The organism is Bacillus sp. FJAT-45350 (assembly GCF_002335805.1).
Classification (GTDB): Bacteria; Bacillota; Bacilli; order Bacillales; family NISU01; genus FJAT-45350.
The window spans coordinates 94984-210326 of record NZ_NISU01000003.1; the positions used below are offsets into that span (position 1 = coordinate 94984).

At 36.3% G+C, this 115343-nt stretch carries 100 protein-coding genes and 5 pseudogenes (1 of these 105 running past the window's edge); 81 read left to right on the plus strand and 24 right to left on the minus strand.

Annotated elements, in window-relative coordinates; translation table 11 throughout:
- Nucleotides 1–791 precede the first annotated feature (791 nt).
- From CD003_RS19545 to CD003_RS19575, 7 genes and pseudogenes are all read left to right on the plus strand, one after another.
- Entirely contained in the window at nucleotides 792–977 is a 186-nt protein-coding gene (locus CD003_RS19545; RefSeq protein WP_096202942.1) for a hypothetical protein, read from the plus strand.
- Between the two features lie 79 nt (nucleotides 978–1056).
- Nucleotides 1057–1188, plus strand: a pseudogene (locus tag CD003_RS22410) (DUF1801 domain-containing protein); the annotation flags it as partial.
- Between the two features lie 224 nt (nucleotides 1189–1412).
- Nucleotides 1413–1751, plus strand: a complete 339-nt coding sequence (locus CD003_RS19550; RefSeq protein WP_096202943.1) for a PadR family transcriptional regulator — start codon at nucleotides 1413–1415, stop codon at nucleotides 1749–1751.
- The gene (locus CD003_RS19555) at nucleotides 1748–2932 is read left to right on the plus strand and encodes a DUF2812 domain-containing protein (RefSeq protein WP_096202944.1); all 1185 of its coding nucleotides are present in this window, start codon (nucleotides 1748–1750) and stop codon (nucleotides 2930–2932) included. Before CD003_RS19550 ends, CD003_RS19555 begins: the two co-directional genes overlap by 4 nt.
- 497 nt (nucleotides 2933–3429) lie before the next feature.
- Entirely contained in the window at nucleotides 3430–3645 is a 216-nt protein-coding gene (locus CD003_RS19565) for a DUF6366 family protein (RefSeq protein WP_096202946.1), read from the plus strand.
- Between the two features lie 192 nt (nucleotides 3646–3837).
- The gene (locus tag CD003_RS19570; RefSeq protein ID WP_096202947.1) at nucleotides 3838–4356 is read left to right on the plus strand and encodes a hypothetical protein; all 519 of its coding nucleotides are present in this window, start codon (nucleotides 3838–3840) and stop codon (nucleotides 4354–4356) included.
- Nucleotides 4357–4529: 173 nt separating this feature from the next.
- Nucleotides 4530–4979, plus strand: coding sequence for a hypothetical protein (locus CD003_RS19575; RefSeq protein WP_096202948.1), 450 nt, complete (start codon nucleotides 4530–4532; stop codon nucleotides 4977–4979).
- A gap of 449 nt (nucleotides 4980–5428) precedes the next feature.
- On the opposite strand, the gene CD003_RS22035 is transcribed toward CD003_RS19575, so the two are convergent.
- Nucleotides 5429–5605, minus strand: coding sequence for a hypothetical protein (locus CD003_RS22035; protein ID WP_179295634.1), 177 nt, complete (start codon nucleotides 5603–5605; stop codon nucleotides 5429–5431).
- 325 nt (nucleotides 5606–5930) lie between these two features.
- Here CD003_RS22035 and CD003_RS19580 point away from each other — a divergent pair, with 325 nt between their 5' ends.
- From CD003_RS19580 to CD003_RS19605, 7 genes are all read left to right on the plus strand, one after another.
- Nucleotides 5931–6419 carry a hypothetical protein gene (locus CD003_RS19580; RefSeq protein ID WP_096202949.1) on the plus strand — a complete coding sequence of 163 codons (489 nt, stop codon included), beginning with the start codon at nucleotides 5931–5933 and terminating at the stop codon, nucleotides 6417–6419.
- Between the two features lie 326 nt (nucleotides 6420–6745).
- On the plus strand, nucleotides 6746–7891 hold the full coding sequence (locus tag CD003_RS19585) for a hypothetical protein (RefSeq protein WP_096202950.1): 1146 nt from the start codon (nucleotides 6746–6748) through the stop codon (nucleotides 7889–7891).
- Nucleotides 7892–8344: 453 nt separating this feature from the next.
- Nucleotides 8345–8908 carry a hypothetical protein gene (locus CD003_RS19590; RefSeq protein WP_096202951.1) on the plus strand — a complete coding sequence of 188 codons (564 nt, stop codon included), beginning with the start codon at nucleotides 8345–8347 and terminating at the stop codon, nucleotides 8906–8908.
- 269 nt (nucleotides 8909–9177) lie between these two features.
- Nucleotides 9178–10800: a hypothetical protein gene (locus CD003_RS19595; protein WP_096202952.1), complete on the plus strand. Its 1623-nt coding sequence runs from the start codon at nucleotides 9178–9180 to the stop codon at nucleotides 10798–10800.
- Between the two features lie 369 nt (nucleotides 10801–11169).
- Nucleotides 11170–11748 (plus strand): hypothetical protein, encoded by a 579-nt coding sequence (locus CD003_RS19600; protein ID WP_096202953.1) that lies wholly within the window; start codon nucleotides 11170–11172, stop codon nucleotides 11746–11748.
- Between the two features lie 220 nt (nucleotides 11749–11968).
- Nucleotides 11969–12124, plus strand: a complete 156-nt coding sequence (locus tag CD003_RS22040) for a hypothetical protein (protein ID WP_179295635.1) — start codon at nucleotides 11969–11971, stop codon at nucleotides 12122–12124.
- Nucleotides 12125–12285: 161 nt separating this feature from the next.
- The gene (locus CD003_RS19605) at nucleotides 12286–13845 is read left to right on the plus strand and encodes a recombinase family protein (RefSeq protein ID WP_179295636.1); all 1560 of its coding nucleotides are present in this window, start codon (nucleotides 12286–12288) and stop codon (nucleotides 13843–13845) included.
- A 65-nt stretch (nucleotides 13846–13910) separates the two neighbouring features.
- Here the strand turns inward: CD003_RS19605 and CD003_RS19610 are convergent, their stop codons facing one another.
- The 4 genes and pseudogenes from CD003_RS19610 to CD003_RS19625 all read right to left on the minus strand — a co-directional run bounded on the left by CD003_RS19610 (nucleotide 13911) and on the right by CD003_RS19625 (nucleotide 16278).
- A complete protein-coding gene (locus tag CD003_RS19610) occupies nucleotides 13911–14093 on the minus strand; it encodes a hypothetical protein (protein WP_096202955.1) in 183 nt (60 codons plus the stop codon).
- 386 nt (nucleotides 14094–14479) lie between these two features.
- On the minus strand, nucleotides 14480–15187 hold the full coding sequence (rluF, locus tag CD003_RS19615) for a 23S rRNA pseudouridine(2604) synthase RluF (RefSeq protein WP_096202956.1): 708 nt from the start codon (nucleotides 15185–15187) through the stop codon (nucleotides 14480–14482).
- A gap of 533 nt (nucleotides 15188–15720) precedes the next feature.
- Nucleotides 15721–15846, minus strand: a pseudogene (locus tag CD003_RS19620) (ferritin-like domain-containing protein); the annotation flags it as partial.
- Between the two features lie 33 nt (nucleotides 15847–15879).
- Nucleotides 15880–16278 (minus strand): helix-turn-helix domain-containing protein, encoded by a 399-nt coding sequence (locus CD003_RS19625; RefSeq protein WP_096202957.1) that lies wholly within the window; start codon nucleotides 16276–16278, stop codon nucleotides 15880–15882.
- Between the two features lie 534 nt (nucleotides 16279–16812).
- On the opposite strand from CD003_RS19625, the gene CD003_RS19630 reads away from it, so the two are divergent.
- From CD003_RS19630 to CD003_RS19665, 8 genes and pseudogenes are all read left to right on the plus strand, one after another.
- On the plus strand, nucleotides 16813–17127 hold the full coding sequence (locus CD003_RS19630) for an ArsR/SmtB family transcription factor (RefSeq protein ID WP_096203123.1): 315 nt from the start codon (nucleotides 16813–16815) through the stop codon (nucleotides 17125–17127).
- A 92-nt stretch (nucleotides 17128–17219) separates the two neighbouring features.
- Nucleotides 17220–17728 (plus strand): annotated as a pseudogene (locus CD003_RS19635) (DMT family transporter).
- A gap of 470 nt (nucleotides 17729–18198) precedes the next feature.
- Nucleotides 18199–19371, plus strand: a complete 1173-nt coding sequence (locus tag CD003_RS19640; RefSeq protein WP_096202958.1) for a ParM/StbA family protein — start codon at nucleotides 18199–18201, stop codon at nucleotides 19369–19371.
- A gap of 9 nt (nucleotides 19372–19380) precedes the next feature.
- Nucleotides 19381–19986, plus strand: a complete 606-nt coding sequence (locus tag CD003_RS19645; RefSeq protein ID WP_096202959.1) for a hypothetical protein — start codon at nucleotides 19381–19383, stop codon at nucleotides 19984–19986.
- Between the two features lie 417 nt (nucleotides 19987–20403).
- A complete protein-coding gene (locus CD003_RS19650) occupies nucleotides 20404–21930 on the plus strand; it encodes a malate:quinone oxidoreductase (protein ID WP_096202960.1) in 1527 nt (508 codons plus the stop codon).
- Between the two features lie 168 nt (nucleotides 21931–22098).
- The gene (locus CD003_RS19655; protein WP_096202961.1) at nucleotides 22099–23208 is read left to right on the plus strand and encodes a metallophosphoesterase; all 1110 of its coding nucleotides are present in this window, start codon (nucleotides 22099–22101) and stop codon (nucleotides 23206–23208) included.
- Between the two features lie 159 nt (nucleotides 23209–23367).
- Complete coding sequence (locus CD003_RS19660; protein ID WP_096202962.1) at nucleotides 23368–24201, plus strand: ion transporter; 834 nt, start codon at nucleotides 23368–23370, stop codon at nucleotides 24199–24201.
- 215 nt (nucleotides 24202–24416) lie between these two features.
- Nucleotides 24417–27092, plus strand: coding sequence for a cation-transporting P-type ATPase (locus CD003_RS19665; protein WP_096202963.1), 2676 nt, complete (start codon nucleotides 24417–24419; stop codon nucleotides 27090–27092).
- Nucleotides 27093–27225: 133 nt separating this feature from the next.
- Here CD003_RS19665 and CD003_RS19670 read toward each other — a convergent pair whose 3' ends face one another.
- The 3 genes from CD003_RS19670 to CD003_RS19680 all read right to left on the minus strand — a co-directional run bounded on the left by CD003_RS19670 (nucleotide 27226) and on the right by CD003_RS19680 (nucleotide 30940).
- Entirely contained in the window at nucleotides 27226–28491 is a 1266-nt protein-coding gene (locus CD003_RS19670; protein ID WP_257008403.1) for an L-lactate MFS transporter, read from the minus strand.
- Between the two features lie 228 nt (nucleotides 28492–28719).
- The gene (locus CD003_RS19675) at nucleotides 28720–29673 is read right to left on the minus strand and encodes an L-threonine 3-dehydrogenase (protein ID WP_096202965.1); all 954 of its coding nucleotides are present in this window, start codon (nucleotides 29671–29673) and stop codon (nucleotides 28720–28722) included.
- Nucleotides 29674–29749: 76 nt separating this feature from the next.
- Nucleotides 29750–30940 carry a glycine C-acetyltransferase gene (locus CD003_RS19680; protein ID WP_096202966.1) on the minus strand — a complete coding sequence of 397 codons (1191 nt, stop codon included), beginning with the start codon at nucleotides 30938–30940 and terminating at the stop codon, nucleotides 29750–29752.
- Between the two features lie 302 nt (nucleotides 30941–31242).
- On the opposite strand from CD003_RS19680, the gene rlmN reads away from it, so the two are divergent.
- The 6 genes and pseudogenes from rlmN to CD003_RS19705 all read left to right on the plus strand — a co-directional run bounded on the left by rlmN (nucleotide 31243) and on the right by CD003_RS19705 (nucleotide 38255).
- Entirely contained in the window at nucleotides 31243–32307 is a 1065-nt protein-coding gene (gene rlmN / locus CD003_RS19685; RefSeq protein WP_096202967.1) for a 23S rRNA (adenine(2503)-C(2))-methyltransferase RlmN, read from the plus strand.
- Nucleotides 32308–32754: 447 nt separating this feature from the next.
- Nucleotides 32755–34368 carry a glutathione ABC transporter substrate-binding protein gene (locus CD003_RS19690; RefSeq protein WP_096202968.1) on the plus strand — a complete coding sequence of 538 codons (1614 nt, stop codon included), beginning with the start codon at nucleotides 32755–32757 and terminating at the stop codon, nucleotides 34366–34368.
- Between the two features lie 381 nt (nucleotides 34369–34749).
- Complete coding sequence (locus tag CD003_RS19695; RefSeq protein ID WP_096202969.1) at nucleotides 34750–35811, plus strand: cytochrome-c peroxidase; 1062 nt, start codon at nucleotides 34750–34752, stop codon at nucleotides 35809–35811.
- Between the two features lie 42 nt (nucleotides 35812–35853).
- Nucleotides 35854–36603: pseudogene (locus tag CD003_RS22770) on the plus strand (MCP four helix bundle domain-containing protein); the annotation flags it as partial.
- Between the two features lie 312 nt (nucleotides 36604–36915).
- Nucleotides 36916–37548: pseudogene (locus tag CD003_RS22775) on the plus strand (methyl-accepting chemotaxis protein); the annotation flags it as partial.
- Nucleotides 37549–37667: 119 nt separating this feature from the next.
- The gene (locus CD003_RS19705; protein ID WP_096202971.1) at nucleotides 37668–38255 is read left to right on the plus strand and encodes a DNA-3-methyladenine glycosylase; all 588 of its coding nucleotides are present in this window, start codon (nucleotides 37668–37670) and stop codon (nucleotides 38253–38255) included.
- A gap of 101 nt (nucleotides 38256–38356) precedes the next feature.
- Here CD003_RS19705 and mgtE read toward each other — a convergent pair whose 3' ends face one another.
- Together mgtE and CD003_RS19715 are read right to left on the minus strand one after the other, a co-directional pair.
- On the minus strand, nucleotides 38357–39715 hold the full coding sequence (gene mgtE, locus CD003_RS19710; RefSeq protein ID WP_096202972.1) for a magnesium transporter: 1359 nt from the start codon (nucleotides 39713–39715) through the stop codon (nucleotides 38357–38359).
- Nucleotides 39716–39824: 109 nt separating this feature from the next.
- Nucleotides 39825–41399 carry a catalase gene (locus CD003_RS19715; protein WP_096202973.1) on the minus strand — a complete coding sequence of 525 codons (1575 nt, stop codon included), beginning with the start codon at nucleotides 41397–41399 and terminating at the stop codon, nucleotides 39825–39827.
- Between the two features lie 195 nt (nucleotides 41400–41594).
- Here CD003_RS19715 and CD003_RS19720 point away from each other — a divergent pair.
- Nucleotides 41595–42757, plus strand: a protein-coding gene (locus CD003_RS19720; protein ID WP_096199207.1) for an IS3 family transposase whose coding sequence is annotated in 2 segments (ribosomal slippage) — nucleotides 41595–41871 and nucleotides 41871–42757 — 1164 coding nt in all. Because the reading frame shifts where the segments join, the coding sequence is not laid out codon by codon here.
- A gap of 81 nt (nucleotides 42758–42838) precedes the next feature.
- On the opposite strand, the gene gdhA is transcribed toward CD003_RS19720, so the two are convergent.
- Nucleotides 42839–44221, minus strand: a complete 1383-nt coding sequence (gene gdhA / locus CD003_RS19725) for an NADP-specific glutamate dehydrogenase (RefSeq protein ID WP_096202974.1) — start codon at nucleotides 44219–44221, stop codon at nucleotides 42839–42841.
- Between the two features lie 215 nt (nucleotides 44222–44436).
- Between gdhA and CD003_RS19730 the strand changes: the two genes are divergently transcribed.
- Nucleotides 44437–45342 carry a LysR family transcriptional regulator gene (locus tag CD003_RS19730; RefSeq protein WP_096202975.1) on the plus strand — a complete coding sequence of 302 codons (906 nt, stop codon included), beginning with the start codon at nucleotides 44437–44439 and terminating at the stop codon, nucleotides 45340–45342.
- Between the two features lie 58 nt (nucleotides 45343–45400).
- On the opposite strand, the gene CD003_RS19735 is transcribed toward CD003_RS19730, so the two are convergent.
- On the minus strand, nucleotides 45401–46978 hold the full coding sequence (locus CD003_RS19735) for a GDSL-type esterase/lipase family protein (RefSeq protein ID WP_096202976.1): 1578 nt from the start codon (nucleotides 46976–46978) through the stop codon (nucleotides 45401–45403).
- A gap of 229 nt (nucleotides 46979–47207) precedes the next feature.
- Here CD003_RS19735 and CD003_RS19740 point away from each other — a divergent pair, with 229 nt between their 5' ends.
- The 9 genes from CD003_RS19740 (at nucleotide 47208) to CD003_RS19780 (ending at nucleotide 57657) form a co-directional block, all read left to right on the plus strand.
- The gene (locus tag CD003_RS19740; protein WP_096202977.1) at nucleotides 47208–48881 is read left to right on the plus strand and encodes a glutamine--tRNA ligase/YqeY domain fusion protein; all 1674 of its coding nucleotides are present in this window, start codon (nucleotides 47208–47210) and stop codon (nucleotides 48879–48881) included.
- 163 nt (nucleotides 48882–49044) lie between these two features.
- Nucleotides 49045–50235: a class I SAM-dependent rRNA methyltransferase gene (locus CD003_RS19745; protein ID WP_373558590.1), complete on the plus strand. Its 1191-nt coding sequence runs from the start codon at nucleotides 49045–49047 to the stop codon at nucleotides 50233–50235.
- Nucleotides 50236–50584: 349 nt separating this feature from the next.
- Complete coding sequence (locus CD003_RS19750) at nucleotides 50585–51685, plus strand: fatty acid desaturase family protein (protein ID WP_096202978.1); 1101 nt, start codon at nucleotides 50585–50587, stop codon at nucleotides 51683–51685.
- Nucleotides 51686–52048: 363 nt separating this feature from the next.
- On the plus strand, nucleotides 52049–52246 hold the full coding sequence (locus tag CD003_RS19755; RefSeq protein WP_096202979.1) for a cold shock domain-containing protein: 198 nt from the start codon (nucleotides 52049–52051) through the stop codon (nucleotides 52244–52246).
- Between the two features lie 127 nt (nucleotides 52247–52373).
- Nucleotides 52374–53870 carry a DEAD/DEAH box helicase gene (locus CD003_RS19760; protein WP_096202980.1) on the plus strand — a complete coding sequence of 499 codons (1497 nt, stop codon included), beginning with the start codon at nucleotides 52374–52376 and terminating at the stop codon, nucleotides 53868–53870.
- Between the two features lie 186 nt (nucleotides 53871–54056).
- Nucleotides 54057–55415 carry a glutamine synthetase family protein gene (locus CD003_RS19765; RefSeq protein ID WP_096202981.1) on the plus strand — a complete coding sequence of 453 codons (1359 nt, stop codon included), beginning with the start codon at nucleotides 54057–54059 and terminating at the stop codon, nucleotides 55413–55415.
- 224 nt (nucleotides 55416–55639) lie between these two features.
- Entirely contained in the window at nucleotides 55640–56509 is an 870-nt protein-coding gene (locus CD003_RS19770) for an SDR family oxidoreductase (RefSeq protein ID WP_179295637.1), read from the plus strand.
- 27 nt (nucleotides 56510–56536) lie between these two features.
- A complete protein-coding gene (locus CD003_RS19775) occupies nucleotides 56537–56848 on the plus strand; it encodes a DUF5634 family protein (RefSeq protein WP_179295638.1) in 312 nt (103 codons plus the stop codon).
- A gap of 263 nt (nucleotides 56849–57111) precedes the next feature.
- On the plus strand, nucleotides 57112–57657 hold the full coding sequence (locus tag CD003_RS19780; protein WP_096202982.1) for a TIGR00730 family Rossman fold protein: 546 nt from the start codon (nucleotides 57112–57114) through the stop codon (nucleotides 57655–57657).
- Nucleotides 57658–57706: 49 nt separating this feature from the next.
- Here the strand turns inward: CD003_RS19780 and CD003_RS19785 are convergent, their stop codons facing one another.
- Nucleotides 57707–57883 (minus strand): YfhD family protein, encoded by a 177-nt coding sequence (locus tag CD003_RS19785; RefSeq protein WP_179295639.1) that lies wholly within the window; start codon nucleotides 57881–57883, stop codon nucleotides 57707–57709.
- 142 nt (nucleotides 57884–58025) lie between these two features.
- Here CD003_RS19785 and CD003_RS19790 point away from each other — a divergent pair, with 142 nt between their 5' ends.
- The 12 genes from CD003_RS19790 (at nucleotide 58026) to CD003_RS19845 (ending at nucleotide 68046) form a co-directional block, all read left to right on the plus strand.
- On the plus strand, nucleotides 58026–58754 hold the full coding sequence (locus tag CD003_RS19790) for an endonuclease/exonuclease/phosphatase family protein (protein ID WP_096202984.1): 729 nt from the start codon (nucleotides 58026–58028) through the stop codon (nucleotides 58752–58754).
- Nucleotides 58755–58817: 63 nt separating this feature from the next.
- Nucleotides 58818–59504, plus strand: a complete 687-nt coding sequence (locus CD003_RS19795; protein WP_096202985.1) for a uracil-DNA glycosylase — start codon at nucleotides 58818–58820, stop codon at nucleotides 59502–59504.
- 2 nt (nucleotides 59505–59506) lie between these two features.
- Nucleotides 59507–60337, plus strand: a complete 831-nt coding sequence (locus CD003_RS19800; RefSeq protein ID WP_179295640.1) for an aldo/keto reductase — start codon at nucleotides 59507–59509, stop codon at nucleotides 60335–60337.
- Nucleotides 60338–60548: 211 nt separating this feature from the next.
- Nucleotides 60549–61814 (plus strand): ammonium transporter, encoded by a 1266-nt coding sequence (locus tag CD003_RS19805; RefSeq protein WP_096202986.1) that lies wholly within the window; start codon nucleotides 60549–60551, stop codon nucleotides 61812–61814.
- A gap of 2 nt (nucleotides 61815–61816) precedes the next feature.
- Complete coding sequence (locus CD003_RS19810) at nucleotides 61817–62818, plus strand: DUF294 nucleotidyltransferase-like domain-containing protein (RefSeq protein WP_096202987.1); 1002 nt, start codon at nucleotides 61817–61819, stop codon at nucleotides 62816–62818.
- The gene (locus CD003_RS19815; protein ID WP_096202988.1) at nucleotides 62812–63546 is read left to right on the plus strand and encodes an exonuclease domain-containing protein; all 735 of its coding nucleotides are present in this window, start codon (nucleotides 62812–62814) and stop codon (nucleotides 63544–63546) included. Before CD003_RS19810 ends, CD003_RS19815 begins: the two co-directional genes overlap by 7 nt.
- Before the next feature lie 41 nt (nucleotides 63547–63587).
- Complete coding sequence (locus CD003_RS19820) at nucleotides 63588–63911, plus strand: MerR family transcriptional regulator (protein WP_179295641.1); 324 nt, start codon at nucleotides 63588–63590, stop codon at nucleotides 63909–63911.
- Nucleotides 63912–64071: 160 nt separating this feature from the next.
- Complete coding sequence (locus CD003_RS19825) at nucleotides 64072–64671, plus strand: hypothetical protein (RefSeq protein WP_179295642.1); 600 nt, start codon at nucleotides 64072–64074, stop codon at nucleotides 64669–64671.
- 73 nt (nucleotides 64672–64744) lie between these two features.
- Nucleotides 64745–66193 carry an IS1182 family transposase gene (locus CD003_RS19830; RefSeq protein ID WP_142302866.1) on the plus strand — a complete coding sequence of 483 codons (1449 nt, stop codon included), beginning with the start codon at nucleotides 64745–64747 and terminating at the stop codon, nucleotides 66191–66193.
- A 56-nt stretch (nucleotides 66194–66249) separates the two neighbouring features.
- Nucleotides 66250–67359: an ATP-binding protein gene (locus tag CD003_RS19835; RefSeq protein ID WP_096202991.1), complete on the plus strand. Its 1110-nt coding sequence runs from the start codon at nucleotides 66250–66252 to the stop codon at nucleotides 67357–67359.
- Nucleotides 67359–67655 carry a DUF5327 family protein gene (locus CD003_RS19840; protein WP_096202992.1) on the plus strand — a complete coding sequence of 99 codons (297 nt, stop codon included), beginning with the start codon at nucleotides 67359–67361 and terminating at the stop codon, nucleotides 67653–67655. Before CD003_RS19835 ends, CD003_RS19840 begins: the two co-directional genes overlap by 1 nt.
- Nucleotides 67656–67674: 19 nt before the next feature.
- Nucleotides 67675–68046, plus strand: a complete 372-nt coding sequence (locus CD003_RS19845; RefSeq protein WP_096202993.1) for a DUF423 domain-containing protein — start codon at nucleotides 67675–67677, stop codon at nucleotides 68044–68046.
- An 86-nt stretch (nucleotides 68047–68132) separates the two neighbouring features.
- On the opposite strand, the gene gerQ is transcribed toward CD003_RS19845, so the two are convergent.
- The 5 genes from gerQ to CD003_RS19870 form a co-directional block, all read right to left on the minus strand.
- Nucleotides 68133–68645 (minus strand): spore coat protein GerQ, encoded by a 513-nt coding sequence (gene gerQ / locus CD003_RS19850; protein ID WP_096202994.1) that lies wholly within the window; start codon nucleotides 68643–68645, stop codon nucleotides 68133–68135.
- 34 nt (nucleotides 68646–68679) lie between these two features.
- Entirely contained in the window at nucleotides 68680–69111 is a 432-nt protein-coding gene (locus tag CD003_RS19855; protein ID WP_096202995.1) for a cell wall hydrolase, read from the minus strand.
- A gap of 355 nt (nucleotides 69112–69466) precedes the next feature.
- On the minus strand, nucleotides 69467–70213 hold the full coding sequence (gene hemQ, locus CD003_RS19860) for a hydrogen peroxide-dependent heme synthase (RefSeq protein ID WP_096202996.1): 747 nt from the start codon (nucleotides 70211–70213) through the stop codon (nucleotides 69467–69469).
- Between the two features lie 190 nt (nucleotides 70214–70403).
- The gene (locus CD003_RS19865; RefSeq protein WP_096202997.1) at nucleotides 70404–71144 is read right to left on the minus strand and encodes an enoyl-CoA hydratase/isomerase family protein; all 741 of its coding nucleotides are present in this window, start codon (nucleotides 71142–71144) and stop codon (nucleotides 70404–70406) included.
- 13 nt (nucleotides 71145–71157) lie between these two features.
- Nucleotides 71158–73080, minus strand: coding sequence for an oxidoreductase (locus tag CD003_RS19870; RefSeq protein ID WP_096202998.1), 1923 nt, complete (start codon nucleotides 73078–73080; stop codon nucleotides 71158–71160).
- Between the two features lie 392 nt (nucleotides 73081–73472).
- Here CD003_RS19870 and pta point away from each other — a divergent pair, with 392 nt between their 5' ends.
- Nucleotides 73473–74462, plus strand: coding sequence for a phosphate acetyltransferase (pta, locus tag CD003_RS19875; protein ID WP_096202999.1), 990 nt, complete (start codon nucleotides 73473–73475; stop codon nucleotides 74460–74462).
- 107 nt (nucleotides 74463–74569) lie between these two features.
- Here the strand turns inward: pta and CD003_RS19880 are convergent, their stop codons facing one another.
- Complete coding sequence (locus CD003_RS19880) at nucleotides 74570–75394, minus strand: lipoate--protein ligase family protein (protein WP_142302902.1); 825 nt, start codon at nucleotides 75392–75394, stop codon at nucleotides 74570–74572.
- Between the two features lie 173 nt (nucleotides 75395–75567).
- Between CD003_RS19880 and CD003_RS19885 the strand changes: the two genes are divergently transcribed.
- The 4 genes from CD003_RS19885 to CD003_RS19900 all read left to right on the plus strand — a co-directional run bounded on the left by CD003_RS19885 (nucleotide 75568) and on the right by CD003_RS19900 (nucleotide 78453).
- Nucleotides 75568–75789 carry a DUF1450 domain-containing protein gene (locus CD003_RS19885; protein ID WP_096203001.1) on the plus strand — a complete coding sequence of 74 codons (222 nt, stop codon included), beginning with the start codon at nucleotides 75568–75570 and terminating at the stop codon, nucleotides 75787–75789.
- Nucleotides 75790–75937: 148 nt separating this feature from the next.
- A complete protein-coding gene (locus CD003_RS19890) occupies nucleotides 75938–77233 on the plus strand; it encodes an HD domain-containing protein (protein WP_096203002.1) in 1296 nt (431 codons plus the stop codon).
- Nucleotides 77234–77245: 12 nt separating this feature from the next.
- Nucleotides 77246–77752 (plus strand): YwgA family protein, encoded by a 507-nt coding sequence (locus CD003_RS19895; protein ID WP_096203003.1) that lies wholly within the window; start codon nucleotides 77246–77248, stop codon nucleotides 77750–77752.
- A 167-nt stretch (nucleotides 77753–77919) separates the two neighbouring features.
- Nucleotides 77920–78453 carry a YwhD family protein gene (locus CD003_RS19900; protein WP_096203004.1) on the plus strand — a complete coding sequence of 178 codons (534 nt, stop codon included), beginning with the start codon at nucleotides 77920–77922 and terminating at the stop codon, nucleotides 78451–78453.
- Nucleotides 78454–78785: 332 nt separating this feature from the next.
- On the opposite strand, the gene CD003_RS19905 is transcribed toward CD003_RS19900, so the two are convergent.
- Nucleotides 78786–80852: a transglycosylase domain-containing protein gene (locus CD003_RS19905; protein ID WP_096203005.1), complete on the minus strand. Its 2067-nt coding sequence runs from the start codon at nucleotides 80850–80852 to the stop codon at nucleotides 78786–78788.
- A gap of 480 nt (nucleotides 80853–81332) precedes the next feature.
- Here CD003_RS19905 and speE point away from each other — a divergent pair, with 480 nt between their 5' ends.
- The 6 genes from speE to CD003_RS19935 all read left to right on the plus strand — a co-directional run bounded on the left by speE (nucleotide 81333) and on the right by CD003_RS19935 (nucleotide 86556).
- Complete coding sequence (gene speE, locus CD003_RS19910; protein WP_096203006.1) at nucleotides 81333–82160, plus strand: spermidine synthase; 828 nt, start codon at nucleotides 81333–81335, stop codon at nucleotides 82158–82160.
- Between the two features lie 12 nt (nucleotides 82161–82172).
- On the plus strand, nucleotides 82173–83045 hold the full coding sequence (speB, locus tag CD003_RS19915; RefSeq protein WP_096203007.1) for an agmatinase: 873 nt from the start codon (nucleotides 82173–82175) through the stop codon (nucleotides 83043–83045).
- Between the two features lie 277 nt (nucleotides 83046–83322).
- Nucleotides 83323–83766, plus strand: coding sequence for a DUF1934 domain-containing protein (locus CD003_RS19920; protein WP_096203008.1), 444 nt, complete (start codon nucleotides 83323–83325; stop codon nucleotides 83764–83766).
- Nucleotides 83766–85436 (plus strand): arginine--tRNA ligase, encoded by a 1671-nt coding sequence (argS, locus tag CD003_RS19925; protein ID WP_096203009.1) that lies wholly within the window; start codon nucleotides 83766–83768, stop codon nucleotides 85434–85436. Before CD003_RS19920 ends, argS begins: the two co-directional genes overlap by 1 nt.
- A gap of 138 nt (nucleotides 85437–85574) precedes the next feature.
- A complete protein-coding gene (locus CD003_RS19930) occupies nucleotides 85575–85751 on the plus strand; it encodes a XapX domain-containing protein (RefSeq protein WP_096203010.1) in 177 nt (58 codons plus the stop codon).
- A 22-nt stretch (nucleotides 85752–85773) separates the two neighbouring features.
- Complete coding sequence (locus CD003_RS19935) at nucleotides 85774–86556, plus strand: alpha/beta fold hydrolase (protein WP_096203011.1); 783 nt, start codon at nucleotides 85774–85776, stop codon at nucleotides 86554–86556.
- A gap of 122 nt (nucleotides 86557–86678) precedes the next feature.
- Here CD003_RS19935 and CD003_RS19940 read toward each other — a convergent pair whose 3' ends face one another.
- Nucleotides 86679–88559: a heavy metal translocating P-type ATPase gene (locus CD003_RS19940; RefSeq protein ID WP_257008405.1), complete on the minus strand. Its 1881-nt coding sequence runs from the start codon at nucleotides 88557–88559 to the stop codon at nucleotides 86679–86681.
- A 236-nt stretch (nucleotides 88560–88795) separates the two neighbouring features.
- Nucleotides 88796–89992, minus strand: a complete 1197-nt coding sequence (gene cls, locus CD003_RS19945; RefSeq protein WP_096203013.1) for a cardiolipin synthase — start codon at nucleotides 89990–89992, stop codon at nucleotides 88796–88798.
- A gap of 244 nt (nucleotides 89993–90236) precedes the next feature.
- Between cls and CD003_RS19950 the strand changes: the two genes are divergently transcribed.
- The 9 genes from CD003_RS19950 (at nucleotide 90237) to CD003_RS19990 (ending at nucleotide 104211) form a co-directional block, all read left to right on the plus strand.
- A complete protein-coding gene (locus CD003_RS19950; protein ID WP_096203014.1) occupies nucleotides 90237–92339 on the plus strand; it encodes a (Fe-S)-binding protein in 2103 nt (700 codons plus the stop codon).
- 286 nt (nucleotides 92340–92625) lie between these two features.
- Entirely contained in the window at nucleotides 92626–93801 is a 1176-nt protein-coding gene (locus tag CD003_RS19955; protein WP_096203015.1) for an acetyl-CoA C-acetyltransferase, read from the plus strand.
- Nucleotides 93802–93923: 122 nt separating this feature from the next.
- Nucleotides 93924–94775, plus strand: a complete 852-nt coding sequence (locus CD003_RS19960; RefSeq protein WP_096203016.1) for a 3-hydroxybutyryl-CoA dehydrogenase — start codon at nucleotides 93924–93926, stop codon at nucleotides 94773–94775.
- A gap of 24 nt (nucleotides 94776–94799) precedes the next feature.
- Nucleotides 94800–95942: an acyl-CoA dehydrogenase gene (locus tag CD003_RS19965; protein WP_096203017.1), complete on the plus strand. Its 1143-nt coding sequence runs from the start codon at nucleotides 94800–94802 to the stop codon at nucleotides 95940–95942.
- A 219-nt stretch (nucleotides 95943–96161) separates the two neighbouring features.
- A complete protein-coding gene (locus tag CD003_RS19970) occupies nucleotides 96162–97304 on the plus strand; it encodes an acyl-CoA dehydrogenase (protein ID WP_096203018.1) in 1143 nt (380 codons plus the stop codon).
- A gap of 118 nt (nucleotides 97305–97422) precedes the next feature.
- The gene (locus tag CD003_RS19975) at nucleotides 97423–98061 is read left to right on the plus strand and encodes a TetR/AcrR family transcriptional regulator (protein ID WP_179295655.1); all 639 of its coding nucleotides are present in this window, start codon (nucleotides 97423–97425) and stop codon (nucleotides 98059–98061) included.
- Nucleotides 98062–98096: 35 nt separating this feature from the next.
- Entirely contained in the window at nucleotides 98097–101360 is a 3264-nt protein-coding gene (gene icmF, locus CD003_RS19980; RefSeq protein ID WP_096203020.1) for a fused isobutyryl-CoA mutase/GTPase IcmF, read from the plus strand.
- 378 nt (nucleotides 101361–101738) lie between these two features.
- A complete protein-coding gene (gene rpoE / locus CD003_RS19985) occupies nucleotides 101739–102263 on the plus strand; it encodes a DNA-directed RNA polymerase subunit delta (protein ID WP_306453969.1) in 525 nt (174 codons plus the stop codon).
- 349 nt (nucleotides 102264–102612) lie between these two features.
- Nucleotides 102613–104211 (plus strand): CTP synthase, encoded by a 1599-nt coding sequence (locus tag CD003_RS19990; RefSeq protein WP_096203022.1) that lies wholly within the window; start codon nucleotides 102613–102615, stop codon nucleotides 104209–104211.
- Between the two features lie 182 nt (nucleotides 104212–104393).
- Here CD003_RS19990 and CD003_RS19995 read toward each other — a convergent pair whose 3' ends face one another.
- A complete protein-coding gene (locus tag CD003_RS19995; RefSeq protein ID WP_179295644.1) occupies nucleotides 104394–104927 on the minus strand; it encodes a DUF2529 family protein in 534 nt (177 codons plus the stop codon).
- Between the two features lie 259 nt (nucleotides 104928–105186).
- Between CD003_RS19995 and CD003_RS20000 the strand changes: the two genes are divergently transcribed.
- The 9 genes from CD003_RS20000 to CD003_RS20040 all read left to right on the plus strand — a co-directional run bounded on the left by CD003_RS20000 (nucleotide 105187) and on the right by CD003_RS20040 (nucleotide 113546).
- Entirely contained in the window at nucleotides 105187–105549 is a 363-nt protein-coding gene (locus tag CD003_RS20000; protein WP_096203024.1) for a response regulator, read from the plus strand.
- A gap of 271 nt (nucleotides 105550–105820) precedes the next feature.
- Nucleotides 105821–106684: a class II fructose-1,6-bisphosphate aldolase gene (gene fba / locus CD003_RS20005; protein WP_096203025.1), complete on the plus strand. Its 864-nt coding sequence runs from the start codon at nucleotides 105821–105823 to the stop codon at nucleotides 106682–106684.
- 200 nt (nucleotides 106685–106884) lie between these two features.
- Entirely contained in the window at nucleotides 106885–107532 is a 648-nt protein-coding gene (gene fsa, locus CD003_RS20010) for a fructose-6-phosphate aldolase (protein WP_096203026.1), read from the plus strand.
- A 290-nt stretch (nucleotides 107533–107822) separates the two neighbouring features.
- Nucleotides 107823–109109 carry a UDP-N-acetylglucosamine 1-carboxyvinyltransferase gene (locus CD003_RS20015; protein ID WP_096203027.1) on the plus strand — a complete coding sequence of 429 codons (1287 nt, stop codon included), beginning with the start codon at nucleotides 107823–107825 and terminating at the stop codon, nucleotides 109107–109109.
- Nucleotides 109110–109142: 33 nt separating this feature from the next.
- Entirely contained in the window at nucleotides 109143–110108 is a 966-nt protein-coding gene (gene glpX / locus CD003_RS20020; protein WP_096203028.1) for a class II fructose-bisphosphatase, read from the plus strand.
- Nucleotides 110109–110478: 370 nt separating this feature from the next.
- Nucleotides 110479–111768 carry a transcription termination factor Rho gene (gene rho / locus CD003_RS20025; protein ID WP_096203029.1) on the plus strand — a complete coding sequence of 430 codons (1290 nt, stop codon included), beginning with the start codon at nucleotides 110479–110481 and terminating at the stop codon, nucleotides 111766–111768.
- Between the two features lie 129 nt (nucleotides 111769–111897).
- On the plus strand, nucleotides 111898–112143 hold the full coding sequence (locus tag CD003_RS20030; RefSeq protein ID WP_096203030.1) for a type B 50S ribosomal protein L31: 246 nt from the start codon (nucleotides 111898–111900) through the stop codon (nucleotides 112141–112143).
- Nucleotides 112144–112358: 215 nt separating this feature from the next.
- Nucleotides 112359–112970, plus strand: a complete 612-nt coding sequence (locus tag CD003_RS20035; RefSeq protein ID WP_096203031.1) for a thymidine kinase — start codon at nucleotides 112359–112361, stop codon at nucleotides 112968–112970.
- A gap of 111 nt (nucleotides 112971–113081) precedes the next feature.
- Entirely contained in the window at nucleotides 113082–113546 is a 465-nt protein-coding gene (locus tag CD003_RS20040; protein WP_096203032.1) for a hypothetical protein, read from the plus strand.
- Between the two features lie 81 nt (nucleotides 113547–113627).
- Here the strand turns inward: CD003_RS20040 and CD003_RS20045 are convergent, their stop codons facing one another.
- The gene (locus tag CD003_RS20045; protein WP_096203033.1) at nucleotides 113628–114959 is read right to left on the minus strand and encodes an FAD-dependent oxidoreductase; all 1332 of its coding nucleotides are present in this window, start codon (nucleotides 114957–114959) and stop codon (nucleotides 113628–113630) included.
- A 167-nt stretch (nucleotides 114960–115126) separates the two neighbouring features.
- Between CD003_RS20045 and prfA the strand changes: the two genes are divergently transcribed.
- A protein-coding gene (prfA, locus tag CD003_RS20050; RefSeq protein WP_142302904.1) for a peptide chain release factor 1 crosses the window boundary here: on the plus strand, nucleotides 115127–115343 show its 5' portion. It continues 854 nt past the right edge of the window; only the first 217 of its 1071 coding nucleotides appear in the window; the start codon lies at nucleotides 115127–115129; its stop codon lies off the right edge, out of view.

Consider the following 115343-nt stretch of genomic DNA (forward strand, 5'->3'; position numbering starts at 1 on the left):
AAACACCGACCGGGTATGATGTAGCATCATCTTCGGGTCTTATTGGCATGGAACTACAAGGAGCTATGTCGATATTTACAGTTAATTTGAAAAGGATTTTGAAGTTAATAGGTTAACTAAATGAAAAATTTAGCTCTACATAAAATAAAAAAGAGACGAATACACCCATTTAATGGATATAATTTCGTCTCTTTTTTATTTCTCATTCTTTCGTCTCAAAAAACGGAAGTTTTTCAGTGGCCTCGATCGAAGGACAGGGTTCTTTTTCTTTCTTTTGGATAAGGAAATTCTTCAACAATTGAGAAATAATACAAGAGTTGTCAAGAGACATGTGTATAAATGTGTCAGCAATGTAATAGTTTGTTCTATAGACCGATTAGATAGACAAAGGAAATTATTTGGTTATTGTCGAATTTAACACATAGAAGTTCATGGATGTCGATTATTATTCTCTAAGAATATATCATGACTGAGATTGGAAATGAAATCAATGTCTTAGATCTAACGGTTACGTAAGAAACTATTACACGTTCAACTTAATGTAGACAATTATCTTTTGTAGTTTTTGGTAGTATGTATAATAAGATGATGTATTATTAAGCACGTCTTTAGTGTATGGAGGTTTATTTTTATACGCTAATAGCATTAACAGTTTATTGAAGTAACGAGCAGGTTAATTGAATAAAAATGGAAAATGACATAGTGAAATAATTTGTTAAGATGAATAATATAACTTCGGATAAAAATCAACTTTTATTTTTACATAGAAGTAATTAATAAGGAGGTAGAACATGATTAAAAGTGTGCTGAAGTTTTGTATACCATGGGCTTTGGGTGTAATAGTGGTTGGATTATTCGTGGTTTTAATACAAGGTGAAAAAGTGAATTGGGAACATATATTCATGGTCGGTTTGGTTGGGATAATATGCATAATAATCGGAACTGGATTAAGTAATTTAGGAAAAAAGAATAATTGAAAAAAACTTGTTCTACTAATGGGTGCATTAGTGGAACAGCAGGAACAGTCAAAGAATGGTTGTTCCTGTTGTTTTATTTTATAAAACTGGACATGAAGGAGCTGTGCCACTGGTTTGGCTTTCACCGAGGAAAGCGAAAATCATTTTGTATTTTGCCACGGGGGAAAATGACAGAGATGAACTGTTACAACAATTCGGAAAACATACCACTTGAAAAGGATCTATGTTGATAAAGTTGCAATTTAATGAGAATGTGTTAAAAGAACCACCCGTTAGGTTGCGCCTTTGCAAAAAAACTAATTAAAATTCCTGATCCCCGCCGCGTTAATATTTTGCGCAGTAGAGATCAGGAATTTTTTGTAGTTAAGTATGTCACCATGTGATATACTCACGTTATGATATATATCACGTCGTGACACACAAAGGAGGAAGGATATGACCGCACATACTGATAAAGTAATCAAAAAATACGTGCCCATGTCCGAAACAGCTTTTTATATTTTATTAAGTCTGTTTAAACAACCGCAGCACGGTTATGGGATCGTGAAATATGTGGAGGTTATTACAACAGGTCGATTGAAGCTTGGTTCAGGTACAGTCTACGGAACGATTACGAAAATGCTGAAAGATCATTTAATCGTGGTTTATGCCAACGAAGAACGGAAAAAAACTTATGAGATTACTGAGCTGGGTAAAGTGGTTATTCAACGGGAAATGACCCGACTTGAAGAGTTGTATACGAATGCTATTGCACACCGGGGGGATAAGAAATGAGTGAAAAATCGATTTGGAAACCGTTTTGGAGCTTTCACATACAGAGCACGGAGCATTGGATTGGAGAGATGGCAAAAAAGGGATACACTCTTTCTCGTTTTCAACCTAAATTAAGCCGCTTTACATTTACAGAGGAAGCGTCATCTCATGAAACATTTGCTATATCTTTTGATCGTAGTCGGCAGCACCCTCTACCCAATGCGCTTGAGGTAGACGGTTGGGAAGTGGTGAATAAACATGGGAAATGGGCAGTTTATGGTAATGCTAAGCAAAAGGAAGATGTAAAAACGTCCATTGTTCGAGATAATTTAGAGGCGAGAAATAGCAAAATCGCAATGTTTTGGTGGATATATTTCATCTACATCATTTTCTCTATTGCTTTGCAAGCTGGGTTGTTACTGCCTCTCTATTTAAGCAGTGACTCGTTTACTGTAACCCGCGTCGAGAGTCCAATGTGGATCCTCACGTATATCATTTTTGCCGGCCAGTTCGTTGTGACACTGATAGGGATCTATTCCCTCATTACGCTCCAAAAAGAATCGAAGCGTTTATCAGAGGAGAGCACTCAATCTCAAATCTTGGTACATTCTGAGGATAAATCAACAATTTTATCAGGCGAACGACAAAACAAGTTTAAATTCGGCTGGATGTATGCTCCGGACAAACTTGAAAGGTGGCTAGAAGAGAAAGAACAGTTGGGCTGGCACCTTACCCACATCCATAAGGGAGGATTTAAGTTTCAGTTTGAGAGATCCGATACGAAGTTATATGCATATAGCGTCCTTTTTGAAGGGAGAGCAGATAGAAACGCTCACGCTTTTCACAGTGAAGCGGGATGGAAGCGAGTGTACGTCTCAGGTATGTCCTGGCAACAATGGTCAGTCTGGCGACAAGCCTACTCAGAAGAAAAGGAAAAACCTGAGATCAATGACGATCCTGAGAGCAAGCAATGGGCAGCGATGCGTGTGGCAAAAATTCATACGTTGATGTTCGCGCCTATTATACTTTTATTCGGATTTAACTTCTTTTCATTTATGCTTCCAAATGCATTGGAACAAGGATATTTTTCTATCTCAGGTATTGAACGGTTCAACACAACTGTTTATCCTCTCGTCATGTTCATATGTTTAATAAATATTCTGCGAGCATGGGCTTATTATTTTAGAGTAAGAGGTCAATAGAATCGGATTAAGCATCAATAAATCATGAAATAAACAATTAGAAATATCGAACTAACGGGTGGCGAATGCTGAACAAGGGTATTCGCCTTTTCTTGTTGAAGTAAAGGAGCAGGTTTCTTCAAGAAGAAGTGTAATTGTTTATAAGTAGTATCATTGCAATGTGTGAGGAGATTTAATATGTTTGTACTTTATATGCTGTTGGCAATAGCGGGAATGGCAATGTTGATATGCGTTTTGATATTCTTTATTTACAAAATATTAAAAGACAAAAAGAACGGTTACTCTTGGTTTTCTTTGATAATAATCGTTTTCTTTTTAGTTCTTGCCATTTGGCAAAGTTTATCTTCTTTTAACATAAGGTTTTAATTCTTATTAAAGAATAACGGGAGCCAGTGTTCAATAAGAGCAGTCGCTTTCCGTGCTAACGAAGCAGGATTATGTCATAAGATGAAACGTTTTGCTGTTCACATTCGTATTCTTTTTTGGGAGGCGTTTAAATGAGTGAGGAAAGAGAAAGTCCAGAAAGAAGACGGGAAAGAATGAGACAAGAGGAATTAAGAAGAAATCCAACTGGTAACATGAGCGATGCTTTTAACAGGGCAAATAGTGGTGGTCTTGTGGATTTAGTTAACAGTTTAGGTTGGAAAGGAACAGGGATACTTATTCTGGTACTCATAATAGGTTTTATCATAGCATCATTTTTCTTCAATTAACGGTGAGCTTTAACACAAGAGGAACGCCAGATTTAAGATGGCGTTCCTTTCTTTTTTGGAAAATAAAAGGAAATGATGGAATCTGGAATCTTATGATAAAATTGCATTATAATAATTTTAAATTTAATAAATTTAAAATTATTATTTATGGCTAAAGTCTTTATTATAATTTAATTGATAGGGGGGAATGTCATGAAATTAAAATTATTTTTATTCAGTTTTATCTGTATTATTTTTTTAGTTGCTTGTTCAAAACAGACTTATGATAAAAATGAGATAATAGCCACTCTTAAAGGTAAAGAAATAAAAGTTAGCGATATACTTACACAGTATCCTATTGAGAATGGACATATAGAAACTTTTCTAAAAGAAGAAATTGTAATACACGAAGCTAAAAATATGGGGATATCAGTATCACAACAAAGGGTAAAAGAATTAAAACAATCGTATTATTCAAGTGGTGAACTTGCCAAAATAGAAGATTTTCATAAAGAACAAGCAGAAATCTTAGGTATCACAGCAGAGGATTATTTTGAAATCTGGTCGTTAACATACCTTGAAAGAAACGAATATATTCAGGAATATATAAAATTAAAATTTGATGAACCAAGGTCTGTTGAGGAAGCTGAGAAATGGGGAAAAGCGATTGAGAATCATATAAACAATCTATTTACCACCTATAAAGATAACGATGATTTGATAATAAATTAAAAAAGCAAAACGATTTATCTTATTCAAGTAACGGGTTGCTTATTAAATAAGAGTTCTGATGGGTCAACTCCTATTGCGTAAAGGAGCTGGGGAGTTGAAGGATAACTGCATTATATTTGTAGAGGTCATGACTTAAAATTTGTTAAGTTAATAAAAAGGGAGGGGATTTCACAATGAAAAAAATCATAACACTTATTGTTTCATTATCACTTATAACATTTATAGTTAGTGGTTGTTCGAGTGAAGGTCAAAAGCAAGAAAATCCAATGATTTTATCTAAACTAACGGATAATGGGGTTAACAATGAAGAAAGAGAATTTATTTTTAAAATTGAAAATGTAGGAAAAAACAGTACAGAATTGGAATTTCCTACATGGTTAGAATATAATATTGGGCTTGAAAACCTTGATGGAAAAACTTTACCTTCTGGAGATAAAGTATTTGAACATTGGGATTTGAATGAAAATAAAGATGAGGGAAGAACATTGGTGTTAAAGCCAAATGAATCAATTGATTATAGAATAATAGCTAAGGGAGTTCCAAGTGGAACTTATGAACTTACAATCAGTTCAGCTTCAGGATTTGGTGGAGTAAAAAAAAGACAATTCACTATCGGAGATTAGGATTGTTAAAGTAACGGGGGCTTATATACAGTATGATATTTGACCGTATTTATAATTAATTACGATACTAAAACAGCCCATTTTCTATCTTTAATTACTTCTTATATTCAGTAGGTAATTATAGTTTTCAGCGTAAACAACGATAGGACTTTACTTGGAGAGGTGGGTATGATAGGCTCGTTTGCCTGATGAAACCTAAGCTTCATCCTTTCAAGACCAATCATGCCCACAGAGGCTCCAAGTCAAGTCCTTAACCACCTTATCTACGCTGTCATGTAAGCAAAGATAAAAGGTGTATTCTATCAATCTTTTCCGGTTGATACTGTATATAAGGGAGCAAGAGTGGAACAGGGAGTTGTCGGTGCGACAGCTCCTGTTGTCTATTGTGTTAACGAGCAGGATTGTTTAACAATTGTTGGGTTATGTCATTGGATAACGCTTTCAAAACGCTATTGATTGACTATTCTTTTTTTTATTATTGTAATACCTCTACGCTTGGCTACCTCATCAATTAATTCTAATTCAACATACATACGTTCAGTTAATACGTTTCGTTCTATATTACTTGAAATTTCATAATAAAATTCTATAAGTACATCATTAGGTAGTTTATCGTAGAGTGACATATGTACCTCCATTCAAATGTTTTATTTTTTCTTACCCGAAAATAATATAGGTTAAACCTTTTATTTATTAAAATCGTTGTTTTCTTATCAATTTTATATTCTTTGCATAATCAGTAGACCTAATAACTTCTCGTTCTTACCAAACAGTAAGTGAAACTTTTCTTATTCAACTAACCGGGGGCCATACTTCAGGAACGAGGTGTGGCTTCTCTATTGAAGTAAATGGCAGAAGAGTTGAAGAAGGCTTCCTCCAATTTATTGGTAATTTGTGTTAGGGTTAGAATAGATGTTTTTCTTAAGCGAATTTCAAAAGGGGTGTGGGTAATTGAGAAAAATAATTCTGATTTCAGTTCTAATTTTTGCTGTTATATCAATTGGACTTTTTTCTTTTATTAAATCAAATCCACCTTTAATGAGTGGAACAATTGGTTCATCTGGGGATAAACAAGCAGTAGTTATTAGTATAGGAAATGAAGGATTTAGTGATGTAGAGATTAACGATGTGTTAATAAATAATAATGAAGAACCATTGGATAAAAAAATTCAGTTAAGTAATCCATTAAAAGGTTTTATTGTAGCTGTTGATTTTGATGGTGAGGCGAGAGAGTATGGTATTACGAACATTGAAGATGTGATAATAGAGCCAAATACCGCTCCATTATCACAGTTAGAAAAAGTAAATAACGGTACTGCAACCGAAGAAGATAAAAGCTATGGCTTGAGTATTATCAACGATAAAGAAATAAATAAGGTTATTATAAATTATAGGTATTTAGGACTTTCTTTTGAAAAAAGTGTTCCTATTCAACACTAAACCTTATTGTGGTAACGGGTGCGTTAGTTCAATAATCTACAATCTTAAAGAAGCCAAAGTATGCACTATTTTAATCATTTTAATCCATACTTTGGCTTCTTATTCTTCTGGAGTGCTGGTACATTTCATTGGTAAATGTATTGGCAGTGTGTGGTAAGTTTCTTGGCGTGCAATGGTAAAAAAGAAGGCAAGGGTGGAAAATCTTGTGGCTGTAATCAATAATAGTCATTCAGAAATTAGAATGGCTATTTAACTTTGTCTAATAGACGATGATGGTTATGGTATAATTTTGAATAATCGTTAAATTGTATGGGGCGTGGTAGTTTTTGAAAAATAAATCTGTATTTGATAGTTTGAAAAAACAACAACTTTTAAGGGAAAAGATAATTACCCCACCGATGGTCGAGCAAATTAAGCAACAAAATATATTGACAAATAATGTAGAGAACTTCGTAATGGGGAGTAGCTTCCTAAATGTAGATACTTTTTCATCCGCTGTATCTGTTGCTATGAAAGCAGATATATCCCAAAATATCACTGGAATGATGGGGCATTTTAGCAATATTGGTAATTTAATTGAGAACACTTATAATTCTATACCGAATTTTGATACTTTAACAAATAATTATCTTGGAGTTATGGGGATTGAAGATAATTGGGCTAATGTTGTAGAAATGTCAAATAGCATTCAAAACTTAGTGAATAATACTAATTACTCGTCATACATTGGAGCAAGTGCAGTACTGGGGCAAAACATTTCCACGGATATGCACCAAGATTTACTCTCTACTCTAAATAGCTTTACTCAATCCGACAGGTTTTCATCTTTGTTTAAACAAATTGACTGGGGAAGCCTAGATGAAATAGATTTTGATAGAATTGATGAAGAAACAGAAGAAAGCGATGAAACAAAAGTAAGGTTACAAGGCTCTTCTGAATTATCAGCCACTGTGACGGTAACATCGAAGAAAAAGCTTAGTGATTTAACAGTTGATGAATTTGAAGATATGATAAGAAGGGCAGTAAAGAAAACAAAAACCCTATCATTAGGAGCGTTTTTTGGGATTGTATTTAACGATTATATTAAAGATGCAGCTTTGGTAATCACAGAAGTCTTTGTAGCACTAATGATTAGTATTTCTGTAGGTTCTTATAATGCTGAGGTAAAAGAAAAAGTACAGGAAACAATAGTTGAGTCCAAAACAGTTAGAGATGTTAAGAAGGTTTTTATAAAGTATACTGACATTCCACCAGTAATAGGTGAGCAAATTGCTTTTTTAAGAACAAATGCAGTTTTACGTGAAGGGCGTTCAAATACTGCTCCTGGTATTGAGAAGGTGAGTGAAAAAACAGTACTTTATATCATTGGTAGAAAAGGTAATTGGTTGCAGGTACAGATCGAAACGGAAACAGAATGTTATATAGGTTGGGTTGAGGAGTCGAAAGTAGTCAAATTTAAAAAAGTTGAATAACAATTATAAAATATAATATAAATGGAACTAATTAATGTTCCTTATTGAGCTTTACTTTTATAAAAGGGCATGAAGATTTAGCTTAATTATAAGGAGTTTTATACAATTTCCTCCTTTATTGGGTGAATATTCTATATTTTCTATTTCTCTCCATATTAAAATAGCAACCGAGCATCCATATTTATTAAACAATGAACCTTGATCGATTTAGACAGGGTTCTTTTTCTTTTTTTTTTGTTATGAAATGCTTCAGCAATTTTCGGTTATTTCCTAGAGTAGTTTCAAGAGATGCATGTATAAATTGTGTCATAAAGGTAATAGTTTATTTTCTATCATAAGCATTAGATAGAAAAAAGGAAAATATATGGTTATTGTCGAATTTTAACATAAAAGAAGGTCTTGGATGTCAAATATTTTATTCTTAGAAAATATATAATGATTGGAAGTGGATCAATGCACTTAGATCTAATGAAATTATTTGATGGTTACGTCAGAAACTATCACACGCTAAATTTAACTATCTATCACGGTAAGCACTCTTTCACTATGACGGAGATAGAGTACTTTTCAAGGTTAGGTTCCATGTTAGGTTATTATCCTTTCACTGAGGATACATGTGACGGAACATGTAGACCGATGGATTTGTCATGGTGGGGTAATTTTGACGGAGAATATTGGTATGACCTGATTTTGCATATGGAACGGGAGAATCTCTTCAAGAAAGACGTTGAAACCTTAGATAAACTTTTTTGTGATCGTGAATACATACCGAAAAATGTCATAGGCATTTTAAATGTTCGAAATAAGGAAAGAATTGATGAACTGGTTAAATCCGCTCAATCAACATGTAAGATCGATAACGCTCTTCTCATATTCAAAACATACTCAACAACTAAGGTCCAACCGTATTTCGATGAAGTTCACGCATACTTGCTTAATCATTCAAAGGTTCCAGAGATGAAGATGGCTACCGTATCAGAAATCCACGGTACGTTGTATATGCACTTTGATAATTGAGGCTAATAGGTTTCGTATTTGAGAGATTTTTAATAAATTATTGAGCTTTTGTTATTGTTAGCTACTATTTTATTGGTAAAGTAATGTAAACCCGAATAAAAAGTCTATTTCTCTACCTTTGCTGATCTTGGGGGCGACATTTAACTTAGGGTTTAAAACAACAATCTTCCTTTAAAGAATATGCCAGTCCAATCACCTCCATTTACTGTACTTAACATTTTTTAAGCAGTTAATGCAATTGTGATAGGAGTAGTGGTATGTAAGCGGAATTGACAATTGAGGAAGGAATTGATACGACTATTATCGAAATTTTTGAGATAGAATTTATGGCAAAGGTGTGTGTAATATCAATGGACAATAACCCAAATAATAAAAGATATCCACAGAAGAAGGGAAAAGTTAATTCTGAAAATGGTATAAATGAAAAGAAAGATGATACAAATTACTACAAGATTACAAAGACAAATAAGGCATTAAAAATGACCGGTAAGAACATCATTGATTCCATGAGTGAGATGGATTATAAGCATCTTGGAAGTAAATCAGGAACATTACACTTCATAGATTTGCTTGGTTTAGGTTCAAAAAAAACCACACGTACGGTAAAAGAGAACGGAAAGCGTGTGTATAACAGTGGTCAATATGGTAGTTCAAAGCCAATAGGTGTTACTCTAGTTTCTGATGAAGATATCATCGTTCCAGAGATTGATATGAAAACGGTGAAGGAACTAATGAGAGTAAAGAAGCCTGATGAGCCAGAGATTTTATTCGATATTAATAGCGACATCAAATACAATTCTGTAAAAGCTGGAGAAGAATTTCACCTTTCACTCTACGAGTTCATGTTTTTAGTGCTTAGACCAGAATATGCAGGTCTTTTTGAGGCGAACGGAGATCCACTGGGAGCTGAATTACGAGCGAAATCTACTAATGCTGTAATCATAAAGGAGGATGGAATCGCAGATTTGATATCTGAAGTGGATGAAGGCGGAAATAAGAAGTTTAAACTTCCTACTCCCACAATACAATTCTATAAAGGTTCTCCTAAATCTACAATGATTGACATTGATGAAAAGGGTCCAGATGGTTGGGTTGTCAAACAAGAGTACGAGAGGTTCGCAGATTTAGTTAGTAAGACGGGAACTGTTAAGGGGGATAAAAAAGAAAGCAACAGAGCTAGAAAAGCAGCTAAAAATGAAAAGGCTAAGAAGGCCGTCCTTAGCAACAAGGAAATCGAAAGTAAAAGTCCTGGGGTACTCTATCCTGAACCATTACTGGTAGCACTTGCACTTCAAGAAGCTTTAGTTTCTAATCAGCCATCATCAGCAAAAAGTGAGTCGGAGTTATTAATCAAAGGTCAAAATATCATTGGTTCGATGGATGAAAAACATCGATCATTATTAGGAAGTAAATCTGGAGGCGTACATTGTGTTAATGAGCTAAGATATAAAGTTCATAGTGATTTTGAGTCACTGATTCCAAAGAGAGGTCGTCTTGTAGGCTTGACACTAGTTTCAGATGAAGAAATTCAAGTACCCAGAATTCCTGTTACCATAGATTACTTTGACAAAGAATACGAGAATAGTTTTGCTCCTACAAATATTGATAACCGTATAGTGAAAGCAGGTGAGCAGTTCGATGTTACTTTGTATGAGTTCATGTTTTTGATTATTCGGGACGAATATGTAGGCTATTGTGAATCATCAGGAGATCCAAAAGGTGTTTACTTTTCACCTAAATTAAAGCACTACTTAGAGGGAAAAAGTAAATTCCCAACTCCTAACGTAAAAAGTGAGCAACCTCTTAATCAAGTAGAAATCTCAGAAAAAAAAGATGGAGTTGTAGCAATAAAACCTGAGTATTTAGCAAAGTTTGGGGAGTTGTTAATATAGGGTTGTTCAAGAACATCAGGTGTTCTTTTATTGTATAGGTTTTATCAAATAATCATCTGGTTACTTTAAGTGACCAAATTAAAATGGTCACTTTATTCTTGGTATACAAACATTATTACTCCTAACAGAGCCTAAATTAAATAAATTTACAATGAACCGATGACTTTTAAAGTCTACGGTTTTTTTGTGTGTTTTAATTGGCTGTATGCCTCAATTCTCCACTGCTGTATGTGCCTTTAAAAAGTACTTTCCATTTTCCCTTATTTAAGTTAAGATAATTAACAATTTTTAGTTTATTTGGCTTTTCGGGGTATACTGCTTTCAAATTTCTATTTTATGAAAATATTCATTAAAGGAGATGAATAAGTAATGACAATTCAAGTAAAGGACACAAGGTTATGGGACAAAGGGAATAAAGCAATCCCCTTTACAACAAGAGATCAGAAGTTAGCATCGGATTTAATGAGGACATTAGGTATGAAAAAAGCCATCATCAAAAGTTTTAATGAAGGCAAGATTTTAAAGACGAATTGCATTAATCCATTGTCAATTTATCAGCAAGATGCATCCAAGCAAGATAAGCAAATTATTTCAGATTTAGCTCACAATGGTCTTCTTGTCTATCATATTTTATATTCATATAAAATGATAGATAAAGTGAACGATATACAAAGTGAGTTTGAAGTATCAATGTTTGAAAATGTTGCTCTTATAACTAGTTATCTCTGTGCTCCAAAGGATATTTTTGGAGAAGCTAATTTATTAGATGAAGATGTAGTAAAAGAAAGTAATCGAAAGTCCGTCATTAATAATTTTGTAGAAGATGCAATTTTAAGAGCTAATCAGGGATTTCTTTTTGCTTATGTTGTAAATGAGGAGCACGGTATCTCTGACTTTAATGACATTGAGGTAAGTGTTATGGATGGAAATATAGTGAAGGTTGATTAAGTAAGTTTACCAATAACGTAAGTAACATTAAAAATTTGCACTTATTCTTTTAGTTATGACTATTTGTAGGTCGACTGAAAAGGATAAGTGTATTTTTTTATGCTTTTTTTACAGTTGAGTATTGAATGGGGTAAAAAATTCATCATCATGACATTGTTCAAGAGATTTTTTAAAGAGACATGGAGTTGAACTCCAAATACTTTTTACGGAGTGAAAATACATGTCTACTCAATTCAAAAGCTTATTTAAAACGGATGAAGAAATCAAAAAAGATATAATTAGTGATTTTGCTAACGATCTTTTATTTGAAGCTAAAAAACTAGCTGATAAGCACGGAAAAAAAGAGTTCTTAAAGATGATAAAGTCCAAAGGTTAGATAAAATGCTGTTAATGGAAATTAATGGTTAATAAACAGAGCACTTAATCGGTAAAGGTATAAGTGTTTTTTTTGTATATTTCATTTAGCTTATTAAAATTACAACGTACTACCATCTCCTGTCTACTTACATGGTATATTTAAGGTGCGAGGTGATGATTTTGGGTGAAAGAAAAACTGCTGTTGGCTATATTCGTGTATCGACAGGCGTTCAAGCGAGAGACGGTTTTAGTTTAGATAATCAGGTAGAAGAAATTAGAAATAAATGTAAAAAGGAAGAATGGGAACTACTAGGGGTTTTTGACGATAAGGGTAAATCGGGAGCTTTATTGAATGAAAGACCAGGCTTACTTGAAATGATGAAATTTATTAAAGAGAATAATGTAAATTACCTTATCATCTATAAATTTAGTAGGTTAAGTAGAAACATAGAGAATTTATTTCTTATTACAAAACAGTTAGAAGATACGTCAACTCACCTTGTTTCGACTTCAGATAATATTAATACTGAAGGACCATTGGGGAAGGCTTTTATGGTATTAACAGGCCTTTTCGCAGAGATGGAACGAGATAATATTATTGAGCAAGTAAAAGGTGGGATGTCTCAGAAAGCAAGGGAAGGTGAGTGGAACGGTGGAACAGCACCTCTAGGTTACGACTTAGTTGATAAGAAGTTGATAATAAATGGAGAGGAATCTAAGACAGTTAAATTTATATATACTGAATATTTAAAGGGGAAAGGTTATAAGACAATAGCAGCACAATTAAACGATGACGGTATCAAAACTAAGATAGGTGGAACTTTCAGTGGTAATAGTGTAAAGGACATTTTAAGAAATCCAACTTTTTGTGGGAAAATTCGTTGGGGACATCGCAAAGATTGGGGTAAAAGATATTCTGATGGTAAGAGGAAGAGAGTCTACAATGAAGAACCTATAATTGTTGAAGGGAAGCATGATCCAATTATTGATGAAGCAACTTTCTCTAAAGTTCAGGAGTTAATCGATAATAACCCACGTCATCATATGAAAAGGTTTAATGGAAACCACTTACTTAGTGGATTACTTAAGTGTCCTGATTGTGGTAATGGTATGTCAATTCAACCTGTTAAAAATGGGAAGAGAACGTATGAATATTACACATGCAATCAATATATGAATCATAAGACTTGTAAGCCTAATACTATAAACAAAGCTAAAATTGAACCTGAATTTTTAGATATTCTTGAGAAGAAAGTTAATGAACCTGATTTTCAGAAAAGTATTTTAGCATCCCTAAACAGTTCTAACGAACAAGTAAAAGAATTTGAAAAAGTTATTAAGAGTAAAGATAGGGAAATTAAAGAATCTGAACAAAAATTAGAGGATATTATAGATGAACTACTTGAGGAAAGTAGTGAAAGAGTAAAAGAAGCTCTTAGAAAAAGAATGGATAAGCTTTCTTTGAGAATTGAAGAACTTCAAACTGATATATCAAAGAAGAAAGCTAGTATTAAAAATCTTGAAAGTCAAAACTTGAATCAGGATGAAATTGTCGAGGTCTTTAAGTCTGTTGGTAAAGCAATTAAATTGATAGAGGATAAAGAAAAACAACAATCCTTAGTTAGAATGCTTGTTGCCGAGATACAGGTTGAGAACAAGCATATAAAAGAGGTTCATTTCCGTTTTTCAAAAAAGTTTAGGATAGGGGGTGGTAAGGAGAACCGTACCATAAGTAAATGAGGTTTAAAAATAGAACCACCTAAAACATTGATATACAACATTTTGGGTGGTTTCCAATTTAATTATTAATAAAAATTTTCCTCGATAACTAAAAATTTATTTTCTACGACTTTATAATCACCATATTGTCTTGAAAGGTAAATCATTTTTTTCGGTTTTTCCCCTTTTGCAAATACTAATAAGAATTGAGTTTCCATGACATCAATTCCACCAAATAGAAATTTAATCCCAGTGGAGTCTTCAATCATTTGCCCCGTTGTATAAGGTCCAAATACATGGACGTTATCCCATTCAAAAACAGCTAGTGTTGTTAAATCAATTTGTATTTCCTCTGCTTCAATAAGAGCGTATATATCGCCAGATGAAATGGAATGTTGATTACCTAGAATCTCAAAAAAAATAGCAATAAAAATTGTGATAGTAAGAATGAGTAAGAAAACACTACTTTTACGTATAAAAGCCAGCTCCTTTTTAATAGCTAGGATGAAAGCTGCTTCTCACTGAAATAGAAGGATTGATTGGGCAGTCTTACTTTTCAGTGAGAGGAGAGAGTGAAGGGCATGCTTATTTAGGAATGCATAGCCCTCCTATCTGCAAATCAATTTAAAACTCTATACAAGTTCACAGCCCACCCTTACCATTCCTTTGGTTCATAGTCTAGTTCTGTAAATAATTGTGTGCGCTCTTTTTTTGATAAATCTCTCCATTGTCCAGGAGGAAGATTCCCTAAATGGATATTCATAATCCGAATTCTTTGTAGTCTGTAGACTTCGTAGCCTAACTCTTCGCACATGCGACGAATTTGGCGATTTAACCCTTGTGTTAAAGTAATTTGAAAATCAAATTTTGATAACGGTCTTACGTCACAAGGAAGTGTTTTTGTTCCTAATATCTTTACCCCTTCAGACATGTTCTTTACAAATTCAGGAGTGAGCGGCTTGTTTACTGAAACGATATATTCTTTTTCATGTTTATTTTCGGCACGTAAAATTTCATTGACGATATCACCATCGTTTGTTAGGAGTATTAAGCCCTCTGAATCTTTATCTAGTCGCCCAATATTAAAAATTCTTAACGGATGATTCACTAAATCAATAATATTTCCTTTTACTTTCTTTTCTGTTGTACTTGTAATACCTACAGGTTTATTTAAGGCAATATAGACATTATTTCTAGCGACTCGAACTGGTGCTCCATTTACTATGACATCATCCCCAGGCTCGACTTGATCGCCTATTTGTGCACGTTTTCCATTGATTGTGACTCTGCCTTCTTTAATTAACTTGTCCGCACCTCGCCTAGATGCTTTTCCAGCTTCACTAACATATTTATTAATTCGCATGTTAATCACGACCTTAAGTTTGATAATTGTTTATCCGCGTATCAAATATACCTTATTTTGAAGAGCGAATCAAAAACCTCATTTAAATAAATCACGGAGAATCGTATCATAAGTGACCGAAGATTATCTATAATAAATAAGATAGATTTTTTTATAGTAGTACCATGTGTGAAAGATGACTCAATTGGTCACCTGTTTGTTGTTTTTTTAGTAAGAAGACTTGGATAAACAGTGTTTAATAAAGCAAGCTTTGAATTGCTGTTAATTAGGGTGTGGCTGCTACTAATGCAACTTAAGCTAAGTTAGGTTGCGGACCTAAATCAACTGGTGGATATGGGATAGCTGGTGGAAGAATAGTCTTAGGAGGAATTTCTGTTGGATTAAGAATAGCAGTAGGTGGTTTAATGTCCTATAAAAGAGTAAAAGATGAAGCAGAAAAAATAAAAACAGTAATGTAAGCTGGGGCTCATTTATAATGAGCTCCAGCTTTCGTTCCACTTCTAAAACTTAAATAGGTGGTTCGCTATGAGAGTCTTTAATGCGTGTCGATATAAACCAGATACAACTGCTGCATTATTCGTATACATAATACTTGCAGCATATTCATTAGCTAAGTCTTCATTTAGTCCTTCAATCAACTTTTCCATTTTGGTATCCATTATCATCACTTTTTTACTTTCTATTACCGATGGTTAAGACTGAAGCGATACCGGGGGTCCAAGTTTTTTCTCTATAAATTTCTTTAAATACTGTTTAATTGGAAGTTGTTGTTTTCTTGTTATAGAGCGTTGTTGTTTTGTAAATTCAAGAAAACCAATGTATTCTTCTGTTGTTAGTCCCATCTCTAGTGCTTCAGATATGATATCGTCCCATGCAGCATCAGATGGTAATAATGGGCTCTCAGCTAACATTCTATCACTGGAGACTCCTAACGTAGACGAGATTCTTTCTAGAAATTGCATAGAGGAATTTAAGTAAAGGTTTCTTTCAATGGAGATTAAATAGGTTTTGTCTACATCTGCAAGTTCTGCAAGTTTAGAGAGAGATAACCCTTTTTCCATACGATACTTTTTTACTGTTTCACCAACCATACATATTCACCTTTTTTTTCATATTTTTCGTGCTTTATTACCTATACGTAAGTGCCCATTATTTTAAGGGGAGTAATGAGAATAAAGTGAGTAATAATGTAAATAGCATCGGTCCCGTTGAAGCAGCTAGCGAGGGTCTTTTTTAATATTTGATTACAGCCATAAGAATAACAATTTACCATCTATGCTATTTCTTTACCATCACTTTCCGATAAATTTACCACTTGATGCCAACTTGTTTACCGATAGAAAAACGTCAACGATTGAAAAAGCCTAATCCTCCTTATCTTTAACGAGGATTTAGACTTTGGTTTTACATCAGGCGTGCTATTTGTGGAATATCATTTTGCTATTGCACAGTATACTGTGCAGCAAATGGTCTTTGTTTCGTCTTTCTTCTTCAACATTAGGACCCAGTTAGTTAAGTAAGCCATGCCTAATTTAGATGAATGATTTGTAATAAGTAAACTTAGGTAATACACCTAACCTGTGCTAATTGACATATCGAAAAAAAATCGATATATAATAACAACTATGGAACCAATCGATGTATTTAAGGTGTTATCAAACAAAACTAGACTTAACATTTTACAGTGGCTGAAGGAACCAGAGAAGCATTTCCCTAAACAAGGCGCTCACCTGCCAAAGGAGGTAAGTTATAAAGGGGGAGTATGTGTAGGAGTCATTCAAGAAAAAGCCGAAGCTTCTCAATCTACGGTATCTTACTACTTAAATATGATGCAGAAAGCTGGTCTTCTTGAATCTGTTCGTTATGGTCAGTGGACGTACTATCGAAGAAACGAAGAAGTCATTCGTCAATTTGCTGAATATCTTAAAACAGAAATCTGAGTTGGTTGATTTCTGTTTTTTTTATAAAATAATATATCGATTATTCTAGATATCTAAAAATAAAGATAATGAACTCAGGAGGGATTCATTTAATGCGTTACATCTCATATATATTAGCGTTATTAGCAGGGGCAGCGCTTATTTTTGAAGGAGCTATTTACGGTGAATTAGGGAAAACGATAGGAAAGCTCGAAACAAGTTTTTATAACTTCTTTGTGGGTTCAATCATCCTCGGATTATTATGGCTTTTCTTTGGAAAAGGTAAACTTTCCTATGCGATTGAAGCACCTATATGGACATTACTTGGTGGTGTCTTGGGGGTTGTTTATTTAACATCTATTGTGATTAGTGTTCCATTTGTTGTGTCGGAATAACTATGGTTGCAGTCATTATTGGTCAATTAGTGATGAGTATGGTGATTGAACATTATGGTTGGCTTGTAATCGGCATTGTTACTGACAATTTCGGCTGGTTCAATAGTTTAGTCATTCCTTTAGATATGAAACGTTATTTTGCATTACTGTTTATGATTATTGCTCTTTATTTTATCTATAAAGGAAATAAACGTGCTGCGCAGCAAGGGTTACCCCATAATCAATAGGAGTGCAGTGGTAAACTACCTGTCATTCTTTGGTACACTTCTTGTCATTTGGTGGTAACTACTATGTCAGAGGTGGTACATTTCAATGGCTATAATCAATATTAGGGGAGAGGGAGTAAAGAGAGTTTAATTAGATTAGGAGGGGCCTTTTTTTTGGTTCATGGTGATTTTTTCTAACGTATTTTCGTGCATACAAATTACGTTTACTAGTTTACAATACGTAAACGTAATGAATACAAATACGTTTACGTGTACACAATCATGTTTACATACTGTGATTACAATATGTGTACAATGTTGTAATGGACGTTTACATTATTGTTTACAAAGTGTTGCAAAAAGTTTACAAGTTTACAGTTATATTTCTTTTCTCTAAGTGTATTGCAGTATCTATTAATACCCTTTAACCTTATAATAAGGAATGAGATTATACATAATGATTAAAATAAGCGAAAAAGGGATGATATTTTATGGTCAAATCAAGAGTGGCAGCTATTGATGTTGGAAATGATTCTATTAAGGCAATTTTAGGAGAATTAGATTACGAGTTAAATATTCCTAACATTATTGCTAGAGATACGGAAGACCGTCCGGTAATTGGAATAGAAGAATTAGATAATAAAGATCCTCTAGATGGAATTCATGTAAAAGTACATTCTCCAGCATTGAAAGAAAATAATGTTATTTATCGAGTTGGCGTTCTAGCAACAAAAAGTCATAATGCGACGGAATTAGACCCTGGTAGCAGTAAGTCAGAAGAAGATCAAACGTTAGTGATGCTTCTGACAACATTGGCATTAGATGCAGTAAGAGAGGAAAATCGAGACATTTTCAAAAAAACAAACAATGTGGTAGATGCAAATTATACGGTAGGAACTGGTCTTCCTCTTCGTGAAGTTAAAGAGGGTAGGGATGCTGGGTATCGTTCAAAATTAATAGGGTCTGTCCATCAAGTAGAATTTTTAGTAACTCCGAAGTACCAGGGGTTAAAAGTAAATATAAAGTTTGATGAAGTAAAGGTATATCCAGAGGGATTTGCAGCTTACATTAATTTAGTAATGGATAGTAATCTAAAAGTTATTAATAGGGATTTAATTGATAAAAGAATATTAATCCAAGACATTGGTGGGTTATCGACGGATATTGCTGTTATTAAGAATCGAAACGTTGATGATGATAAGGCTCAAGGGTTTAATCTTGGTGTATCAGAGTCACTAGAAGAGATAAGAGAAGAAATTAGAAAGAAACACGGCATTGAATTAGATAGCCGTAGAGATGTTGTTGAAATAATTACTAAGAAAAATGATCGAAATCATATAATGGTTAAAGGAAGTAGGACAAGTGTCCATGATATTACGGATCGCATACTTCTTGATTTAGCTAAGAAACAATATCGATTATTACGTAATACATGGCAGAAGAATTCTCAAACAGAAATCTGTTATTTTGTAGGTGGCGGCTCCATCGTTTTAAAGGAGTATATTAAAGCTTTAAATAACAGTCTTGATGGTTATAATATTGATTTCTTTGAAGATGAAAAAGAAAGTATATGGATGATGGCAAATGCTTATTATAAGTTAATTACCGACTACACGAGAAAAGTAGAGAAGCAAAATGCGGTCAAAGAGCCTACAAAGAGCTAAGGTGATTTTATGAAAAACTCTAACCAGGTTGAAATTAAGAGGGGCCAAGCAATTTCTTTCCGGGTCCCTTCAGATACACCTGACCATTTATTAAAGCACTTGCAAAGGTTAAAGGAAACAGAAAGAAGAAATTTTTCAAGTAAAATTGCAGAGTTTGTAATGCAAGGAGTTGTAAGCTCTAATGTGAAAGAACGGGAAACGATTACAATTCCACTTCCCCATAAACTAAGTAAGTCACAACGAGACTGGTTAAAGCATGAACATTCGGAAGCCTTAATAGGAAATATTGTTTATCAACTATTAACAGACCCAGTTCGTTCTACTGCATTACTTGCTTCCTTTAATAGTAATTCCTTGGATATTGATCGTGTGTTGTACTTACAGGAGGATTTAGACATTACTGTTCCTAAAGAACCCTTCGAGGATGACAACCAGTTAAATTCTACTGAAGAGGTAGCTTCAACTAATGATTTAGAAATAATCGATGATGATTTAAGTGACTTTAATTGGGAAGAGATAAGACAAGAACAACCTGAAACCGAAAAGGAAGACGAAGAAACAGAAGATAATCTTCAAGACCTCCTAGGTGATTTTTTAGATAAAATGAATAAGTAGACCTTGACTAAATGCTTGAATATGGTGGCGTATAATTATGGTCTAAGGAATGCCTAAGTAATTTATAAGTTATGTAGACTGAAAATATGGCATAAATATAAAGTGAAACCAAAGTCAAACCCTTTATAATAAAATGGGTAATGACTTTGGTTTTTTGTTAGTTCTTAGGGGCTTCTAGACGGTGTTTTTGTTTTTAAACTGTAACAGTACAGGTGGGCTCAACACTGAAAATTATCAGCTTTTAAACACCTTTTAACTATCATATAACAGTAAATAAATCTTTTAATATTATGATTATAGTGATAGACTATGATCATGATATAATTGATCCAGAAAAGATGTGTGAATAGGTCGCGTCCTGGCTTGCTGTGGCGCTTACATCCTTTCTGCAAATCTTAGGTGATAAGGAAGGTTAAAATGAGTAACAGACAAACCAACACAGACGTAATCTTAATTGGTGCCGGTGTTATGAGTGCAACTTTGGGGGTTCTTCTGAAAGAACTAGTACCGGACTGGAAAATTACAGTATTTGAGAAGCTTTCAAAAGCAGGAGAGGAAAGCTCTAACGAATGGAATAATGCTGGAACGGGGCATGCAGCATTGTGTGAACTTAACTACACGAACCAAAAACCGGATGGTTCTGTAGATATAAGTAAAGCTATTAAAATTAATGAACAGTTTCAGGAGTCAATGCAGTTCTGGTCTTATCTTGTGAATCGTAAGTTGATAAGTAGTCCACAAGACTTTATTATGTCATTGCCTCATATGAGCTTTGTACAAGGGGAACAAAATGTTACTTTTTTAAAGAATCGTTTTGAAGCAATGTCAAAAAATCCTTTGTTTGAAGGAATGGAGTTTTCAGACAAACCAGAAAAGCTAGCTGAATGGATTCCACTTATTATGCAAGACAGAGTTTCTAATGAACCGATAGCAGCAACAAAAATTGATTCTGGAACTGATGTTAATTTTGGTGCTTTAACGCGCATGTTGTTTGACCACTTAAAGAACAAAGACGTTGACATCAAGTACAAACATACTGTTCAGGATATTAAACGTGATAGCGACGGCTCATGGAAAGTGAAAGTACATGATGACAGTATTGGTAGTAGTGAATATCACACTGCAAAATTTGTTTTTATCGGTGGCGGTGGAGGAAGCATACATTTACTGCAAAAATCCGGTATTCCTGAAGGAAAACAAATTGGAGGATTCCCAGTAAGTGGAATATTTATGTCGTGTAATAATCCAGATGTCGTAGCGCAGCATCATGCGAAGGTTTATGGAAAAGCTAAGGTTGGTGCTCCACCAATGTCTGTCCCGCATCTTGATACAAGATATATTGACAATAAAAAATCGTTACTTTTTGGGCCATTTGCTGGTTTCTCACCAAAGTTCTTAAAAGAAGGGTCAATGTTGGATTTAGTATCGTCGGTAAAGCCGAATAATGTCTTTACTATGTTAGCGGCAGGAGCAAAAGAAATGCCATTGACGAAATATCTAATTCAACAAGTGATGTTATCGAAAGAACAGCGTTTGGAAGAGCTGCGTGAATTTATCCCGAATGCAAAAAGTGAGGATTGGGATTTAATCGTAGCAGGTCAACGTGTTCAAGTTATTAAAGATACCGAAGCTGGTAAAGGAACTCTTCAATTTGGTACGGAAGTAATTACTGCTGAAGATGGCTCGATTGCAGCATTGTTAGGAGCGTCTCCGGGTGCGTCAACTGCTGTTTCTGTCATGCTTGAGGTAATTAACAGATGTTTCCCTGAACATAAGGAAGAGTGGGAACCAAAAATCAAAGAGATGATTCCTTCTTATGGATTATCACTAGTGAATAACCCAGACCTTATCAAAGAATTACATGCTTCAACAGAACAGACGCTAGGCCTAACAGATAAAGTAAATGAAAATCAGAAAAAAAAAGGTAACTTAGTGAAAGCATAAATCGCCATATTGGTGGGTTTATGCTTTTTTTTAGCTCTATTGACTAGTCATAAGAAGCCTAATATAAAAGAATTCATTTAAATTGTCTTTGTAGGTTAACTTTAGTAATAATTGCATAGTATAAGCATAACATTCGTAAATCTATAGGAAAGATTGGAGAGCTAGTCTGTGCTTATTTATGGAATACTATTTCTTTTAGTTTATGGAGTTCTTGTCCTTTATATAGGTTGGAGTGGTTGGGGATGGGTGAAGTCTAGGGTAGAGAGTGAAATCTCATGGAGGATTAAACTCCTTTATATTATTAGTTTAACAATTGTTTCTCTTTCTTTTGTATTAGGGAGATTATTTGAAAATGTAATTTTGCATCTCATAGGTACTTTTTGGATGGCTTTATTTTATTTATTGGTTATTATTTTACCATTAATGCATTTAAGTGTTTGGATTTTGCGGTATACTCCCTTACCTAAGTATCATCTTGAAAAATGGCCTAAAATTATTACTTTAGGACTGATTTTATCATTAGTTACCTTTGGAGTATTTAATGCTTATAGTCCTAGGGTGCAAAGCTATGACATTCAAATTGAGAAAAATACTCTAGCGACAGAACAATTATCAATTGTCATGGCGTCTGATATGCATTTTGGATTACTTTCTGGTAAAAACCATGCGAAACGAATGGTCAATAGTATTAATGCGCTTGCACCTGATATCGTAGTATTTCCTGGGGATATTGTCGATGATGAAATTGATCATTTTATGAATCAAGGAATTGATAATATTTTAGCGCAAATCAACGCGCCATATGGGGTATATGTTTCTTTGGGTAATCATGATAGGCATAATGGGCCTATTGAAGAATTAATAAATACGCTGGAAAGAGGCGAACTGAAAGTATTATATGATGAAGTTATCACAGTTAATGATGATATTATTTTAATTGGAAGAAGAGACTTTAGTGATTCTGAACGAAAAGAACTTGCTACTTTAACAGAGGGAATAGATAGTTCAAAACCAGTCATTCTTTTAGAGCATCAGCCATATGATTTGGATATTGCTCAGCAACAAGGAATTGACCTGGTTCTCTCAGGACACACTCATCTTGGACAAGTATTTCCAGGAAATCTTATTACAAGTCAGATTTACAAAAATAACTGGGGCCTTTTGAAGGTGGATCAACTCCATTCCATCGTATCATCTGGATATGGATTTTGGGGACCGCCTATACGAATAGGCTCTAGGTCAGAACTTGTACAAATTGATGTGTCTATTGGTTTATAGATACTAACTCCTTGAACAGATAAAAGTTTAAGGAGTTTATGCCGCCGTTCATAATATTGTCATTATTTACAATATAGTAATTACAATGTTAATAACTTAACTCCTAAAGTAACCTGATATAATAGAAGGTATGACAAAAATGATAGAAGGGTTGACAAAATGGAACCTCAAGTAGAATTGAATAGTAATAATGGTTCACTGAGAACGAAAGTTAGACAATTAGTAGAACATAAATATTTTCAACCGATTGTCATTGCGATTATTCTCTTAAACGGTCTAATTATTGTTACCGAGACATATTTGACTGGAAATAGTATATTACTAGTTCTAGATCAAATTATTGTATGGATTTTTGTAATAGAGCTATTTTTAAAGATAATTGGTCTTGGTTTCAAAGGGTATTTTTCAGATAGGTGGAATCTATTTGATTTTAGTATTGTTGTAGCGAGTTTAGTATTTTACTCGACTCCTTTTGTAAGTGTTCTAAGGTTAATAAGGGTATTACGCTTAATAAGAATGATCCCAGCTATTCCGGCACTACGAAAAATAATCGATTCATTAATGAAATCTGTACCAGCTTTAATAGGGATTTTGGGATTATCAGTTTTACTATTCTCTATTTATGCCATTATTGGAACGACATTTTTCAGTGAAGTACTTCCGTATGAGTTTTTCGGAAGCTTTCATACTGCATTATTTACGTTGATGCAAGTTGTTACATTTGAATCATGGGCGAGTCAGGTTGCTAGACCGATAATTAATGAAATCCCATGGGCTTGGGCTTACTTTGTCTCATTTATCATCATTGGTGCTTTAGTTATTTTAAACCTTGTAGTTGCTGTGATTTTAAGCTACTTAGGTCAAGATGACGAAGCGATTCGTGAGGAACAAATGGAGAGAGTATCCAAAGAAAATCAAGAGCTAAGGAAAGATATTCAAGAAATTAAACAATTAATACTCGATAGTAATAAAAATATAAGTAACAAATCATAAATAAAAGAAGAACAGGGAGTGAGTGTGAACTGAGCCCTGTTCTTTTTCAATTAATGCTGTTCTTTTTCGTTGCGCTACTCATTCAGCTATTTAAATGGTTGTATAGATTTTCGTACAATTGTTAGTCTAACGCGATAAATGTTACTTTAAGGTTTATACTTATAGTGAACACTCCCTTAGCTTCATTAGATTAACAATGGAAGGAGTCACGGACGATGGATAATGAAGAAAATCAACAAAATAAGTCGTATAACCTTGATATCGACACGGTCATTAAAGAATTAGCTACTGACCTTTCAAATGGTCTTCAAGAACACGAGATTTCCAAAAGATTAGAAGATTATGGGGTTAATGAGCTTCCAGAGGCAAAGAAAGAATCTTCCCTCGTTAAGTTCTTGAAACATTTTAACGATGTCCTCATTTATGTCCTGTTAGCAGCAGCCATTATTACTGGTGTTCTAGGTCATTATATCGATACAGCAGTAATTGTGATGGTAGCAGTCGTCAATGCGTTTATCGGCTTTCTTCAAGAAAATAAAGCTGAAAAAGCATTAAATGGAATCAAGAAAATGTTGTCATTAAAAGCAAATGTCATTAGGGATGGAAAAAGAAGTGAAGTCGATTCTAACCAAATAGTTCCGGGAGATATCGTTATTCTTAGTGCAGGAATAAAAATACCAGCAGATATAAGAGTAATTAAATGTGAGAATTTAAAGGTAGAAGAATCAGCACTCACTGGGGAATCTACAGCCGTTCAAAAGAACCCTGCAAAGCTTCCTGATAATACGGTCCTTGGGGATCGTATAAATATGGTCTTTTCAGGAACATCTGTTGCATCGGGAACAGGAGTAGGGATCGTCACTGCTACTGGGAAAGATACAGAGCTAGGAAAAATTAATAAATCGATATCTGAAGTTGAAGTGCTTAAAACACCTCTAATAAAGCAAACGGATAACTTTGGAAAGATGGTCGCACTTGTTATTCTAGTAGCTGCTATTTTTATGTATGGCTTTGGCTATTTTTTACGAGATTATCCTGCTGGAGAGTTGCTTCTTTCTGTTATTGGTCTTGCAGTGGCTGCGATACCTGAGGGGTTACCTGCTATTGTTTCAATTATTTTAGCCTTAGGTGTGCAAAATATGGCAGGCAAAAAAGCGATAGTACGTAATCTTCCATCCGTTGAAACGCTAGGAGCCGTATCTGTTATTTGCTCGGATAAAACAGGAACGTTAACAAAAAATGAAATGACAGTAACATCAGTTGTAACTAAGAATGAACAATATGATATTACTGGCACAGGCTATTCACCAGAAGGAAAGATAGTAAAAGCTAGTAAGCAAGTAAATGTAGATGAGGAACCATTCCTTAAAGAAATGCTAACATGTGTTAATACTTGTAATGATGCTAGCTTACGAAAAAACGAAGATGATCAGTGGGTAATTATCGGTGAACCAACGGAAGGCTGTTTGCTAACATTAGTAGAAAAAGCAAACACAACGATAGAAAAATTTGATGTTCAATCAAAGATTCCCTTTGATTCCGAATATAAATATATGGCAACTCTAGTTGAAAATAGGGGCGAGAAAATCATATATATTAAAGGAGCCCCAGACCGTTTATTTAATATGGTAAGCTCGGATGTTGATTCGGCATTTGATCGGGGTTATTGGGAAGGCAAGGTTAGTGAGTTTGCTAGTACAGGTCAGAGAGTAATTGGAGCCGCTTATAAAAAAGTATCTTCTGATGTTACTTCAATTGACCATGAGGATTTAAAAAAGGGTGTTGTTTTATTAGGATTAACAGGAATTATTGACCCTCCAAGAGAAGAGGCTGTTATTGCCATCAATGAATGTGCAAAAGCAGGGATAAAAGTTAAAATGATTACTGGAGATCATAAAGATACAGCAATGGCAATTGGAAAGCAATTAGGAATTGGGAACGGTGAATTAGCTTTAGAAGGAAAAGATATCGATCAGATGTCCGTTAATGAGCTTGCAGAGGCAGTTAATACGTATGATGTCTTTGCTAGAACAAGCCCAGCGAATAAGTTACAACTTGTGACAGCTTTACAAGAAAACGGTCATATATGTGCAATGACGGGTGATGGTGTTAATGATGCCCCTGCCCTTAAACGAGCAGATATTGGTGTTGCGATGGGGATTAAAGGGACTGAGGTTGCTAAGGATGCATCCCAAATGATTCTCGTGGACGATAATTTCAAAACAATTGTAAATGCTGTACAAGAAGGAAGAAGAGTATATGATAACTTAAAGAAAACGATTTTATTTATTTTGCCTACAAATGGTGCACAGGCATTTCTAGTAATGGCAAGTATTTTGCTTGGAATGACAATGCCATTAACTCCTGTTCAAATTCTTTGGGTCAATATGGTCATTGCAGTCACACTATCTTTAGCTCTTGCTTTTGAACAATTAGAAAAAGGGACGATGAATAAACCACCAAGGCCATTAAATACTCCTTTGTTAAGTGGATATTATATTTTCCGAATTGGATTTGTGTCATTACTCATTGGAGGTGCCACACTATTAATGAATATTGACCTCATTAATAGAGGGTATGAACAAGCGGTAGCGAATACGATAACGCTACATACGATAGTCATTTTACAGCTTCTGTATTTATTTAATTGTAGAAGTGAAAGTGAATCTCCATTTAATCGGGATTTCTTTTCAAATAAGGCTGTATTTATCGTTTCAGCGGCATTATTGCTTTTACAGTTCATGATTATCTATGTTCCGTTTATGAATACAATCTTTGGGACAGCACCAATTGAAATGAAATACTGGATTGTTCCATTCGCAATGGGAATAGGTATCTTTATCATTGTTGAAGTTGAAAAGTTTTTAACGAAAATGATTACAAGAAAATAGTAGAAAAAAGAGTGTGTCTTCATAATAGTGGAGACACACTCTTTTCGTATTGATAGTTGGATGTAATAAAAGAAAAGGCTTACATTTAAGAAGAGCGCTCGCTCAGCTATATGAATTCAGGAAAAAGAATTTATTATGCAATACCTTCTTGTTGGTTTTGTGCAGTTTCCTTTTCTACTTTTTTAATGTCTAACTGAATTAAGACTGAAACAAGTAGAGCAAAGATAATTAAACCAGAGAATACGTAGAATACTGGAATATAGCTTTCTGTTCTTTCTCTAATTTGGGAAACTAATAGAGGTCCTAAAATACCGCCAATTGACCAAGTTGTAAGTAAGTAACCATGTATTGCACCTAGTTGCTTTGTTCCGAATAAATCTCCAATATAGGCAGGTAAATTTGAAAATCCTCCACCATAACAGCTGACAACAATAAAAATTAATGCCTGGAATATTAAAATATTTGTTATAGCCGGGAATGTAATAAATGCAATGATTTGTAGAATGAAAAAGATCATGAACACTGTCGGACGTCCTATGTAATCGGAAATCGCTGCCCATCCAAGTCTGCCACCACCATTGAATATTCCCATAAGTCCAACCATCGTAGCTGCAGCTGCTGCAGATAGACCTACAACTTCTTGTGCCATTGGTGAGGCTACTGAAATCATCATAATTCCGGCTGTCGTGTTTATAAGCATCATAGTCCATAACATCCAGAAGCGTCTTGTTCTTACAGCTTCTCTCGCAGTAAGCTGAGATAAGTCCTTCTTAATTACTTTTTTACCAGATGCAATATCTTTTTTCATAGTAGCTGGCATCCAACCTTCAGGAGGTGGAGCAATATAAGAAGCACCTAACATCATGAAGATAAAGTAACTAGCACCTAAAATATAGAATGTAGCTGAAATCCCTATAGATTGCATTAGGTTTGCTGCGATTGGAGCAGTAATTAATGCACCAGCACCAAATCCCATAACCGCCATCCCTGTTGCAAGACCTCTACGATCTGGGAACCATTTAACTAAGGTAGAAACTGGTGAAATGTATCCAAGTCCCATTCCAAGTCCACTAGCAATCCCATACGTGAGAAGAAACAATAGTTGAGAGTCAATGGCAATTGCAATCCCTGAGCCAGCTTGGCCTAAACCAAAGAGTACAGCAGCGAGCATTGCTGACTTTCTCGGTCCGTGCTTTTCAACAAAGGGTCCAAAGAATGCAGCAGCAATCCCTGCAAGCGCCATCATAAATGTAAACGCTATCGTAATTTCAGTTGTTGACCAACCCATCGTGTCTCTAATTGGGTTTGTGTAGACACTGTAAGCGTATGCAGCACCAATTGACAAATGGATTGCAATAGCAGATAAGGCAATTAACCAACGATTTTTGTTCGTGTTCAAATTCATCTCCTCCTCATCACATTTGTAATATAAAAAGAATTCCAAAAATTAAAAATATAAAGCTGGTAATTATAAGGATAAAGGGCAATAGCTTGTAAATCAAATAAAAATAAAAAATAAAATAATTTAAAATATTTGTAATTTTATGATAAATTGGTAACTAAATGAAGTTTTTTTATATAAAGTAAGGGTGATTTAGTTTTAATACTAAATCACCCTTACTAAAATTTATGCTAATACAAGCTTCTGTTTAAGCTTCTGTAACATATCCTCTGTCATTTTTGTAAGGTCATAATCAGCTTTGAAACCCCACTCTGCTTTAGCAGCTGAGCAATCGATAGCATTTGGCCAACTCTCAGCTATTGATTGTCTAACCGGGTCTACTTGATAGTCAAGAGTGAAGGTAGGAATATGCTTGCGAATCTCAGCCGCAATTTCCTCAGGATCAAAGCTCATTGCTGTTACATTAAAAGAATTACGATGGATTAACTTAGTTGGATTAGCTTCCATTAATTTGATGACAGCATTTAATGCATCGGGCATATACATCATATCCATGTAAGTACCCTTTGCAATATATGATGTATAATGAGATTTTTCAATCGCACTATAGTAAATATCTAATGCATAATCAGTTGTTCCTCCACCTGGTGGAGCAACATAGGAGATTAACCCTGGGAAGCGAAGTCCTCGCGTATCGACTCCAAATTTCTGATAGTAATAGTCACAAAGTAGTTCTCCAGAAACTTTGTTTACTCCATACATCGTTGTAGGACGTTGGATCGTATCTTGTGGTGTTTGATCTTTAGGTGTTGATGGTCCAAATGCACCAATAGAACTAGGTGTGAAAAATTTGCAATCCAGTTCTCTTGCAACCTCAAGAGCGTTAACTAGACCACCCATATTTAAATTCCAAGCTAGTAGTGGATTTTTTTCAGCAGTTGCTGATAATAGTGCTGCTAAATGAATAACTGTATCTACTTGATATTTCTTTGCTACTTGAAACATTGCCTTTCCGTCAGTCACATCTAAAATTTCAAATGGACCAGAATGAACAACATCACTATCATTATTTCTAATATCAGTAGCTATTACATTTTCAGCACCGTAAATATTTCTCATTTTAGATGTAAGTTCTGAACCAATCTGACCTAAAGAACCAGTAATTAAGATTTTCTTCATATCAATTCCTCCAGTTTCTCCCTGATGTAATTTCTATTTTTGCTTATTCTCACATTACATTTAACCGAGAAAATTCCTATATTATTTCTAATTCTTTTCCGACTTTTTCATATATAGCTATTGTTTCATCTAACATTTCTTTTGTATGTGCTGCTGTTGGCATGTTACGTACACGTCCTGTACCTTGTGGGACTGTAGGGAAAACTATGGATTTAGCGTAGACACCTTCTTCAAATAGTCTCTTACTAAACTGCTGTGTTAGCTTTTCTTCCCCAATAATACAAGGAGTAATTGGTGTTTCACTATCACCTATGTTAAAGCCAAGTTCCTTTAAACCTTTCTTTAAATAGTCTCCGTTCTCCCATAGGCGGTCATGCAGTTCTGTGCTTTCCATTAAAATCTCAATTGCTCGAATACACGCAGCAATATCAGCTGGCGGTAAAGATGTAGAGAATAAGAAAGGTCTACTTCTAACTTTTAACCACTCAATTAACTCGCTCTTTCCAGCAACATAACCACCTACGACACCAATTGCTTTTGATAATGTACCGATTTGGAAATCAACTTTATCAGAAAGGCCAAAATGCTTAACAGTTCCAGCGCCTTTCCCTAATACACCAGATCCATGTGCATCATCAACGTACGTAATTAAGTCAAACTCCTCAGCAATTTTCACGATTTCAGGTAAGTTAGCAATGTCACCATCCATTGAGAATACGCCGTCAGTAATGACCATGATTTTGTTATATAGAGCTGATTCCTTTGCTGCCTTTGCCTTTGCTCTTAAATCGTCCATATCTGAATGATTCACGCGAATAATTTTTGCTTTTGAAAGACGACATCCATCAATAATAGAAGCGTGGTTTAACTCATCAGATAGAATTGCATCATTCTTATCCATCACAGCAGAAATAGCTGCCATATTACAATTAAATCCTGATTGATAAGCAATTGCTGCCTCAGTATGTTTAAATTCAGCGATTTTCTCTTCTAACTTTACGTGAAGGTCTAATGTTCCGTTTATTGTACGAACAGCACCAGCCCCTACACCGAACTCTTTTATTGCCTTTGAAGCCACTTCCTTTAGTCGGTCGTCTGTTGCTAATCCTAAGTAATTATTTGATGATAAGTTAATTAAGGTATTTCCGTTAATTGTTATTTTAGGTCCGTTTGCACTTTGTAGTGGGTCTATTTCATTAAATAACCCTTTTGATTTCAAATCAGAAATATTTTCTTTTAAAAAGCGATCTAATACTATGCTTGACACATTTATTCCTCCTCAATTGGTAAAAATACAATTGTAGTGTTCTTCTCAAAAACATAAATGTCTTTATGGAGTGTACAATATAATATGATTAATTCCTTTGTTTAATAGGTTTTCTTGTTTTATACTTTACCATACATTTGATTATATGTTTATACCCAAAAGACATATTCTTATTTTTTTTAGATAATATTATTAAACAAACGGAAAAGAAATATTCTAGTTCAAATGTATACCAATTGATTGTTAAGGCTACTTTGAGTAAAATAAGGTAGAATTTTAAAGTGTTGAAATGAGGGTAACCAATGAATAAAGAATCCATTTATGGATTAACATTAGAACAATTGACGTCTTGGCTTGAGGGATATGGGCATAAAAAGTTCCGAGCATCACAGGTGTGGGACTGGCTATACAAGAAAAGAGTTACGTCATTCGCTGAAATGACGAATGTGAATAAGGATTGTCGTGAGTTATTAGAAGCAAACTACGTCATTCAAACATTAGAGTTACACATTAAACAGGAATCTTCTGATGGAACAATTAAGTTTCTATTTAAATTAGAAGATGGTAATTTAATTGAAACAGTATTGATGAGACATAAATATGGTCTTTCTGTTTGTGTAACAACACAAGTAGGCTGTAATATCGGATGTAGTTTTTGTGCAAGTGGATTATTAACAAAAAGCCGTGACTTATCAAGTGGTGAAATTGTAGAGCAGATTATGAATGTTCAACATCATTTAGATAGTGTAGGAGAAGATGAAAGAGTAAGTCATGTAGTTGTAATGGGAATTGGTGAGCCATTTGATAATTTTGAAAACCTTGTAGACTTTTTAGAGGTAATTAAGGATCAAAAGGGACTTGCTATTGGTGCGAGACATATTACAGTATCAACGAGTGGTCTTGTTGATAAAATTTATGAATTTGCTGATTTAAAACTACAGGTTAACTTAGCTATTTCATTGCATGCTCCAAATAATGAGCTTAGAACACGAATTATGAAAATTAACAGGGCTTTTCCACTAGAGAAGTTGATGGAGGCAATCAATTATTATGTGGAGACAACAAATAGAAGAATTACGTTGGAGTACATTTTACTAAAAGGTGTCAACGATCAGAAGGAACAAGCTCTCGAGCTTGCAGCTTTAATCGGTAATAAGCGCCATCTTGCATATGTAAACTTAATTCCATATAATCCTGTTGATGAACATGACCAGTATCAAAGAAGTGATAAAGAGTCTGTACTAGCATTTTATGACACGTTAAAAAAGAAAGGGATTAATTGTGTCGTTAGACAAGAGCATGGAACAGACATTGATGCTGCATGTGGTCAGTTAAGAAGTAAGCAAATTAAAAAGGGACAAAAATAAAAATATTTATAGAAGAGCGTATCCTATCGGGGTACGTTTTTTTGCTTTTATCTTAGCTTCAAAAAGTGTTTTGTTAATTAAGATAATATAGTAGAAAATTAACTCGATACTTGTCAATTAATTAGATAAGTCTAACTTCATATGTTTTTTAATAACATTTATTAATATAGTATAATTCAAAATTTTTTTAATATATAAATTTTCAGTCTTTACAAATATATTAGAATATAGTAATTTTATATGTATCAGTTTTGTTTCGTTGTAATCAAAACGTAACAAAACATCCGGATTTTTCTCTAATGATTAAAATGTGGTAGTTTAGTAGTTTTGTTTTTTAGTTTCTTGTTTGTAATAGAGTAGCTAAAAAACTAGAAGATATTTCTTCTTTCTATCATTTTTTTACTTAGAAAAAAGTCTGAGTAAAACAAAAAAACAAGGGGGCACATCATGGTTAAAAGTAAGTTTTTAAGAGCAGGTGTATTTTCGATTGTAGCGTCATTGATGCTAGTTGGCTGTTCGAACGATTCAGATGTAAGCAGTGAACAAGAACCAGAAACAGATGGAGACACATCGACTGAGGAAGTTGCAGGCGGGGGAGACCTAATTGTAGGTGTACTTTCTGATGCTACTTCATTGGATCCACATATTTCAAGTGATGTACCATCAGGGGTTATCCAAGTAAATATGTTCGAAACGTTAACAAAATTTAATGAAGATATGGAGTTAGAGCCTTTACTTGCTGAAAGCTGGGAACCGGTTGAAGAACAAGTTTGGGAATTCAAGCTTCGTGAAGGTGTTCAGTTCCATGATGGTACTGATTTTAACGCAGAAGTTGTAAAAGCTAACGTTGAACGTTTACTAGACGAGGAGCTTGCTTCTCCACGTCGTATGCTAGTTGAACTAGTTGAAGAGATTGTTGTTGTAGATGACCACACAATTCAGTTTGTAATGGAGGAGCCGTTTGCTCCACTTCCTGCACACTTTGCTCATTACTCAGCAAGTATTGTAAGCTTAGGTTCAATTGAAGAAGATTATGCTGCTGTAGAAGCTGGTGCACAGCATGGTACGTATATTAATGAAAATCCTGTCGGAACTGGATTTTTCGAATTTGTTAGCTGGAATCCAGGTACAGAAATCCACATAACAAACTTTGACGGATACTGGGGCGACAATGCAAAAGTAGATTCAGTAACATTTAAAGTTATTCCTGAAGATTTAACACGTTTAGCTGAATTAGAAACGGGTGGAGCTCACATTATTGACCCAGTTCAAGTAAGTGATCTTTCACGTGTAGAAAACACAGATGGTATCCATGCATACCAAAGAAATCGTGCGACAGTAACATATATGGGCTTTAACAATCAGAAAGCACCATTTGATGATGCAAGAGTACGTATGGCAGTTGCAAAAACAATTAACAAAGATACAATGGTTGATGGAGTTTTAGATGGTATTGGTGAAAAAGCAATTGGACCAATCAATGATACACAATGGGGTTACAGTGACCAAGTAAATGTTATCGAGCGTGATGTTGAAGCAGCGAAAGAATTATTAGCTGAAGCTGGATATGCAGATGGATTCAGCACAACTATTTACACAAATGATAACCGTGAAAGAATGGATAATGCAGAAATCATTCAAGCAGATTTAAGAGAAATTGGTATTGAAGCTGAAATCGAAGTTGTTGAGTGGGGAGCTTACCTTGATATGACAGGTGCTGGAGAGTACGACGGTATGTTTATCTTAGGTCTATCACTTGGGACAATGGATGCAGACTATCCAATGCACATGTTATTCCACTCTAACAGTGCTGGTGTTGGTAACAGATCATTCTTCTTAGATGAGACGTTTGACCAAATCATTACTGAAGCTCGTGTTGAGCAAGATGAGGCTACTCGTCTACAAATGTACGTTGATGCAGTTAATTACTTAAACGAGGAAGTACCAATGGCATTCCTTTATCACCCAGAGTCAATTATGGGTGTACGCAATGAAGTTAAAGGATTCTGGGCAGATGCTTCAGCTGTATATCAACTACAAAATGTAACAATCGAACAATAATTAAAAAATAAATGTGTCAGGCATGGGAAACTGTGCCTGGCATTTTTTTGCTTTGTTTAAAAAGATTAGTGAAAAAGGGTGGTTTATATTTTTTCTCTAACCTTTAAGTAATTAGCGAAGCTGTTGCTTCTTTAATAGCGCTATGGATGTCTGTTTCGTTGCAAGAGGGCAACGAGCGGAGCCACTACCACTTCTGGAATCGTTATATTGGACTTTTTAAGTCTCCTCATAAAAGTAACATTATTCCTAGTAGAGTTTGAAAGTTATGTTATTAATACATAGTAGTTTTTGTTATTTTCTAATATAATTAAACTGCGACATAACTACTAGTAAAGATAGAAATTACTAACAGTAGTACTAATTACATAGGGAGTGAAATGAATGTTGAAAACGAGATATTGTTTACTGTATGTATCTGTCCTTCTACTTAGCGTAGTGGCTGGATGCTCTAGTGAACAATCTTCGGTTGAGGGGGATGCAACCGGCTCTTTAGATGAAAGTATCCGGACAATGAATGATGAAACACTACGTTCGTTTTTTGAGCCATTAGGACCAGTGCCTATACCGGATACCAATCCAATGAGTGACGAGAAAGTTGAATTAGGGATGATGCTTTTTGCTGACCCTCGGTTGTCACGTAATAACCAATTAAGCTGCCTCAGCTGCCATAGTCCGAGTCTTGGTTACTCTGATAATCTAACTTTTTCTTTAGGATTTGATAGAGCAGTTGTTGGAAGAAACTCTCCAAGTATTGTGAATACAGCTTATTATGATCATTTATTCTGGGATGGTAGGGCGTCTAGTTTAGAGGCGCAGGCGTTAGGGCCAATTCAAGATGAAAAAGAAATGAACCAAGATTTAGATACGATGGTAGAGCAAGTAGAAGCGGTTGAAGGATACAAACCGCATTTTAACCGAGCGTTTGATGGTGAAATAACAGTAGAAACGATTGTAAAAGCAATTGCTGCTTTTCAAAGAACAATTAACATCGTCGACACAGCTTTTGATCGTTTTATAGCAGGCGATAATGATGCACTAGATGAAAGAGAAAAGTATGGTATGGAGCTGTACGTAACAAAGGGCTCTTGTATAACTTGTCATGCAGGTCCAAATTTTACAGATATGGCATTTCACAACATTGGTATTAATACAGATGACACTGGGCGTTATGGTGTAACAGGTATTAAAGAGGATGATGGGAAGTTTCGAACGCCAGGATTACGTGGTGTGACGTATACGGCTCCTTATATGCACAATGGTAGCTTAGTTACTCTTGAAGATGTAATAGAGTATTATAACCGTGGTGGTGACAATCATCCGAATAAATCATCAATTATCAAACCACTAGAATTAACGGAAGAAGAAAAGAAGGCATTAACAGCCTTTATTAGAGCAATCAGTGGTACACCTCCTGAGATTGACATTCCTGAGCTGCCACAATAAATGTGATTAGAAAGGGTCGAATACATGAGCTGGTTCAATAATATGAAAATTCTTTATAAAATGCTTATACTCGTCATCATTTCAATCGTATTTTTGCTTATTGTTGGTGTGAATGGGTACATTCAGATGAAGGAAATGAGCAATGCATCAAATGAAATGTATGAGGAACGGTTATTACCGATTATGTGGTTTGACGAGGTAATAAATAATCTAGCACTAATTGATGCTAGTATTCTACGATTAATCTTAACAGAAGATCGTTTAGAAAAAGATGACGTAATGGCTGAGATGCGAGATTTATCACTACGCATAGATGACTTGTTATATGAATATGAAAGTAAAGAGCTTGATAGCCATATTAGTGAACAAGTTCAACTTTTAAAAACAAAACTAAATGAGTACCATAATGATAGACAAACAATGATAGACTTAGCTGTTATTCGTGATTCAGAAGCAGCATTTTCGTACTATAATGAAACGGAAACAAAAAGACAAGAGATGATCTCGGTAGTGGAAGAAATTGCCTCTATGAATGAGATTGTTGCTGCTGAGTTAAGTCAATATAATCAAGCGAAAGCAGAACAGGCAACTCAAGTTACGTTTATTGTCATTGGGATTGCAATTATCTTAACACTAGTCATTGGACGACTGATTGCCCAGAAAATAATTAAACCACTGAAATCGTTAGAGCATGTTCTTGGGGAATATGGTGAAGGGAATTTAACGGAAAAGGTACCTACTAATCGTACAAAAGATGAAATTGGCAGTTTACTAGGAATAGTTGAACAAATGGGACAGAAATTAAATATTCTAGTAAATAATATTAACCTTACATCAAAAGATGTTGTGAAGGTAGCAGATGAATTTTCTTTAAGTGCAGAGCGTACAGATAATGCGTCAAGGCAAATTGCGGCTTCTATACAAGGGATTGCTGATGGAGCATCGAGACAAAATGCTCGTGCTGAGGACATCGTAACGATGATGGAGCACTCTGTTTTCGAAGTGACAGAAGGAAGCGAGCAAGCAAAAGGGACATTAGTAACTGCTAAGGAAGCAACTACCTTTGCTTATGATGGTGAAAGAGCGATAAACGATGCGATTCAAAATCTAGGTATGGTCACCTCAGTTGTAACGTATGCAACCGATTCTATTGCTAAGTTAGGTCAGCGTTCTGATGAGATCGGCAGAATAACAACAGTTATTACAGATATTGCAGAGCAAACCAATCTACTAGCACTTAATGCAGCAATTGAAGCAGCCCGTGCAGGAGAGCAAGGGAAGGGCTTTGCAGTTGTAGCAGATGAAGTGCGTAAGTTAGCCGAGCAATCTAGTAAAGCAGCTTATCAAATTACGGACTTAATAAATAATATTCAAGGTGAAACAACTGAAACCGTCGATAAGATGACAACAAACCTTAAAGAAGTTACAGAGCAAGTGGATACGATTGAAAAGGGTGGAGAAGCCCTTAAGCAAATAGTTAAAAAAGTAGAGCGTACAGAAGAAGGTACTCAGCATATGATGAATACCTTTGTAAAGCTCAATGAAAACTCACAATTAGTCTTAACTGCAATTCAGGAGATTTCAAGCTTGATTAAGGAAGATGTAATTTCAACGAATGAAGCTTCTACCGCGACGCAAGAGCAAGCAGGTGCAATAGAAGAATTTAATCGTAGTGCAGAAGGCCTTCTTTCAATGGCGAAGAAGTTAGAAGAAGAAATACAGAAATTCAAGGTATAAGATTGTAATGTGAATTGACGATGATGGCTAATTAATGCTGTCATCGTTTTATTATTTATCAACAAAAATGCAATAAAATAACTATATATCGTTAAGTATAACTATAGAGGTGATTATTGGTGCAGCCGTTAGATTATACATTCTATCAACAACCAACAATAGAGTTAGCAAAATCGCTTTTAGGAAAAATTCTCGTAAAGGAAACGAGTGGTGGTGTAGCTTCAGGTATCATAGTAGAAACTGAGGCGTATATGGGGCCAGAAGACCGAGCTGCTCATAGCTTCGGAAATAAGCGAACGAAACGAACGGAAGTTATGTTTGGTCCACCGGGATATGTTTATACATATGTGATGCACACACACTGTCTTGTAAATGTAGTAAGTGGCGAGGTCGATCATCCAGAGGCTGTGTTAATTCGAGCTGTTGAACCTTATGAGGGAACCCATCTTATGTATCAACGTAGAGGTGAAAAGAAAAAGGAAACAGAGCTAACGAATGGACCAGGTAAGCTAACAAAGGCGTTAGGGATTGTTAAAGAAGACTATGGACTGCCGTTTTTTAAAAGCCCTATATATATTGCAGAAAGTGAGGAGGAAGTATTACCAGACATTTCAAGTGGGCCGAGAATAGGCATTGAAAATAGTGGAGAAGCCAAAGAGTATCCGTGGCGCTTTTGGTTAACTGGAAATAAGTTTGTTTCTAAGTGAAAGTATATGTTAATTAGTATAGAGGGAACTGAAAAAGGAGCTCTAGAATCTTTTTCAGTTCCCTCGTTTTATACGGTCAGATGGAGAAAGATGATTATAAATCACATTAGTTTGCTAATAAACATTGTTGCAATTCCAAAGTAAATAAGTAGAGACAGTATATCATTAATTGTTGTAATTAGTGGGCCTGAAGCTATCGCGGGATCGATGTTAAACTTGTATAAAATCAGTGGAATAATCGTTCCTGCTAGAGTACCTATAATAAGGGTCAGTAGTAGGGAACTTCCAACGACGATTCCCAATACAATACTGCCTTGCCAAACTAAACCGATAAGAGCCATCAAAATGCCACACGTAATTCCAATCATTATACCAACTCGTAACTCACGTAAAATTAATTTAATGACCCGTTTTACATCAAGATCTTGGGAGACGAGTCCACGGACAACAACTGCTAATGATTGAGTACCTGTATTCCCCGTCATACCAGCAATTAGCGGAATAAAAAAGGCTAATTCTACAACCCGCTCAAGAGTACCTTCAAAGCCACTGATGATACTAGCTGATACAATCCCGATAAATAGTAAGATAATTAACCATGGTAGTCTACGATAGGCTGCAATTGTCGCGGGTGTGTTAAAGTCAATCGCTTTACCAGAAGCAGACAACTTTTCAATATCTTCATTTGCTTCTTGGATAACAACATCGAGTATGTCATCGACAGTAATGACACCAACTAATATCCCGTTGTCTTGAATGACGGGTATGGAGATAAAGTCATAGCGTTCGATGAGCTTTGCCACTTCTTCTTGATCGGTTAAGACATCGACTTTAATCACTCGATTATACATAATATCAGCAATTTTATCCTCAATATCTGCTAATAAGAGATCCTTATAGGAAACAACACCAACAAGTTTCTTTTCATCGTCAATAACGTAAAGGTAGTTTATGTACTCTGCTAATTCAGCAAAATACTTTAACTTATCAACAGCCTCACGAATCGAATATTTTTCAGATATCCAAACAAAACGGTTCGTCATGAGCCTACCCGCAGTCTCTGGAGGATAGTTCATTAAACTTTGAACAACTTCAGATTCTTCTTTTTTCATTTCTGATAAAAAGTCTTCAATTTGTTCAGGCTTTAAATTCGTTAATAATGACGCTAAATCATCATTTTCCATTAAATCAAAAACTTTTGTTGATTTCTCAATCCCTAACTTATGTAAAATTTCTAGTTGTTCTCCATGTTCTAGCTCCTGAATAAATTCTGTAAGTTGTTCAATTGAGAGGTATAGAAGAAACTTATTTCTGTGCTTGACTGGCAAAAAATGATATTGTTTTGCTATATCATATGGTTGTAATTCGCTAATGATCTTTTCAAATGAACTCTTATTTTCATCTTTTAATAATTGAATAAGAGTCAAAGTAATTTCATTTTCTGACATTTCTAAAGACATGTATACACCTCATTAAGACTATCAAAATGATTAATGAGAAAAAGTGCCATTTCTCAATTTTTTAACTACATGAGAAGCCTGGCACTTTTATCTAGTAAAGATCCTTTAATTAATAAGGATCGGATGGATGACCCATTTCTTCTGCTTGTCTGACAGCTTCGTCCATTTTAGACTCACCATCTTTGCTTGCTGAAGCAAGTCCTTCTTTTACTCGCTTACCATAGTCTTCATCACACTTTGTGAAAATATCAACCATCCGGTCTTGAATTTCTTTGCGACAGCCTGAGAGAGCGTCAACTAGATTGGATATTAATTCATCCCGTTCCCAATCATTAAATCTTCTGTACGTCTCACCAGCTTGTCCAAAGTTATTTTCGCGAGAAATTTTTTCTCTTTTAACATTTCCTGCAACATATGGTTCATGTTCTTTACCAGGGTTTGTAGCTTCCTTCAAGCCACCGATAAGAGATGGTTCATAATTGACGTGTGGATTTTGATTTTTGGCAAACTCTGTTCTGAAATCCATTTGTCCAGCTTCTTGATTTGAAGATACATGTTTCTTTGGTTTGTTAATTGGAAGCTGTAAGTAATTTGAGCCGACACGGTAACGTTGGGTGTCTGAGTACGAATAAGTTCTTCCTTGTAATAATTTATCATCAGAGAAGTCTAAACCATCAACAAGAACACCGGTACCAAATGCGACTTGTTCTACTTCAGCAAAATAATTTTCAGGGTTTTTGTTTAGGACCATTTTTCCAACTTTATGCCATGGATAATCTTCTTTGTACCAAAGTTTTGTCGGATCTAAAGGATCAAAGTCTAACTCAGGGTGTTCGCCGTCTTCCATGATTTGAACGTATAACTCCCACTCTGGATAATCTCCCTTTTTAATCGCTTCATACAAATCTTGTGTTGCATGATTAAAATTCTTTGCTTGGATTTCATCAGCATCTTTCTGAGCGAGGTTTTTAATACCTTGTACGGGTTCCCAGTGGTATTTAACTAGCACACCTTTGCCTTCCTCATTGACCCATTTGTAGGCGTGAACACCAGAGCCTTGCATTTCACGATAATTAGCTGGGATACCCCATGGTGAAAATAAGAATGTAATCATATGTGCAGATTCAGGTGTTTGGCATAAAAAGTCAAACATTCTTTCAGGGTCTTGGACATTTGTAACTGGGTCAGGCTTGAATGAGTGAACCATATCAGGAAATTTTAATGGGTCACGGATAAAGAAGATTTTCAAGTTGTTTCCAACAAGGTCCCAGTTACCGTCTTCAGTATAAAACTTTATTGCAAACCCTCTAGGATCTCGTAACGTCTCTGGAGAATTTCCACCGTGGACAACAGTAGAGAAGCGAACAAACACAGGCGTTTGGTGCTCTGTATTTGTAAATACCTTTGCTCTAGTATATTTTGAAATCGGTTCGCCGTTTACTGTTCCGTATGACTCAAAATACCCGTGAGCTCCAGCACCACGAGCATGCACGACACGCTCTGGAGTTCGTTCACGGTCAAAATGACTAATTTTCTCAAGGAAATCATAGTTTTCAAGCGTAGTTGGTCCTCGATTTCCAACAGTTCTTACATTTTGATTATCGGTTACAGGGTGTCCTTGTCTATTCGTTAATGTTTCTTCAGAATCTGTATTATGTTCATTATTTGTTTGATTACTATCCATTAGGAAACCTCCTTTATATGTACAGCTACATGTTGCACATTAGAAGGTAAAATTATGCAATAAGTGTTGAATTAACCACAAAAAAACCCCTCAAAAGGCTAACACCTTTTTAGACTAACCTAAATTATTGGGACACTATAAAACACCTTCGAAATGGTACACTTAAAAAAAGTACTATTCGGAGGTGTTTTTTGCATGGGCAAAAACGTATATTCAAATGAAGTGAAATGGGCAGTTGTTAAAGATAAGATGAGTGGGCAATTCACAAATAGAGAAATCATGGAGAAGTATGGAGTTAAAAATGTCTCTCAAATTAAAACATGGATGAAATGGTATCGTGAAAATCAGGTTCATAGATTCGATCAGCCGATAGGCAAACAGTATTCGTATGGTCATGGGCCTGACAATCAAAATGATGAAGAAAGAAAAGAACGACAAATGATGCATTTAAAACAAGAGAATGAAATCTTAAAAAAGTATTTGGAGATCGAAAAGGAGTTGAAAAAGAAATAGTCCTCCAACTAGTAGATACATTACGCAAAAAATATACTGTTTCAGCCATCTTATTAGCTTTAAATGTTCCAAGAGCTACTTATTACCGCTGGGCTTCTTCACAATCAATCAAATTGTCCGTGGAGGAGGAAACGATTATTTCCCTTTGCGAAGAAACGAAATATCGCTATGGGCATCGTAAAATTAAAGAGCTGTTAAAGCGTAAGTACCATATAAAGTTAAACCGTAATACAGTTCAACGGATCATGCAGAAGTATCACTTGCAATGCAGAGTAAAGCAGAAGAGGAAGTGGAAATCTCAAGGAGAATCTGTGATTGTGGCTCCGAACTTATTACAACGAGAGTTTTATGCAATCAAACCTAACCAAAAATGGGTAACCGATATTACCTACATTCAATATGGTCCAAACACTCTGTATTTATCAACAATAATGGATTTATTTAATAACCAAATCGTCGCTTACAAGATCTATACTCACCAACAAATCCCTTTAGTTGTCGATACATTGAATGAAGCATTACAAAAAAGAGGAAACCCAAAAGGGGTTATCATTCATTCAGATCAAGGAACTGTCTATACTTCCTATGCTTATCAAAACCTAATAAAAGAGAAGAATTTAGTGAGTAGTATGTCACGTAGGGGAAACTGTTGGGACAATGCAGTAATAGAATCTTTTCACTCTAACCTAAAATCAGAGGAATTTCAGTATGTTAAATTTAATTCGTTATCTTTAGAAGAAGTTAAAGAGCGTGTAGACGAATTTATGAGGTATTATAATGAAGAGCGTATCCAAGAGAAGTTAGGCTACCACACACCAAAAGAATTTGGTAATATGGCAGCCTAAGAAGGTGTTTTATTACTGTCTCAAATGACTAGGTCAGTCTATTTTGAGAGATTTTTGTAAAAATTAAGTGTTACATATTTTTTATATTATACCTTGAGCCATCATCGCATCGGCAACTTTGATAAATCCAGCAACGTTTGCTCCAACTACTAAGTTTCCTGGCTGGCCATAAACTTCAGCAGCATTTACACTGTTACGGTAAATATCAGTCATAATTTCTTTTAATTTCGCATCTACTTCTTCAAAAGTCCACGCAAGTCTCATGCTGTTTTGAGCCATTTCAAGAGCTGATACAGCAACACCACCAGCGTTTGCAGCTTTTGCAGGAGCGAATAGTACTTTATTTTCTAAAAATACGTCAATTGCTTCTAATGTAGAAGGCATGTTAGCACCTTCACCAATAGCTTTCACGCCATTAGCTACTAAGATTTTAGCTGAGTTTACGTCAATTTCGTTTTGTGTCGCACATGGAAGAGCGATATCACAAGGAGTTAACCAAATATCAGCACATCCTTCAGTATACTTAGCATTTGGGTGTTCTTTTACGTATTCACTAATTCTTTTTCTATCAACTTCTTTAAGACGTTTAACAGTTTCGATGTTGATTCCGTCTTCGTCATAGATGTAACCATTAGAATCACTACATGCTACAACTTTTGCACCTAGCTCTGTTGCTTTTTGCATTGCATAAATAGATACGTTACCAGAACCAGATACTACAACAGTACTACCTTCGTAGCTTAAACCGTTGTCTTTAAGCATCTCATCAACAAAGTATACAGTACCAAAGCCTGTAGCTTCTGTTCTACCTAAGCTTCCACCATAACCAAGACCTTTACCAGTTAAGACGCCAGCTTCATAAGCACCACGAAGTCTTTTGTATTGTCCGAACATAAATCCAATTTCTCTCGCACCAACACCGATATCACCAGCAGGTACGTCAACATCTGGTCCAATATGCTTGTAAAGCTCAGTCATAAAGCTTTGAGTAAAGCGCATTACTTCAGCGTCAGACTTTCCTTTTGGATCAAAGTCAGATCCACCTTTACCGCCACCGATTGGTTGACCAGTTAAAGAATTTTTAAGAATTTGTTCAAACCCTAGGAATTTGATAATACTAGCATTAACAGATGGGTGGAAACGTAATCCACCTTTATATGGTCCAATTGCACTGTTGAACTGAACTCTGAAACCACGGTTTACTTGAACTTTACCTTGATCATCAACCCAAGGTACTCTAAATGAAATAACTCTTTCAGGTTCAACCATTCTTTCAAGGATACCAGCATCCATATATTGAGGTTGTTTTGCAAATACAGGTACAAGTGAGTCAAAGATTTCTTTTACCGCTTGGTGGAATTCACTCTCATTTGGGTTACGTGTAATTACTGTTTGATAAACACCGTCAACATATTTTTTTGCAACTTGTAATTGATCTTGCTTAGTTTCTTGTAAAGTAGCCATAGCTCTAATACTCCCCTTTGTTATATAAAGTACATAAGTATATGTTTCTGAATACTGAAATGTAACAAACCTAACTAAAGTAAATTTGATTTGGTAGATTATTTTACACAATTTTCTCTTTTTTTATTTTATAATTGATAAATAATCGAAAACAATATACAAATTAGATATTATTAATGCCAAATTGAGATTGATTAGTAAAGAAGGTGAAATAGATGGAATTGAGACAAATCCAATACTTTATTGAGGTTGCTAAGCGAGAACACGTAACTGAGGCTGCGGATGCCATGCATGTTGCCCAATCGGCAGTCAGTCGTCAAATCTTTAATTTAGAGTCTGAGTTAGGTGTGAACTTATTTATTCGAGAAGGTAGGAATGTGAGACTAACTCCTATTGGAAGGATATTTTTAAAGCATATGCGTGACGCGATGCAAGTAATTGATAATGGAAAAAGAGAGATTGAAGAGTTTCTAGACCCAGAGCGGGGTACCATTCGAATCGGCTTCCCTAGTAGTATGGCAAATTATATTTTACCAACAGCTATCTCAACTTTTCGAGAATTGTATCCAGATGTTAAGTTTAAATTGAGCCAAGGTTCTTATCATTACCTAATTGAGGAAGTTATTAGGGGAGAGATTGATATGGCAATCATCGGTCCTGTACCTACTGAAGTAAAGAAAATAAAAGGTGATGCGTTGTTCTTAGAAAGCATTGTAGCACTCATTCCTACTAATCATCCACTTGCTAAAAAGTCTTCATTAAAACTAAGTCAACTAGAAAATGATTCATTTGTACTTTTTCCGAATGGGTTTGTATTACGGGATATTGTTGTTGATGCATGTAAGCAACAGGGCTTTGAACCTGAAGTGTCATTTGAGGGAGAAGATATGGATTCTGTAAAGGGCCTTGTATCAGCAGGACTAGGCGTGGCACTCATTCCAGAAATTACGTTAGTTGATAATGTTCCACGATCAACTGTTAAACTTCCAATTAGTGAACCTGAAGTGACAAGAACCGTTGGGGTGATTATTTCTAGTGAACGACAGCTACTTCCAACTGAAAAATTGTTTTATGAATTTCTGAAAGGCTTTTTTAATGAGCTAGCTTTATTAGGAAAGTAGCCAACACTATTTTGAAAAAATAAGATAGTGAGCAAATGGGTACTCACTATCCTTTCTCTTATTGATTACGTACATGAATTGGAAGTGACACAGTTGGTAATAGCTCTATATTGCTACTGTCTCCGCTTCCGATTTTAAATGTAGCTGTTACTTGGTACGTACCAGTAGGCACTGGTTCATTTAAAGGTTCCCATTGGTATAGGCTTGGATAAAATGTATCCCTAACTACAATCTCTTCATTTGGGTCAAGTGTATAAATTGGAACATTTGCTGTACATTCAAGGCGTTCTTCAAAGTGTAATTGACTTCCTGGTAAGAAAAATTTTGATCCTGTAGGTATGCTCAAATTAAGGCCGTAATCACAACCACTAACGCCATAATATGTAACTTCTTCGTTCGAATTGTTTTTAACGCGAGCAATAGCTGTAACACTTTCACCAGCATGTATTTGTTCTTTATCAATGCTTAAACTAAAAGTAATTCTGTGTTCCTCGTATTCAACCGTTTCTGTTTTTACTTCAATAAATTCTTTCGTTGTAAATGGCATGTTGACGTTTTTACTTAAGGTGTTTCCGTTCATGTCTTTTATTCCAGTAAGAATATGCAAGCTATACGTTTTCCCATTTTCATATATTCCAACTGGAAACACAGTTACTTCTTTATTATCGTCAGAAAATTTATAGAGTGTACTTACCTGTTTCCCTTTGTCGTCAAGGACATAAAGTGTTTTAGATGATACTGTTTCTCTCTTGATTGGTTGGTTAAAGGTTATTGTCCACGCTTTATCAATGGCAATATCCTTCTGTTCCTCAGTCCAAATCTCCCAAGCTATCTTACTAACATTTAAAATTTCTTTCATAAACTCATTTGCAATGGCTTCATATCCTAACAGACTTAGATGGACATCATTAGGATTAGGTAGATATGTTTGATGGTTAGAAGCTATTACGTCAGCTGTTGGGATAAAATGAATTGAATCACTTGTTTCAGTAAGTTGATATAATGATTCATTTAAATTATCTAGTATAGAAAGGATTAGATTTCTAAACTGTTCATCAATATAAGGAAAAGAATTATAGTAGCCCATAATATAGATATTAGCTTCTGGGTTTAATGTTTTAATTTCAGAAATTATATCATGCATGTTTTGTTTTACTTTAGGTATGGCCTGTTGAAGATTGATAAAATCAACGTTTACTTCACCGTCTTTTACTTGTAAATATTGAAACAAATCGTTTGCTCCGCCATTTAACGTAATTATATTTGCATTTTCAATATGGGATCGAAGGCCAGTCGTATGAACTGGCAAATCGACTCCTTGAAAAGTAAAGAACTCTCTTCCATCATTTTGAATGTCCTCAAGTATATGGCTAGACGTATACCCAGCCACAGCGAAATTACGTAGATTAACGTTCGTTTCAGTTTGTACTAGGAGCTGAATGAACTCCGGATAACCTTTATCAAATTGCGGTAATCCATTACTATCTCTTAAAGGTGTCATACCAGCTGCTAAAGAGTCACCTAAGGCTACATAGGATATCTCCTTATTTTCTCCTAGAGTATTCGATGGTAAGATGAGTAATAAAAGCATGACAATAGTTATTAAAAATGAAAGTTTACTAGTTTTAGTTTGCACTATTTTCTTTCCTCTCTAATTTAAAATTATTTATAAAGGTTTATTATTCCAACTAAGCGACATTAATTCCTTCTTTGCTCATGAAAGAAAATATAACGAAAAATATTCAGTCCACACAGATTAAATAAGGGACAATATGGCATCATAGATAGATATATATGGTTATTTATGATATAACTACAATTAAATTATTCTTTTATTAGAGAAGTGTATGAAAGGTTGAGATGGAATGGAGAACAAAAATACGTCGTCTAACTTTATAAAAAATATAGTGAACGAAGACTTAAAGACAGACCAGTATAACGAAATCGTAACAAGGTTCCCGCCTGAACCAAATGGTTATTTACATATCGGCCACGCTAAATCAATTGTTTTGAACTTTGAATTAGCGGACGAATATAATGGAAAAACAAACTTACGATTTGATGATACGAACCCACTTAAAGAAGATGAAGAGTACGTTAATTCAATTAAAGAAGACGTAGAATGGCTAGGGTATACATGGGAAAACCTATGCTTTGCTTCGAATTATTTTGATGAAATGTATGAGCGTGCAGTTTTATTAATTAAAAAAGGTTTGGCTTATGTTGAGGATTTATCTCAAGAGGAAATTAGAGAGTATAGAGGAACATTAACAGAGCCTGGTAAAGAAAGTCCATCTCGATCTCGTACGGTAGAAGAAAACCTTACTTTATTTGAAAAAATGAAAAATGGTGATTTTCAGAACGGTGAAAAGGTATTACGAGCAAAAATCGACATGGCATCACCAAATATTAACTTACGTGATCCTGTAATATACCGCATTTCACATACGACACACCATAACACAGGTGATAAGTGGTGTCTTTATCCAATGTATGCTTTTGCACATCCTCTTGAAGACGCTATCGAGGGCGTAACACATTCAATTTGTACGTTAGAATTTGAGGATCAACGACCATTTTATGATTGGGTTGTTGAACAATGTGAAATGGAAGCGAAACCTAAGCAAATAGAGTTTGCTCGCTTGAACTTGACGAATACGGTTATGAGTAAGCGTAAGCTAAAGCTCTTAGTTGATGAGAATGTAGTTGATGGGTGGGATGACCCACGCATGCCAACGATTTCTGGTTTACGAAGAAAAGGGTATACACCAGAGTCGATTCGTAACTTCTGTCGCGAGATCGGTGTAGCTCGTGCCTATAGTACCGTTGATGTTCAAATGCTAGAGCATTTTATTAGAGAAGACTTGAAGATGAAGGCGCCACGTACAATGGCAGTTCTTAAGCCATTAAAGGTCGTTATTACAAACTATCCTGAAGGTCAAGTTGAAATGCTGGATGCTGAAATTAATCCAGAAAATCCGGAAATGGGTACAAGGAAAATCCCATTTTCTCGTGAAATTTATATAGAGCAAGAGGACTTCATGGAAGACCCACCGAAAAAGTATTTCCGTCTATTCCCAGGAAATGAAGTACGCCTAAAGCATGCATATTTTATTAAGTGTGAAGAAGTAGTCAAAGATGAAGAAGGCAATGTAGTTGAGCTACGTTGCACGTATGATCCTGAGACGAAAAGTGGAACTGGCTTTACTGGACGTAAGGTAAAAGGTACACTTCACTGGGTTGAAGCAACTAATGCGAAACAAGCACAATTCAATCTATATGAGCCTTTAATTGTTGATGAGGATAAGGACGGCGAAGCAGAAGAAAGTAATACTGAAAAAACGTTCCTTGACCATATCAACCCGAATTCATTGGAGAAGCTTTATGGCTATGTAGAACCGAATATGACTGAAGCAGAGGCAAATGATAAGTATCAATTCTTTAGACATGGGTACTTTAATGTTGATTCAAAGGACTCAACAAAAGCACAACTTGTGTTTAACAGAATTGTATCGCTAAAGAGTTCATTTAAATTATAGAAATATTTTTGAACATTTACTAAACTGATAAAAGTGTAGGAGGGTGCCCCGATAAATTGACTTAACTGGGGACACCCTCTTTTTTCTGTATCCTATGTAGATAAAAATTGTCTTTTGTTAAGAATGTTTGAAAAGGAAGAACATAGTAGAGGGTGAAATCAATATGGAAATTCAATTAAAACTAAATGCAAAGTTCAGTAAGAAATATAAAAGTGGATATCCACTAATTGCTAAAGAAGCTATCATTAATTTAGATGAACTAAAGAAAGAGGGAGAGATTTTTCGCCTTGTAGATGAGAAAAATCAATTCATAGGAAAAGGCTATTACGGCAAACAAAACAAGGGTTTTGGGTGGATTGTGACACGTAAGGAAAAGGAAGTAATCGACCAATCATTCTTTGAAAAAAGGATAAAGTCTGCCTTCGACTATAGAAGTGATTTATATCAGGATCCAGATACGACAGCCTTTCGTGTCTTTAACGGAGAAGGTGATGGTATAGGAGGCTTGACGATAGATTTCTTCGATGGTTATTACCTTATTAACTGGTATAGTGAGGGAGTTTATCAGTTTAAAGACGATGTCATTACTTCGATAAAAAATGTAGCAGAATTTAAAGGGATTTATCAAAAAAAGAGATTCTCTACAGATGGTCAATACATAGAAGAGGATGACTTTGTTGTCGGCGAAAGAGGAGAGTTCCCCCTTATTGTGAAAGAAAATGGTGTTAACTTTGCTGTGTATCTAAATGAAGGGGCAATGGTTGGTGTTTTTTTAGACCAAAGAGAAGTAAGAAAAACAATAAGAGACAAATATGCTAAAGGAAAAAATGTCTTAAATACATTTTCCTATACAGGTGCATTTTCTGTTTTTGCAGCTCTTGGTGGGGCAACGAAAACAACAAGTGTAGATTTAGCTAATCGAAGTCTGACAAAGACAATTGAACAGTTTAGTGTAAATGGCATAGATTACGAAGCGCAAGACATCATCGTTGAGGATGTGTTTCATTACTTTAAATATGCTGGAAAGAAGCAGCTAAAGTTTGATATGGTCATTCTTGATCCACCGAGCTTTGCAAGGTCTAAAAAGTTTAAGTTTAGTGCGAGAAATGATTACAAAAACTTACTAAAAGAAACGATTGCGATAACAGAGGATGATGGGATTATTGTAGCTTCTACAAATTGCAGTACATTTGACATGACGAAGTTCAAAGGATTTATTGATACGGCCTTTGTAGAAATGAAAGGTAAATATAAGATTCTTGAAGAGTTTTCTCTTCCAGACGATTTTAAAACTATCAAAGAATTTAGAGAAGGAAATTACCTTAAAGTCGTCTTTATAAAAAAAATAAAATAGTTAAGTTTAGAGAAGAGATTGTATCAAAAGGTAAAACGACCTTTGGATAGCCTCTTCTCTTATTTGTAAATTTATCCACTATTATGAATAATAACTGAGGAATTGATCTTTTGTTCAATAAATAGTAACAAATATTAGGACCTGGTATTAAAAATAATTTGCTTTTAGCTTATCTAGTTGTTACGATATTTGTAGGTAGAGGTAACAATGATAATGTTAGAATTATCAGAAATTAAAACACAATATTTTTAGTACCGCCAATGTTAGAAAATATGATTGTTTTCAATTTGACATAAGGTACGAAAGAATGCCCCTACTAATTACGGTCTAAATTGAAAGGAGTCAAGAAATGAAAGATTTACACTCGTTTGGTTGGTATGCTGCTAAGTTACAGCCCGATTTACCAAAAGAAGTATTTGAGCCCGTTCCAGCCCGTCTATTAGGTGGACTTGCTTACCTTATTGTTGTTGTTGCAGGTATTTTGACTATAGGTTTGGTTGATTTAAATATTTGGTTAAAACTTCTAATCTCTGCAGTTTTAGGCTTTAGCTTTTCAGGATTAGGATTTTTAGGTCATGAGATATTACATGGTAGTGTTGTAAAAACTCCCTGGTTACGAAACTTTTTAGGGGGGATTGCATTCTTCCCATTAAGCACAGGACCTAGATTATGGAGAAAGTGGCATAACGTTGAGCATCATGTACACACTCAAAATGAACATAAAGATCCCGATGCTTGGCCAACGATACAACGCTTCCTAAAAATGCCGTTAATTGTTCGACTTGCATATAAACTTCCGATGTCAGTACGCTCATTTGTAAGCTTTAGTTTGCTTACAGTATCATTTTCACTACACTCGATGAGAATGTTTGGTCGTTATGTACGTTCGTTTAAACCTAGTAAGCGTCCAATGGTTTGGTTTCAAATGCTGTTTCCATGGGCGGTATGGATTAGCTTGTTAGGATGGATGGGCTTTTCAAATTGGCTTTTTGCTTTCGTTATACCTTTATTTATTGGGAATGCAATCGTAATGGCATATATTGCAACAAACCATCGCTTAAATCCAATAGTGGATGTTAACGATCCATTAGCAAATTGTCTGTCGGTAACGGTTCCCAAATGGTTAGATGTTCTTCATTTTAATTTTTCGTATCACACGGAGCATCATTTGTTTCCGGCGATGAATCCGAAACATTACCCAATGGTTAAAGCTCATATTTTAAAGAAGTGGCCTGAGCGTTACTTTGAGATGCCGTTTGGAAAAGCGTTAATTGCACTTTGGAAAACACCTAGACTGTACCAAGATAAAACAGAGCTAGTAGATCCTACGCCTGGAAATGTGTATGACACATTAGGAAATGGATTTGATCAAAAAAATATAAAACCTCGTAAATCTATTAGTACTGATGAGATCGCACTCGGGAAAAGTGTTGTAACTGAACGGAAATAAAAAAAGGCTGCTGGAAAAAGTGATTTCACTTTTTCCAGCAGCCTTTTTAGTAATCTCAGTACAAAAAGTCTTATCCATTTGAACCAAACTTTTTTAATTAAGACAAAATTTGCTTTCTGTAATAATACATGTTATACTAACCTGTATTGTTAGAAAGTAACGGAAGATCGCAAACAAATTATACGGCCCTCTAAAAAATTTTTTCGCTTTCAGGTGAATAACTTTAGCTAAAGAATGGGATTATAAAAATGCGTAGGCTTTAGCCTAACAGTGTAGAAAGCTGGTATTTTTCCTAAGTAGGATGGATGTGTATGGTACGGTTTTCTACTTTTTATCGAAATTTTTTTAGGAGGCCTGTTTAATATGATAGGTAAAGTAAAATGGTTTAATGCAGAAAAAGGGTTCGGGTTTATTGAAAGAGAAGATGGAGACGATGTATTCGTTCATTTCTCAGCAATTCAAGGTGAGGGTTTCAAATCTCTTGATGAAGGTCAAGGCGTTGAATTTGAAATCGTAGACGGAGACCGTGGACCACAAGCTGCAAACGTTAATCGCATCTAATTTAACGGTGGAGACCATGTTCCATGTTGATGGAATAATGGTCTCTTTTTTGGGAACGATTTAAGTAAACAAATATATTTTATATATGAAAGAATATAAGGTTTTATAATAAAGGAGACTGAAAACATTGGCAACATTTTTTGATTTTAATTTAGACAACAAAGTAACACGTGCATTAACTGAAATGGGATTTGAAGAAGCAACTCCAATTCAAACACAAACGATACCTACAACGCTAGCAGGAAAAGACATAATTGGACAAGCACAGACAGGAACAGGGAAAACTGCTGCATTTGGTGTACCTCTTATCGAAAAAATTGATATGAGTAAAGACTATATTCAAGGGATTATTTTAACACCAACTCGCGAGCTAGCTGTTCAAGTAGCTGAAGAGTTAAATAAAATCGGTCAATTCAAAGGCGTTCGTGCTTTACCGATTTATGGTGGACAAGATATTGGAAGACAAATTAAGGCGTTAAAGAGAAATCCACATATTATTGTTGCTACACCTGGGCGTTTAATGGACCACATGAGAAGACGTACAATTAAGCCACAAACAATTAGCATGGTTATTTTAGATGAAGCTGATGAAATGCTAAATATGGGATTTGTTGATGATATTGAAACGATCCTTAAGGAAATCCCAGAAGAAAGACAAACATTACTATTCTCAGCAACAATGCCTAAGCAAATTAAATCTCTAGCTGAGCGTTTCTTACGTGATCCAGAGATGATTACAGTTAAGGCAACAGAAATTACAATGCCTAATATCCAACAAGAATACGTCGAAGTGCCAGAAAAGCAAAAATTCGATGTTCTATGTAGATTATTAGATATCCACGGAGCTGATTTAGCGATTGTCTTCGGAAGAACGAAGCGAAGAGTAGATGAGCTTGCAGAAGCATTATCAAAACGTGGGTACGATGCTGAAGGTATTCATGGTGATTTAAACCAAGCGAAGCGTGATAGCGTTATTCGTAAATTTAAATCGAAAACAATTGAAGTTTTAGTAGCAACAGATGTTGCAGCTAGAGGATTAGATATTAGTGGGGTTACTCACGTATTTAACTTTGACATTCCTCAAGACCCAGAGAGCTATGTTCACCGTGTAGGTCGTACTGGTCGTGCTGGGAAAACAGGTCTTGCAATTACATTTGCAACACCAAGAGAAATTGGTCATTTAAAAACAATTGAACGAGTTTCGAAACGTAAAATTGATCGTAAGCCAATTCCTAGCTTTGCTGAAGCAATTGAAAGTCAACAACAAGCAACTGTTGAAAAGATTGTAAGCACTGTCGAAGGTGGAGGGTTAGAACCATATAAAGCAATGGCTGAGCACTTACTAGAAGAAACTGATTCAGTAACGTTATTATCTGCTGCATTAAAATTATTAACAAAAGAGCCTGATACAACACCAGTTCGTTTAACGGAGGAAGCTCCTTTACGTGTGAAATCTGGTGGTGGGTTCAAAGGTAAAGGTGGCGGAAAACCAAGAGGTAGAGGTGGAGACCGCAACCGTGGTGGTGGAGATAAAGGTGGATTCCGTCGTTCAAGTGGTGGTGGTGGAGGTCGTCCATCAGGTGAAAGAAGAGGCCAACAAAAAAGTAAAACTAAAAAGTACTAAATCAAAGTTATAAATGAATATCTTAAAAGGTCTGCTAACAATAAGTGTTAGGAGGCTTTTTTTCTCGGTTTAAAAACCATGTTAGATAACTTAACAAGAAGTATTGTGAATAATTAAAATATGGTTTACACTCTGTATATAACAAAAGATGTTAACTATCATCACACAGAAAGGGAAGTGTTATACATGTCAGTGAATACTACGTCAAAAGAGGCTACGTTAGAGAATATTAAAAAAGTGATTGAGGAAAAGAGTGTTGAACTACTTCACATTCAGTTTGTTGATATTGAGGGGACATTAAAGCATGTAACTGTTACGGCAGACCAAATTGACCATGTTGCTGAAGGGAAAGTAATGTTTGATGGGTCATCTATTAAAGGCTTTTCTCCAATTAATAAATCTGACCTTTATTTACAACCGGATTTAACGACATTCGCTGTGTTACCTTGGAGTGTAGAGGATGGCTATTCGGAAGCAAGATTTTTATGTAGTGTAAAAAATCCAGATGGCTCTGATTTTGCTGGAGACCCTCGTAATGTGTTAAAAAAAACCGTTAAGAGAGCGGAGGATAAAGGCTACTCAATTAGTATCGGACCGGAGCTAGAATTCTTCCTGTTTGAAACGGATGAAGATGGTCGTCCTACTCAAAAAACTCAAGATTTCGCTGGATATTTTGAGCCATCTCCACATGATAATGGAGAAAAAGTAAGACTAGAAATCTATCGTACTTTGAAACAAATGGGCTTTACAATTGAAGCTTCTCATCACGAGGTAGCTGAAGGGCAGCATGAAATTAACTTTAAATATGCAGATGCATTAGGAGCAGCTGACCTTGCAACTACGTACAAGTGGGTTGTTAAAACAGTAGCGAAAAGATTTGGTTTACATGCTTCATTCATGCCGAAGCCTATTGCTGGGGCTAATGGAAGTGGAATGCATACGAACATTTCTTTATTCGATATTGAAAAACAAGAAAATGCATTTTACGATGAAGGTGATGGTAGACAACTTTCAGAAAAAGCATATCAATTTATTGCTGGATTAATAGATAATATTGAAAATTTTGTTGCTGTAACAAATCCACTAGTAAACTCTTATAAGAGATTAGTACCTGGATATGAGGCGCCTTGCTATATTGCATGGAGTGCATCGAATCGTTCAGCATTAATTCGTATTCCTGCAACAAGAGGAGCTGGAACGCGTGTAGAGATCCGCTGTCCGGACCCGGCGGCAAATCCATATTTAGCATTTGCAGTAGTAGCTGCTGCAGGTTTAGATGGTATCGACCGTGAATTAACAGCACCTGTAGAAGTAGCGGATGACATTTTTAGTATGTCAGTATCTGAATTAAAAGAAAGAGGAATCGAGAACCTACCTTCTAACCTAGAAAATGCCTTAAATGCCCTTGAAGAAGGTGTCATTGGTAAGGAAACATTAGGTGATCATGTATACGGTGAATACCTTGACCTAAAACGTTCAGAATGGGATAGCTTCCGCGTAGCAGTAACAAACTGGGAAACGGAAAACTATCAGACGAAATTTTAAGGGGAATGGCAAATTTCGAATTGCAAATTAATAATTTGAGGAAAAAGGCATGCCGCAGGCTTGTCTTTTTTCTATTTAAGGATAGGGGAATTATCGATATCTAATTATAACCTAGGATGGTCTCAGCAATTCGCCATTCGCAATTTGCAATTCGTAATTTAACAATTCATAATTCCAAGGTTTTTTTGCCAAAATATAATCATCGCTATGAAGGAGGAGATTTGATGAGTAAAGAGCAAGGGTATCCATCTGGTCAGCCAGCACAGCACCAAAATCATCAGCCTGGTATTGAATCAGAGATGAATCCACTGCCAATCGCAGAGGACGCGGATTACAAAGGAAGCGGAAAACTTCAAGGGAAAGTGGCTTTAATTACTGGTGGCGATAGTGGAATCGGCCGTGCAGTGGCGATTGCTTATGCAAAAGAAGGTGCGAACGTAGCAATCAGTTACTTGAATGAGCATGAAGATGCAAATGAAACAAAGAGACAGGTAGAACAGGAAGGGCAACAATGCTTGTTAATCGCGGGTGATATAGGTGACGAATCCTTTTGTCAGCAGGCAGTAAAGCAAGTCGTACAACAGTTTTCAACACTGACGATTTTAGTGAATAATGCAGCGGAGCAACATCCTCAGCAAGGAATTGAAATGATAACGGCAGCTCAACTTGAAAAAACATTCAAGACGAATGTATTTTCAATGTTTTACTTAACAAAGGCAGCTTTGCCTTATTTGAAGCAAGGAGGAGTAATAATAAATACTTCTTCCGTGACTGCGTACAAAGGTCATGAGCAGTTAATTGACTATTCGTCTACAAAAGGAGCAATTACAACCTTTACACGCTCACTTGCGTTGTCTCTTGCGGGAGATGGAATTCGTGTCAATGGAGTGGCTCCTGGTCCGATTTGGACTCCGTTAATACCTTCAACGTTTGATGAAAATCAAGTGAGTACATTTGGAACGAACACTCCAATGAAACGTGCTGGACAGCCCGAGGAATTAGCAGCTAGTTATGTGTACTTAGCTTGTGATGATTCTTCTTATATGACAGGGCAAATGCTTCATTTGAATGGTGGAGAAATTGTAAACGGATAAAGTATAACTATGAAAGGAGTAGATAGAATGGATTTTATATCCCGGGAAACAATTGTGGCGGAAATGAATGAATCTATGCAATCGTTATTAGACAAGTATTCCTTAGATGATATTGGTGTTTTCGAGGAACAAGGAGAAGGGGATACATATTACCTAGGGTACACTATTAGAAAAAATGGTGAGATATATATGATTCATAAACCTTTCAAAAAAAATGATGAAAACCAGTTGCTTATAGAAAAGCAAGAATGGATTATTGAGACGGATGACGGTGACACAGGTGGGTTTACCAACTTAGATGAAGTGTTTGCAACAATAAATAAAGGTTTTACCCATTAAAAGCTTTAATATCTTATAGGTCCATCATTTTCATTTTGATGGGCTTTTTCAATACTTTTTAAACTTCCGGGACCCAACTGCATTAGATTTTTTCATTAACCTCCTTATTCATAAGTTTATTTCTAGTTATAATAGTAGTATAGTTATGGAATCAAAAGGAAAATATAAGTAAGTTCATTTTCGTTGGACTAGAATTCTATCCGTTTACGGGTAAACATATACTTATGTAAGTATTTATAGTTTGTTTGATGGGGGTTGTAGAATTGAAAGCTATTGCTGTTTTTTGTGGTGCTAAGGATGGAAAGAAGGATACGTATAAAAAAGGGGCTGAATCACTAGGGGAGGCTCTTGCGAAAAACAATATTACCCTTGTTTATGGTGGCGGTAGTGCTGGTCTTATGGGTGCTGTTGCGGATGCGTGTTATAAAGCAGGAGGAACTGTCATTGGAGTCATACCGAAAATTTTAGTGAAAAAAGAAGTAGTTCACCCAACATTATCAGATATTCGAATAGTTAACACGATGCATGAACGTAAAGCAATGATGTATGAATTGTCAGATGGGTTTATTGCTTTACCTGGTGGAATTGGGACGATTGAGGAATTCTTTGAAGTATTGACATGGAATGCAATAGGAGAACATCAAAAGCCATGCGCCTTATTAAATATTGACCACTACTATGACCCGTTTATTTCATTATTTGATCACATGGTGGAAGAAGCATTTCTTGGTGAAGAAATACGGGATCTAGTTTTAGTGGAAGAAAAGCCGGATAGAGTGATTGAATTATTTAAAAATCAAAATGAATAATCAAAGGAACCTCCTCATTTGAAGGGGTTCCTTGTTTTTAATCATAAAATTATTTTTTATCTACTCCAGTAACAGGGAAGCCAGGCTTTTGTTCATATTGATATTCATCTGCGACTTCCTTAGCTAACTCTAGATCGTCATTGCTTGTAAGCTTGTCTTTATCAGGAGTTTGTGGAAGTCTCGCCTTGTTTTTGTCTCTTGCTTTTTGTTTTCTTGCTCTACTCAAGTTAAGCACCCCTTTCTAATTTGTCTTACTTAGAATGTGATTTAGTGAGAGAAATATACTTGGGGGTAAAAGGGTGAATGATGACTATTACTGGTATGTAAGGGGAAAAATTAAATATTAGTATAACCCTCATAAGAAAAGATTGGAGGGATTTATTATTGAATTAAAAGTACTAACATTTAATATTCGCCATGGTCGAGGGACTGATTTACGATTAAGTTTAGAGCGCATTAGTCGTGTTATAAAGAGAGTGCAACCTCATATTGTTGGGGTGAATGAAATTGATAAGCATTTTTCGAGGAGGAGTCTATATAAAGACCAGCCAAAGGAATTAGAGTATTTACTCGGAATGAAAGAGTTTTTCGCGCCAGCTATTTCAATAAAACGAAAGGGTAAATTAACGAGGGAGTATGGTAATGCAATCTTTACAAGCTTACCTGTTGCCTATTTTCATTCACATCTAATTCAGTCTGATTCAAAATACAAAGAAAACCGCTCCGTTGTTGAGGTTGGTATCAGTCTAGGTGAAAGAAATATATCTGTGTTTACGACCCATTTTAGCTTGTCCCGGAACATGCACCAGAAACAAACGGAGTGGTTAGTCAAAAGGATGGGTCAACTCAATCACCCATGTATTATTATGGGGGATTGGAACTGTAGACCGTCATCTACTCGCTTAAAACCAATTCAATCTCGTTTTCAAACGGTATTTCATCAAACTCAACCGACATTTCCTTCGGCGTATCCCAAGTGGCAGCTTGACTATATATTTTTCACAGATCACTTTTCAGTCAAGGACGCGGCGGTTTTGACAAGTGAAAGAAAAGCATCTGACCATTTACCTGTATATGGAGAGTTTCTCCTTCGTTAACTGTTCTAAAATTTGTTAAGATAAAATGAGAAAGTAAATAAGTGAAAAATAGGGTGCTGTTAGATGACGTTGCTAAAAAATGACTGGGCGATTTATTTACAAGAGGAGTTTGAAAAGGAGTATTATCAGGAGATGCAATCGTTTCTGAAAAAGGAATATGAGACGAAGACGGTGTATCCAATTAAAGAAGATCTTTTTAATGCCTTTCATTACACACCGTATTCTGATGTAAAGGTAGTCATTCTTGGTCAAGATCCATATCATGGACCTAATCAAGCTCATGGTTTAAGTTTTTCTGTACAACCAGGGGTGCGTCTTCCTCCGTCGTTACAAAACATTTTCAAAGAGCTACATAATGATATAGGGTGTACAATTCCTAACAATGGATTTCTTGTTCCGTGGGCAAAACAAGGTGTTCTTTTACTTAATACGGTTCTTTCTGTAAGGGAGTCTGAAGCTAACTCTCATAAAGGAATTGGTTGGGAGTGCTTTACTGATCGGGTGATAGAGCTTCTTAATGAGAGGGAAAAGCCGGTGATTTTTGTTTTATGGGGACGACATGCTCAGGCAAAAGAGGAATTAGTTACAAATCGTATACATTTTATTATAAAATCACCACACCCAAGTCCATTTTCAGCTAGAAGAGGATTTTTTGGTAGTCGGCCGTTTTCAAAAATAAATACGAATTTAATGAAAATAGGAGATGAGCCCATTGCCTGGCAAATCCCTAATCTTAATGAGGAGGAATGAACATGATAACGAGTATTCAAGATTGTGCAGTGTTAGCTAATGGAGTGAAAATGCCTTGGTTAGGCTTAGGTGTATATAAAGCAGAGGAAGGAAAAGAAGTAGAAGAGGCAGTGAAAATCGCATTACAAGCAGGTTATCGAAGTGTTGATACAGCGATGATTTACCAAAATGAAGAAGGCGTTGGAAAAGGGATTCGTGATTCGGGTGTTAATCGTGATGAGATTTTTGTTGCTACAAAGGTATGGAATACAGACCAAGGCTATGAAGAAACATTACAAGCGTTTGAGGAAAGCCGTCAAAAGCTTGGACTTGATGTAATTGATTTATACTTAGTTCATTGGCCGGTAGAAGGGAAGTATAAAGAAACATGGAGAGCGCTTGAAAAGCTCTATAAAGACGGAAAGGTTAGGGCGATAGGCGTTAGTAATTTTCAAATACGACACCTTGAAGATTTAATAAAAGACGCTGAAATTAAACCGATGGTTAATCAGGTAGAATTTCATCCGAATTTAACTCAAAAAGAGTTATTAAACTTCTGTAAAAAAGAGCAAATACAACTTGAAGCATGGCGACCTCTTACCCAAGGGAAACTGTTTACTGACCCTGTTGTAATGGCTCTTGCTGAAAAATACAGTAAGACACCAGCGCAAATTCTATTGCGCTGGAATCTAGAACTTGAGGTAGTGACGATTCCTAAGTCTGTAAATAAGGAGAGAATTACGGCTAATGCTGATATCTATAGTTTTTCATTAGAAACAGAGGATATTGAACAGCTAGATAATCTTAATAAAAATGAACGTTATGGTCCAGATCCAGATAACTTTGATTTTTAATTTGTGACGGTTGATAGTTTATGGTGTAGAGGGTTAGTACAGATAGGGTACTAATTCTCTTTTTTTATGCTTGAAAAAAGAAGATTCAGAAACTGTGTGAGGTTTCCTAACGTGTTTGTAGATTCAGAAAATTTAAAATGTATAATTAAGTTAACAGTAAGTGTTAGCTATATTAACACTAAAGATTAACTAGTTGAAAGGGGAGCTTTACATGGATTCGATTTTCTTAATGAACAATGTGTGGATCATCATTTGTGCAATTCTAGTTTTATTTATGCAAGGAGGATTTATTCTTTTAGAAGCTGGTTCCACACGAATGAAAAATGCAGGTCACATTGCAGGAAAAACGATTTTTACAGTCAGTCTCGCTTCATTAGTTTTCTGGGCAGTAGGTTGGGGATTCATTTATGGTGAAGGAAATGCATTTATAGGATTATCAGACTTTTTCTATGGTAATTATTCAGCAGAAGGAGACGGCTTAGCCGGTTCAGTTGATTTCATTTTCCAATTAATGTTTGCAGCAATTGCCTTAACAATTGCATTTGGTGGGTTTGCTGAAAGAGCGAAATTAGGCGCTTACGTAGTATTCGCAATTTTATTCTCTGCATTTGTTTATCCGGTTGTTGCTCACTGGATTTGGGGTGACGGTTGGTTAGCTGGTATGGGTAAACAGGACTTTGCTGGTTCAACAGTTGTTCACTTAACAGGTGCGATGGCAGCTCTTGCGGCAACAATTATTTTAAAACCTCGTATGGGTAAATTTAATAAAGACGGTTCTGTGAATGATTTAGCTGGTCATAACCAAGTATATACGGCTTTAGGTGTTTTAATTCTATGGGTAGGTTGGTTTGGTTTTAATGCAGGTAGTACGTTAGAAGTTAATGGTGCATTCTTCGGTTATGTTGCTCTTAATACACAGCTTGCAGCAGCAGCTGGTGCAGTAGCAGCGATGCTTATTGTCTATCTAGCATCAGGTAAAGCAGATGTTCCAACAACATTAAATGGTGCGTTAGCAGGTTTAGTTGCAATTACAGCATCTTGTGCGTTTGTTGCTCCTTGGGCGGCAGTCGTGATTGGAACAATTGCCGGATTTATTGTATATGCAGCAATGAAAATGTTTGATAGAGCAAAAATCGATGACCCAATTTTTGCCCTTTCAGTTCATGGTATTGCAGGGATTTGGGGAACACTTTCAACTGGTTTCTTTGCAACACCAGAGTTAGCAGCAATGAACGGTGGTTTACCTGGATTATTTTATGGTGGTGGATTAACACAGCTTGGTGTTCAAACAACAGGTGTTGTTGCATCTGGTATCTATGCATTCCTTATTTCAGTCATCTTGCTTTTAGGTATGAAAGCAGTTATGGGAAGTCTACGTGTCTCTGAAGAAGAGGAAATTATTGGTCTAGACATGAGTGAGCATGGAAGCTATGGTTACCCGGAAAGTATGTCATCTAAGGAAGAAAAAGGAGCTTAAAAATGAACCAAGTACGCCCAATTTACTCTAATGTAACAACTTATAAAGGGTTAAGAGAGTGGCGTGATAATAGCTTACAATCTTTCATTCATAATCATCAAAAGCTAAACAAGTTTCATGACGAGCTTATGTATCAGGTGGCTAAATTAGCGATTGAAAAGGTAGAGAGTGAGTGGGGCCCAGCTCCTACTCACTTTGCCTTCTTTGTAATGGGAAGCGCAGCAAGGTATGAGCAATCTGTTTGGAGTGATCAAGACCATGGAATTATCTATGAAGAAGAAAGTGAAGAAGCAAGCACTTATTTTTTAAAACTAGGTAAAGAGCTAACAACAGGTCTTGCAATCGCTGGGTATGAACAATGTGACGGGAAAGTAATGGCGTCAAATCCATTATGGTGTAAGTCTATACAAGAGTGGAAGAAACAGATTATGGGGTGGATAGAGGAAGAGGATTGGGAATCAATCCGCTATTTACTTACATTTTTTGATTCAAAAGTGTTTGTTGGTAAAGAAGCAAACTTATTAGAACTAAAGCAAATAATTTTTAACAAAGTAGATGAGTCACCATATCTTCTTAAAAGAATGTTTGATAATGTTGGGCGTATTAGAAAAGTGATTGGTTTATTCGGACAGTTGTTTGTCGAAACAAGGGGAGAGCAGACAGGGAAGATTGATTTAAAGAATGCTGCATTTTTTCCTTATGTCAATATGATTCGTCTTCTTGCTATTAAAGAACAGATTTCACAGCCTTCTACATTAGAGAGACTTCAATACTTACCGTCACAGTATCAAAAGATAAAAAGCTATGAAACAGATTTTGTGAAACTTCTAGCTTACCGTCTTCGTTTTCAAGCTGGTAAAGAAAATTATGAAGATGTTCATTTTTTGGATATTCGTCAATTGACGAAAGCTGAAAAAAAAGAACTAAAGCGCATGGTGAAAAATGGCCATAACATCTATAAGGATACTAAGAGGATTATTGAAAAAGGGTGTTCCAGATGGTGATGAATCATATGATTCACATGATGAAGCAAATGACTAGCAAGCTAAGTCCAAGTGTATATACTTCTGCACAACAGCAAAATAGTGCAGCTCAATTAGCGCATGTTAGACAACTTCAAAAGGAGTTAAAGCGTGAAAATGTCCTAGAAGTTCCTCTAGACGATTTGCAGTTCATTGTGTTTGATTTAGAAACTACTGGGTTTCACCCAAATCATGGAGATAAAATATTGTCTATTGGTGCAGTGAAAATGCGTGGAGATAAGATAATCGAAGACGATACGTTTTACTCACTAGTAAATGCTGAAAAAGTGATTCCAGAACACATTAGTAAACTAACGGGTATTACGAACGAACAATTAGAAGATGCACCTCCAATTAGAGAAGTGCTGCAGGATTTTTATAAATATATACAACGAGACACACTTGTAGCGCACCATTCTAAGCATGAGCAAAGTTTTATGCAACATACTACGTGGAGTGTGTTACGAACGAATTTTAAACACCGAATTTTAGATACATCTTTTTTGACGAAAATTACGTTACCAAGGGAAAAGCTCACCAGTCTTGATGATTTTTGTAGGCATTACCAGCTAGAAAGTTGCGGAAGACATCATGCTTTAAAGGATGCAAAGCTGACCGCAGAGGTTTGGGGACGAAGCGTAAGTAATATGAAAGAGCTTGGATTTAAGAATTTAAGTGAAGTTTACGTACATTTAGCAAAAATGAAATAATACTTTGCATGCGAATACTTCTAAGAAGGAGGGGAGGGTTAGTGTATAAAGACATCCCTAGGAATATTGCCCTGTTCCCGATTAGTGTCGTTGAAGAAATGACAGGACTAACAGCAAGACAAATTCGCTATTATGAAGATCAGGGCTTGATTACTCCTGCTAGAAATGATGGAAACCAAAGAATATTTTCGCTGCAGGATATTGATTGTTTTGCTGAAATCAAATCGTTAATTGACCAAGGTGTGAACATTGCTGGAATTAAAGCTGTTTTTGAATCGAAGGAGCAAAAAGCCAATATTATTCCTCATGTATCAGAAGAAGAGTGGAAAGAAATGTTGAAGTGGATTCGTTCAAAGTTGTATTAGTTTAAAACCTTGTTTGAAAGGCTTAAGTAAGCAGAGAAGAAAGTGCTCTGCTTGCTTTTTAGCATTGGAAGGTTTTATTACAAGACTACTAGTTGTCTATGATATAATAAACAGAATCATGTCGAAACTTGGAAGTATAGGTAGAAAGCGAGAGAAAGAAATGAAGAAAAACGAAGCGCTTATACACCAAAGAAATAAATTGATGCTTAAGTTACTTATTCTGTTCTATTTATTAAGTATTACAATAAATGCTTTTGTTGATCAAAGTATTTTAGTGTTTATAGCACCTGTAGGCTTGGCTATTATAACAATAATCTATTCATTAAACCGTATTGAGAAATATGTTTATGTAACGATGTATTTGTCAGTCATTTCGGTGTTTCTCTTTTTTACCCTTTTGCTTTTATATGAACCTCTGCTTGTTAATTTCGTATACATATGGTTTGCGCTTATTATGAGTTCTATTTATCATAGGGCTCGTACTGTAATTGTTGCAGGTGCTGTAACTATTTTAGTTACAGTGTATTTCTTTATTAATTACAGATCTGAAGTTTTCCCTACAGCAGATCCAGAAGATATCGTGTATTATATTTTATTTTCTATATTAATTACAATTTTTTTAAGTTACTCTACACGTTTTACTGAAAAGCTTAGAGAAAAAGCGGAAGAAAAGGAAGAACAAACAGCGGATGAGTTAAAGGAAACACAGGAATATTTGAGGCCACTGAAAAAGTCTCTATATTATAAAAAAAAGATATAGTACCTCAAAATTTGAGAGTGCTATATCTTTTTTACTGTATAATTAAATTATCAAATTCGAGTGGGTGGATACATTGATTCAACATCAACAAGTAAATTTAAGTCCTTATATGGCGATTTATGACATAGTCGTACCGAAAGATAATGTTTTGAGAAAAATAAATGACTTAGTCGATTTTTCTTTTGTATATGAAGAATTAGTAGATAAATATTGCCTTGATAATGGGCGTAATGCGATCCATCCTATTCGCATGTTCAAATACTTATTATTAAAATGTATCCACAACGTATCCGATGTTGATATTGTCGAACGCTCAAAATATGATATGTCATTCAAATATTTTTTAGATATGGCGCCAGAAGATCCAGTTATTGAGCCAAGTTCCTTAACGAAGTTTCGAAAACTGCGATTAAAGGATGTAAATTTATTAGACATGCTAATCAATAAAACGGTTGAGATCGCAATCGAAAAAGAAATTATAAAAAGCAAATCTATTATTGTAGATGCTACCCATACCCAGTCTCGTTACAATCAAAAATCAGCCAAAGAAGTGCTGGTTGATCGGTCTAAAAACCTAAGAAAGACGATTTATCAAGTAGATGAAACAATGAAAAGTAAATTTCCAACCAAGACAACATCAGATGTATTAGAAGATCAAATTGAATACTGTGAAAAGCTGATTAAAGTCATTGAAAAAGAAGAGGTTATTTGTGAATTCCCCAAAGTAAAAGAAAAATTAAACCTGCTTAAAGAAACTGTGGCTGATGATATTGAACATCTACAATTATCCAAAGATGAAGACGCAAAAACAGGACATAAAACAGTGGACTCCTCATTCTTTGGTTACAAAACACACATAGCCTTAAGCGAAGAAAGAATTATTACTGCGGCTGTTGTTACAACTGGAGAAAAGAATGACGGAAAGCAATTAGAAACCTTAATTGAAAAAAGTATGGAAGCTGGTATGGAAGTTGATACTGTGATTGGTGATGCCGCCTATTCAGAAAAAGGGAATATTGAATATACAAAAACAAACGAAATGAAGTTAATAGCTAAACTCAACCCTGTTGTCACACAAGGTAACCGAAAAAAAGAAGACGAATTTGAGTTTAATAAAGATGCTAGTATGTATGTTTGTAAGGCTGGACATATGGCTATTAGGAAAGCACGAACTGGAAAAAAAGGTGTAGCCACAAATCAAACACACACATATTACTTTAATGTAGAAAAATGTAAGGTATGTCCTATAAAAGAAGGATGTTATAAAGATGGAGCTAAAAGTAAGACTTATTCTGTGAGCATTAAATCGAATATACACAAAGAACAAATAGCCTTTCAAGAAAGCGATTATTTTAAAGAAAAATCAAAAGAAAGATATAAAATTGAAGCAAAAAACAGTGAATTAAAACACCGACACGGGTATGATGTAGCATCATCTTCGGGTCTTATTGGCATGGAACTACAAGGAGCTATGTCGATATTTACAGTTAATTTGAAAAGGATTTTGAAGTTAATAGGTTAACTAAATGAAAAATTTAGCTCTACATAAAATAAAAAAGAGACGAATACACCCATTTAATGGATATAATTTCGTCTCTTTTTTATTTCTCATTCTTTCGTCTCAAAAAACGGAAGTTTTTCAGTGGCCTCGAATATTTAGAGTCTCTTTTTAAACAAATGTCTGATGGTGTAGCTGTTCATGATGTAGACGGGATGATTTATGAAGTAAATAAAAGCTTTGAATTGATGTTTGGGTGGACTAGTGAAGAGCTTAACGGGAAGTATATCCCTAATCTTACTGACTCACAGCTTTTACTATTTAGGCACGCTTGGAATAAAGTTGAAAATGGAATGCAGTTGGACGAGTTTGAAATAGACCATTTGAAAAAGGATGGTACACCTCTATCTGTTTCGATTACTATTTCTCCTGTTCAAAACAAGTCAGGTAATGTGGTGGCAATGGCAACATTTTTCAGAGATATATCAGAACGTAAACGAACAGAAGAGTTATTAAGACAATCTGAGAAGCTTTCAGTAGTTGGACAACTAGCTGCAGGAGTAGCCCATGAAATAAGAAACCCATTAACGATTATTTCGGGATACATCCAGTTGTTATTGAAAACAGATAAAAATAATGAACGCTATCAAATTATGCTCTCAGAACTTTACAGAATTAATTCGATTATTAGTGAGCTCCTATTATTAGCAAAGCCTCAAGCGGCAAAATTTGTAGAAAAAGATGTTTGTGAGCTCGTTGATGAAGTGATTACACTTTTAAATACAACGGCGAAAATGAAGCATATTGTTATAAAGCCAATATATATCGTTCAGAATAGGCGTATTCAGTGTGAACCTAATCAAATAAAGCAAGTATTAATTAACGTTATTAAAAATGCGATAGAAGCAACTAATGTTGAAGGAGTAATCAATGTTTCTATTGAAGAATTAAACGAAGGTATTTCTATTAAAGTGTCTGATAAGGGTTGCGGGGTACCCGAGAATTTATTAGACAAAATTGGTGAACCTTTTTTCACAACCAAGGAAAAGGGAACTGGCTTAGGGTTAATGGTAAGTCAAAAAATTATCAAAAACCATCAAGGTAAGTTTCTAATTAATAGCAAAGAAAATGAAGGAACAACTGTGGAGCTAATTCTTCCAAAAATCGTTAATTTGAATCGAGGTGTCTAATGAATATCTCAGCTAAAAAAGTTGTAGCAAACATGGAAAAAAAGTTAGATGTATTAAAGGGTTTATTGGATGATTCGAGTTACAATCAAGAAAAAATTAAAGAGCAAGCAATTTCTATTAAGGCTTATTGTGATTTACTTTTAGATGAAGAAGTCTCATCAAAAGCTAAGCTAGAGAGAGACTATCAAGAGAACAACATATCTACTCCCGCACCAGCACCTATCGGAACGACAAGTGTGAACCAAGGTACTACATCTGATAGAATAGATGTAAAAGAAAATCTTCTTGAATTTTAACATCATAAAGGAGAATGGAATGTATAAAATATTTCTTGCTATTGGAAGCATAAGTGCTGCTTTGGCAGTTGCCTTAGGAGCATTTGGAGCGCACGGTTTAGAAGGAAAATTAACTGAAAGATATATGGAAATCTACCAAACAGGAGTCCAGTATCATATGATTCATTCCTTAGGGTTGATACTAGTAGGTATCATCTCTGCAAAGATACTAAATTCTAAGCTAATTAATGTAGCTGGTTGGTGTCTATTTGGTGGAATTATTATTTTTTCCGGTAGTTTGTATATCTTAAGTATGACAGGCTTTACAATGCTTGGAATGATTACGCCAATTGGTGGCGTATTGTTTGTAGCCGGTTGGTTCCTTGTTGCTATTGCTGCTATGAAAGCATAAAGAAGAGGTTGCCTCAAAAGGTAGATTTACACCTTTTGGGGCAACCTCTAAGTATTTTAAGTGAATTCACTAGAAGATACTACTCCTTAGCGTGGTGAATATGCTGCCATACCCGGAGGTCTTCCAAATGGATAGTCATATTCTATTTCCTCGTCGAATGTTACATAATCAAGGTTAACCATCAGTAGTAAATACCACCTTCCTGTTTCTGGGTCGCTGATAATGATATGATCACGTCCTGCTTCCCGAACAATTCCTCTAAGAACCATAGCATTCCATTCAGGGTTGTTTTCATATGTGAGGTAAACAGTTGCCATCTTACCTCTATTTAAACGTAAAATATTTTCGATATAAGACATTTCTAATGGAAGCATACCAGGTTCAGTAGGCATAGGTTGCGTCATACCAGGTACTTGTGGAGCATAAAATGGTGATGGTTGTTGCATCATTGGTTGTTGCATCATAGGCATAGGCTGTTGCATAAACGGTTGCTGCATCATGGGTTGCTGATGTTGTTGCGTTAGTTCTGGTCCATATGGAACTTGCATTTGTTGTTGTGTATCCCATTGTTGTTGTGTATCCCATTGTTGTTGGTACATCTAATCACTCCTTAAGTTGTAGATAGTTAATTTGTTAATATGTTGAAAATACTTGTGGGCAATCAGAAGCTAAAGGTGTGTAAAAACAATGTAACTTATACCTACCTGTGTTCCACTGACCCCACCACTGAGCAGGGCATGACCCCTCTGGTCTAAAAAACCATAAAGAAAATTCCGCAGGATGATGACGCTCTCCATTAATTAATTTTCTTGCTAATCGACGATCTCTTTCTCGAGCCCCTTGATAAAAGTATCCTTTTTGTACTGCTTCAAAGCCTCCTGGAGATTGAAAGGCCATTCGTGGTATTGAGTTAATATCGACAAAATCCATACAAGCAGAACGAACACGATTGACCATGACATTTCCAGCCATTAACATTCCTAACTCGCCTTCCCCTTCTGCCTCAGCTCTCATTAATCGTGCCAATATATCAATATCGCTTGAATTGGCTTTAATGACTGCCATAAATGCACCTCCTGATGTAACTTTCCCAATGAAACCTGCAACGTCTAAGTGTACAGCGATGGCGGCAGGTATGTAGTAAGCTAGGTTAGGCGTCGTTGTTGCAGTTACTCTATGCTTATGAGAAGGTAGCACAGCATATGACAAAATGAAAATAAAATATTGGGTGTTTTTATAGGATAGAAAAAAGCCTTTTCCATGTTGAGGTGGAAAAGGCTTTTATGTGAATTCAAGGAAGGGCAATGGCTATGCACGCTGCGCGTCAAAAGCCAAGAAAACCACTTGGATTTTGACTTTAAAACAAAGCAGCGGCGTCGCACATTGCTTAAGAAGTAAAACGAAATTACCGTTTTACTTCTTAAATATGAAAGTAGCTTGGTAGGGCTTCTTCTGTTAGGATGTTTCCTACGAAGAATGAGCCGAACTCTCCAAAGCGAGCTGATACTTCGTCGAAACGCATTTCATAAACAAGTTTTTTGAATTGAAGTACGTCGTTCGCAAATAGTGTAACGCCCCACTCCCAATCATCAAAGCCAACAGAACCAGTAATGATTTGCTTAACTTTACCTGCGTATTGACGTCCAATCATTCCATGACTGTACATCATCTTGCGGCGGTCTTCCATAGGAAGCATGTACCAGTTGTCTTCACCTTGGCGGCGCTTGTCCATTGGATAGAAACAAACGTGATTCCATTTTGGAAGTTCAGGGTATAGGCGAGCACGGATTTCTGGATTCTCGTATGGATCTCCTTCTTTACCAGCCATATAATTACTTAATTCAACAACTGACACATACGAGTGTGCTGGTACAGTAAACTCAGCAAAGCGAGTTTTGTTAAATGCATTTTCAATTTCATTTAACTCTTCCATTGTCGGACGAAGAATCATCATCATGAAATCAGCTTTTTGACCAACAATTGTATAAAGGGCATGACTACCTTCTTTATTTGTTTCAGTTTGATTCCACTTTTCAAGCATGGTAACAAATTCATTTACAATTTGTTGACGCTCCTCTGAAGAAATTGTTTTCCATGCAGTCCAGTTAATTGTACGGAAATCATGTAGGCAATACCAACCATCTAACGTAATAGCTGCTTCACTCATGTATAAACACTCCTTTATTTGTATGTACGGATTTAAATTTAACTATATCATAGATTTTATTCAAGAGCATGTCAAAGGAGGTGATTAATTGTCAATTGATAATAGGTAGTGTCTAAATTTAAAACTAACCAATTATGAGAACTTAATTAAAAAACAGCCGAGTGCTTTTAAGCACAGAGCTGTCTAATTATTATTTCTTTACAAAATTCATTATCGCTTGATGGTGTTCGTCTGAACGACCTGCTTGACGTTGAGCCTCTTCTTCCATCTTTAGTACATCTTCTAAACTGTTATCTAAGCCTTGGACCATGTTTTGTTTCATTAAATGATAAGAACTTAGAGGTAACTGTAAAATTTGATTGATGAAATCTTGCCCGTTACCAATTTTATTAATTAGTCCTATTTCTAGTGCTCTATCAGCAGAAATTGTTTTCCCAAGTGCTAACTCAAGTGCGTTTCCAAGTCCTACGAGACGAGGGAGAAAGTAGGATGCACCTGCATCGGGAACTAAGCCAATCTTCAAAAAGCTAAGAGCAAATTTAGCATTAGGTTCCGCTACCCGGTAATCACATGCAAGAGGAATACTTAATCCAGCTCCGACACAGATTCCATTAATTAAAGCAACAGTTGGCTTTTGAATGCTTTGTATTTTAAGAATGAGCTTATTATAAGAATCTCGTAAATAATCACCATAATCAAAAGTTCCAATTTCATTAATAGGTATACTTTTTAAATCTGCTCCAGCCGAGAAAGAGTCCTCAGTCCCTGTTAGTACAATTAGTCTTACTGTTTCATCTTGGTCTGCTTCATTAAAGGCTGCGAGTAACTCTTCATGAGTAGGTAGGTCAATTGCATTTTTTACCTCGGGTCTATTTAATGTGATCGTGGCAACTTGATTTTCAACTGTGTATAATACGTTTTGTTTTGACATTCTTATCGCTCCTCTAAATTTGTCTACCAACTAATGTTCCATCATATATTGCACGCTTTGCGTCTAGTCCAGATGCATCTTTTGCGCCACCAATAAGATGGACATGAGAATGGCGTTCTTTTAATTTTTTGTATAGCTGTTCATTAGGTAGTTGTCCGCTTGCAGTAATAATGGTGTCTGCCTGTACTAGCTGTTCTTTATCATCAATCGTAACATGAATTCCCTCAGTTGTAATTTGGTTATACGTAATATTTCCAATCATTTGAATGCCCTTTTGTTTTAATTCTAAGAGTGTGGCCCATCTAGTTGTCTTGCCTATTCCACGAGCAAAGCTCTTTCCTCGCTGTAAAAGTGTTATGTCATAAGTTCCTTTACTTTTTAAGAAGAGGGATAAATCACAGGCAATCCCCCCACCGCCAATGATAACTATTTTTTCTCCTTTAGGAATGATTCCTTCGAAAATGTCACGATAAGATAGTACGTCAGCATGTATGCCGGTAATATCAGGAGTACGAGGGATAATTCCAACAGCAACGATGACCTCATCCGCTTGATCAAGCAAAGGATCTTCATCTGTAATCCTGTAATTTAGTTGCTGTTTTACTCCAAGCTTATCGAGTTGAACTTGATAGTAACGAATTGTTTCTTTGAACTCCTGTTTTCCAGGTACAGAGCTAGCGTAAAGTAGCTGTCCACCAAGAGATGATTTTTCATCTACAATCGTAACACTATGCCCCCTTGATGCAGCGCTGCGTGCAGCTTCTAGTCCAGCAGGTCCAGCACCTATGACAAGTACATTCTTTCTCTGTACAGCCATTTCATTTGTAAATAAAAGCTCTCTACCTGCTTCAGGGTTAACAAGACAGCTAGCAAATTTCCCTTCGAATATATGGTCAAGACATGCTTGGTTACAGGCAATACACGTATTAATTTCGTCAGGTCGATTCTCGATTGTTTTTGTGACAAAGGATGGGTCGGCTAAAAATGGACGAGCCATTGAAACGATATCAGCCCTTTTTTCTTCGAGGACTTTTTCTGCGTCTACAGGATTATTAATTCGGTTGCTTGCGATAACAGGAATTTTGATATGTTCTTTTATTTTGGCTGCTACCGGAGTAAAGTGGAGCCTTGGTACTTTCATTGAAATAGTGGGAACCTTTGATTCGTGCCAACCTATCCCAATATTGAGAGCATCTACTCCGGCTTTTTCTAATTCTTTCGCGATAAGTATTGTTTCTTCTTCTGTTGTGCTACTTTCAATTAAATCAATACCTGACATTCGGAATATGACTGGGTAACTCGAGCCTACTTCCTCACGAATAGCTTTCACTATCTCTAGAGCAAAGCGGTTTCTGTTTTCAAATGACCCACCCCATTTATCGTTTCGGACATTTGTGACAGGTGAAAAAAATTGGTTAATTAGATAGCCTTCAGAACCCATAATTTCAACCGCATCAAAGCCCGCTTTCTTTGCACGACGAGCGCCAGTAGCAAAGTGACTTATCGTTTGTACTACTTGATCAGATGTTAATTCATGTGGAGAATCTGGGTTGATTGGTGACTTAATTGGGGATGGTGCTACAGGATGTAACTTTGTTAACGCTTTATAGGAATAGCGGCCTGCATGGAAGAGCTGTAAGGCAATTCGTCCACCGGCTTTATGAACTTTATCGGTTAACGGTTTCCATAATGTTATGTCCTCGTCTTTATAAATGGACATAAAGTTTTCAGAGCCACTACCTTCAGGGCAAACAGCTACACCACCAGTAACGATAAGTCCAACATGTTCTTTCGCACGTTTCGCATAGAATGCAGTCAATCGACTCATTCCATTTGCTTCACTTTCAAGACCTACATGCATTGAGCCCATCATGACACGGTTCGGTAAAGTTAATGAGTTAATTGTGATAGGGGAAAGTAAATTATGATACGCCAAAGTGCACCTCCAGAGTTTAATTTTGAATTACGAATTATGAGTTATGAATTAAGTACAATCCTACAAGTGAAGCTAGTGTTTCTCCTTTAATTTGTTATTCACCATATATAATTCATAATTGCTTTTATCTCATTATACTGAATGGTCATTCATTTTAATAGTGTAAATACTAAAAATTCTGAATAAATATTTCTACAAAGTTTTGTTAAATTTTTATAAGGTATGTGTAATCAATTGGATGGAACACTTATTAATAAGGGGAAAATAACATACAAATGTAAATCCGTTATTAGAAAATTTTAACTTTAGTACAATTAGGTAATTGAGGTTTCCTTTTCTAATAAAGAGGAGTATTCTATGGTGTAGGTTGATCAGATGAGGAGGGATTTTTCGTGAGTGATCTTTTCACGGAAATTACAGAAAAGGTAAAGCGTCATCATCCATCAGTTGTTTTACCTGAAGGATTAGATGAACGTATTTTAGAAGCAGCAGGACAATTGTCTAATGATGAAGTGTTAAAGCCAATCTTAATTGGTGATGAAACATTAATTTATAATAAAGCAAAAGAACTTGGCGTTACGTTTAAGGAAATAGAGATTATAGACCCACGTACTTACAAGTATTTTGACCAAGTTGTTGAGTCGTTTATTGAACGCCGCAAAGGTAAAGAAACGGAACAGTCTGCTAAGGAGAAGCTACTACAAGAGAACTACTTTGGTACGATGCTTGTTCATATGGATAAAGCTGATGGTTTAGTTAGTGGGGCTGCTCATTCGACGGGAGATACTGTACGCCCAGCGTTACAAATCATTAAAACGCAACCAGGTATTAATAAAACATCAGGTGTGTTTGTAATGGTAAAGGATAATCAAAAGTTCGTATTCGGTGATTGTGCCATAAATATAGCACCTAATAGTGAAGAACTAGCGGAAATTGCAATAGCAACAGCGGAAACAGCTAAAGTTTTTGGACTAGATCCGAAAGTAGCAATGCTTAGTTTTTCAACAAAAGGTTCAGCGTCTTCAATAGAAACAAGAAAAGTATCTGAGGCAACAAAGCTCGCACAAGCTACACGTCCAGATCTTGTTATTGACGGTGAGTTCCAATTTGATGCTGCATTTGTTCCTGCAGTTGCCCAAAAGAAGGCACCAGATTCTCCATTACGAGGGGAAGCTAATGTATTTATATTCCCTAGTCTTGAATCAGGAAATCTTGGATACAAAATTGCCCAGCGTCTAGGTGGATACGAAGCTATAGGACCAATTCTACAAGGGCTAAATAAGCCTGTTAATGATTTATCTCGTGGATGTAACGTAAAGGATGTTTATAAGTTGTCGTTAATCACTGCGATGCAGTCAATTAATCAAAAGGTGATGAACTAGCACTAGGGCCAGAATCAACGTGTATTTTTCACTTTTATTGTGGCTTTATTGTATGGTTTACAGCTAGTAAAGTTATTACCGTCGTTTTTATATAGTAAGCACTGGAATCAAAATTCCAGTGCTTTTTCGTTTCGATTTGTGATCCTTTGTAATTGATATTGAAATAAGTCTATTTCCTCAGGGGTTAGAGATGACGGCATAAGCGTGCATTTTTGGTTTGTCATCGTAATAAGAAGCTGATGCATGATACTACTTATCGTATAATACTTCCCTACGAGTGTTGATAGTGAAGCCATTGTTTCTGGCTTGATTCGTGGATATTCAAACTTTGTTGGTTGTTCTTGAACGGATTTTTCGTAAAACTCTTTAATTAACTCAGCTCGTTGTGAACCACTATTTTTCACACAAAGATAAATCTGAACAGCTACACCCCCACGAATACGGCGCTGGGAGATCCCTGCAAACTTTTTGCCATCAATACTTAAATCAAAGCTGCCAGGACAGTAGGAGCCAACAATTTCTCTAGCTTCTATCGTTACATTTTCTTCAGAGAGCAAAGCTTGGATAAGCTCAAACATTAGCTCATACCCATGATTTATTGACAATTTTTTTTCTTCTTTTAAAATAAGTGATAAATTTAAAATGCCATCGTCTAAGACGACCGCTAGACCACCAGAATTACGAACAATGACCTTATATCCAGCAGATTGTAAAAAATTAATCCCGTCCTGCACGAATGGTAGTCGGCTATCCTGAATTCCAAGGACAACGGTTTGATGATGAACCCAAGAGCGTAAAACTGGTTCAGATTTCAATTCTCCAACTGATGAACACAATGTATCATCATAAGCAAAAGAATGTAGCGCATCAAACCCAAATGTTGTATGGTCAATAAATCTCCAAGGCTGTTGTAGTAATGAATTCATATCCATTCTCCTATTAAAAAGTTGAGTAAGACGAACTTGATTATAACATAGAGTGTTTTATAGGTATTGGCATTTTTCCTCTCACTTTTCTCTAATACCTTGTTCTGTGTTATACTATCCTTTGCAGATAATGGACAAGACTATATAAATGGAATTTTCTAATGAAAGGAATAAGTAAAATGGCAAACGAGTTTAGAATTTGTGATATTTGCCAGGCAACGAATATTAAAACGTTGTTGCCGAAGTTAAAAAAGCTAGATGAAAAGGCAGAAATTCACATTGGCTGTCAATCTTATTGTGGCCCGGGTAGAAAGAAAGCATTTACGATTGTTAATAATCGTCATGTGACAGCACCGAATGAAGACCAGTTGATTACAAAGATAGAAAAGAAAATAAAATAATGTAGGTCTTTTTGTCAGACATCATTTATATACGAAAACTGAACTACCCATACACACTGTAGGGTAGTTTTTACTTTTCGTAGGTTTAGATTCATAAAAGAATTTTGTATAATGAGAGTAAGACGAAAAAAGAACGGGGTAGGGTTGAATGACAAAAAGGTACGGACAATTAGAAGAAGAAAAGGTATTTAAAGACCCTGTACACCGCTATGTACATGTGAGAGATGAATTGATTTGGGAATTAATTGGGACAAAGGAGTTCCAACGTTTGCGGAGAATAAGACAATTAGGGACGACTTATTTTACTTTCCATGGTGCTGAACATTCCCGTTTTAATCATTCACTTGGTGTATATGAGATCACTAGAAGAATTATTGAAGTTTTTCAAGGACGGCCACATTGGGATGATAAAGACCGATTACTATGCTTATCAGCAGCGTTACTCCATGATGTAGGTCACGGACCATTCTCACACTCTTTTGAAAAGGTATTTGACACGGATCATGAGGATTGGACGAGAGAAATTATTCTTGGAGATACTGAGATTAATAAAGTGTTAAAGAATATGGGACCTGAGTTTCCCCAGGATGTGGCAGATGTAATTGAAAAGACTCATTCTAATAAGTTAGTTGTGAGTTTAATTTCAAGTCAAATTGATGCGGATCGAATGGATTATTTACAGCGCGATGCTTATTTCACAGGAGTTAGCTATGGTCACTTTGATATGGAACGTATTCTTCGAGTAATGAGGCCAACTGATGACCAAGTGGTTTTTAAACAGAGTGGAATGCATGCAGTTGAGGATTATATTATGAGTCGCTATCAAATGTACTGGCAAGTATACTTTCACCCAGTGACTCGTAGTGCAGAAGTCATTTTAAGTAAGATATTAATGAGGACAAAAGAATTATTTTTAGGTGGATATGCCTTTAAACAAGAGCCTAGACACTTTTATTCCTTCTTTAATGAAAAAAAGAGCTTGGACGATTATTTACGCCTTGATGAGTCGATAATGCTCTATTATTTTCAAATTTGGCAAGATGAGGACGATAGCATATTAAGTGATCTTTGTGATAGATTTTTAACTAGAAGGTTGTTTAAATATGTAGAATTTAATCCAAATCAGCAAATGCATGATTGGCCAGTTTTACATAAATTATTTACTGAGGCAGAGATTGATCCCGCCTATTATTTGGTTGTTGATTCTTCCTCTGATTTGCCGTATGATTTCTATCGACCAGGAGAAGAAGAGGAGCGGCTACCGATTCACTTAGTTACACCAAATAGTAAGCTTCGAGAATTATCAAGAGAGTCGGATGTAGTAGAAGCGATTTCAGGAAAAAAGAGAACCGATCATAAATTATATTTCCCGCTAGACATGCTTGAGGATGAGAGAGACAACGGGGACATTAAGCGTAAAATTAAAGAAATTTTAATGAAATAGGGGGAAACGGTTTTGCTGAAAGAACATGCTAAATTGCTTGCGATGTTCCAACAAGCAGGGGAGATTATTGGACGTAAAAAACTACAAAAGATAGTTTATATTGCGAAGAAAATGGATATTCCCTTTTCTGAACGATACAAATTTCATATGTTTGGCCCGTATTCTGAGGAGCTTACGTTACGTATAGAAGAGCTATGTAACCTAGGCTTTATTAATGAAACAAAGGAAAGTAAAGGTGGCTATTACCAGTACCGCTATACCTTGACTGAAGAAGGTATTGAATTTCTTCAAATGTATGAATTTGAGTTACCAAAAATCGAGGAATTAGTGACTAGCATGAATGAACAGAGTTCACGGTTCCTTGAGCTTGTTTCGACTATGTTATATTTCGACGAATTACCTATAAATGAGTTAAAAGAAAAAGTGACAACAGTAAAGAAAAAGCAAAATTACACAGATGAAGATATGGACCGAGCGATTGAATTCATCTCAAGCCTACGAGGTGCATTAGTCCATTAAAATGGACAAGTCTTCAGAAATAATAGACGTGCAACCAGTTATATGGTCACACGTCTTTTTCTTTTGAAAAGAGTTCAGTCATTGAATAGTGTTTGACGATGAACGTTATGATAAACTAAGGTTAGAGCATATACTATATGTAAATTTAATTGAAAGGGATGGTAGGGATGGATCTCTTCAAAGATGAAGATAAAAATCAGAAAAAGAAACCTTCAGGATTTAATATTTTAGCTAATAACCCTAAGGTTGATCATGGTGGTTACGGGGCAGGAGTTCTTAACTTAGATAATATTTCCCCAGTTATTGTTGACCCAGAAGACAATCAAGCGTACATAGATATGGGCGCACTGCATGCACGTTCTGCAGTTGAAAAGAGAATTAAGTTTTTGCCTAATCGTGAGGAAGTACCTAATGGTCGATTATACTGGCTAGTTTGGGTTACGGTTAATAACAAAGGTGAAGGACCATTTTATTATGGAGTAACTGGCTGTGAAATGACTGTTGATGAGGAAATTCGTCGGGGTTACAAAAGCTTACCAGAACATGTTAATAAAATGGATAAATCACTAAAAGGTCATGTCATGATTGAGGATATGGATGACAAATCGAAGAAACTTCTGGGTGTGTTTTTAAAAGAACATAACGAAGAATTCTGGAATCGCTCAGACGAAAAGCTACGAACAGAACTATTAGGAGAGTAGTTACTAATGTTTTTACTCTGTCTACCCTTAAACAAAAAAAGTTTTGAACGATTTATGAATTATCATAATGGGTCTTGAGCTTTTATAAGATTGTTATTAAACTTAGACATAGTATAAAACACTTTTTATACTAGGACACAAAAAAGTGCGAAGGTAACCCTTCGCACTTTTTTAATTATATAAGTTAACATGTATCGCTTTTAACCCCCATTAACCATTAACAATTAAACTACGCATTCCAATTCGCAATTCGCAATTCGCAATTCTAAATCGCCCCTAACGTCCTTCCCATTCATAACTCATAATTCTAAATTTGCAATTTGCAATTGCCCCTAATGTAGCCATTTCAAAAAACGCTCAAGAAATTTCTCCTTCTCATGTTCTTCTTCTTTAGGCTGTACGACTTCATCACTGCTTCCGTGCAGTTGGCAATACTCTGTTGGTTCTGTTCCTTCAACAAAATATGTAAGACGTTGTACAGGACATTCCTCTGTTGCAAGTAATCCATTGCTAGGGTTTATATAGACACCGTTCACACCATCTGGCTTATGGAATTGTAGCTTTAAATCATCCTTTAATGCATTCTCAGTAAATTGGGCCCATATTCGCTTTGCATATTGTCCCTGAGTTTGATGCTCAAGAGTTTGTCCTTGGTCATAGCCAATCCATACACCAGAAAGCAGTTGTGGGGTATAGCCAATCATCCAGCTATCAGTAGAAGTTGAACCAGACTTACCGGCAACTGGACGGTGTACTAAATGAGAAATCGATCTTCCTGTTACAGATGTATATCCACTTAGGTTTCGGTCAAACATTCCCGTCATGATATCCGTCATAATAAAGGCAAGCTTCGGATCAACAGCAGGTGTGACTGAAGGTTGTTCTTCGATAATAACCTCTCCATGTTGATCGACAACCTTACGAATAAATCGAGGCTCAACACGGTGACCTCCATTGGCAAAGGGACTGTAACTATTAACAAGTTCTAATACACCAACTGGCAACGTACCAAGAGCTAATGATGGCAGCTCCTCTAATGGACTAGTTATTCCAAATCGTTGTGCAGCATCAACTAAATACTCTTTTCCAAGAAAGAAGTGTGTTTTAACGGCAAAGATGTTATCTGAAAAAGCAAGTGCTTGCAGCATCGTTATAAAGTCATGTGCATAATTTTCATTGAAGTTTCCTGGCGAGTACTTTCCTCTTCCATCATCAAAAGTAAAAGTAGTTGGCTCACTTAGTAATGTCGATGATGCAGTGAATCCATGCTCTAACGCTGCATAGTATAAGAAAGGCTTGAACGTAGAACCTGGAGAACGTTTTGCTTTAGTGGCTCTATTAAATGGACTTTCTGAATAATCTCTTCCACCAATTAGCGCCTTCACATCACCTGTTCTCGGACTCATAGCAACAAGTGCAGCTTGTAGTTCATCCTCACCATTTAATTCTGCTTCAACCCATCTTTCAGCTTCTCTCTGCATATCAGGGTCAAGAGTCGTATAAACGTGTAAGCCACCTTTTTCAATAAGAGCAGGATCTATATCATAGTCTTCCGCTAAAATTTGCTGAACAATGTCTTGAAAGTAAGGACCTACTACTCCTTCGTAAGCTTCCCTTTCAGTAATAAAGTGTAATTCTTCATCACCAGCTGTTCTAGCTTGAATAGTTGAAATTTTGTTTGAATCAACCATTGATTGAAGAACGATCCTTTGTCTTTGTTTTGAACGTTCTAAATCAAAAAAAGGTGAGTAATAGCGAGGTCCCTTTGGTACACCTGCTAGAATACTTGCTTCTGCTAGAGATAACTCTGAAGCTGATTTACTAAAGTAATGATGTGCAGCAGCTTCAATCCCATATGCACCATGCCCGTAATAGATTGTATTTAAGTAACCCTCTAGTATCTCATCTTTTGTATAATTCATTTCTAATCTTAATGCATAGAGAGCTTCGTTCCATTTTCGCTTCCACGTTTTATCATGTCCTAAGTAGAGGTTCCGTGCATACTGCTGAGTAATGGTACTTGCCCCTTGTGCTTTCGTACCTAGACGTAAATTTGTGAGCACAGCAGCCCCAATACGTGTTATATCAAACCCGTAATGATTGTAAAACTTACGATCTTCGATGGAAAGTGTTGCATCAATCACTTCAGGAGCCATGTCATCAAGTGTAATCCAATACCGATTTTGTCCACGGTGGCTTTCTCCAATAATCGTATCGTCCGCACCATATAGAATGGTTGTTTGAGGAACTTGAATGGGAGGTGGACCTTGCGCCTTCGTATAAAAAAGCAAGCTAACAATTCCTCCCATGAACAAAACAGAGAACAATAATGTGAGGCGGAATAAGCGTCTAACCCAAATCCAGCCTTTTTTCTTACGTTGATTCGTTTCGACCTGCATGAAAGGCACCTCTTTTACGTCCAAAATTAGATAGCTCTATCTTCGGTAAAGTAGACTAGTTTTAAACGTAATTAATAGAAAAAATCCCTTGATTTACATGTCTAGACTCTAGTAATGAAATAGCTTTTTCAGTTTTTACTGAAAAAGAAGTAGGTAAAATCTGAGGGCGCTGAAAAAGTCCAAACTAGACGATTCGAGAATCAAGGCCACAAAAAAGTGAAAAACACACTTTTTCAGCAGCCTTGTAAAATCCGACTTTTTTCTACAAAAACTAGAAAATATTACTTGCATTTTTTTCTCGTTGATTTATACTTTTTTTGACTTTGTTTTAGATTAGATTTAGAAATTCCACTTTTAGAGCATCAAAACTAGGGAAAGCTATCTAGTGAGGCTCTTCAAAATTTTGTTATCTACTTTCTTGATGGACCTTAATAAATCGTATGTACGATAGTTTATAGATTTAAGATGAGGTGACTAAAAATGGAATTATGGTATACAGAAAAGCAAACAGAGCGGTTTGGGATTAAAGCGAAAGTGAAGCGTACGTTACATACAGAGCAAACTGAGTTCCAAAAGCTTGATATGATTGAGACTGAGGAATTTGGAAACATGCTAGTATTAGATGGCATGGTTATGACAACAGAAAAGGATGAGTTTGTTTATCATGAAATGGTGGCTCATGTCCCATTGTTTACTCACCCAAACCCGAAGAATGTCCTAGTCGTTGGTGGAGGAGACGGAGGAGTTATTCGTGAAGTATTGAAGCATCCATCTGTAACAAAGGCAACACTCGTTGAAATTGATGGTAAAGTTATTGAGTATTCAAAGAAGTATCTTCCGTCCATTGCCGGTGCACTAGATGACCCTCGTGTTAATGTTCAAGTTGATGATGGTTTTATGCATATTGCGAAAAGTGAGGCTATTTATGACGTAATTATGGTTGATTCAACGGAACCAGTTGGTCCTGCAGTCAATCTATTTACAAAAGGATTTTACGAGGGGATTTCTAAAGCATTAAAAGAAGATGGTGTGTTTGTAGCTCAAACAGATAACCCATGGTTCCATTCAGATTTGATTACAAATGTATTTAAGGATGTAAAAGAGACATTTCCAATCACACGTTTATATACAGCGAATATCCCAACGTATCCTAGTGGCTTATGGACGTTCACAATCGGTTCAAAGAAGCACGATCCACTTGAGATAGAGGATAATCGTTTCCATGAGATTGAAACGAAGTATTACACTAAGGAACTTCACAAAGCAGCCTTTGCATTACCACGCTTTGTAGGCGATCTAATTAAATAAGGAGGCTCTATCATGCGTTTTGATGAAGCTTATTCAGGAAATGTATTTATATTAAGTAACCCAAATTATGAGGAAAGTAAGGCGGTCATTTACGGTATGCCAATGGATTGGACAGTGTCTTTCCGTCCTGGCTCACGTTTTGGACCAGCGAGAATTCGTGAAGCATCACTAGGACTAGAGGAATACAGTCCTTATTTAGACAAGCATCTAGAGGAAGTTAATTACTTTGATGCAGGAGATGTTCCTTTACCATTTGGAAATCCAGCAAGAAGCATTGATATGATTGAAGACTATATTGATAAGTTAATTGCTGATGGAAAATTCCCATTAGGACTTGGCGGAGAGCATCTTGTATCATGGCCAATTTTTAGAGCAATGTATAAAAAGTACTCAGATATGGCGATTATTCATATTGATGCACATGCTGACCTTCGTGAACAGTATGAAGGAGAGCCACTTTCTCATTCTACGCCAATTCGTAAAGCGTGTGAGTTAATCGGTCCTGAAAATGTCTTTTCATTTGGAATTCGTTCAGGAATGCGCGAAGAATTTCAGTATGCAAAAGAGTCGGGAATGCACATGTCAAAATTTGAAGTCGCTGCACCGTTAAAGGAAGTGCTACCAAAGCTAGCAGGTAGGAATGTGTACGTGACAATCGATATTGATGTATTAGATCCTGCACACGCACCTGGTACAGGTACAGCAGAAGCTGGTGGCATTACATCGAAAGAGCTATTAGAGGCAATTCACTCAATTGCAAATTCGGATATAAATGTCATTGGAGCAGATTTAGTTGAAGTAGCTCCCGCTTATGACCCAACAGAGCAAACACAAATTGCAGCAAGTAAATTCATTCGTGAAATTCTACTTGGATGGGTGAAATAAAATTTATAATTATGATGTATGAATTATGAATTTTAGAGTAGTTAAGTTAATTGTTAATGATTAATAGTTAATTAGAAATTGGCTAACTAACTTAATTTAAAGAGTACGGGGTTCCCGTGCTTTTTTGTTTTCAGTTATAGTATGCTTTGTAATTATAACTGAATATTTTTCCTGGCTTGCTTGCAACAATGAGAAGAAAGGACTAAAATTTAAAGAGGCTAGTAAAAGAAACCCTTGTTAGCATCATAATAGTAGTAGAGGAAGAGACAATACTTATATGAAATGGTTACAGACTGATCGAATAGATGTAGACGTCACGTTACGTGTCAACCGTATACAAAATGGAAACAAACAATTAGACCACATTAAAACAGTTGGTCAATTACATGAGAAAAATCAATCACTCTATCTTCATTATGAAGAAGAGCTAGAAGAGGTAGGGAAGGTTCGCACTCTCATTAAGGTTACTGACGCAGATGTAACAATTATCCGTCAAGGTGCAGTTCAAATGAGACAACCTTTTCTATTACATAAAACAACATCTGGTACATATCATTCGCCTTTTGGCTTATTAGAAATGGAAACAACGACTAACGAACTTCAATTTGAATGGTCGAAAGAGAAACAGAGTGGGCAATTGATTTTAAGCTATCAGCTATTACTTCAAGGTGAAGATGGCGGAGAGCACGAGTTAACGATATATGTGGAGGAGGCAAAATAATGAACAGTGTTGAACAAATTAAAGAGCAATTAAAAAGTGAAATTATTGAAGCTGTACTTAGAGCAGAACTAGCTACAAAAGATACAATGCCTGTCGTTGTATTAGAAACGCCAAAGGATAAAGCTCACGGGGATTATGCGACAAACATGGCGATGCAGTTAGCAAGAGTGGCGAAAAAGGCACCTCGTGCGATTGCAGAGGAGTTAGTAGCGCAGCTTGATAAAGAAAAGGCATCAATTGCCAAAGTAGAAATTGCAGGACCGGGCTTTATTAATTTTTACATGGACAATGCGTATCTACGTGATGTGATTACAACGGTATTAGAAGCAAATCAAAACTATGGTCAAACAAATGTAGGTAACAATACGAAAATCCAAGTGGAGTTTGTTTCAGCAAACCCAACAGGAAACCTTCATTTAGGACATGCTCGTGGTGCAGCGGTAGGAGATTCTTTATGTAATATCCTCGCGAAGGCAGGCTATGACGTGTCTCGTGAATACTATATAAATGATGCAGGAAACCAAATTAATAACCTAGCATTGTCACTAGAGGCACGCTACTTTGAAGCGTTAGGTATGGAAAAGGAAATGCCTGAGGGTGGTTATCACGGTGCGGACATTATTGGCTTCGGTAAAGAGCTAGCTAATGAGCATGGGGATCGTTTTATTAATGAATCCGAGGAAGAGCGCCTTGCTTTCTTCCGTGAATTCGGATTAAAAAGAGAGTTAGATAAAATCAAATATGATTTGGGAGAGTTCCGTGTTCAATTTGATAATTGGTTCTCAGAAACTTCATTATATACATCTGGAAAAGTAGAAGAAACATTAGCTTTACTGAATGAAAAAGGCGAGACGTTTGAAGAAGATGGAGCAACTTGGTTCCGTTCGACTGCATATGGAGATGACAAAGATCGAGTATTAATTAAAAACGATGGGTCGTACACATATTTAACACCAGATATTGCCTACCATCAAGACAAGATGAAGCGTGGTTTTGATAAGCTAATTAATATTTGGGGAGCAGATCATCATGGATACATTCCGCGAATGAAGGCTGCAATCCAGGCACTTGGTTACAATAAAGACCAAATGGATGTTGAAATCATTCAAATGGTTAGCTTGTATCAAAATGGTGAAAAGGTAAAAATGAGTAAGCGTACAGGGAAAGCAGTTACTTTACGTGATTTAATGGAAGAGGTAGGAACGGATGCAACACGCTACTTCTTTGCGATGCGTAGTGCTGACACGCACCTTGATTTTGATATGGATTTAGCCGTATCTCGCTCAAATGAAAATCCAGTGTATTATGTTCAATATGCACATGCACGTATATGCAGTATTCTACGTCAAGGCGAAGAATTAGGCATTACAGCAAGTACAGACTTTGACTTAAATCAAATCTCGACTGAAAAAGAATATGACCTATTAAAGAAAATCGGTGAGTTCCCTGAGGCAGTAGCTGAAGCAGCAGAGAAGCTTTCTCCACACCGAATGACAAACTATGTATTCGAATTGGCGTCTGCATTCCATAGCTTCTACAATGCAGAGCGTGTTGTAGACCCAGAAGATAAAGCGAAAAGCCAAGCTAGGCTTGCGTTAATTAAATCAGTTCAAATCACAATACTAAATGCATTAAGATTAATTGGTGTTCAAGCACCAGAGAAAATGTAAGTATTAATAACATGTTTGTAAATAATACTCTCTCTATAGTCTATATAGGGAGAGTTTCTCTTTTGATAACCGTTTTGTACCGGATAATAAATATTGCTCTTAATGGGCATAGTATAAATGAAAAAGGATGTGTTAAACGTGCAGGAAGTTATATTAGCATTGATAGCAGGTTTAATTGTAGGGTTTGTTTTTGCGTTAATTAAATTACCGATACCAGCACCACCTGCACTACCAGGTATCATGGGGATCTTTGGAATTTATTTTGGTTATAAGCTATACCAATGGGTAATGCCTTTTTTTACGAATGGAGGCTAACTAAATAGATGGAGGAATGCTAATGGCTTATGCTAAAGGTGTAATTGATACACCCATCTATTACGAATCAACAGGAAAAGGAACGCCAATTGTTTTTATACATCCACCAGGTATGGGACATGTTACATTTAAGAAGCAACAATCACTTGCAGACGACTTTCAAGTGATTACGTATGATATGCGTGGGAATGGAAGAAGTGGTAATCGAACTGGTACAATAACAATGTCAATGCAAGCAGAGGACATTATAGCAGTGCTAGACGATCTTCATGTGGATAGGGCTGTAATATGTGGCTATTCAAATGGAGGTTCCATTGCACAGGAATTTGCAATTTCATACCCAGACCGAACGCTTGGCGTCATACTATGTGGTGGATTTTCGGAAGTGAACAGTCTACTACTACGGAATGAATTTCGATTAGGAATATGGGCAGCTAGTAATAAGTTAATGAGCTTATTTTCTAATGTACTTTCAAAGGCTCATTGTAAAACGAAAGAATTCCAACAAGAGTTAGCTGATTATATTTTACGTACGAATCCACAAGTACTTGAAAAAATGTATGAAGAAGGTCTACATTATAAGTCAACAGACCGATTGAATGAAATTAATGTTCCGTTATTATTGGCTTACGGTGAACTAGAATTTTACACGCATCATTATCAATACCCTTTTAGAAATTCTATTAATGATGTTGAGGTTGTTTATATATCAAAGGCAACTCATCAACTCCCAACAAAAAATTATCAGGAACTAAATCGAATAATCACGGGCTTCATTAAACGTAAAATAGAAAAGAGGCTGTGACAAAAGTTTGACCTTTTGTCACAGCCTCGAAGCAATGAGCAAAGTCGCTACATCTTTCAAGGCGCATAGCGAACGGAGTCATTGCACCCTCTATTGAAGACTTGTATCTCACTCCCATACCGCTAATTCCGTAACAATCGAAGTCCATTTAAAATAACGAGTAACGTACTTCCTTCATGACCAATAACTCCTAGTGGAAGGGAGAGGTATTGAAAAAAGTTTGAAGCGATTAAGACAATAATAACAGCAATTGAAAAGATAATATTTTGTTTTATTATACGATTTAGACGTCTTGAAAGCTGCATTGCTTTTGTTAGTTTGGATAAATCATTCTTCATTAGGACAACATTCGATGATTCTATCGCAATATCTGTTCCAGCTCCCATAGCAATACCAACGTTTGCGGTAGCAAGCGCAGGGGCATCATTAATACCATCTCCAACCATTGCAACATGTTTGTATTTTTCTTTTAGTAATTTGATTTCCTCTACCTTTTTGTCAGGAAGACAGTTTGCTCGAAAGGTATCTAACTTAGTTTTATTTGAAATAACAGTAGCAGTTTTTTCGTGATCACCGGTAATCATAACAGTATAAATTCCATTTTTCTTCATTTGTTGAATAGCTTCGATTGCAGTATCCCTAACTGTGTCCTCTAATGCAAGGACACCAATGAGTCCTTTACTATCCTCAACGTAAACAACCGTTTTACCTTCTCCTGAAAGGATGGAGCCAATCTCATCATAGAATGAGGTTACTTCATCTTCCTTCATGAAATCACGTTTCCCGATTTTCCAATGTTCATTGTCTATTAAGGCTTCAACTCCCCAACCACTTACATCTGTAACTTGCTCTGGTTTAATTAAATTCAGAGAACTTTGTTGTTTACCATATCGGACAATTGCCTGTGCTAGAGGATGATTCGATTCATTTTCTATCGATGTTACGATTTGGTAAAAACGTTCCTCTTCATTTTCACGAATATACACATCTGTTACTTCTGGTTTTCCATTTGTAATTGTCCCGGTTTTATCTAGGGCGATAGCTTTAACCGAGCCTAATTCCTCAAGGTAGACCCCGCCTTTGAACAAAATTCCACTACGAGCACCATTTGAAATCGCAGATAAGGTAGCGGGCATAACGGATGCAACGAGTGCACATGGAGAAGCAACAACGAGAAGGACCATTCCTCGATAAAAGGATTCTTCCCAACTCCAGGAGAAAAGATATGGCGGTAGGATAATCATAAGCGCCACAAAGAGTAGGACAATTTTTACGTAAGGACCTTCAAAGCGCTCAATCCATTGTTGAGAAGGTGAAGCATCCTCTTTTGCTGATTGAACGAGAGTGATAATTTTTTGAAATAGAGTTTCATTACTTTTCTTAGTAACTGTGACTGTAATTGAACCATTTAAGTTGACAGTGCCAGCAAAAACCTCGTCACCGGTATGTTTAGAAATAGGCATGGACTCCCCAGTAATTGCTGCTTCATCAATTGTTGTTTCTCCAGAGAGAATCTCTCCATCTGCGCCTATACGCTCACCGGCTTTGACGAGCATCGCATCGCCTAACTGTAGGTCTTCAATAGCAACTTTCTTTTCTTTTCCCTCAACAAGAAGAGTGACTTCCTCAGGCTGTAGCTCCATTAGTGAAGATATGGCTTTATGGCTTCTATTTAACGTGTAGGTTTCCAGTGCACCACTCATTGCAAATATGAAGATAAGAATTGCACCCTCCGCCCAATAACCAATAATTGCAGCACCAATTGCTGCAATTATCATTAATACTTCAACACTCAATTTTCGCTCTTTAAAAAGCTCCTTTAAACCTTCTCGTGTTTTATAAAATCCCCCAGACAAATAAGCCAAGATATACAATGTAATAGCTGCTTCAGTGAGTCCCCGATAATCAATAAACGAAGCAACTCCTAGAAAAACTCCACTGATCAATGCTAGTGTTAACTGTCGGTTCTCAAGCAGTTTATTTCCCCATGATGATAAAACCATTTCATTCTCCTCCTTATTGAGAAAAAAAATCAACATCATTACCCTTAAAAACGACGAAAGCTGCCACCAGTGGTGACAGCAAACTCTAGAGTAGAGTTCAAAAAGGGTGTTTCTTTCCTTATTTGAACTGTTTAATGCTTGTTTTAGCTATTTTTTATTGTTTTTTCTAGTGTATCATACGACAGTTTGTCTCAGGTATAAAATTATTATAGTTAGTGCTGATTGTTCAGTAAAGACTATAATAAACCAGATATTAATGTTGCTACACGCTCTTTCCCCCGGTGAAATAATGAACGTGATTCCAAATCTTTTACCGTTAATCTTTCTGAGATAGAAATATCGTAATCCATTTCTTGTTTCACTATTTGAATAAATTCTGGACCATACATTAGGCAATTAATTTCATGGTCGATATGAAAACTTCTCTTATCAAAATTCGCTGTTCCAATATCACATACTTGGTCATCGATTATTAACGCTTTGGCATGGTAAAACCCACGGTAATAACGGTAGATTTCACAACCAGATTCTAAAAGGTCTTGAAAATAAGGAAAGGCAGCCTCTTTCACTAAAGGGTGATCCCCTTTTTTCGGTACAATAATTCGAACAAAAATCCCTCTTTTTGCAGCACGAATTAACTCTCCCTGAATAGAAGTGCCAGGAATAAAGTAAGGCGTCCCAATTGTAATTGTTTGTTTTGCTTGTCTTATTAAATCGATAAACGTATCTTCTAAATACACTCCGTCTGTAGGGAGGATGCGTAATGGAACCTTCCCTTGTCTAAGCTTTGGAAAGTAACGTTCTGAACTTAGCTGCTGTTTTGCTCCAACCTTCCAGTCCTGAACAAATTGCTCTTGGATATCTTGAACACCGTCGCCGTCAAGCCTTAAATGATAATCTCTCCAATAACCAAATTTCGGATCACGTCCTAAATATTCGTCACCAACGTTAAAACCACCGATGTAACCAATGTTGCCATCAACAATTGTAATTTTTCTATGGTTACGACGGTTTAATGTGAAGAAGATGTAAGGGAATTTAGCAGGGTGTGAAAAAGCAAATTGAACCCCGGCAGCTTGAAGCTCTTTTCTTTTTTTTCGACTTACCTGGCTGCCAATTCTATCGATCAATAGCCTTACTTCTAAACCTTCTTTTGCTTTGTCCATTAATAAATTTAAAAATTTAGTACTAATTGAATCTTCCTTTACGATGTAAAAGAGGACATGTATATGACTTGTTGCTTGTTTAATATCTTGAAACATGTTCTCAAAAAGTTGATCACCTGTTGGTAAAAATTTAACTGTTCCATATCTTGTTTCTTGAATTCTTTTCCTTGCTTCATTTTTTTGTACTTTCATTCCTAGTTTGAAGTCTATTCTACACCATAGGACAATAAGTATTAGTATGGAGATGGTAATTAGTAAAGGTATCATGGGAGCCTCCCGAGCAAAAGTATTAGTAAATAGGATATCCAAAAATTTATTCTCTATGAGTTGTTGAAAGGGGCGAAACAATAAGACTAAAAAGAATATTTAGAAATTTTTAATAAAATTTATCGACTGAATGCTCATTCATTGTACTTTTATGTTATAATGTCATCAACTAAGCATTATCTCGTTTTAAAAAGTAGAGAAAACCTTAATAAACAAACATAAAGGGGAAAAAGGAGTTGGTAATGTGGAAGCGTTGTCATGGGTTAATCTAATTGCTTTCTTGCTTGTTGTTGGATATGCACTTTATTTATTCGTTAACTTAGTAAAAACTCGTTATGAGTACATCAAGTTAGGTAAGAAAGTTGATTTTGATCATACAATGAAAGAACGTCTCAATGAAGTACTAGTCAATGTATTCGGTCAAAAGAAGTTAATGAAAGATAAAAAAAGTGGCGCTATTCACGTCATGTTTTTCTACGGGTTTTTACTCGTACAGTTTAGTGCCATTGATGTAATTTGGAAGGGACTAGCGGTAGGCTCTCATTTACCATTAGGACCTATCTATCCTTTCTTTACGTTATTCCAAGAGATTGTTGTATTAATGATTTTAGTAGCGGTTGTATGGGCATTCCATCGTCGTTACATTGAAAAGTTAGTTCGCTTAAAGCGTGGTTGGAAATCAGGGCTTGTTCTTGTATTTATTGGTGGGCTAATGGTTTCAAAGCTATTTGCAAAAGGGCTAGAAAAAGTTTGGTTAGACAAACCATTAACGGGATTTGAGCCAATTGCTTCAGCTATCGCTTCTGTTTTAGGAGGCATTGGGCCAACTGCAGCAGCTGCTGGATTCTTCGTATTCTGGTGGGCTCACTTATTATTCTTACTAATCTTCTTAGTATATATTCCACAATCAAAGCATGCTCACTTAATTGCTGGACCTGCGAACGTATTTGTTGGACGAACTCATAGAGTAGGACAACTTTCTTCAATAGATTTTGAAGATGAGAGCCAAGAGAAGTTTGGTAATAATATGATAGAAGATTTCAATCATAAGCAACTTTTAGATTTATATGCCTGTGTTGAATGTGGGCGCTGTACGAATGTGTGTCCGGCTGCAGGAACAGGAAAAATGCTATCACCAATGGATTTAATCGTAAAAATGCGTGACCATTTAACTGAAAAGGGAGCTGTCGTTACGTCCCGCTCTCCGTGGTTACCTACATTCGCATTTAATAATACAAAAGGAAACCAATTAGCGATGCAGTCAGCTGCAAACCAAGAAGTAGCTGCAGGCTATGACGTAAGCTTAATTGGAGATGTCATCACAGAAGAAGAAATTTGGGCTTGTACAACTTGTCGTAACTGTGAAGACCAATGTCCAGTTATGAACGAGCACGTAGATAAAATTATCGACATGAGACGTTATCTAGTTCTAACGGAAGGGAAAATGGATGCTGAAGCTCAACGTGCGATTACAAACATTGAGCGTCAAGGGAATCCATGGGGTATCAACCGTAAGGAACGTGAAAAGTGGCGTGAAGGCCGTGAAGATATTAACGTACCAACAGTGAAGGAAGTAGAAAAAGCAGGAGAAGAGTTTGAGTACTTATTCTTTGTTGGTTCAATGGGGTCATATGATAAGCGAAGCCAGAAAATTGCTCAATCATTAGCAAAAGTATTAAATGAAGCTGGTGTGAAGTTTGCGATTATTGGTAGTAAGGAAAAGAACTCAGGAGATACACCAAGACGAATTGGTAATGAGTTCTTATTCCAAGAACTAGCTAATGCAAACATTGAATTATTCCAAAAGCATAATGTGAAGAAAATCGTTACGATTGATCCACATGCTTATAATACGTTTAAAAATGAGTATCCAGAGTTTGGACTTGAAGGTGTGGAAGTATACCATCACACAGAATTACTATTTGAACTACTTCAGCAAGGTAAAATTAAGCCTGAACTTGAAGTAAATGAAACAATCGTATTCCATGATTCTTGTTATCTAGGACGTTATAATGACGTCTATGATGCACCACGTGAAATCTTAAAAGCAATTCCAGGTGTGCAGGTTGTTGAGATGGAACGTAATCGTGAAGAAGGAATGTGCTGTGGTGCAGGTGGCGGAATGATGTGGATGGAAGAAGATGCAGGCCAACGTGTGAATGTGGCAAGAACTGAGCAAGCTCTTGAAGTTCAACCATCTGTTATCGGAAGTGGCTGTCCTTACTGTTTAACAATGTTAAGTGATGGAACAAAGGCAAAAGAAGTAGATGAAACAGTGCAAACACTTGATATCGTAGAAATTTTAGAAAAATCACTTAAAATAAAGGAACAAGAAGAAGCAGTGTAGAATAGAATAATTATGAATTACGAGTTATGGGTTATGAATTTGAAATTGCAAATTAAAATTCAAAGTCTAACTTTATAAAGATTTAGTTATTTATTTTGAAGGTATGAAATAATAGTTTTATAGGGGCTAGGTTAGCCTCTATAAAACTTATAAAATTGTAAGCGTGTACAATCTATTTTCGTAATTATTTGAAGAGATTGTTTTTTTAAGATAGTAATCTGAGCGAGCGTTCGGTCGAAAAGATTGAATTTTCGTTACATACATAACCAATAAGGAGGTTTTACCATTGAAAACAGTAATTGTTAGTGGAGCAAGAACACCTTTTGGAAAATTTGGAGGTAGCTTAAGTTCTTTAAAAGCAGCAGAGCTTGGTGGAGTTGCGATTAAAGGTGCTCTAGAACGTGCTGGTGTTAAAGGAGAAGAGGTAAACGAGCTAATTATGGGTAATGTGCTACAAGGGGGACAAGGACAAATCCCTTCTAGGCAAGCTAGCCAATATGCAGGTCTGCCTTGGAGCGTACATACAGAAACAATAAATAAGGTCTGTGCTTCCGGTATGAGAAGTATTACGATGGCGGACCAAATTATTCGTGCAGGGGACGGAGAAGTTATCGTCGCTGGTGGAATGGAGTCTATGAGTAATGCACCTTACTTTTTACCAAAGGCACGTACAGGTCTGCGGATGGGTGACGGACAAATCATTGATTTAATGGTTCATGATGGACTGACTTGTTCATTTAACAAGGTTCATATGGGTACGTATGGGAATGACACAGCAAAAGAATATGGGATTTCAAGAGAAGAGCAGGACGAGTGGGCGTACAGAAGTCACAAGCTAGCAGCAGAAGCAATTGAAAAAGGACTATTCTCAGAAGAAATTGTCAATGTAGAAGTACCACAACGTAAGGGCGAGCCTGTTGTAGTTAATCAAGATGAGTCACCTAGAAGTGATACTTCAGTGGGATCATTAGCAAAGCTTAAATCTGTATTTTCTAAGGATGGAACAATTACTGCCGGGAATGCACCAGGGGTAAATGACGGTGCAGCAGCACTTGTTTTAATGAGTGATGAAAGGGCAAAGAAAGAGGGGAAAACACCTCTAGCAACGATCATCGGCCATACAGCTTTAGCGATACCAGCAGAAGAGTTTCCTAAAACACCAGGTCTAGTAATCAACCAATTACTAGAGAAGACAGGAAAAACACTTGAAGACATTGACTTATTTGAAGTAAATGAAGCCTTCTCTGCAGTCGCATTAACAAGTGGGAAAATCGCAAACCTTGACCCAGAGAAAGTAAATGTAAACGGTGGTGCAGTTGCTCTTGGTCATCCAATTGGAGCGAGCGGAACACGCATCATTCTAACACTCGCCTATGAGCTAAAACGTCGAGGAGGCGGCATCGGAATCGCATCCATCTGCAGCGGCGGAGGTCAAGGCGATGCGGTGATGATCGAAGTTTAGTGGAAATTATGAGTTATAAGTTATGAGTTATGAATTGAAAAACATCGTAGAAATACACAAGAGGTCTTTAATTCATAAATCATAATTCAGAATTAATAATTAAAAAAATGGGGGTTTTATATATGAGTATTCAAACGGTATTAGTTATTGGTGCAGGTCAGATGGGATCGGGGATTGCTCAAGTAAATGCAATGGCAGGTTTTGATGTGTATTTACATGACTTAAAGGAAGAGTATGTTGAGCGTGGGATGAACACGATTAAGAAAAACCTTGACCGTCAAGTTCAAAAGGAGCGTATGACAGGAGAAGAACGAGATGAAGTTTTGAGTCGTTTAACACCTTCTACAGATTTAAATAATGCGTCAAAGGTAGACATCGTGATTGAAGCAGCGATTGAAAATATGGAAATTAAATCAAAACTATTTGCTGACTTAGACAAAATTGCTCCAGAGCATGCAATTTTAGCAACAAATACATCTTCATTACCTATTACAGAAATTGCAGCGGCAACAAATCGTCCTGAAAAAGTAATCGGTATGCACTTTATGAATCCGGTGCCTGTAATGAAGCTTGTAGAAATCATTCGTGGGTTAGCAACAAGTGATGAAGTGTATCAAACCATCGAAGACATGTCGAAAAAACTAGATAAAATTCCAGTAGAGGTAAATGACTTCCCAGGCTTCGTTTCTAACCGTATCTTAATGCCAATGATTAATGAAGCAATCTACACAGTCTATGAAGGAGTAGCAACTCCAGAAGCAGTAGATGAAGTAATGAAGTTAGGGATGAATCATCCAATGGGGCCATTAACGCTAGCAGACTTTATTGGGTTGGATACGTGTTTATATATTATGGAAACATTACATGATGGCTTCGGTGATGATAAATACCGCCCTTGTCCATTACTTAGAAAATACGTTAAAGCAGGTTGGTTAGGTAAGAAGACAGGAAGAGGTTTCTATCAATATAACTAACAAGAATGTAATGGAGTGAAGACTATGAATCTATTATTTACAGAAGAACAAGAAATGATGCGAAAAATGGTTCGTGATTTTGCTAATGAGCAAATTGCACCTTTTATAGAGGAAATGGAAGAGAACGATACATTTCCACGGGGAATTGTTGACCAAATGGGTGAACTAGGGCTGATGGGTGTTCCAATATCCGAGCAATATGGTGGAGCAGAGATGGACTTTACCTCATATATCATTGCAATTAATGAGTTATCAAAAGTAAGCGCAACAGTTGGGGTTATTCTATCAGTTCATACATCTGTCGGAACAAATCCAATCCTTTACTTTGGTACGGAAGAACAAAAGCAAAAGTACGTTCCTAAATTAGCTTCAGGTCAGTTTCTAGGGGCGTTTGGCTTAACAGAACCAAGTGCAGGGTCGGATGCAGGTAGCCTACGTACATCTGCAGTAAAATCCGGTAACCATTACATCTTAAATGGAACAAAAGTATTCATTACAAATGCAGGAGAGGCAGACACGTACATTGTCTTCGCTTCAACAAATCCAGAAGCAGGATCAAAAGGGATATCTGCATTTATCGTTGAAAAGGACACACCAGGATTTTCAGTTGGAAAAAAAGAGAAAAAGATGGGACTGCACGGTTCAAATACATCAGAGCTTATTTTTGACAATGCAAAAGTGCCAGTTGAGAATCTTCTTGGAGAAGAAGGAGAAGGCTTTAAGATTGCAATGGCAAACCTGGATATAGGTAGAATCGGCATTGCAGCACAGGCGCTTGGTATAGCAGAAGCTGCATTAGAGGCTGCAACGGACTATGCAAAAGAACGTAAGCAATTTGGTCGCTCAATTGGTGCACAGCAAGGAATTGCATTTAAGCTAGCGGATATGGCAACAAAAGTAGAAGCTGCAAAACTTTTAACTTATAATGCAGCAAGCTTACGACAACAAGGATTAAGCTGTGGAAAAGAAGCATCAATGGCAAAGCTGTTTGCATCTCGAACAGCTGTTGAAGTAGCAACGGAAGCAATTCAAGTCTTTGGGGGCTACGGCTATACGAAGGACTATCCAGTTGAACGCTACTTCCGCGATGCGAAAGTGTGTGAAATCTATGAAGGAACAAGCGAAATTCAACGCATTGTTATCAATAAATCGCTACTAGGTAATTAGAAAAGGGTGGTTTACACCTTCTCTTATTACCAAGTTCAAATAGCAAAGCCGCTGTATGATTTTAAAGTTTACTATGAGTGTTTCTCCCATAGTAGACGCGCCGTGAGCGGAGTCTTGCCAACGTAGAGAAGCCCGCGAAAGTTTCAAAGCAGAATTGGACACAGTTACCTTTTGTAGTTACAAACAAATCTAGCAATTATTAAAAAGGAGAGATTATAGATGAATTTCGGATTAACAGAAGAACAACAAATGATTAGAAAAATGGTAAGAGATTTTGCAAAGAATGAAGTAGCGCCTACAGCAGAAGAGCGTGATGAAGAAGAGCGTTTTGATAGAGCTATCTTTGACCAAATGGCTGAGCTTGGCTTAACAGGTATTCCGTGGCCAGAAGAGTACGGTGGAATTGGTGGGGACTATGTGAGCTATTGTATAGCGGTAGAAGAACTATCTCGAGTGTGTGGATCTACAGGTGTAACGTTATCTGCTCACCTTTCTCTGGCAAGCTGGCCTATTTATAAATTCGGTACAGAAGAGCAAAAGCAAACTCACCTTCGTGCATTAGCAGAAGGAACGAAAATTGGTGCCTATGGACTTACAGAGCCAGGCGCAGGTTCGGACGTTGCTAATATGAAAACAACAGCAAAAGTAGATGGGGATGACTACATCTTAAATGGTTCGAAAATTTTTATAACAAACGGTGGAGTAGCAGATATCTATGTTGTATTTGCAGTGACAGACGCAGAGAAGCGCCATAAAGGTGTAACGGCATTTATCGTAGAAAGTGATATGCCAGGATTTTCTGTAGGGAAAAAGGAAAAGAAATTAGGAATTCGTTCATCACCTACAACTGAGATTATTTTTGAAGATGTTCGTGTACCTAAGGCAAATGTTCTTGGTAAAGAAGGAGAAGGCTTTAAGATTGCGATGATGACTCTTGATGGTGGTCGTAATGGTATCGCGGCACAAGCATTAGGAATTGCACAAGGGGCACTTGATGCTGCAGTTGACTATGCAAAAGAGCGTAAGCAGTTTGGTAAATCAATTGGTGCTCAGCAAGGGATTGCGTTTAAGTTAGCTGATATGGCAACGAAGATTGAAGCATCTCGACTACTGACGTACCAAGCTGCATGGAATGAAAGCCAAGGCATCCCTTATGGGAAAGAATCAGCGATGTCAAAATTATTTGCTGGTGATACAGCAATGGAAGTAACAATTGAAGCGGTTCAAGTCTTTGGAGGCTATGGCTATACGAAGGATTATCCAGTAGAGCGTTATATGCGTGATGCGAAAATCACACAAATTTATGAAGGTACAAATGAGATTCAACGTCTAGTAATTTCAAAAATGTTATTAGCAGATTAAGAGAGTTGGTTTACAATAGTAGGAAGAGGCTATTTTTTGATTTTTCTTAAAATTACCTTTAGGAAAACTCAAATAGTCTCTACTATTGAATCTATGACAGGGGAGAGGGATAACTTTGTTGAACAAAAAGAAGGTTCCTTCAATGGTCAAAGACCAACAACTCATAAAAAAACGTCGAGAGCAAATGGTCAAAGGCGCAGTGAACTTATTTAAAGAAAAAGGGTTTCATCGAACGACAACGAGAGAAATAGCAAAAGAATCAGGCTTTAGCATTGGTACTTTATATGAATATATTGGTTCGAAAGAAGATGTACTTTACCTTGTATGTGATGCGATTTACGAGGAAGTACGTGACCGCTTAAAACAATATCTAGAGATGGAAGATACATCAGGCATAGACAGATTGAAATTAGCAATTGCATCCTACTTTAAAGTGATTGATGAGATGCAGGATGAAGTTCTTGTTATGTATCAGGAAGCGAAATCGTTACCGAAAGAAGCGCTTCCGTATGTATTGCAAAAGGAAATTGAAATGACAGTGATGATTGAGAAAATCATTAAAGACTGTGTGGAAGCAAAGCTACTAAATCTTTCAGAACAAGAGACGAAGATGCTCGCGCATAACATCCTTGTTCAAGGACATATGTGGACGTTCCGACGATGGGCACTTCAAAAGCTTTATACAATTGAGGAATATACTGAAATTCAACTAAAACAAATGCTCCTAGGAATTGTTCAGAATGAAGAGGACAGATAATATCTAGTGAGGATCGACTAAGAGGAGGAATGAAGATGGAGACGGTAGAGATCTATCGACCGGCAAACCCAGTTCGTTTTGTAACCGCTTCAAGTTTATTTGACGGACATGATGCTTCGATTAATATAATGAGACGAATTTTGCAGGCTAGTGGGGTAGAGGTTATTCATCTAGGCCACAATCGTTCAGTTGAAGAAGTAGTAAAAGCAGCTATTCAAGAAGATGTGCAAGGGATTGCTATTTCCTCCTATCAGGGAGGGCATGTAGAGTATTTTAAATATTGTTATGATCTGTTAAAAGAACGTGGTGCAGGACATATCCGTATTTATGGTGGTGGAGGTGGTGTAATTACTCCACCAGAGATTAAAGAGTTACACGAGTATGGAATCACTCATATATTTTCTCCTGAAGACGGTCGTAAGCATGGACTGCAAGGAATGATTAACGACATGGTGGAAGAGTGCGACTTTCCAACAGTGAAGGATATTACAAATGAAATCGAGCAGTTAAAAGAAAAGAATGTTCGTGCAGTAGCAAGGATGATTTCTCTTGCTGAACAGCATTCAAGTGCAGGGCAGGAAGCAGCTGCTACATTAGAAAAAACCTTAAATGAATTAAAGAATATGACACAAGAAGTTCCCGTACTAGGGATTACAGGTACTGGTGGAGCAGGTAAAAGTTCATTAACAGATGAATTAGTACGTCGTTATTTAAATGAGTTTGATGACAAAACAATTGCCATTTTATCAATAGATCCAACGAAGCAGAAAACAGGTGGTGCTTTATTAGGTGACCGTATTCGTATGAATTCGATTCACACTGATCGCGTGTTTATGAGAAGTTTGGCAACTCGTGGGTCGAAAACAGAGATTTCTGCAAGTATTCGAGACGCAATAAATGTTGCAAAAGCAGCTGGATTTGATTTAATCATCGTTGAAACGAGTGGGATTGGACAAGGGGATGCGGAAATAACTGAAATTTCCGATGTGGCAATGTATGTAATGACAAGTGAATTTGGTGCGCCAACTCAATTAGAGAAAATTGACATGATTGATTTTGCGGACCTAATTGCAATTAATAAATTCGAACGTAAAGGCTCTGATGACGCATTACGTCATGTACGTAAACAATATCAAAGAAGTCATAACCGTTTTGAAGATGACCTTGACCAAATGCCTGTTTACGGAACGATCGCGAGTCAATTTAATGATATTGGTACAAATACACTATTTGTTGCAATTATCGACACAATCAATAAAAAGTGTGGAACAGATTGGACAACAAACCTTGAAACAAGCAAAGAAGTAGTGAAGAAGAACCTCATCATTCCACCAGACCGTACACAGTACTTACGTGATATTGTTCTATCAATCCGTAATTACAAGTCGTTTACTGATGAACAAGTAACAGTAGCAAGAAAGTTATTCCAAGTAACAGGAACTATAGAAGCTTTAAATGAAGCTGGAGTTACGGATGAGCAAGTAGTTGAACAATTAATTCAAGTAAAAGCTCATTACGAGACGAAGCTTCATCCGGATTCAAAAGCAATTCTTGATAACTGGGAAACATTAAAAGAGAATTATTCTGGAGATCAATTCATTACAAAGGTTCGGGGTAAGGAAATCGTTACAGAGTTAACGACAGAAAGTCTATCAGGAACAAAAATTCCGAAAGTAGCTCTTCCTAAATATAAGGATTGGGGCGAAATTTTAAAATGGTCAATGGAAGAAAACGTTCCTGGCTTATTCCCATTTACAGCCGGCGTATTTCCATTCAAGCGTAAAGGGGAAGATCCAAAGCGCCAATTTGCTGGGGAAGGAACTCCTGAACGTACGAATCGTCGCTTTCACTATCTATCAAAAGATGATGATGCAAAGCGCTTAAGTACGGCATTCGATTCAGTAACACTTTACGGGGAAGATCCTGACTATCGTCCTGATATTTACGGGAAAGTAGGCGAAAGTGGTGTAAATGTTTGTACACTTGATGATATGAAGAAGCTATATGCAGGCTTTGATTTATGTGCTCCTTCAACATCAGTATCAATGACTATTAACGGTCCTGCACCTATAATTTTAGCGATGTTTATGAATACAGCGATTGAACAGCAAGTAGAGAAATATGAAGTAGAAACAGGACAAAAGGTAACAGAGCAAGAGCTTCAAGAGATTAGAGACAGAACCCTTTCTACAGTTCGTGGAACGGTTCAGGCAGATATTTTGAAGGAAGATCAAGGACAGAATACGTGTATTTTCTCAACAGAATTTGCACTTCGCCTCATGGGTGACATTCAGCAGTACTTTATTGATAAAAAAGTTCGTAATTACTATTCGGTTTCTATTTCTGGCTACCACATTGCTGAAGCTGGAGCAAACCCGATTAGTCAACTTGCATTCACACTAGCAAATGGCTTTACGTACGTAGAGTACTATTTAAGCCGTGGCATGGATATTAATGACTTTGCACCAAACCTATCATTCTTCTTTAGTAACGGGTTAGATCCTGAATACGCAGTTCTAGGACGGGTAGCGAGAAGAATTTGGTCAACTGTTATGAAAAATAAATACAATGCAAACGAACGCAGTCAGAAGCTGAAGTATCATATTCAAACATCTGGACGCTCACTGCATGCACAAGAAATTGATTTTAATGATATTCGTACAACGCTGCAAGCTCTTATGGCGATTTATGATAACTGTAACTCATTGCATACAAATGCTTATGATGAAGCGATCACAACGCCTACAGAAGAATCTGTACGCCGTGCAATGGCGATTCAAATGATTATTACAAAAGAGCTAGGACTAGCGAAAAATGAAAATTCTCTGCAAGGGTCATTTATCATTGATGAGCTAACAGATCTTTTAGAAGAGGCCGTACTACAAGAGCTTGAGAGCATTAATGATCGTGGAGGAGTTCTTGGAGCAATGGAGACTCAATATCAAAGAGCGAAAATCCAAGAGGAATCTATGTATTATGAAATGCAAAAGCACAATGGTGATTTACCAATTATCGGTGTAAACACATACCTAAATCCAAACACACCGGATGAAGAAGAGTTTGATATGGAGCTAGCTCGTGCAACAAAAGAAGAAAAGGAACAACAAATTACAAACTTACGAGCATTCCAAGATAGAAACAAAGATGAAACACAAACAGCACTTAAACGTCTACAAGAGACAGCTGTATCAGGTGGCAATATCTTTGAGGAATTAATGGAAACAGTGAAGGTAGCGAGCCTAGGACAAATCACAACAGCTCTATACCAAGTCGGAGGACAGTATAGAAGAAACATGTAATGACGATAATTAACAGAAATAAAGGGGGGATTCCCCTTTATTTCTGTTTTTGTATGGGGGAGGGATTTATAAATTATGAATTATGAGTTATGAGTTATGAATTTTAAAATCAAGTTCAAGTTCAAGTGAAGAAGAATAGCCTAATCTAAACTTGGTTTATTCTTCGATGTTCTAGCATAGCTAGGGTGAGTCTTGATAAGTGCGGCTGAATTTATTCAGCAGGCACTAACAATTCATAACTCATAATACATAATTCATAATTGTTCTTTCCCCCTCCTCTAGCATAAACTAAGAAAATATGTTTATAATGAAAAGTATGATTTTTATTTACTGTATTGGTAAAACATTGTAATGATAGATGATGGAAAGTGAAAGGGAGTGCTACAGTTGACTATCCGTGAACTAAGTAAAGAAGAAATTTCAGAAATGTCGATGCTTGAAATTGCCCATGGTTTAATGAAGGAAGCAAGGAAACCATTTGCTTATATGGACTTATTAAAGCAGGTATCTGAAGCAAAAGGAATGTCTGAGGAAGAGATGTCAAATCGTATTTCGTACCTCTATACAGACTTAAATATCGATGGTCGCTTTGTCGTACTAGGCGATAACAAATGGGGATTAAAAAGCTGGTATCCATTAGAGCAAATTGAAGAAGAACTTGTACAAGCTCAGAAGGCGGCTCCTCGTAAGAAGAAAAAGTCAGCTGTTGAAGATGATGAGCTGGTTGATGAGCTAGATGAAGATTATGAGGATTTTGAAGATGAGTTTGAAGATTTAGAAGATGAATTAGATGAAATTTCGAATGAAGAAAATGAAGAAGATATAACTGAAATAGACGGCTTCGATGATGATTCGTCAGAAGATGACGAAGATGATGACTATGAAGATGAAGATGAGAAGTAAAATAATTTTGTCACCTCTTGACTTTTTATAGGGATCTAGGTAGAATCATTTTTGGGCTTAAGAATTATTCGTGTGAAACTATATATATTTAACCGAAACAAAAGTGCGCCCCCTTATTAAATAGGGAGTGGTGTCGCTTTTGTTTTTTTTGTTTTCAAGGGTAGTTAAAGTCCGTTTTATCATTTTGAACATGTTTTTAGGGAGTAATTGGTAGAGTTTGTATTTCTATTCACATTTAATTCGGACATACTAATGGTAATTGGCTTCCTACATACGATTGTTGGCTTTTACTCACCGCATTTATGATGCGACGTGATTATTTTATAAATTGAAAAAAGGGGTAGATGAGATGACAACAAAGTATATCTTTGTAACTGGAGGCGTTGTGTCTTCATTAGGAAAGGGAATTACAGCTGCATCACTTGGACGTTTACTTAAAAATAGAGGAGTTAAAGTTACAATCCAAAAGTTTGACCCTTATATTAACGTTGACCCGGGAACGATGAGTCCGTATCAGCATGGTGAAGTGTTTGTTACAGGAGATGGAGCAGAGACTGATTTAGATTTAGGTCACTATGAGCGATTTATCGATATTAACTTAAGTCAAAATAGTAATGTAACAACTGGGAAAATTTACTCTACTGTTATTAAAAAAGAGCGTCGCGGCGATTATTTAGGTGGAACGGTTCAGGTTATTCCTCATGTAACAAATGAAATTAAAGAACGTGTACTACGTGCTGGAAGAGAAACGAATGCAGACGTAGTTATTACTGAAATCGGTGGAACTGTAGGGGATATTGAAAGTCTACCGTTTTTAGAAGCGATCCGTCAGATAAAGAGTGATGTTGGTGTAGGTAACGTAATGTATGTTCATTGTACGTTAATTCCTTATCTTGCAGCTGCAGGAGAAATGAAATCAAAGCCAACACAACATAGTGTGAAAGAGCTTCGTAGTCTTGGTATTCAACCTAACGTTATTGTCGTACGTACAGAAAAGCCCGTACCACAAGACATGAAGGAGAAAATCGCTTTATTCTGTGACATTGATAAAAATGCTGTAATTGAAGCGAGAGATGCTGAAACATTATATGAAGTACCACTAGCGCTACAAGCGCAAAAATTTGACCAAATCGTTTGTGATTACTTGAAATTAAATTGCAAGCCAGCTGAAATGACTGAATGGAAAGCTTTAGTTGAAAAAGTGAAAAACTTATCAGAGAAAGTGAAAATTGCGTTAGTTGGTAAATATGTAGCGCTACCTGATGCTTATCTATCAGTTGCTGAATCACTTCGTCATGCTGGATATGCTTTCGATGCAGATATTGATATTCAATGGGTTGATTCAGAAGAAGTTACAGCTGAAAATGTTGCAGAGCTTGTAGGAGATGCTGATGGAATTCTTGTTCCTGGTGGATTTGGTGACCGTGGTATAGAAGGAAAAATCGCAGCAATTCAATATGCACGTGAAAACAAAGTTCCGTTCTTAGGAATTTGCTTAGGAATGCAGCTTGCATCAATAGAATTTGCTCGTAACGTACTTGGTTTAGAAGGAGCAAACTCAGCAGAATTAAATCCAGAAACAAAATACCCGATTATTGATTTACTTCCTGAACAAAAAGATATTGAAGATCTAGGTGGCACGCTTCGATTAGGTCTTTACCCTTGTAAGTTAGTTGAAGGCTCAAAAGCATACGACGCTTATAATGAGCAAGTCGTATATGAGCGTCATCGTCACCGTTACGAGTTTAACAATGAGTACCGTGAACAAATGGAGAAAGCAGGGTTCACTTTCTCTGGTACAAGCCCAGACGGTCGTTTAGTAGAGATAATTGAAATTCAGGATCATCCTTATTTCATAGCATCACAGTTCCATCCTGAATTTGTATCACGTCCAACAAGACCACAACCATTATTTAAAGAGTTTATTGGAGCTTCTTTACAAAAATAGTGGCTAAAAAATACAAACTAAAAAATCCTAACTTCCGTATGGTTGTTAGGATTTTTTCTTTAACAGAGAACTGATAAGGTAGGCTTTTTCACAAGAATACGATAGCGCTATTCAAGCTAAATGGTCTAATAACAGACTCTAAAAACATTGTCCTTTGCTTATAAATCACTTTGCGTCTTCTATTATTGTTCTTGTAAAATTTCAGACACAGTCATTGCAAGACAATGATAAACAAATAACGATAAAATAAGTGAAGGGTATCCTACTCTCGTACCTTCATCATCTGGTACTAGAGAAGAAGTAAGATTCGTATTAATATGAATATCAGCAAGGTTCTTTAGGCTAATGTCTGAATCATTTTCAACGCAATTTGAAACAGCAATGACTGTTACGCCATCATTTTGCAACTCTTTAACTAAGTCAATTGCTTCTTTGTCATTTGAAGTTCTAGCAAAAATGAGAACCCGGTCAATAGCAGTACAATCATTCATGTTATTTTCTTCTTTAATTAAAGGCATGACTCCGGAAAGCTTTTCCTTTCCATAGAGAGCTTCAGGGACGACACCATTCATTTCTTTTGTACCGTGTATATAAATCTTTCCATTACTTATGAGGGCCTGGGCGAGTAATCTTGAGGCATCCTCTATTTCATCTAGATTATGTTCTTTTACATCTTTCAGTTTTCCTTGAAGTTGAGTAGTAAAAATCTGTAGCATACCAATAGCTCCTTTTAGCATAGAGTTAGTCTATTTCCTATATTGGATTGTACGTTGTTACAGGATGAACAGTCAAAATTTTAAGTGGATATTCAATTGATATAATAGTTTTACAAAAAAATATATGGAATGTGAAGGAAAAAGATAGGAGATAGCGAATTAGTATAGTGGCAGAGCTAAGTATCGGTAACTATTTAATAATGTAAAAATTTAGAAAAGTACTAAATAATAAATTTTCTAAGGAGAGGGGAAACACATCATGAAAAAAATTCTAGTTGTAGATGACCAGTATGGTATAAGGGTTCTACTTAACGAGATACTGCAAAAGGACGGCTATCAAATGTACCAAGCAGCTAACGGGGTACAGGCATTAACGATAGTCGAAGAGAACGAGCCTGATTTAGTTCTCCTAGATATGAAAATCCCAGGAATGGACGGGTTAGAAATCCTTAGAAGAATCAAGGATATTAAGCCACATATAGACGTAATAATGATGACTGCCTATGGTGAGCTTAACATGATTAATGAAGCAATGAGTTTAGGTGCAATTACACACTTTGCAAAGCCGTTTGACATTGATGATGTAAGAAAAGTCATTAAGGAAAACTTAGCAACAGTTTAAAATAATTAGTAATGGTTAATGGCTAATGTTTAATTAATCATTAACAATTCATAATAAGCCATTCCTTTTTCACATTCATTCTAACTACAGTATGCTATAATAATATGCGTCAAATGATAGTAAATTTAGGTCATAGACGAATTTATTACTAATATACATATTTATTCAAGGATAATAGGGTTTGAATTAGGGTAACTTCTAAATGATGTGATCGTTTAATTTCTATCAAGATGACATTTTATTGCTCATACATGTAAAAGGAGGATTTAATATGCCTTTAGTTTCGATGAAGGAAATGCTAGAAAAAGCAAAAAGAGAAGGGTATGCAGTTGGTCAGTATAACCTTAACAATTTAGAGTTTACACAAGCAATTTTACTTGCTGCAGAGGAAGAGAAATCTCCAGTAATTTGTGGTGTATCAGAAGGTGCAGCTCGTTACATGGGTGGTTTTAAGACAGTTGTAAATTTGGTGAAATCATTAATGGATGATTACAACATTACTGTTCCTGTAGCAATTCATTTAGATCATGGTTCAAGCTTCGAAAAATGTGTAGAAGCGATTCATGCTGGATTTACGTCTGTTATGATTGATGGTTCTCATTATCCTCTAGAAGAAAACATTGCGTTAACAAAACGCGTAGTTGCTGTTGCTCATACGTTAGGTGTTTCAGTAGAAGCTGAACTAGGACGTATTGGTGGCCAAGAAGATGACGTAATCGTTGATGATGCAGAAGCGGCATATGCAATCCCTTCAGAATGTGAGCAACTTGTTCGTGAAACTGGTGTCGATTGTTTTGCACCGGCATTAGGTTCTGTTCATGGTCCTTATAAAGGTGAACCAAACCTTGGTTTCGACCGTATGAAGGAAATTGACGGACTTGTTGGTATTCCTCTTGTGCTTCACGGTGGAACAGGTATTCCAACAAAGGATGTTCAAAAGGCAATTGAGTTTGGTCATGCGAAGATTAATGTTAATACAGAAAACCAAATTTCAGCATCGAAAGCTGTTAGAGAGGTATTAGCAGAAAAGCCAAATGAGTATGATCCACGTAAATATTTAGGTCCTGCTCGTGACGCAATTAAAGAAACAGTAAAAGGAAAAATGCGCGAGTTTGGTTCTTCAAATAAAGCTTAATAATTAATGAAATTAGGTAAGAGTTAAGGGTTAAGGTGTAAGTCCTTAGTTTTTAACTCTTCCTTTTTATAAAATTTTTTAATAGGGCATAGAAGTAGTATGTAGATATATACATAACGTTAGTTAGTTTATTTTGAAAGTTTTTAAGGGGAAAAGAACTGTTAGCTTTACAAACTACTGCATGATGTGGAGGAATGAAGATGAAATTCTTTATTGATACGGCAAATGTAAACGAAATCCGTCAGGCAAATGAATTAGGTATTTTGGCTGGAGTGACTACTAATCCCTCGCTAGTGGCAAAAGAAGGTGTTGATTTTCATGAACGTTTACGAGAAATCACCGAAGTTGTAACTGAGCGTTCTGTTAGTGCTGAAGTGATTGCACTAGATGCTAAAGGAATGATTGAAGAGGGAAAAGAATTAGCAGCAATTGCTCCTAATATTACAGTTAAAGTTCCGATGACACTTGAAGGTTTAAAAGCAGTTTCTACATTTAAAAGTCTAGGGATTAAAACGAATGTAACCCTTATTTTTTCAGCTGTTCAAGCCCTGCTAGCAGCAAGAGCAGGTGCAACGTATGTTTCTCCGTTCCTAGGTCGACTTGATGATATTGGCCATGATGGACTTGAGTTAGTAACTCAAATTGCTGAGATTTTCGAAGTTCACGATATTCAAACGGAAATCATTGCGGCGTCAATCCGACATCCACTTCATGTATCAGAAGCTGCGGCAAGAGGAGCACATATTGCCACAATTCCTTACAAAGTTATCACACAGCTTGTCAAGCATCCGTTAACTGACAAAGGAATCGAGCAATTCCTTGCAGACTGGGAGAAAAGCAACAAGTAAGGCAATTATGAGTGACAAATTATGAATTATGAATGAGAAAAACAATTGCGAATGGCAAATTGAAAATGAACTACTAACAATGAATGGAATTATCTTTGAAGTAAAGGTTGAATAGAATGGATTTATCCATTCTATTCAAAAAAAATAATTCGGCATTCGTAATTTATAATTCATAATTTGTTTCCCCTCCCCTAGTTATTTTCCTTTCGTTTTAGGGTATAATGGTGAGTAATTGTGTGAAATGAACTTTCACCTTTGAATGACAGACTGATGAGGAAGTGAAGGGTGTTATGGATAAATTATTGATTGAAGGTGGGCATCCACTTGAAGGGAAGGTACATATTAGCGGAGCAAAAAATAGTGCAGTCGCTTTAATCCCTGCGGCTATTCTTGCTGATTCTACAGTTACCATTGATAATTTACCTGCAATTTCTGATGTGCAACTATTGGCAGAGCTTCTTGAAGAAATCGGTGGAAGTGTATCATTAGACGAGCATGAAATTGCGATTGAACCACGTAATATGATTTCGATGCCTCTTCCGAATGGGCGGGTAAAGAAGCTGAGAGCGTCGTATTATTTAATGGGTGCTATGCTTGGGAAATTTAAAAAAGCAGTCATTGGCTTACCAGGAGGCTGTAATTTAGGTCCTCGACCAATTGACCAACATATTAAAGGATTTGAAGCTCTAGGTGCGAAAGTAACAAATGAACAAGGTGCAATTTATTTGCGTGCTGACGAATTAAGAGGGGCAAGAATCTATCTTGATGTGGTGAGTGTAGGAGCTACGATTAATATTATGCTTGCTGCTGTTAAAGCAAAGGGACAAACTATCATTGAAAATGCAGCAAAAGAGCCAGAAATTATTGATGTGGCAACACTTTTAACTAGTATGGGTGCGAAGATTAAGGGTGCAGGTACGAATGTGATCCGTATTGATGGTGTTGAAACATTAAAGGGTTGCAGACATTCAATTATTCCTGACCGAATTGAAGCAGGTACTTATATGATTATTGCTGCAGCTATTGGCCAAAAGGTTTTAATCGATAACGTAATACCATACCATGTTGAATCATTAATTGCTAAGCTTCGTGAAATGGGCATAACGGTTGAAGTACAGAATGACCAAATACTCATACATAATCACGGTGGAAAGAAAGGTGTAGACATTAAGACATTAGTCTACCCAGGATTTCCAACTGATTTACAGCAACCAATTACGACTTTACTAACACAAGCTGAAGGTACTAGCATTGTCACGGATACTATATATAATGCACGATTTAAACATATCGATGAACTACGCAGAATGGGAGCTAATGTAAAGGTAGAAGGTCGTTCGGCAATTATTAATGGACCAACTGTTTTACAAGGAGCAAAGGTAAGTGCTAGTGACTTGAGAGCGGGAGCAGCGTTAGTAGTGGCAGGCTTGATGGCGGAGGGTATAACAGAAGTATCAGGATTAGAGCATATCGATCGTGGTTATGAAGATTTAGAAGCAAAATTAATTGGATTAGGGGCAAAGATTTGGCGTGAAAAAATGACAGAAGAAGAAGCGCAGCAAGTCAAAAGCTCATAATATAGTAGAAGCAATTTAAGGGAGAGTTGAGTAATGGAAAGAAGTTTATCAATGGAGCTTGTCCGTGTAACTGAAGCGGCTGCTCTTTCTTCAGCAAGATGGATGGGTAGAGGACTAAAGGAAGAAGCGGATGAAGCAGCAACTCAAGCCATGCGTGATGTTTTTGACACAGTTCCGATGAAAGGAACGGTTGTTATTGGAGAAGGAGAAATGGACGAAGCTCCAATGCTATACATTGGGGAGAAGCTAGGAACAGGTTACGGCCCTCGAGTAGACGTAGCTGTTGACCCTTTAGAAGGAACAAACATCGTTGCTTCTGGACAATGGAATGCATTAGCTGTTATTGCTATTGCGGATCATGGAAATCTTCTACATGCTCCTGATATGTATATGGAAAAAATCGCAGTAGGTCCAGAAGCAGTAGGGAAAATTAATATTGATGCTCCTGTAATCGATAATTTAAAAGCGGTGGCAAAAGCAAAAAATAAAGATATTGAAGACCTAGTTGTTACTATTTTAAATCGTGAGCGTCACCAAAAAATGATTCAGGAAATTCGTGATGCCGGAGCAAGAATTAAACTTTTACAAGACGGTGATGTTGCAGCTGCTATCAACACGTGTTTTGATGACACTGGCGTAGATATTATGCTTGGTTCTGGTGGAGCTCCTGAAGGTGTTATTACTGCTGTTGCATTAAAATGCCTAGGTGGAGAGATTCAAGGGAAGCTTTTACCGCAAGACGATGTTGAATTAGAGAGATGCAAGAAAATGGGTATTGAAGATGTGAATCGCGTGTTACTTATGGAAGACTTAGTAAAAGGTGATGATGCAATCTTTGCAGCAACAGGTGTAACTGACGGTGAACTATTAAAAGGTGTTCATTATAAAGGAAGCACTGCAACAACGCAATCTCTTGTTATGCGTGCTAAATCAGGAACTGTACGCTTTATTGATGGTAAACATAGTATGCACAAGAAGCCAGACCTTGTAATTAAATAACAAAAAAATGCTAAATGTCCAAGTTGAGAAGACATTTAGCATTTTTTCACTATTTACTTAAAAAAATAAAAACATATGTTCCTATTTGTGTGTTATAATGTAAAAAAAGTATTATTGCTTGAATAAATTCAATAACTGTGGTTAAAATAATATTTGTGATAATACCAAGATAAAAATATCAAAAGAGATTACTCTTCTTGCAAACTTCTTTATTACTTCCTTCAACTTTTATAGTGATGTTCCCAGATTAAATTCTATTAAATAAAAAAGATTACTAGCATTGGATTGAATTATCTCATTTTTTTTGTAATGTAGTTTATTATTTCTGTGTCAAAAAGTGAAAAATAAAAATTAAAGGCGTGGTGTCTTAATGGGTGTACATATAGCAGAGTTAGAGAATATGAAATTACGTGAGCTTTATGAGTTAGCCAAAAAATATAAAGTATCTTACTATAGTAAATTGAACAAAAAGGAACTTATTTTCGCTATTTTAAAAGGACAAGCAGAAGAAGATGGCTTAATGTTCATGGAAGGTGTTTTGGAGATAATACAGTCTGAAGGGTTTGGATTCTTAAGACCAATAAATTATATGCCAAGCTCTGAAGATATTTATATTTCAGCTTCACAAATTAGAAGATTTGATTTACGAAATGGAGACAAAGTATCTGGAAAGGTACGACCTCCAAAAGAAAATGAAAGATATCATGGACTATTACATGTAGAGGCTGTAAATGGTGAAGATCCTGATACTGCAAAAGAACGTCCATATTTCCCTGCCTTAACTCCACTATATCCTGAACAAAAAATTGAATTGGAAACAGAAACAGCGAATACATCATCAAGAATTATCGACTTAATTTCTCCAGTTGGTTTTGGTCAACGTGGTTTAATTGTTGCTCCCCCTAAGGCAGGTAAGACATCCCTATTAAAAGAGGTTGCAAATAGTATTGCTACAAATCAACCGGATGTTGAATTGATTGTCCTACTTATTGATGAACGTCCCGAGGAAGTTACGGACATTGAACGCTCCGTTAAAGCTGAAGTTGTTAGCTCTACATTTGATGAAGTTCCAGAAAACCATATAAAAGTAGCGGAACTTGTTTTAGAGAGAGCGATGAGACTAGTTGAACATAAGAAAGATGTTGTTATTCTTATGGATAGTATTACTCGTTTAGCGAGAGCTTATAACTTAGTGATTCCTCCAAGTGGAAGAACACTTTCTGGTGGTATTGATCCTGCAGCATTTCATCGTCCGAAGCGATTCTTTGGAGCTGCGAGAAATATCGAAGAAGGCGGTAGCTTAACAATTTTAGCGACAGCATTAGTAGAGACGGGCTCACGTATGGATGATGTCATTTATGAAGAATTTAAAGGTACAGGTAATATGGAGTTACACCTAGATCGTCGATTAGCTGAAAGAAGAATCTTCCCAGCGATTGATATACGCCGTTCTGGTACTCGTAAAGAAGAACTTCTTGTTCCTAAAGAACACTTAGATAAATTATGGGCAATTCGTAAAACAATGAATGATTCTTCGGAATTTGTAGATCATTTTATTAAACGAATTAAAGAAACAAAAACTAACCAAGAGTTTTTCGATTCAATTGAAAAAGACATGGTTGGTGGTGGTACGACAACAAACCGAAAAGTAAGAACATAAGTATTAAAACAAATAGTTTCGATACTCTTATATTGGCAGTTGCAAAAGTTGTTCTAACTTGATATAATTTCGTCATGTGTTTTAATCATTCTGTTTCGAAAGATTCAGGGCAAAAAGGAGTTGAAAGTAATGAAACAAGGAATTCACCCAAATTACCAAAAAGTGGTATTCATGGATACTAGTACAGGGTTCAAGTTTCTAAGTGGATCTACAAACGGATCAAACGAAACAGTTGAGTGGGAAGATGGAGAAACATATCCACTAATTAAAGTTGAGATTAGTTCTGACTCTCACCCGTTCTACACTGGTAAGCAAAAGCTTGCTGATGCTGGTGGACGTGTAGATAAGTTCAGAAGAAAATACAACATGAAGTAATAACGGCAATGAAAACAGGCGAGGTACAAACTTGCCTGTTTTTTTACTTCAAAAAGCCTAATAGTCACTGCAATAGTAAGCCAAATTAATGGGTTAATAAAGATTATTCCAAAAGTCAGAAAGGGTTCCTTTTGGAATAATTTTTAGTAAAAAAATTTTGTTTACAGGATTATAATTGTGGTTATATATAAATTAGTAAGGTGGGAAACATAGCGATGTACGAAATGAGAAAAGAAGGTTTGATAGAAGTCATCTGTGGAAGCATGTTTTCTGGTAAGTCTGAAGAATTAATTCGTCGTGTACGCCGAGGGACATATGGTAATTTAAAAATAGAGGTTTTCAAGCCAGTTATTGATACTCGATACAGTGATGATGAAGTCGTATCTCATAATGGGACTAAAGTGATTGCATTTCCAATCGAAAGCTCGGAGGACATTTTAGGAATTGTAGCCCGGGATACTCAGGTTGTTGCAATCGATGAAGTACAATTTTTTGACGAAAAAATTGTAGATGTCGCTAATCACTTGGCTGATAGTGGAATTCGTGTAATTGCTGCAGGGTTAGACCAAGATTTTAGAGGTGAACCTTTTGACCCTGTTGTAAGGCTCATGGCACTTGCAGAAAGTGTTACAAAACTCCAAGCTGTGTGTCCTTCTTGTGGCTCACCAGCAAGCCGAACACAGCGTTTGATTGATGGAAAACCAGCTTCTTATCATGATCCAATTATTTTGGTTGGTGCTTCTGAGGCGTACGAGCCACGTTGCAGACATTGTCATGTTGTTTGTGATAAGCCAGTTCGTTATGTTACGAAAGCTGGTCAAATTTAACGGGGAAGTAAACTTATCATTCGGGTAAGATAATATTGCAACTTCATTTTATTGGAGAAGTCAATTTACGGACAACTTCAAAGCTTTTACTGTTGCAATGGAGGTGCCAGAATGAAGAAGGTCCTTGTTGGATGTAGTTTAGCTATATTGATGGTTACGTCAGCGTGTACACCTGCACAGCCCCCAGAGGCTTCAGCTCAAAATCAAGGTGCGGTATCTGGTCAGCAGATAGGGTATGGTTTACTGGGTCCCGGCCCAATAAACTATGGTGAAATATATGACCGACCGACGAACCGTTTTGATGGGGAGATCAATCATAGTCCAAGCTTTCGTACGTTATCACCAGAAAGACAGGATTTGAGTGACGATGAAAATAAAATTAGAGAAATCGTCTTGTTAGAAGATGGTTTATCACCTGGTATGGTGTTTTTCGCTGGTAGGCATGCGTGGGTAAATGTTCATTTTGATCAATCGATGGATAGCGAAGACAGAGAACAAAAAATTAGTAAATTAAAGACATCATTAAAAGAAGGTGCACCAAGGTACGAGGTACATGTAAATACAACTCAATCTTAATGGTGCTATAGTTTAGGCGAGCTGTTAAAGGATGGTTTCCATTCTTTAAACAGACTCGCCTTTTTAGTGTATTCGACTCGTCTATTTAGCTCTTCTTGCTGCCTGTTGTATTGGATCCCATACTCCGTTATATGGCGGGGCATAGGCAAGATCTAAATCTTCTAGTTCATCAATCGTCATTTTGTGGAAAAGAGCAGTTGCTACTACGTCAATTCGTTTATCAACTCCAGATTTTCCTATGATTTGAGCACCGAGTAGTTTCCTTGAAGTAGAGTGATACAGTAACTTCACTGTTAGCTTTTCCGGACCTGGATAATAACCAGCAATATGAGGAATTTCAAGAGTAACTGTTTCAAAGGCAAGGTGAAGTTCATTTGCCTCCTTTATTGATAGTCCTGTACGTGCTAGCGATAAATCGTGAAATTTTAAAATGGAAGTACCAACAACACCTTGAAAGACTCTTGTTTGTTCAATCATATTCATTCCGGCAACCCGACCTTGTTTATTTGCATGAGTGCCTAAGGGGATATAATCAAGCTTTTCTTTAACACGATGGTAGTGAGTTGCACAGTCTCCTGCAGCGTAAATATCAGGGATATTCGTTTCCGTGTAATTATTGACGATAACCGCACCTTTATCATTTAGGTGGACGCCTGTGTCCTTTAAAATGCCTGTGTTAGGTCTTACGCCGATTGACACGATAACTAAATCGGTTTGAATTTTACCTTTATCGGTTGTAACTGCTTTAATAGTATCGGTACCAACAAATGCTTGGACTGATTCATTCAGTCTTACATCTATTCCTTGTTTTGCTGCTTCTTCATGAATCAGCTTTGCAACATCCTCATCAAACATCATTGCGAGATGCGGTCCTTGTTCAATAACCATTACTTGCTTATTAAGATCGGTAAAATTCTCTGCCATCTCAAGCCCAATATAGCCACCGCCAACAATTGTGACATGTTGAATCGAATCATTTAATTCTTGCATGAGTTTTTCAACATCTGGAATCGTTTTTATCGTATGAATTCCCTTTAATTCTTTACCTGGCCAATCGGGTACAATTGGTTCTGCCCCCGTAGCAACGAGCAGTTTATCATAACTAATACTAAATTTTTTATCTGTTTCAAGGTTTATTCCTTTTACAAGTTTGTTTTCCGAGTCAACGGAAGTAACCTTAGGGAATGTTCGTGCATCTATACCATATTCATTGCGAAATGTTTCTACATCGCGAGCAATTAGTTTTTCCGTAGTTGGGATATGTCCACCGATAATATAAGGTAATCCACATTGAGCGTATGAATAAATACCGCCCATCTCAAGAGTGACGATGGACGCGTCAGGTTCATTACGTACAATTTGCATGGCTGCACTCATACCGGCAGCATCTCCACCGATAATTACATATTTCATTTTTCTGTCACCTCAACTAAGTTTATCTAGTTACACTATTCCCTATTGCTATTAAAAAAAACAAAGAAATCCTTTTTAGTTCATAATCTAAATGCAATTTGATTTTGACTGTTCGGATTTCGTATACTATACTTATCATGTTATGGACCAAAAATGAGGTGAATAGTGTGTTTGAACGTTTACAATCGGTCGAAGACCGTTATGACAGATTAAATGAACTATTAAGTGATCCGGATGTTATTAGTGATTCAACGAAACTTCGTGATTATTCTAAAGAGCAATCAAGCATAGAAGAGACTGTTCAAGTGTATCGTGAGTACAAAGAAGTAGTCAGTCAACATAAAGATGCTAAAGCAATGCTAGAAGATAAGTTAGATAACGAAA

Coding starts and splice junctions, on each gene's coding strand:
- CD003_RS19810 (WP_096202987.1), top strand. CDS start 61,817: ATGAACCAAGTACGCCCAATTTACTCTAATGTAACAACTTATAAAGGG.
- icmF (WP_096203020.1), top strand. CDS start 98,097: ATGGAGACGGTAGAGATCTATCGACCGGCAAACCCAGTTCGTTTTGTA.
- gerQ (WP_096202994.1), bottom strand. CDS start 68,645: ATGTACCAACAACAATGGGATACACAACAACAATGGGATACACAACAA.
- CD003_RS20000 (WP_096203024.1), top strand. CDS start 105,187: ATGAAAAAAATTCTAGTTGTAGATGACCAGTATGGTATAAGGGTTCTA.
- CD003_RS19865 (WP_096202997.1), bottom strand. CDS start 71,144: ATGTCAAAACAAAACGTATTATACACAGTTGAAAATCAAGTTGCCACG.
- CD003_RS19970 (WP_096203018.1), top strand. CDS start 96,162: ATGAATTTCGGATTAACAGAAGAACAACAAATGATTAGAAAAATGGTA.
- rlmN (WP_096202967.1), top strand. CDS start 31,243: ATGAATAAAGAATCCATTTATGGATTAACATTAGAACAATTGACGTCT.
- rho (WP_096203029.1), top strand. CDS start 110,479: ATGGGTGTACATATAGCAGAGTTAGAGAATATGAAATTACGTGAGCTT.
- glpX (WP_096203028.1), top strand. CDS start 109,143: ATGGAAAGAAGTTTATCAATGGAGCTTGTCCGTGTAACTGAAGCGGCT.
- CD003_RS19990 (WP_096203022.1), top strand. CDS start 102,613: ATGACAACAAAGTATATCTTTGTAACTGGAGGCGTTGTGTCTTCATTA.
- CD003_RS20030 (WP_096203030.1), top strand. CDS start 111,898: ATGAAACAAGGAATTCACCCAAATTACCAAAAAGTGGTATTCATGGAT.
- CD003_RS20040 (WP_096203032.1), top strand. CDS start 113,082: ATGAAGAAGGTCCTTGTTGGATGTAGTTTAGCTATATTGATGGTTACG.
- CD003_RS19660 (WP_096202962.1), top strand. CDS start 23,368: ATGGAACCTCAAGTAGAATTGAATAGTAATAATGGTTCACTGAGAACG.
- CD003_RS19835 (WP_096202991.1), top strand. CDS start 66,250: ATGGATATAATTTCGTCTCTTTTTTATTTCTCATTCTTTCGTCTCAAA.
- CD003_RS19900 (WP_096203004.1), top strand. CDS start 77,920: ATGGATCTCTTCAAAGATGAAGATAAAAATCAGAAAAAGAAACCTTCA.
- CD003_RS20035 (WP_096203031.1), top strand. CDS start 112,359: ATGTACGAAATGAGAAAAGAAGGTTTGATAGAAGTCATCTGTGGAAGC.
- CD003_RS19765 (WP_096202981.1), top strand. CDS start 54,057: ATGTCAGTGAATACTACGTCAAAAGAGGCTACGTTAGAGAATATTAAA.
- CD003_RS19575 (WP_096202948.1), top strand. CDS start 4,530: ATGAAAAAAATCATAACACTTATTGTTTCATTATCACTTATAACATTT.
- speE (WP_096203006.1), top strand. CDS start 81,333: ATGGAATTATGGTATACAGAAAAGCAAACAGAGCGGTTTGGGATTAAA.
- CD003_RS19905 (WP_096203005.1), bottom strand. CDS start 80,852: ATGCAGGTCGAAACGAATCAACGTAAGAAAAAAGGCTGGATTTGGGTT.
- CD003_RS19590 (WP_096202951.1), top strand. CDS start 8,345: ATGCACTTAGATCTAATGAAATTATTTGATGGTTACGTCAGAAACTAT.
- CD003_RS19600 (WP_096202953.1), top strand. CDS start 11,170: ATGACAATTCAAGTAAAGGACACAAGGTTATGGGACAAAGGGAATAAA.
- CD003_RS19730 (WP_096202975.1), top strand. CDS start 44,437: ATGGAATTGAGACAAATCCAATACTTTATTGAGGTTGCTAAGCGAGAA.
- CD003_RS19715 (WP_096202973.1), bottom strand. CDS start 41,399: ATGGATAGTAATCAAACAAATAATGAACATAATACAGATTCTGAAGAA.
- CD003_RS19940 (WP_257008405.1), bottom strand. CDS start 88,559: ATGGTTTTATCATCATGGGGAAATAAACTGCTTGAGAACCGACAGTTA.
- CD003_RS19770 (WP_179295637.1), top strand. CDS start 55,640: ATGAGTAAAGAGCAAGGGTATCCATCTGGTCAGCCAGCACAGCACCAA.
- CD003_RS19815 (WP_096202988.1), top strand. CDS start 62,812: ATGGTGATGAATCATATGATTCACATGATGAAGCAAATGACTAGCAAG.
- CD003_RS19965 (WP_096203017.1), top strand. CDS start 94,800: ATGAATCTATTATTTACAGAAGAACAAGAAATGATGCGAAAAATGGTT.
- speB (WP_096203007.1), top strand. CDS start 82,173: ATGCGTTTTGATGAAGCTTATTCAGGAAATGTATTTATATTAAGTAAC.
- CD003_RS22040 (WP_179295635.1), top strand. CDS start 11,969: ATGTCTACTCAATTCAAAAGCTTATTTAAAACGGATGAAGAAATCAAA.
- CD003_RS19995 (WP_179295644.1), bottom strand. CDS start 104,927: ATGCTACAGATTTTTACTACTCAACTTCAAGGAAAACTGAAAGATGTA.
- cls (WP_096203013.1), bottom strand. CDS start 89,992: ATGATACCTTTACTAATTACCATCTCCATACTAATACTTATTGTCCTA.
- CD003_RS19825 (WP_179295642.1), top strand. CDS start 64,072: ATGAAGAAAAACGAAGCGCTTATACACCAAAGAAATAAATTGATGCTT.
- fsa (WP_096203026.1), top strand. CDS start 106,885: ATGAAATTCTTTATTGATACGGCAAATGTAAACGAAATCCGTCAGGCA.
- CD003_RS19690 (WP_096202968.1), top strand. CDS start 32,755: ATGGTTAAAAGTAAGTTTTTAAGAGCAGGTGTATTTTCGATTGTAGCG.
- CD003_RS19645 (WP_096202959.1), top strand. CDS start 19,381: ATGAAAAACTCTAACCAGGTTGAAATTAAGAGGGGCCAAGCAATTTCT.
- fba (WP_096203025.1), top strand. CDS start 105,821: ATGCCTTTAGTTTCGATGAAGGAAATGCTAGAAAAAGCAAAAAGAGAA.
- hemQ (WP_096202996.1), bottom strand. CDS start 70,213: ATGAGTGAAGCAGCTATTACGTTAGATGGTTGGTATTGCCTACATGAT.
- CD003_RS19745 (WP_373558590.1), top strand. CDS start 49,045: ATGGAAATTCAATTAAAACTAAATGCAAAGTTCAGTAAGAAATATAAA.
- CD003_RS19920 (WP_096203008.1), top strand. CDS start 83,323: ATGAAATGGTTACAGACTGATCGAATAGATGTAGACGTCACGTTACGT.
- CD003_RS19755 (WP_096202979.1), top strand. CDS start 52,049: ATGATAGGTAAAGTAAAATGGTTTAATGCAGAAAAAGGGTTCGGGTTT.
- CD003_RS19665 (WP_096202963.1), top strand. CDS start 24,417: ATGGATAATGAAGAAAATCAACAAAATAAGTCGTATAACCTTGATATC.
- CD003_RS19640 (WP_096202958.1), top strand. CDS start 18,199: ATGGTCAAATCAAGAGTGGCAGCTATTGATGTTGGAAATGATTCTATT.
- CD003_RS19550 (WP_096202943.1), top strand. CDS start 1,413: ATGACCGCACATACTGATAAAGTAATCAAAAAATACGTGCCCATGTCC.
- argS (WP_096203009.1), top strand. CDS start 83,766: ATGAACAGTGTTGAACAAATTAAAGAGCAATTAAAAAGTGAAATTATT.
- CD003_RS19650 (WP_096202960.1), top strand. CDS start 20,404: ATGAGTAACAGACAAACCAACACAGACGTAATCTTAATTGGTGCCGGT.
- rluF (WP_096202956.1), bottom strand. CDS start 15,187: ATGCGAATTAATAAATATGTTAGTGAAGCTGGAAAAGCATCTAGGCGA.
- CD003_RS19675 (WP_096202965.1), bottom strand. CDS start 29,673: ATGAAGAAAATCTTAATTACTGGTTCTTTAGGTCAGATTGGTTCAGAA.
- CD003_RS19570 (WP_096202947.1), top strand. CDS start 3,838: ATGAAATTAAAATTATTTTTATTCAGTTTTATCTGTATTATTTTTTTA.
- CD003_RS19625 (WP_096202957.1), bottom strand. CDS start 16,278: ATGGTTGGTGAAACAGTAAAAAAGTATCGTATGGAAAAAGGGTTATCT.
- CD003_RS19740 (WP_096202977.1), top strand. CDS start 47,208: ATGGAGAACAAAAATACGTCGTCTAACTTTATAAAAAATATAGTGAAC.
- CD003_RS19960 (WP_096203016.1), top strand. CDS start 93,924: ATGAGTATTCAAACGGTATTAGTTATTGGTGCAGGTCAGATGGGATCG.
- CD003_RS19610 (WP_096202955.1), bottom strand. CDS start 14,093: ATGATTGAAGACTCCACTGGGATTAAATTTCTATTTGGTGGAATTGAT.
- CD003_RS19845 (WP_096202993.1), top strand. CDS start 67,675: ATGTATAAAATATTTCTTGCTATTGGAAGCATAAGTGCTGCTTTGGCA.
- CD003_RS19750 (WP_096202978.1), top strand. CDS start 50,585: ATGAAAGATTTACACTCGTTTGGTTGGTATGCTGCTAAGTTACAGCCC.
- CD003_RS19880 (WP_142302902.1), bottom strand. CDS start 75,394: ATGGATATGAATTCATTACTACAACAGCCTTGGAGATTTATTGACCAT.
- CD003_RS19855 (WP_096202995.1), bottom strand. CDS start 69,111: ATGGCAGTCATTAAAGCCAATTCAAGCGATATTGATATATTGGCACGA.
- CD003_RS20045 (WP_096203033.1), bottom strand. CDS start 114,959: ATGAAATATGTAATTATCGGTGGAGATGCTGCCGGTATGAGTGCAGCC.
- CD003_RS19800 (WP_179295640.1), top strand. CDS start 59,507: ATGATAACGAGTATTCAAGATTGTGCAGTGTTAGCTAATGGAGTGAAA.
- CD003_RS19805 (WP_096202986.1), top strand. CDS start 60,549: ATGGATTCGATTTTCTTAATGAACAATGTGTGGATCATCATTTGTGCA.
- CD003_RS19885 (WP_096203001.1), top strand. CDS start 75,568: ATGGCAAACGAGTTTAGAATTTGTGATATTTGCCAGGCAACGAATATT.
- CD003_RS19775 (WP_179295638.1), top strand. CDS start 56,537: ATGGATTTTATATCCCGGGAAACAATTGTGGCGGAAATGAATGAATCT.
- CD003_RS22035 (WP_179295634.1), bottom strand. CDS start 5,605: ATGTCACTCTACGATAAACTACCTAATGATGTACTTATAGAATTTTAT.
- CD003_RS19565 (WP_096202946.1), top strand. CDS start 3,430: ATGAGTGAGGAAAGAGAAAGTCCAGAAAGAAGACGGGAAAGAATGAGA.
- CD003_RS19890 (WP_096203002.1), top strand. CDS start 75,938: ATGACAAAAAGGTACGGACAATTAGAAGAAGAAAAGGTATTTAAAGAC.
- CD003_RS19555 (WP_096202944.1), top strand. CDS start 1,748: ATGAGTGAAAAATCGATTTGGAAACCGTTTTGGAGCTTTCACATACAG.
- CD003_RS19630 (WP_096203123.1), top strand. CDS start 16,813: ATGGAACCAATCGATGTATTTAAGGTGTTATCAAACAAAACTAGACTT.
- CD003_RS20015 (WP_096203027.1), top strand. CDS start 107,823: ATGGATAAATTATTGATTGAAGGTGGGCATCCACTTGAAGGGAAGGTA.
- CD003_RS19935 (WP_096203011.1), top strand. CDS start 85,774: ATGGCTTATGCTAAAGGTGTAATTGATACACCCATCTATTACGAATCA.
- CD003_RS19545 (WP_096202942.1), top strand. CDS start 792: ATGATTAAAAGTGTGCTGAAGTTTTGTATACCATGGGCTTTGGGTGTA.
- CD003_RS19840 (WP_096202992.1), top strand. CDS start 67,359: ATGAATATCTCAGCTAAAAAAGTTGTAGCAAACATGGAAAAAAAGTTA.
- CD003_RS19795 (WP_096202985.1), top strand. CDS start 58,818: ATGACGTTGCTAAAAAATGACTGGGCGATTTATTTACAAGAGGAGTTT.
- mgtE (WP_096202972.1), bottom strand. CDS start 39,715: ATGTCTTTAGAAATGTCAGAAAATGAAATTACTTTGACTCTTATTCAA.
- gdhA (WP_096202974.1), bottom strand. CDS start 44,221: ATGGCTACTTTACAAGAAACTAAGCAAGATCAATTACAAGTTGCAAAA.
- CD003_RS19695 (WP_096202969.1), top strand. CDS start 34,750: ATGTTGAAAACGAGATATTGTTTACTGTATGTATCTGTCCTTCTACTT.